The organism is Curtobacterium sp. UNCCL20 (assembly GCF_900101675.1).
Lineage (GTDB): Bacteria > Actinomycetota > Actinomycetes > Actinomycetales > Microbacteriaceae > Curtobacterium.
The window spans coordinates 1847821-1930340 of record NZ_FNKG01000001.1 but is presented as its reverse complement, the minus strand read 5'-3'; the positions used below and the strand labels follow the sequence as shown (position 1 = coordinate 1930340).

74 protein-coding genes, 1 tRNA gene and 1 rRNA gene (1 of these 76 running past the window's edge) are annotated in these 82520 nt (G+C 71.9%); 23 read left to right on the top strand and 53 right to left on the bottom strand.

Annotated elements, in window-relative coordinates; genetic code table 11:
- The 4 genes from BLT36_RS09315 to BLT36_RS09300 form a co-directional block, all read right to left on the bottom strand.
- Positions 1 to 111 (bottom strand): 16S ribosomal RNA (locus tag BLT36_RS09315); the annotation flags it as partial.
- Positions 112 to 817: 706 nt separating this feature from the next.
- Positions 818 to 2050 carry a dual-specificity RNA methyltransferase RlmN gene (gene rlmN / locus BLT36_RS09310; RefSeq protein ID WP_092094155.1) on the bottom strand — a complete coding sequence of 411 codons (1233 nt, stop codon included), beginning with the start codon at positions 2048 to 2050 and terminating at the stop codon, positions 818 to 820.
- Between the two features lie 53 nt (positions 2051 to 2103).
- Positions 2104 to 3087: a C40 family peptidase gene (locus tag BLT36_RS09305; protein WP_092094153.1), complete on the bottom strand. Its 984-nt coding sequence runs from the start codon at positions 3085 to 3087 to the stop codon at positions 2104 to 2106.
- 224 nt (positions 3088 to 3311) lie between these two features.
- The gene (locus tag BLT36_RS09300) at positions 3312 to 4046 is read right to left on the bottom strand and encodes a pyridoxamine 5'-phosphate oxidase family protein (protein WP_092094151.1); all 735 of its coding nucleotides are present in this window, start codon (positions 4044 to 4046) and stop codon (positions 3312 to 3314) included.
- Between the two features lie 22 nt (positions 4047 to 4068).
- Between BLT36_RS09300 and BLT36_RS09295 the strand changes: the two genes are divergently transcribed.
- Positions 4069 to 5616, top strand: a complete 1548-nt coding sequence (locus BLT36_RS09295) for a MocR-like pyridoxine biosynthesis transcription factor PdxR (RefSeq protein ID WP_139166418.1) — start codon at positions 4069 to 4071, stop codon at positions 5614 to 5616.
- Here the strand turns inward: BLT36_RS09295 and BLT36_RS09290 are convergent.
- From BLT36_RS09290 to BLT36_RS18725, 3 genes are all read right to left on the bottom strand, one after another.
- Positions 5609 to 6484, bottom strand: coding sequence for an alpha/beta fold hydrolase (locus tag BLT36_RS09290; protein WP_092094147.1), 876 nt, complete (start codon positions 6482 to 6484; stop codon positions 5609 to 5611). The two genes, BLT36_RS09295 and BLT36_RS09290, sit on opposite strands and share 8 nt — an antisense overlap.
- Before the next feature lie 82 nt (positions 6485 to 6566).
- The gene (locus tag BLT36_RS09285) at positions 6567 to 7619 is read right to left on the bottom strand and encodes a helix-turn-helix domain-containing protein (RefSeq protein ID WP_092094145.1); all 1053 of its coding nucleotides are present in this window, start codon (positions 7617 to 7619) and stop codon (positions 6567 to 6569) included.
- Positions 7616 to 7780: a hypothetical protein gene (locus BLT36_RS18725; RefSeq protein ID WP_175529555.1), complete on the bottom strand. Its 165-nt coding sequence runs from the start codon at positions 7778 to 7780 to the stop codon at positions 7616 to 7618. The genes BLT36_RS09285 and BLT36_RS18725 overlap by 4 nt, the downstream gene beginning before the upstream one ends.
- A gap of 231 nt (positions 7781 to 8011) precedes the next feature.
- Here BLT36_RS18725 and BLT36_RS09280 point away from each other — a divergent pair, with 231 nt between their 5' ends.
- Both BLT36_RS09280 and BLT36_RS09275 read left to right on the top strand, forming a co-directional pair.
- Positions 8012 to 8362 (top strand): GntR family transcriptional regulator, encoded by a 351-nt coding sequence (locus BLT36_RS09280; RefSeq protein WP_092094143.1) that lies wholly within the window; start codon positions 8012 to 8014, stop codon positions 8360 to 8362.
- Positions 8359 to 9309 carry a DUF1648 domain-containing protein gene (locus BLT36_RS09275; RefSeq protein WP_092094142.1) on the top strand — a complete coding sequence of 317 codons (951 nt, stop codon included), beginning with the start codon at positions 8359 to 8361 and terminating at the stop codon, positions 9307 to 9309. The genes BLT36_RS09280 and BLT36_RS09275 overlap by 4 nt, the downstream gene beginning before the upstream one ends.
- Before the next feature lie 56 nt (positions 9310 to 9365).
- On the opposite strand, the gene BLT36_RS09270 is transcribed toward BLT36_RS09275, so the two are convergent.
- On the bottom strand, positions 9366 to 10187 hold the full coding sequence (locus BLT36_RS09270; protein WP_092094140.1) for an SDR family NAD(P)-dependent oxidoreductase: 822 nt from the start codon (positions 10185 to 10187) through the stop codon (positions 9366 to 9368).
- Between the two features lie 81 nt (positions 10188 to 10268).
- Between BLT36_RS09270 and BLT36_RS09265 the strand changes: the two genes are divergently transcribed.
- Positions 10269 to 11861 carry a D-apionate lactonase family protein gene (locus tag BLT36_RS09265; protein ID WP_092094139.1) on the top strand — a complete coding sequence of 531 codons (1593 nt, stop codon included), beginning with the start codon at positions 10269 to 10271 and terminating at the stop codon, positions 11859 to 11861.
- A 72-nt stretch (positions 11862 to 11933) separates the two neighbouring features.
- Here BLT36_RS09265 and BLT36_RS09260 read toward each other — a convergent pair whose 3' ends face one another.
- Genes BLT36_RS09260 through BLT36_RS09235 form a run of 6 tightly spaced genes read right to left on the bottom strand, consistent with a single transcriptional unit; the run spans position 11934 to position 18136 of the window.
- Positions 11934 to 12851: a phosphogluconate dehydrogenase C-terminal domain-containing protein gene (locus BLT36_RS09260; protein WP_092094137.1), complete on the bottom strand. Its 918-nt coding sequence runs from the start codon at positions 12849 to 12851 to the stop codon at positions 11934 to 11936.
- Positions 12848 to 13693: a sugar phosphate isomerase/epimerase family protein gene (locus BLT36_RS09255; protein ID WP_092094136.1), complete on the bottom strand. Its 846-nt coding sequence runs from the start codon at positions 13691 to 13693 to the stop codon at positions 12848 to 12850. Before BLT36_RS09255 ends, BLT36_RS09260 begins: the two co-directional genes overlap by 4 nt.
- Complete coding sequence (locus BLT36_RS09250) at positions 13690 to 14496, bottom strand: triose-phosphate isomerase family protein (RefSeq protein WP_092094134.1); 807 nt, start codon at positions 14494 to 14496, stop codon at positions 13690 to 13692. Before BLT36_RS09250 ends, BLT36_RS09255 begins: the two co-directional genes overlap by 4 nt.
- The gene (locus BLT36_RS09245; RefSeq protein WP_092094132.1) at positions 14496 to 14981 is read right to left on the bottom strand and encodes a ribose-5-phosphate isomerase; all 486 of its coding nucleotides are present in this window, start codon (positions 14979 to 14981) and stop codon (positions 14496 to 14498) included. The genes BLT36_RS09250 and BLT36_RS09245 overlap by 1 nt, the downstream gene beginning before the upstream one ends.
- 24 nt (positions 14982 to 15005) lie before the next feature.
- A complete protein-coding gene (locus BLT36_RS09240; RefSeq protein WP_092094130.1) occupies positions 15006 to 16730 on the bottom strand; it encodes a dihydroxyacetone kinase family protein in 1725 nt (574 codons plus the stop codon).
- Positions 16727 to 18136, bottom strand: a complete 1410-nt coding sequence (locus BLT36_RS09235) for an MFS transporter (RefSeq protein ID WP_092094129.1) — start codon at positions 18134 to 18136, stop codon at positions 16727 to 16729. The genes BLT36_RS09240 and BLT36_RS09235 overlap by 4 nt, the downstream gene beginning before the upstream one ends.
- A gap of 239 nt (positions 18137 to 18375) precedes the next feature.
- Between BLT36_RS09235 and BLT36_RS09230 the strand changes: the two genes are divergently transcribed.
- The gene (locus tag BLT36_RS09230) at positions 18376 to 19140 is read left to right on the top strand and encodes a FadR/GntR family transcriptional regulator (protein WP_092094127.1); all 765 of its coding nucleotides are present in this window, start codon (positions 18376 to 18378) and stop codon (positions 19138 to 19140) included.
- Positions 19141 to 19239: 99 nt separating this feature from the next.
- On the opposite strand, the gene BLT36_RS09225 is transcribed toward BLT36_RS09230, so the two are convergent.
- Positions 19240 to 23175: an SGNH hydrolase domain-containing protein gene (locus BLT36_RS09225; RefSeq protein WP_092094126.1), complete on the bottom strand. Its 3936-nt coding sequence runs from the start codon at positions 23173 to 23175 to the stop codon at positions 19240 to 19242.
- Positions 23176 to 23514: 339 nt separating this feature from the next.
- On the opposite strand from BLT36_RS09225, the gene BLT36_RS09220 reads away from it, so the two are divergent.
- Entirely contained in the window at positions 23515 to 24159 is a 645-nt protein-coding gene (locus tag BLT36_RS09220) for a class I SAM-dependent methyltransferase (protein WP_092094556.1), read from the top strand.
- Positions 24160 to 24202: 43 nt separating this feature from the next.
- Here BLT36_RS09220 and BLT36_RS09215 read toward each other — a convergent pair whose 3' ends face one another.
- From BLT36_RS09215 to BLT36_RS09200, 4 genes are all read right to left on the bottom strand, one after another.
- A complete protein-coding gene (locus tag BLT36_RS09215; protein ID WP_254787469.1) occupies positions 24203 to 25105 on the bottom strand; it encodes a sugar phosphate isomerase/epimerase family protein in 903 nt (300 codons plus the stop codon).
- Entirely contained in the window at positions 25102 to 26379 is a 1278-nt protein-coding gene (locus tag BLT36_RS09210; protein ID WP_092094124.1) for a DUF993 family protein, read from the bottom strand. The genes BLT36_RS09215 and BLT36_RS09210 overlap by 4 nt, the downstream gene beginning before the upstream one ends.
- On the bottom strand, positions 26376 to 27623 hold the full coding sequence (locus BLT36_RS09205) for a Gfo/Idh/MocA family protein (RefSeq protein ID WP_092094552.1): 1248 nt from the start codon (positions 27621 to 27623) through the stop codon (positions 26376 to 26378). Before BLT36_RS09205 ends, BLT36_RS09210 begins: the two co-directional genes overlap by 4 nt.
- Before the next feature lie 329 nt (positions 27624 to 27952).
- Positions 27953 to 28993: a LacI family DNA-binding transcriptional regulator gene (locus BLT36_RS09200; RefSeq protein WP_092094123.1), complete on the bottom strand. Its 1041-nt coding sequence runs from the start codon at positions 28991 to 28993 to the stop codon at positions 27953 to 27955.
- Between the two features lie 265 nt (positions 28994 to 29258).
- Here BLT36_RS09200 and BLT36_RS09195 point away from each other — a divergent pair, with 265 nt between their 5' ends.
- The 6 genes from BLT36_RS09195 (at position 29259) to BLT36_RS09170 (ending at position 37015) form a co-directional block, all read left to right on the top strand.
- On the top strand, positions 29259 to 30539 hold the full coding sequence (locus BLT36_RS09195) for an extracellular solute-binding protein (protein WP_092094550.1): 1281 nt from the start codon (positions 29259 to 29261) through the stop codon (positions 30537 to 30539).
- 168 nt (positions 30540 to 30707) lie between these two features.
- Entirely contained in the window at positions 30708 to 31682 is a 975-nt protein-coding gene (locus BLT36_RS09190; RefSeq protein WP_217638275.1) for a carbohydrate ABC transporter permease, read from the top strand.
- Positions 31679 to 32632: a carbohydrate ABC transporter permease gene (locus BLT36_RS09185; RefSeq protein ID WP_254787468.1), complete on the top strand. Its 954-nt coding sequence runs from the start codon at positions 31679 to 31681 to the stop codon at positions 32630 to 32632. Before BLT36_RS09190 ends, BLT36_RS09185 begins: the two co-directional genes overlap by 4 nt.
- Positions 32632 to 34308 (top strand): hypothetical protein, encoded by a 1677-nt coding sequence (locus tag BLT36_RS09180; protein WP_092094121.1) that lies wholly within the window; start codon positions 32632 to 32634, stop codon positions 34306 to 34308. The genes BLT36_RS09185 and BLT36_RS09180 overlap by 1 nt, the downstream gene beginning before the upstream one ends.
- On the top strand, positions 34305 to 36185 hold the full coding sequence (locus tag BLT36_RS09175) for a DUF6807 family protein (protein WP_092094120.1): 1881 nt from the start codon (positions 34305 to 34307) through the stop codon (positions 36183 to 36185). The genes BLT36_RS09180 and BLT36_RS09175 overlap by 4 nt, the downstream gene beginning before the upstream one ends.
- 350 nt (positions 36186 to 36535) lie before the next feature.
- Positions 36536 to 37015 carry a tetratricopeptide repeat protein gene (locus BLT36_RS09170; protein ID WP_092094118.1) on the top strand — a complete coding sequence of 160 codons (480 nt, stop codon included), beginning with the start codon at positions 36536 to 36538 and terminating at the stop codon, positions 37013 to 37015.
- Here BLT36_RS09170 and BLT36_RS18720 read toward each other — a convergent pair.
- From BLT36_RS18720 to BLT36_RS09155, 3 genes are all read right to left on the bottom strand, one after another.
- Positions 37002 to 38414, bottom strand: a complete 1413-nt coding sequence (locus tag BLT36_RS18720) for a protein kinase domain-containing protein (RefSeq protein WP_175529554.1) — start codon at positions 38412 to 38414, stop codon at positions 37002 to 37004. The genes BLT36_RS09170 and BLT36_RS18720 overlap by 14 nt on opposite strands.
- 290 nt (positions 38415 to 38704) lie before the next feature.
- On the bottom strand, positions 38705 to 40102 hold the full coding sequence (locus tag BLT36_RS09160; RefSeq protein WP_092094117.1) for a pyridoxal phosphate-dependent decarboxylase family protein: 1398 nt from the start codon (positions 40100 to 40102) through the stop codon (positions 38705 to 38707).
- Between the two features lie 36 nt (positions 40103 to 40138).
- Positions 40139 to 41335 (bottom strand): ScyD/ScyE family protein, encoded by a 1197-nt coding sequence (locus BLT36_RS09155; protein ID WP_139166417.1) that lies wholly within the window; start codon positions 41333 to 41335, stop codon positions 40139 to 40141.
- A 311-nt stretch (positions 41336 to 41646) separates the two neighbouring features.
- Here BLT36_RS09155 and BLT36_RS09150 point away from each other — a divergent pair, with 311 nt between their 5' ends.
- Positions 41647 to 42246, top strand: a complete 600-nt coding sequence (locus BLT36_RS09150; protein WP_092094113.1) for a dihydrofolate reductase family protein — start codon at positions 41647 to 41649, stop codon at positions 42244 to 42246.
- A gap of 71 nt (positions 42247 to 42317) precedes the next feature.
- On the opposite strand, the gene BLT36_RS09145 is transcribed toward BLT36_RS09150, so the two are convergent.
- Positions 42318 to 43172, bottom strand: a complete 855-nt coding sequence (locus tag BLT36_RS09145) for an ABC transporter permease (protein WP_092094111.1) — start codon at positions 43170 to 43172, stop codon at positions 42318 to 42320.
- A complete protein-coding gene (locus tag BLT36_RS09140) occupies positions 43169 to 44101 on the bottom strand; it encodes an ABC transporter ATP-binding protein (protein ID WP_092094110.1) in 933 nt (310 codons plus the stop codon). The genes BLT36_RS09145 and BLT36_RS09140 overlap by 4 nt, the downstream gene beginning before the upstream one ends.
- Before the next feature lie 112 nt (positions 44102 to 44213).
- On the opposite strand from BLT36_RS09140, the gene BLT36_RS09135 reads away from it, so the two are divergent.
- Entirely contained in the window at positions 44214 to 44819 is a 606-nt protein-coding gene (locus BLT36_RS09135; protein ID WP_254787467.1) for a putative immunity protein, read from the top strand.
- Entirely contained in the window at positions 44816 to 45226 is a 411-nt protein-coding gene (gene arr / locus BLT36_RS09130; RefSeq protein ID WP_092094108.1) for an NAD(+)--rifampin ADP-ribosyltransferase, read from the top strand. The genes BLT36_RS09135 and arr overlap by 4 nt, the downstream gene beginning before the upstream one ends.
- 6 nt (positions 45227 to 45232) lie before the next feature.
- Here arr and BLT36_RS09125 read toward each other — a convergent pair whose 3' ends face one another.
- The 3 genes from BLT36_RS09125 to BLT36_RS09115 all read right to left on the bottom strand — a co-directional run bounded on the left by BLT36_RS09125 (position 45233) and on the right by BLT36_RS09115 (position 47743).
- On the bottom strand, positions 45233 to 45997 hold the full coding sequence (locus tag BLT36_RS09125; RefSeq protein WP_092094107.1) for a glycoside hydrolase family 16 protein: 765 nt from the start codon (positions 45995 to 45997) through the stop codon (positions 45233 to 45235).
- A gap of 410 nt (positions 45998 to 46407) precedes the next feature.
- A complete protein-coding gene (locus BLT36_RS09120; RefSeq protein WP_092094544.1) occupies positions 46408 to 46617 on the bottom strand; it encodes a cold-shock protein in 210 nt (69 codons plus the stop codon).
- A gap of 16 nt (positions 46618 to 46633) precedes the next feature.
- The gene (locus BLT36_RS09115) at positions 46634 to 47743 is read right to left on the bottom strand and encodes a fatty acid desaturase family protein (protein ID WP_092094105.1); all 1110 of its coding nucleotides are present in this window, start codon (positions 47741 to 47743) and stop codon (positions 46634 to 46636) included.
- Between the two features lie 347 nt (positions 47744 to 48090).
- On the opposite strand from BLT36_RS09115, the gene BLT36_RS18715 reads away from it, so the two are divergent.
- From BLT36_RS18715 to BLT36_RS09105, 3 genes are all read left to right on the top strand, one after another.
- The gene (locus BLT36_RS18715; protein WP_175529553.1) at positions 48091 to 48261 is read left to right on the top strand and encodes a hypothetical protein; all 171 of its coding nucleotides are present in this window, start codon (positions 48091 to 48093) and stop codon (positions 48259 to 48261) included.
- 468 nt (positions 48262 to 48729) lie between these two features.
- A complete protein-coding gene (locus tag BLT36_RS18375) occupies positions 48730 to 48921 on the top strand; it encodes a hypothetical protein (protein WP_139166416.1) in 192 nt (63 codons plus the stop codon).
- Positions 48922 to 49088: 167 nt separating this feature from the next.
- The gene (locus BLT36_RS09105; RefSeq protein ID WP_139166415.1) at positions 49089 to 50237 is read left to right on the top strand and encodes a hypothetical protein; all 1149 of its coding nucleotides are present in this window, start codon (positions 49089 to 49091) and stop codon (positions 50235 to 50237) included.
- A gap of 98 nt (positions 50238 to 50335) precedes the next feature.
- Here the strand turns inward: BLT36_RS09105 and BLT36_RS09100 are convergent, their stop codons facing one another.
- The 4 genes from BLT36_RS09100 to BLT36_RS09085 all read right to left on the bottom strand — a co-directional run bounded on the left by BLT36_RS09100 (position 50336) and on the right by BLT36_RS09085 (position 52849).
- The gene (locus BLT36_RS09100; protein WP_092094100.1) at positions 50336 to 50719 is read right to left on the bottom strand and encodes a hypothetical protein; all 384 of its coding nucleotides are present in this window, start codon (positions 50717 to 50719) and stop codon (positions 50336 to 50338) included.
- 488 nt (positions 50720 to 51207) lie between these two features.
- Positions 51208 to 51281 (bottom strand) — tRNA-Pro (locus BLT36_RS09095).
- Positions 51282 to 51443: 162 nt separating this feature from the next.
- A complete protein-coding gene (locus BLT36_RS09090; protein WP_139166414.1) occupies positions 51444 to 52028 on the bottom strand; it encodes a DUF2238 domain-containing protein in 585 nt (194 codons plus the stop codon).
- Positions 52025 to 52849 carry an endonuclease/exonuclease/phosphatase family protein gene (locus tag BLT36_RS09085; RefSeq protein ID WP_092094097.1) on the bottom strand — a complete coding sequence of 275 codons (825 nt, stop codon included), beginning with the start codon at positions 52847 to 52849 and terminating at the stop codon, positions 52025 to 52027. The genes BLT36_RS09090 and BLT36_RS09085 overlap by 4 nt, the downstream gene beginning before the upstream one ends.
- A 70-nt stretch (positions 52850 to 52919) precedes the next feature.
- Between BLT36_RS09085 and BLT36_RS09080 the strand changes: the two genes are divergently transcribed.
- The 3 genes from BLT36_RS09080 (at position 52920) to BLT36_RS09065 (ending at position 57255) form a co-directional block, all read left to right on the top strand.
- A complete protein-coding gene (locus BLT36_RS09080; RefSeq protein ID WP_092094095.1) occupies positions 52920 to 54392 on the top strand; it encodes a hypothetical protein in 1473 nt (490 codons plus the stop codon).
- An 84-nt stretch (positions 54393 to 54476) separates the two neighbouring features.
- Complete coding sequence (locus tag BLT36_RS09075) at positions 54477 to 56606, top strand: RecQ family ATP-dependent DNA helicase (protein ID WP_217638274.1); 2130 nt, start codon at positions 54477 to 54479, stop codon at positions 56604 to 56606.
- 274 nt (positions 56607 to 56880) lie between these two features.
- Complete coding sequence (locus tag BLT36_RS09065; protein ID WP_175529552.1) at positions 56881 to 57255, top strand: hypothetical protein; 375 nt, start codon at positions 56881 to 56883, stop codon at positions 57253 to 57255.
- Positions 57256 to 57847: 592 nt separating this feature from the next.
- Here the strand turns inward: BLT36_RS09065 and BLT36_RS18370 are convergent.
- From BLT36_RS18370 to BLT36_RS09035, 7 genes are all read right to left on the bottom strand, one after another.
- On the bottom strand, positions 57848 to 58276 hold the full coding sequence (locus BLT36_RS18370; RefSeq protein ID WP_139166413.1) for a hypothetical protein: 429 nt from the start codon (positions 58274 to 58276) through the stop codon (positions 57848 to 57850).
- A gap of 91 nt (positions 58277 to 58367) precedes the next feature.
- Complete coding sequence (locus tag BLT36_RS09060) at positions 58368 to 58856, bottom strand: hypothetical protein (protein WP_092094091.1); 489 nt, start codon at positions 58854 to 58856, stop codon at positions 58368 to 58370.
- The gene (locus tag BLT36_RS09055; RefSeq protein WP_139166412.1) at positions 58853 to 60376 is read right to left on the bottom strand and encodes a hypothetical protein; all 1524 of its coding nucleotides are present in this window, start codon (positions 60374 to 60376) and stop codon (positions 58853 to 58855) included. Before BLT36_RS09055 ends, BLT36_RS09060 begins: the two co-directional genes overlap by 4 nt.
- 236 nt (positions 60377 to 60612) lie before the next feature.
- Positions 60613 to 60900, bottom strand: coding sequence for a hypothetical protein (locus BLT36_RS09050; protein ID WP_092094088.1), 288 nt, complete (start codon positions 60898 to 60900; stop codon positions 60613 to 60615).
- Between the two features lie 75 nt (positions 60901 to 60975).
- Positions 60976 to 61272: a WXG100 family type VII secretion target gene (locus BLT36_RS09045; protein ID WP_092094086.1), complete on the bottom strand. Its 297-nt coding sequence runs from the start codon at positions 61270 to 61272 to the stop codon at positions 60976 to 60978.
- Positions 61273 to 61375: 103 nt separating this feature from the next.
- Complete coding sequence (locus BLT36_RS09040) at positions 61376 to 65842, bottom strand: FtsK/SpoIIIE domain-containing protein (RefSeq protein WP_139166411.1); 4467 nt, start codon at positions 65840 to 65842, stop codon at positions 61376 to 61378.
- 102 nt (positions 65843 to 65944) lie between these two features.
- Positions 65945 to 66817 carry an oxidoreductase gene (locus BLT36_RS09035; RefSeq protein ID WP_092094083.1) on the bottom strand — a complete coding sequence of 291 codons (873 nt, stop codon included), beginning with the start codon at positions 66815 to 66817 and terminating at the stop codon, positions 65945 to 65947.
- Positions 66818 to 66928: 111 nt separating this feature from the next.
- Here BLT36_RS09035 and BLT36_RS09030 point away from each other — a divergent pair, with 111 nt between their 5' ends.
- Positions 66929 to 67846: a helix-turn-helix domain-containing protein gene (locus tag BLT36_RS09030; RefSeq protein ID WP_092094082.1), complete on the top strand. Its 918-nt coding sequence runs from the start codon at positions 66929 to 66931 to the stop codon at positions 67844 to 67846.
- A gap of 145 nt (positions 67847 to 67991) precedes the next feature.
- On the opposite strand, the gene BLT36_RS09025 is transcribed toward BLT36_RS09030, so the two are convergent.
- The 15 genes from BLT36_RS09025 to BLT36_RS08955 form a co-directional block, all read right to left on the bottom strand.
- On the bottom strand, positions 67992 to 68513 hold the full coding sequence (locus BLT36_RS09025; RefSeq protein ID WP_092094080.1) for a hypothetical protein: 522 nt from the start codon (positions 68511 to 68513) through the stop codon (positions 67992 to 67994).
- A 186-nt stretch (positions 68514 to 68699) separates the two neighbouring features.
- Positions 68700 to 69338, bottom strand: a complete 639-nt coding sequence (locus tag BLT36_RS09020; RefSeq protein ID WP_092094079.1) for a hypothetical protein — start codon at positions 69336 to 69338, stop codon at positions 68700 to 68702.
- A gap of 20 nt (positions 69339 to 69358) precedes the next feature.
- Positions 69359 to 70879, bottom strand: coding sequence for a ribosome biogenesis GTPase Der (der, locus tag BLT36_RS09015; protein ID WP_092094077.1), 1521 nt, complete (start codon positions 70877 to 70879; stop codon positions 69359 to 69361).
- Positions 70880 to 70956: 77 nt separating this feature from the next.
- A complete protein-coding gene (gene cmk, locus BLT36_RS09010; protein ID WP_092094540.1) occupies positions 70957 to 71652 on the bottom strand; it encodes a (d)CMP kinase in 696 nt (231 codons plus the stop codon).
- Between the two features lie 185 nt (positions 71653 to 71837).
- Positions 71838 to 72962, bottom strand: coding sequence for a prephenate dehydrogenase (locus tag BLT36_RS09005; protein WP_254787465.1), 1125 nt, complete (start codon positions 72960 to 72962; stop codon positions 71838 to 71840).
- Positions 72963 to 72981: 19 nt separating this feature from the next.
- On the bottom strand, positions 72982 to 73737 hold the full coding sequence (locus BLT36_RS19000) for a pseudouridine synthase (RefSeq protein ID WP_254787526.1): 756 nt from the start codon (positions 73735 to 73737) through the stop codon (positions 72982 to 72984).
- A 1198-nt stretch (positions 73738 to 74935) separates the two neighbouring features.
- Positions 74936 to 75685 (bottom strand): SMC-Scp complex subunit ScpB, encoded by a 750-nt coding sequence (gene scpB / locus BLT36_RS08995; protein ID WP_092094074.1) that lies wholly within the window; start codon positions 75683 to 75685, stop codon positions 74936 to 74938.
- Entirely contained in the window at positions 75675 to 76535 is an 861-nt protein-coding gene (locus BLT36_RS08990; RefSeq protein WP_092094073.1) for a segregation and condensation protein A, read from the bottom strand. The genes scpB and BLT36_RS08990 overlap by 11 nt, the downstream gene beginning before the upstream one ends.
- Positions 76519 to 77397, bottom strand: coding sequence for a ParA family protein (locus BLT36_RS08985; RefSeq protein WP_092094071.1), 879 nt, complete (start codon positions 77395 to 77397; stop codon positions 76519 to 76521). The genes BLT36_RS08990 and BLT36_RS08985 overlap by 17 nt, the downstream gene beginning before the upstream one ends.
- Positions 77398 to 77536: 139 nt before the next feature.
- A complete protein-coding gene (locus BLT36_RS08980) occupies positions 77537 to 78400 on the bottom strand; it encodes an SseB family protein (RefSeq protein ID WP_092094069.1) in 864 nt (287 codons plus the stop codon).
- Positions 78401 to 78404: 4 nt separating this feature from the next.
- The gene (gene priA / locus BLT36_RS08975; protein ID WP_092094068.1) at positions 78405 to 79151 is read right to left on the bottom strand and encodes a bifunctional 1-(5-phosphoribosyl)-5-((5-phosphoribosylamino)methylideneamino)imidazole-4-carboxamide isomerase/phosphoribosylanthranilate isomerase PriA; all 747 of its coding nucleotides are present in this window, start codon (positions 79149 to 79151) and stop codon (positions 78405 to 78407) included.
- 97 nt (positions 79152 to 79248) lie between these two features.
- Complete coding sequence (gene hisH, locus BLT36_RS08970) at positions 79249 to 79887, bottom strand: imidazole glycerol phosphate synthase subunit HisH (RefSeq protein ID WP_092094066.1); 639 nt, start codon at positions 79885 to 79887, stop codon at positions 79249 to 79251.
- Positions 79884 to 80486, bottom strand: coding sequence for an imidazoleglycerol-phosphate dehydratase HisB (gene hisB / locus BLT36_RS08965; RefSeq protein WP_092094065.1), 603 nt, complete (start codon positions 80484 to 80486; stop codon positions 79884 to 79886). Before hisB ends, hisH begins: the two co-directional genes overlap by 4 nt.
- Entirely contained in the window at positions 80483 to 81607 is a 1125-nt protein-coding gene (locus BLT36_RS08960; protein ID WP_092094063.1) for a histidinol-phosphate transaminase, read from the bottom strand. Before BLT36_RS08960 ends, hisB begins: the two co-directional genes overlap by 4 nt.
- 160 nt (positions 81608 to 81767) lie before the next feature.
- A complete protein-coding gene (locus BLT36_RS08955; protein ID WP_092094061.1) occupies positions 81768 to 82136 on the bottom strand; it encodes a LysM peptidoglycan-binding domain-containing protein in 369 nt (122 codons plus the stop codon).
- A gap of 235 nt (positions 82137 to 82371) precedes the next feature.
- On the opposite strand from BLT36_RS08955, the gene lexA reads away from it, so the two are divergent.
- A protein-coding gene (lexA, locus tag BLT36_RS08950; protein WP_092094060.1) for a transcriptional repressor LexA crosses the window boundary here: on the top strand, positions 82372 to 82520 show its 5' end (the start). 496 nt of this gene lie beyond the right edge of the window; 149 of the gene's 645 nt are visible here — the first part of the coding sequence; the start codon lies at positions 82372 to 82374; its stop codon lies beyond the right edge, outside the window.

The following is an 82520-nucleotide window of genomic DNA, read 5'->3' as shown; positions in this document are numbered from 1 at the left end:
CTCACCCGTTCGCCACTAATCCACCCAGCAAGCTGGGCATCATCGTTCGACTTGCATGTGTTAAGCACGCCGCCAGCGTTCGTCCTGAGCCAGGATCAAACTCTCCGTAAAAAAATACAGACCCAACACCCGAAGGCATCAGACCGAGTTGATTCTGACTGTTGACTGTCAACTGACAATCTTCAATCCAAAAGGAATTGCATCATGACCCAGCCGGAAAAACCGACCAGGCACGAGGTCAATCAATAAATTGGCATTGACAATGTGCACGCTGTTGAGTTCTCAAGGACCAGACGCACTCCCCGCTCCACCCCATGAAGGAGCTTCGCCAGAGAGGCTTTGGTTTTCGTTGCCCGGGGAAGAACCGTGGCGGACAAGATCTCCGAGTCTGTGACCCGGTGACCGTCTCGGCCGTTCCGTTCTCCGCCTCAGCGGCAACGAGTGATTACTTTACGCAGAGGTGAACGGGAGCACCAACCCGCCCCACATCCCGGGCGTGTCGGGTCCGCCGATCACCGGAACTGCGGGGATCCGGGGGCTCGCACGGTGCGAGCTTGCCGGCTGGTGCGAGGTCGTCGGCGTGGTGCGGCGCCACAGACCCGCACCGTGCTCGCAACCTCGCACCACGGCGCGGCGGCAGGTGCGGCGGCGGCGGGTGCGTCGGGCGGCGGGCAGCGGGCGGCGGCAGCGGGCAGCGGGCGCAGGCAACGGCGCCGCGCGCACCAGCGCGACCCCGGGAACGACGGAAGGCACGGTGCGGGGTCGCACCGTGCCTCCAGGCTGGGTCGTCGGACCGACGGACCGGACCCGGTCTCGTCTACTCGGCCGCGGCCAACTGCCCGCACGCCCCGTCGATCTCCTTGCCGCGGGTGTCGCGGAGGGTCGTCGGGATGCCCGCGGCGTTGAGCCGGCGGACGAACTCGTCCTGCACGTGCACCTCGGAGGAGGTCCACACGGATCCGGGCGTCGGGTTGAGCGGGATCGGGTTCACGTGCACCCACCCCTTGCCGCGCTTGTTGAGCTTCTCGGCGAGCAGGTCCGCTCGCCACGCGTGGTCGTTCATGTCCTTGATGAGCGCGTACTCGATCGAGACACGGCGACCCGTCTTGACGAAGTAGTTGTGGGCGGCGTCGATCGCCTCGTCCGCCTTCCACTTCGAGTTCACCGGGATGAGCTCGTCGCGGAGCTCGTCGTCCGGGGCGTGCAGGGACAGCGCGAAGGTGACCGGGATGTCCTCGTCGGCGAGCTTGTTGATCGCGGGGACCAGCCCCACCGTCGAGATGGTGATCCCGCGGGCGCTCATGCCGAGGCCGTCCGGCTGCGGAGCGACCATGATCCGCACGGCGTCCATCACGCGCTTGTAGTTCGCCAGGGGCTCCCCCATGCCCATGAACACGATGTTCGTCACGCGCTCGGCGTCGACACGGTCCTGCCCACCCTTGCGCGGGTCGCCCCCGAGCTCACCGGCGGCGATCGCGGCGTTGGCCCGGACGATCTGCTCGATGATCTCGGCGGTGGACATGTTCCGGGTCAGTCCGGCCTGCCCGGTGGCGCAGAAGGGGCAGTTCATGCCGCATCCCGCCTGGGACGAGACGCAGAGCGTGATGCGTCCGGGGTACCGCATGAGGACCGACTCGACCAGGGCGCCGTCGTGCAGCTTCCAGAGGAACTTGATCGTGTCGCCCTTGTCCGTCGCGAGACGCCGGGTCTCGGTGAGGAGCGGCGGCAGCATGCCGGCGACGAGCTCGTCGCGCTGGGCGGCGGGCAGGTCGGTCATCTGCGCCGGGTCGGACGTGTAGTGCGTGAAGTAGTGCGTCGAGAGCTGCTTGGCGCGGAAGCCCGGGAGGCCGAGCTCCTTGACCTTGGCGACGCGTTCCTCGACCGTCATGTCGGCGAGGTGCACGGGCGGCTTGCCGCGCTTCGGGGAGGCGAACTGCAGGAGCGGGCGGCCGGCGGTGTCGGTGGCCTGGGTCCAGCCCTCGGTGCGCGGGCGCACCTGCGGACGAGCAGAACGCTGCTCTTCGAAGGGGGTGCGGGTCTCGGAGGCCATCACTCCAGTTTACGGGAGGACTGGCCGGGGTGCGATCCCACCGCCGACGGCGGTCAGCTGCCGGCGGGCAGCAGGCGCGCGAAGTGGTGTGCGGCCGAGTACATCGGCACGATGTCGACGGGGTCTCCCGGGTGCGGGGCCTGCAGCACGAGGCCGTCGCCGAGGAAGATGCCGACGTGGTCCTCGTTGTCGTACACGACGAGGTCCCCGGCCTTCGCCTCGGACTCCGGGATCGTGGTGGCCGCGGCGTCCTGCGTCGGGACGTAGTGCACCAGCGGGATGCCCACGGCCGCGTACGCCACCATCGTCAGGCCGGAGCAGTCGATGCCCTGGTGGCTCGCTCCGCCTTCGACGTACGGGTCGCCCATGTACTGCAGCGCCGTCGACACGATCGTCGCCCGGTCGCCGCCGGCGGACAGCACCTTCGAGATGGCGTCCTCCGCCTGCTGGGTGCTCACGCCGAACTTCGTCACGATCGTCGGGTAGGACACGATCGTCGTGGTGGTGGTCATGCCGTCGGTCTGGACGACGGGGACCTGGACGTCCCGGGCGACCGTGTACTGCTGCGACGGCAGCGAGGTGGTCGTGCCGTGGTGCGCCTCGGTGGACGGGGTGGCCGCGTTCGCGGGGAGCGCGAGCGTCAGGCTCGAGGTCACGGCGAGGGCCGGCGCGAGGAGGATCGCCGCGCGCTTCGCGTTGGCGGCCCGGCGGACGTGCTTCGGGTCGACGGCGCGCTCGGCACGGAGGACGGCGGAGCGGCTGAGGACGACGGCACCGGCCACGGCGGTCGAGGCGACCGGGCGGGGCTGGGCGAGCGAGACGGTGCGGGCCGGCTTCGTGTGCTCGACGAAGGTGGAGCGGGCGACGGCGGGGCCGAACGCGGAACGACGGCCCCGGGGACGACGGAGCTCGGCAGCGGCGGGAGCCGACGGAGCAGCAGCGGCCGGAGCAGCAGCGGCGGGTGCCACGGGAGCAGTGGATGCGGCTGCGCGCTCGACGACGGCGTCGGGTGCTGCGGGGAGTGCGTGGCGTCCCATGGTTCCTTCCGGGTCGGATCGAGCCGGCCCGAGCGGGTGATCAGGCGACTCGGGAAGATAACGTATTGGTCACGAACCTGTGTTGCCCTGGACGGCATCGGCGCGTTCCTGCGGTTCGTCACAGGATGGGCGGTTCCTCGCAGCCCGCTCAGAACCACGACCGAGCGCCCCGAGAACCGCCCGGGACGCCCCGAGAACCGCGCGGGACGCCCTGGAGCCGACCGTCAGAGGGCCGGCTTCCGCATGACGGCGGCGATCCGCGCCTCCCGGCCGGCCGCCAGCTCGTCGAGACGGGCCGCCAGCGCACGCACCGACCCGTCGACCGGCGCGTCCCCCGAGATGTCCCCCGCGATCGGGTCGCCCGCGCGCACCGCGAGCGGGACGACGCCGGCCCAGACACCGTGGTCCTCGCCGTCGTCGACCGCCTCGCCGACGCCTGCGGCGCGGATCTTCACGCTGGCGCGGTCGAGCGGGAGCTGCAGGACCTGCGTGGCGCGGACCTCCTTCGGGGTCATCTCCCGCACCTCGTCGCGGCGGCCCGGCATGAGGTGGTCGGCGACCTGCCAGAGCGCTTCGGCGCGGAGCGGCTCGGGGACGACGGTCGCGTTCCCGACGACCATCGCGCTCCGGTAGTTCGCGGAGCTGTCGAAGGTCGACCGCGCGAAGACGAGGCCGTCGACGTGCGTCACCGTGGCCGAGACCGGGACCCCCTCGGCGCCGGCGTCGAGGAACAGCCCGCCGCCGGTCGAGCCGTGCAGGAGCAGGACCGGACCGTCGCCGAGGTCCCCCAGCCCGCAGAGGAACGGCAGGACGATCGGGTGGCCGCCACGCACGAAGCCGACGTGCGCGACGACCGCCTCGGTGAGGATCGCGTGCAGGTCGGCCGGGTCGTGGGACTGCCGGTCGCGCAGGCGGCGGACGGTGAGCGAGGGGTCGGACTGGAGGCTCGTGGTGCGCATGCGGGCAACGCTAGGGTCAGAAGTGGTCCGGTTCATGGACCAGATCGGTGGTGGTCCGGTGGACCAGTCGGGGAAGACGGCGGGCGTCGTCGCGCGGGTGCGCGCGATGGTGCAGGACGGGACGCTGACGGCCGGCGATGCACTCCCGTCGACGCGGGCGCTGGCGGCCGAACTCGGGGTCGCGCGGGGCACGGTGGTCGCGGCGTACGAGCAGTTGGACGGCGAGGGCTGGATCCGGACGCGGCAGGGTGCGGCGGCGCGGGTGGCGGCGGGCGTCGCGCCGGGTGTCGCGGTGGGTGTCACCGCGGGTGTCGCGGTGGGTGTCACCGCGGGTGTCGCGGTGGCCCCGGCGCGGGTCACGCCGCGCCGGTCGCGCGAGAGTGCCACCGCGGTCGGCCGCGCGGCGAGCACCACGGAGCCGGTCGACGCAGTGCCCGCGCCGTCCGCTCCCGCCGTGCTCGACTGCCGGCCGGGCATCCCCGCGGTGACGGCGATCGCGACGCGGGACTGGCGCGCCGCCTGGCGTGCGGCGGCCGACGCTCCGCTCCGGAACACACTGTCGGACCCGCTCGGGCTGCCCGGCCTCCGGGCGCAGGTCGCCGCGCAGCTCGGCCTGAGCCGGGGCTTCGCGCCCGCGGTCGGCCGGGTGGTGGTGGCCGGCGGGACGTCGGAGGCGCTGTCGCTCGTGGCCGAGGCGCTCCGGGTCCGCCTCGGTCGCGCACCGCGGATCGCCGTCGAGGACCCCGGCTACCGTTCCGGCCGTCGGGCGATGACGAGCGCGGGAGCCGAGCTCGTCGGGGTCCGGGTGGACGACGACGGCCTCGACGTCGACGCCCTCGCGGTCCTCACCGCCACCGAGCCGGTCGACGCGGTGGTGGTCACCCCGACGCACCAGTACCCACTCGGCTCGGTGATGCCGGTCGGCCGTCGGCACGCACTGCTCGCCTGGGCCGCCCGCACCGGGACGACGGTGGTGGAGGACGACTACGACTCGGAGTTCCGGCACCGCGGCTCCCCCGTCCCCGCACTGGCCGCGCTCGACACCGTGGGCACCGTGCTGCACGTCGGCGGGTTCTCGAAGACGCTCGACCCGCGGCTCCGGTGCGCCTACCTCGTCCTGCCGACCGGTGGGCGACTCGGGGAAGCGGTCGTCGCCGCCCGGACCGCGCGCGGCCCGGTGGTCGCCGAACCCGTCCAGGTCGCGCTCGCGCACCTGCTGCGGACGGGCGCGCTCCGCCGCCACCTCGGCCGGGTCCGGCGGGACTACACGCACCGGCGTGAGCAGATCGCGGCGCGGATCGACGGTGTCCGGGGCCTGGAGGCGCGTGCACTGAACGGTGGACTGCACGCGGTGGTCACGTGGTCGGGTCCCGCGACCGCACGCGCGGTGGTGGCCCGGATGGCCGCGGCCGGGGTCCTCGTGAGCGCGCTCGACGAGTACGAGGTCGATCCGGGCAGTGCCCCGGCGGGCGTGGTGCTCGGCTACGGTGCGCTGACGTCACCACAGCTCGACCGGGCGCTCGATGTGCTGCTCGCCGCGGTCCCGGACGGCGGCGCCTCCGTCAGCTGAGGCGGAGGTGCGCGCGGACCCGCTCCTGCACGGCCTCGGCGTCGCGGTGGGCCCAGAGCGCGAAGTGCGTGCCACCCGGCAGGGTGAGGAGTTCGGCGTCGGGGACCTCGGCAGCAGCACGGGCGCTGTGCGACGGTTCGACGTCGGTGTCCGCATCGCCGTGCACGAGCAGCGTCGGGGTGCGGATCCCCGACAGACCGAGGTCGTCGACGGCGCCGAGGTTCCGGACGTCGTTGTCCCAGCCCGGCCGGTGCCGTCCGGACGTGTTGCCGGTCGTGGCGAGGTCGAGCACGAAGGTCCGGCGGACCGGGTCGGCGAGGACGCCCCGCACGTGCTCGCGGAGCGCCCGCCCCCGGAGGGAACTCACCCCGGCCTCGGCGACGCTGATGACCGCGCCCGGGGCGATCCGGGCGGCGGCACGGGCGAGTGCCGCTCCGACGGCGGTGTGCGTGATGACCAACTCGAGCGGCGCCACGTGTGGCGGCGCCCACCGGCCGGAGAGTCCGGCGGCGACGACGAGCGAACGCACGCGGTGCGGGTGCCGGACGGCGAACCGGTAGGCGGCCGGACCGCCCCCGGACCAGGCGAGGACGGCGACGCGCTCGATGCCGAGGCGGTCCAGCAGGGCCGCGTACCGGTCCGCTTCGTCGTCGAGCGAGGCGTGCTGCCGGTCGAGCCGGGTCCCGAGGTAGCCGGGGCGCGAGAGGGTGACCACCCGGAAGGAGTCCGAGGGCAGGAACCGGGCCATGATCCCGGCCCCGTCGATGCCGCCCGGGGTGCCGTGCAGGACGAGCACCGGTGCACCGTCGCCGCGGACGGCGACCTCGGTCCCGGCCGCGACGTCGGCTGGACACGTCTCGGACTGCATCACCCAACGGTATCCGCGCGACCACGGGACGGACTGGGCGAACGGGGCGGAACCGCCCCGCGCCTCCAGGCCCGCCTGATGGTCAGTTCAGGACCGTCGCCTCCCGTCCGCTGCGGTCCGAACGGCCGCCGACGGCGATCAACCGGCGTCGGCTCCGCAGGGTGTCGCCGGGGTACTCGCCGTAGGTGGCGTAGTACGCCCCGGAGAACCGGCCCATGTGCCGGAAGCCGCACGCGTGCGCAACAGCTGCGACGGACGTCTCGCGGGCGTCGGCGAGCTGGAGCCCGAGCCGCGCCTTCTCGAGCCGGAGGTCGCGGAGGAACGCCGTCGGCGTGCTGCCCTCGTGTCGTTGGAAGGACTCCTGCAGGGTCCGGACGCTCACGCCCGCCGCGGCCGCGATGTCCGTCGCGGCGAGAGGCCCTGCGAAGTGCGCGTACATGAACTCCTTCGCCCGGTCGACGGTGCCGGCCGGCCCGCTGTGGGCGACCGTCTCGTCCACCATCCGGAAGGCGTCGATCGTCGCCTCGGCGAGCCGGAGGTCGAGCGCGGCGCGGTCCCCGTCGACCACGGAGGGGTCGAGCATGGTGGGGGCGACCTCGCGGAGGACCGACAGCAGCGGTGCCAGCCGATCCGGCCCGACCGTGACCCGGAACGCGAGCGGGGTCGGCGGCAGGTCGGTGCCCACCACGGCGACGGCCTCGAGGAAGTCGGCGTCGAAGTGGACGAGGTGCTGGGTCCCCGGCGGAGCCGAGGCGTGGAAGGGCCGGCCGGCCGGGTACATCACCGGGACGCCCGGACGGAGCGTGACCGCGTCCTCCCGGTCGTCGTCGATGACGATGCCACCCTCGACCGACCAGGCCAGGACGTACTGACGGTCCGGCGCCAGGACGCCCCGACGATGCGCGGACACCGACGAGGTGCGGAGGCTCACGCGGCCGTCGCCGGTGGCCCGGTAGCGGAAGCCGAACGGGGTCGTGCTCGGCGCGAACGCCATGTCGCGGCCGTCGTACACCTCGCGGTAGAACTCGAGCGCCTCGGCCGGGTCACTCCCGCTCCGGACGATCTCACCGACGTGCGTCCGGTGGACCTCGGGTTCCGGCGGCCACGCGGTCGCGGCACGCACCGGGGGGTTCACGCGGTGCCCCGTCCACGACCGTTCCGGATGCGGACGAGGTCACCGAGCGAGGGTTCGGACTGTTCGGGCAGTGGCCAACCGCGGCGAGTGGCCTTGCGCAGGTGGCGGTACGTGAGGACCCGGACGGGTTCCACGTCGTCGTTGGACACGTACTTGGTCATCTCTCGTGCTCCCTGATCACGTCGTCCCGCCGCGGAGCCCCCGCTCCTTCCCCCCACAGGACGATCCGCGTGTCGACGGGACGGAAAACGAACCGTTGCCCCGGAAGGTACGCGGGCGACCGCGCCGCCGCGTGCACGGGGCACCCAGCCCGCGCGCTCTGGACTGATCGACAGCGCATCCGTCACAAAGTAGCCTGGTTTTCGACTGTATTGTTCGCGTACAATGCGAACATGTTGATCACCGTCGACCCGGCTGCGAAGGCATCGCTCGCCGAGCAGGTCGCCACGCAGGTCCGGCACGCGATCGCCCGGGGCGAGCTCCGGGCCGGCGAGCGCCTGCCGTCCGCGCGGGACCTCGCGGCCTCGATCGACGTCAACATGCACACGGTGCTCCGCGCCTACGCCGAGCTGCAGGACGACGGCCTCATCGAGCTGCGGCGGGGCCGCGGCGCGACGGTGATCCGCTCCGGCAACGCCTCGTTCGACCGCCTGCGGGCGCTCGTGACGGAGCTCCGCGACCAGGCGGAGACCCTCGGGGTCCCGCTCGACGACCTGTACGCGATGATCAAGGGGGCACGATGACGACACGATCGATGACGACCGGAGCACGGGCGGCGGTGGTCACACCGGGGATCGCGGTGGTGGTGGCCCTGGCGGTCGCGGGGATCACGCTCGGTCCCGGGCTGCCCGGCCGGGTCGCGACGCACTTCGGGGCGGACGGCACCGCCGACGGGTGGGGATCGCCCTGGCCGTTCTTCTGGATCACGGCCGCCCTCGCACTCGCGGCCGCCGTCCTCGCCGTGACCGCGCTCCGCTACCGCGACCGCCGGACGGCCGCGGTGCTCCTGCTGGTCGCGAACCTGCTCGCCGCCGTCCTCACCGTCGCGTGGATCGCGGTCGCGGTGGTGAACCAGTCGGATCGTCCGGCGTTCAGCTGGTGGTGGGCGGTGCTCATCACGCTCGTCGGCATCGCAGTGGCGGCTCCGCCGACGATCGCCCTGGTCCGCGCCGCGCCTCCAGTGGCGGCGCGGGACGTGGAGCCGCTGGTCGTGGCGCCCGAGGGTCGAGTGGCCTGGCGTGCGAGCGTCGGCAGCCGCTGGCTGGCCGTCGTCGGCGTCGTCGCACTGCTCGTCGGGGTCGTGGCGACGTGGGCCACCGCGGTCGCGGACGCCGGGACGGCCGTCGTGACCGGGGTGCTGCTGCTCGTCGCCGGGCTCGCGGTGCTGGCGCTCGCCCGGGTCGAGGTCACCGTCGACCGCCGCGGACTCCGACTCACCTCCACGTGGACGCGGATCCCGATCATGCGGGTGCCGCTCGACCGGATCGAGTCGTGCGGGTACGAGGACGTCTCGCCCGGACAGTGGGGCGGCTGGGGGTACCGGATCTCCGGGCGCGGGATCGCGTACGTGGCGCGGTCCGGCCCGGGGCTCGTCGCGCGGCTGCGCGGTGGCGGCGCGCGGATGGTGACCGTCGCGGACGCCGAGCGCGGGGCGGCGGCGCTCGGGGCGCTGCTGGCGGCCGCGCGCTGACGGACGGCGCGCCTGCAACGTGTGGCGTGCCGGCGTGCCGGCGTGCGGCTGCGCGGCTACAGGCTCGTCATGCCGCCGTCGACGCGGAACACCGCACCCGTGGCGTACGCCGACTCCTCGCTCGCCAGGTAGACCATGATCCCGGTGACGTCGTCCGGGGTACCGGGCCGGCCGAGGGGTGTTCGGGAGACGATCGACGCCCGCGCCGAGGGGTCGCCGGAGATCGCCGACACCAGCGACGTCTCGGTGTAGCCCGGCACGACTGTGTTCACCCGGATGCCGTCGCGGGCGTAGGCCATGGCCGTCGCCCGGACGAGCGCGTGGATGCCGCCCTTCGTCGACGAGTACGCGGCGAAGTCGGCTCCCTCGCCGTTGAGGCCCGTCGGCGACCCGGTCGCGATGATCGACCCACCACCGTTCGCGAGCATCGCCCGGACGGCGTGCTTCACGGTCAGGAAGGTCCCGGTGAGGTTGACCGCGACCGTGCGGTTCCACGTCTCGAGGGACACGTCGGCGACCTTCGCGTCGTGGCCGAACAGCTGGACGCCGGCGTTCGCGACGACGACGTCGGGGCTGGCTCCCCGGGCGGCGAGGGCGGCGTACCCGGACGCGACGCTGTCCTCGTCGGCGATGTCCATCGTGAGCGGGACGGCACAGTCGTCACCGGCGTCCAGAGCCGGGACCGTTGCCGTGGCGGCCCCTGCCCCCGACGCCGCCGCCGCCGCTGCCGCTGCCGCTGCTGCCGCTGCCGCCTCCGCGTCGCGGTCGGCGTAGACCACGCGCGCGCCCTCGGCGACGAACCGGTCGGCGATCGCCCGGCCGATCCCCGATCCGGCACCGGTCACCAGGGCGGTCCGGCCGGTCAGTCGTGCGGTCATGAGGGTGCTCCCGTCGTCGGAGCATCGGCGCTCCGAGATCCATCATTGCGCAACCGGTTGACCGACTGGTAGCAAGAGTCCGTGACCGACGACGAGGTGTGGGACCGAGCGGCCGACGACGAGCAGGTCGTGGAGGCCGGTCCGTGGCGCCTGGTCCTCCGCGGTGCCGAACTCGCCGACATCAGCCACCGCGGGGTCACCGTGCTCCGGGCGATCCGGTTCGTCACCCGCGACCACGACTGGCGCACCGCCGACGACACCGTCCTGCGGCGAACGGTGGAGCTCCCGGACGATGGATCGACCGCCCACGTCCGCATCGCGGCCTCGAGCGCGTACGACGGCGAACCGGTCCTGGAGTACACGCTCGACGTCACGCTCGGCGGCGGCATCGTGCTCGTCGACGCGGTCGGCACCACCACGCGGGCCTTCCGGCGCAACCGCATCGGGCTCGTCGTCCTGCACCCGCCGACCCTGGCCGGGCGAGCGATCACGGTCCGGCACGCTTTCAGCGCACCGACCGACCAGGTCCTCCCGACGTGGATCGCACCGCACCAGCCCGCCACCGACGTGGTCGGCTACGCCTGGACGGTCGACGGCATCGACGCAGATGTGACGCTCGGAGGCGACGGCTTCGAGATGGAGGACCAGCGGAACTGGACCGACGCCTCGTTCAAGACGTACTCGACGCCGCTGTCCGAGCCCTTCCCCGTCGCGCTCGAGGCGGGTACCCGGATCCACCAGAGCGTCGCGCTCGACTGCGGTCCGGCAGGTGCGTTCCCACTGCCGGGAGGCGCGCCCTCCCCCGCCCCGGCCCTCGCGTTGCTGGACGGGCCGGCACCGACGTCCGTGGTCACCGCGCCGCCGACCCTCCAGCTCCTCGCCGGGTCGGCACCGACCGCGCTGCGGCCCGACGACGGCGCGCTCCTGCCCGGTGTCCCGATCCTGGTCGAGCCCGACCTCCGCGACCCGGACGTCGCCGCCGTCCTCGCTTCGGCTCGCCGGGACGCCCGCGGTGCGCCGCTCGACGTCCGGTTCGTCACCGACGACCCGGCGCTGCTGCGCGCCGCGATCGACGACCTGCTCCTGACCGGGCCCGTCACACGGGTCGGCGCGTTCGACCCGTCGTCGCACGTCACCACGCCCGCCCTGCAACGGGCGCTGGTCGCGGCGGCGTCCACCGGTCCGCTCCACGTCGTCGCCGGGACCCGTGCCCACTTCACCGAGCTGAACCGCTCGATCGACCTGTTCCGCGGCTGGGACGGCGCGCTCGCGTTCAGCGTGACGCCGCAGATGCACGATCGCAGCCGCGCCCAGGTGACCGAGTCGCTGCGGATGCAGCGCTGGGTGGTGATGAGTGCCTCCAGGCTGGCCGCCGGCAGGCCGCTCCACGTCGGACCGGTGACGCTCCGACCACGGTTCAACGCCGTGGCGACGGCACCCCGTCGTGCCGTGACCGACGCGACCGCGATGGACGGGTACGGGCCGCACCGGGTGCCGGACGCGACGGACCCAGGGCAGCACACCGAGGCCGCCGGCCGATGGTTCGCCTCGTCCGTCGACGCCCTGACCGTGCCCGGAGTGGCGTCGATCACGCTCGCCGAGGCGTGGGGGCCACGCGGCGTCGTGGTGAGCGACGGGACCCGCTCCCCCGCGGCTGCGGTGTTCCTCCGCTGACCAGCGCCGGGCACGGGGAACGCCCCGCCGGAAGGGGGTCGGCGGGGCGTTCCGGTCTGCGGTGGTCCGGGATCAGCGCTTGACGGCGTCGATCTTCAGCATCTTGGCGATCACGGAGTCGAGCTCGCTGTCGTCGAAGACCTGCTTCCAGTCCTCCTTGATGAGCTTCTCGCGGCCGTAGCCCATCGCGATGTGGCACGCGTCCGAGAACGGGTTCGAGCCGCGCAGGCCGTTCGTCAGCGCGATCCAGGTGTGGCCGTAGAGCATCGCGCGGGCGGCCTCGCGGGGCACACCGACGCCGGTGACCGTCTCCTCGAGGGCGTCGTTGAGGAAGTCGCCGATCATGCAGGCGATCGTCTCGACGAGGGTCGGCTCGAGCACGGCGAGCTGCTTCACCGTGACCCAGTGCACCTGGATGACCGGGGCGTACATGGTCGTGATGACGGCCTCGGCGATCGCCTTGGCGGCGTCGCCCTCGTCACCGAGCGACTCGGAGGCGTCGAAGGCCGCGATGACCTCCTGCGGCGCAGCGATGCCACCGAAGGTGTCGTCCCACTCCTCCTTGGTGGTGCGCTCGAGGAACACCGACGGGTGGCACGGGTGCGCCACGGCGTAGTGGATGTCCTCGCGCTTGGCGAGGAGGCCCGCGTAGGCGGCGGCCGGGTCGAGCGTCAGGATGCTGGCGCCCGACTTCATGACGGGGACGAGCTGCTCCGAGATGCTGCCGAGCAGGACGTCCGGCACGGCGAGGATGACCACGTCGGCGACTTTGGCCGCCTCGACGCTGTCGGTGAGCGACCGGCCGAGGGCCTGGATGCGCTCCTGGCCGGCGGGCGACGCCTCGCTGTAGAGGGTCGTGTACTCGCTCTTCGCGAAGTTGTTCGAGACACGGGTGCCCATCTTGCCGCCGGCACCGATCACGGCGACGGTGACGTCCGCGGTGCCGGAACCGGCAGCGACGGTGTGGGTGGTGATGGCGGTGTCGGTCATGATTCCTTGCTCCTGATGTACTCGATGGTGTGTTCGGTCCACGCCGCCTCGATGCGGGTGGTGGTCTGTGCCGGGGTCTCGCCCGGCAGTGGTTCGGCCCCGGCGTGCTCGTCCTGCCAGGGCAGCCAGAACTCGATGACGCGGTTGATCCCGTGCTCGTCCGGCTCGATGGCGGCGCGGACGGCGTCGTGGTCGAGCAAGCCGGTGCCGGTCGGGACGCCGGTGTACTGGAAGCCGACCCAGCCCGGTGAGCGGGTGAAGGCGGAGTCCTTGACGTGCCAGTTGACGACGTGCGGGGCGGTCATCGCCACGACGTCGGTCGGGTGTTCGAGCCGGGCGACGGTGTTCGCCGGGTCGAGGCAGATCCCGAGGTGGTCGGATCCGATCGCCTGGACGACCGCCACGAGGTCGGCGGTGGCGACGACCTCGTACGTCTCCAGCGCGAGGGTCACGCCCGCGCGCTCGTAGGCGGGCAGCGCCTGGCGCAGGCGTCGTTCGGTCTCGGCCGCGTCGGGCTGGTCGTCGCCGCTCGTCCACATGCTGCGCAGGAGCGTGGCGCCGAGCTGCTCGGCGACGTGCAGGTACCGGGCGAGGTGCTCGGGGCGGGTGCCCCGGGTGCCGACCTCGAGGGTGAGCCCGAGGTCCGCGGCGAGCCCACGGATCGCGGCGAGGCGTTCGTCGCTCGCGGTGTCCAGCGGCAGGTGGTCGCAGATCTGGAAGAGGTCGACGCCGTCGTGGGACGCCGCGTCGCGGAGCGCGTCGCCGAGGGACATCGGCGACGGCACCCGGTCGGACATCCGCCAGAAGTAGGCGTACGTGGAGAGGCCGAGCAGGGAGGTCATGCCGGTGCTCCGTCCTGCGTCGCGGCCAGCGCCTCGGCTTCGTCGAGGATCGTGCGGATCGCGTCGGGGTCGTGGGCGAACCGGCCGAGGAACAGGCCCCCGATGCGGCCCTGACCACGCGTGAGCAGGCCCGGTCCCGCGCTGCCGCCGTAGATCACGGTGCTGCCCGCGAGCTCCGGCCGGGACGCCAGGTGCGCCGCGATACCGGCGAGCACGTCGACGATGTGGTCGTCGGGCGCCGGCTGCGGCGCGCCGATGGCCCAGACCGGCTCGTACGCCACGATGACGGGACCGGCCAGTCCGTCGGCGACGGCCGTCGCGGTGAACCGGTCGAGCTGCGCGGTCACGTCGGCGACCGCGGTCTGACTGGAGGCCCGGGTCGCCTCCCCGACGCAGAGCAGCGGCCGCAGGTGGTTGCGGAACGCGGCGTGCACCTTCCCCGCGATCTCGTCGTCGGTCTCGTGGAACAGGGACCGCCGTTCGGCGTGGCCGATCTCGACGAGGTCGACCCCGATCTCACGGAGCTCACGCCCGGAGACCTCCCCGGTGAACGCGCCCTCGTCCGCCCACGCCAGGTCCTGCGCACCGAGGAGCACCGAGGTGCTCTCGAGCAGGGCGTGCACCGGGACGAGCGCCGGGAAGGTCGGGATGACGAACAGCTCCACCGCGCCGGACTGCACCGCCGGGTGGGTCCGCGCGATGTCGGCCACGGCGCGCGTCCACTCGAGCGTCCGGGCGTGCCCGAAGTACATCTTGAGCGACACCCCGATCGTCAGTGGGGTGGCCGCCGTGGTCGCGGGCATCAGGCGTCGGTCCCGACCGGAGCCGACCCGTCGTAGGCGCAGATCGCGTTGACCTTCTCGGCGCTGGCGCTCGTCGGGTCGAACGTGTAGCCGAGCCACTCCTTCGCCATCCGGCGGGCCACCTCGACGCCGACGACGCGCTGGCCCATGCAGAGGACCTGGGCGTCGTTCGAGAGGATCGAGCGCTCGACGGAGAACGAGTCGTGTGCGGTGACGGCCCGGATGCCCGGGACCTTGTTCGCCGCGATCGCGACACCGAGGCCGGTGCCGCAGATCAGGATCGCCCGGTCCGCCTCGCCGTTCGCGACCAGGCGTGCGGCGTCGACGGCGACGTGCGGGTAGGCCGTGTGCCCGTCGGCGTCCACGCCCACGTCCACGACGGAGACCACGCGGGGGTCCTTCGCCAGGTCGGCCTTGATGACCTCCTTGTAGTCGAAGCCGGCGTCGTCCGAACCGACGACGATGCGGAACTGCTGCTCACTCATGCGGGTGTGCCTTTCGTGTGGGGGTCAGGCGGGGACGGCGATCGTCGCCAGGACGGCGTCGGTGATGAGCGCGAACGAGACCGCGCCGGCGTCCGGGGTGCCGACCGCGTCCTCGCCGTGGGTGCGGGCGCGGCCCATCCGCGGCAGCAGGTCGGCGGTGGCGTCGGCCGCGGTCTGGGCGGCGGCCGAAGCGACGGACCAGGCGGCCACCAGGTCGTCGCCGGCCGCGATGCGGGCGGTGAGGACCTCGTCGAAGGGGACGAGCGCGTCCACCATCGTCTTGTCGCCCGGGACGGCGCCGAACGCGAGGACGGCGTCGGTGGCGGCGTGCACCGCGCTCTGGACGGTCGCCGTCGTCGGACGCGACTCGTTCCCGACAACGCGACCCAGTGCCTCCAGGGCGGCACCCCAGATCGCACCGGACGTGCCACCGGCCCGGTCGGACCAGGCGTCTCCGGCGACGGCGAGGACGCTGCCCGCACCGGCGCCGCGTGCTGCGGCATCCTGCGCGGCGGCGTCGGCGGCGGTGGAGCCGCGCTGCATGCCGATGCCGTGGTCGCCGTCGCCCGCGACGGCGTCGATCCGGCCGAGCTCGTCGGCGTGGGCGTCGATGGTGCGGCGGATCGCCGAGACGGCGTCGGCGACGATCCGGGCCGACACCTGGGACTCGGCGGTGCCCGGCGTCACCGGGACGACGGCGCCGGCGGCCAGCTCCTCGTCGGAGACGCGCTGCTGCGGGACCGCGCCGCCCTTGCGGAACGCGGGGGTGTCGGCGGGCGCTGCCCAGAGCTGCTCGAGTTCGTCGTCGAGCCAGAACAGGGTCAACGAGACTCCGGCCATGTCGAAGCTCGTGACCAGTTCGCCGACCTCGGGCTCCACGACCACGATGCCCACCTCGGTCAGCTTCCGCTGCACGGCGCCGAAGACGACGAAGAGCTCCTCGTACTTCACCGAGCCGAGGCCGTTGAGGATCGGGACGACGCGCTGGCCGGCGGGCGCAGCCACGCGCTCCGGCAGCTCCCCGAGGAGCTTGTCGACCAACAGGTCGGCGAGGCCGTCGGCGGTGGGGACGTCGGCCTCGGCGATCCCGCGCTCACCGTGGATGCCCATCCCGATGGCCATCCGGCCCTCGGGGACGGTGAAGAGCGGTTCGTCCGCGCCGGGCAGGGAGCAGCCCGAGAACGCGACGCCGAAGCTGCGGGTGCGGGCGTTGGCGCGCTCGGCGACCGCCGTGACCGTGTCGAGGTCGTCCCCGCGTTCGGCGGCGGCACCGGCGACCTTGAAGACGCAGAGGTCCCCGGCGATGCCGCGGCGCTTGTACGCCTCGTCGGCGGGCGCGGACGCGACGTCGTCGGTCACGCGGACCGTGCGGACGTCGATGCCCTGTGCCTCGAGCGCCCGGGCGGCCGCGTCGAAGTTCAGGACGTCGCCGGCGTAGTTGCCGTAGGAGAGGAGGACGCCGCCACCGTGCTCGGCGGCCTTCGCGACCGCGGTCACCTGCTGCGCGGACGGGCTGGCGAACAGGTTCCCCATCGCGGCACCGGCGGCGAGGCCGTGCCCGACGAGGCCACCGAACGCCGGGTAGTGGCCGGAGCCCCCGCCGACGACCAGGGCGACCGTGCCGTCCGGGCTCGTGGTGGCGCGGGCGACGCCGCCGTGGACCTTCCGGACCCACGCCCGGTTCGCCGCGACGAACCCGTCGACCATCTCGTCCGCGAAGTCCGCGGGGTCGTTGAACAGGCGGGTCATGCTCCGGCCTCCTTGGCGACCGCGGTCTCGGTCGCTGCGACGCTGGGCGCGGCTGCGGTGCCGGCTGCGGCTGCGTCGTTCCGCTTCGTGTTCCGGCCGAGCACGAACATCAGGACGCTCGAGAGCACCATGAAGAACCCGACGATGAACATCGGCACCTGGTACCCACCGGTCCACTCGCTGACCGCACCCGTGATGTACGGGGCCGCGAAGCCGCCGAGGTTGCCGATCGTGTTGATGAGGGCCACGCCCGCGGCCGCTGCGGCACCGGTGAGGAACTGCGTCGGGACCGTCCAGAAGTTCGGCAGCGCGGCGAAGATCGAGCAGGCGGTGATCGCGATGACGGCGACGGTGGCGGCCGGGCTGTTCATGAAGAGCGCCACCGGGATGCTGAGGCCACCGACGAGCGCCGGGACCGCGATGTGCCACACCCGGACCCCGCGACGGAAGGCGTCACGCGACCAGAAGTAGAGGACGACCGCGGCGGGCACGTACGGGATCGCCGTGATGAGGCCCTTCTGGAACAGGTCGAACGTGGTGCCGAACTGCTCCTGGAAGCCGTCGATGATCGTCGGCAGGAAGAAGCTCAGCGCGTAGAGGCCGTAGATGAACCCGAAGTAGACGGCGGCGAGCATCCACACGCGGCCGGAGCCGAACGCGGCACGGAGTCCGCCCTTCGCGTGGCCGTCGCCGGTCTTGGCGGTGTTCTCCTTCGCGAGCGCGGTCTCGAGCCACACCTTCTCGTCCTCGTCGAGCCACTTCGCCTGGGACGGCTTGTCGCGCAGGACGAAGAGGCAGAGGATGCCGACGATGATCGCCGGGATCGAGACGCACAGGAACATGAAGCGCCAGCCGGCCAGTCCCCCGAGCAGGCCCTCGTGCGTCATCAGCCAGCCGGCGAGCGGCGAACCGATCACGCTGGTGAGCGGCTGCGCCAGGTAGAACAGCGCGAGCATCTTGCCGCGGTGGCGTGCGGGGACCCAGGTGGACAGGAAGAGGATCGCGCCCGGGAAGAAGCCGGCCTCGGCGACACCGAGCAGGAAGCGCAGGCCGACGAGCTGCGGGTAGTTCTGCACCCACGTGAAGAGCAGGGACACGAGGCCCCAGGTGATCATGATGCGGGCGAGCCAGACGCGGGCGCCGAACTTGTGGAGCGCCAGGTTCGACGGCACCTCGAGCACGAGGTAGCCGATGAAGAACACCCCGGACGCGAACCCGAACTGGGCGGCGGTCAGACCGAGGTCCGCCTCCATGCCGTTCGGGGCCGCGAAGGAGATCGCGGTGCGGTCGAGGAAGTTGATGAAGAACATCAGTGCGACGAACGGCACGATGCGGATCGCGATCTTGCGGATGGCCGTCTTCTCGACGACCGAGGTGGGGATGCCTCGCGTGGCGGGGATGTCCACGATGACTCCTGCTCGGTGGGGGTGGTTCGGCTCCTCGCCCGGCTGCTGCGCCCGGCACGGAGTGGACGCCTCGGTGCGTCGGGAACGAGTCTGCGACGATCGAGCCAACTTGTCAACCGGTTGACCATTCGGCGCGGGAGACACGAGGCGCATCCTGTGCTCGAGTTGCGTCCGCGCGGTGATCCCAGCGTCCAGCCGCCCTCCCCGTGAACCGGTTGACCGACCGGTACGCTCACTGCATGCCCGCGTTCAGTGAGAACGACCCCCTCAACATCCGGCTCGAACTGGAGTCCGTCCCGGCCGGGTCCCCCGCGTCCGAGGTCGCCCGACAGCTCGTGTCCCTGCTGACCGCCGGCGACCTGGCCCCCGGTTCGCGGCTGCCGGCGGAGCGCGTGCTCGCCGAACGGCTCGGTGTCGGACGGTCGGCGGTGCGCGAGGCCCTGGCCGCGCTCGAGATCCTCGGCATCGTGCAGGTCCGCCCCGGCTCGGGCACGTACCTGCGCGGCGGGACGTCCGAGCTGCTGCCGACGACGCTCTCGTGGGGGCTCATGCTCGCGTCGAACCGGACCCGCGAACTGCTCGAGATCCGGTCGTCGCTCGAGCGGACCGCCGCGATCCTCGCCGCCCAGCGTGCGACGCCGGCGCAGCTCGAGGAGCTCCAGACCTACATCGACCGCCAGCAGACGGCGCTCGACGACCCGGACGCGTTCATCGACGCCGACGTGCGGTTCCACGTGCTGCTCGCCCGGGCCGCGGGGAACGACGTCCTCGCCGATCTGCTGCAGAGCCTCCGCTCGATGCTCAGCGTGTGGGTCGGCCGCCGGGTGCGGACCCGCCAGGCGACCGAGGCGGCGTACGACGAGCACCGCGCGATCCTCGAGGCGCTCCGGGCCGGTGACGTCCTCGCCGTGCAGCGTGCGATGGACGAGCACATGGCCACGGCGAGCGCCCGCATCGAGAACGCCGAGCCGGTCCCCGACGACGAGGCCGCCGCCCGCGCGTAGCCGTCGCGGCTGGCCGAGACTCGGGCTGAGCGACAGTTCTCGCGCGCTGGAGCCCGAGGAGTGTCGCTGAGGCCGAGACTCGGGCCAGCCGCGGGCCGCCTACGACGAGCGGAGCAACGGCGCCACGAGCGGCTCGAGCCACCGGCTGTACGCCGTCGACATGTGCGTCTGGTCGCGGTACACCAGCTTGTCCTGCACCACCACCGGGCACCCGTCGTCGGTGCAGAACCAGTCGCGCGGCTCCACGGTCGACACGCCCGCGGCCCGCACGGTGTCTGCGACGTCCTGGTGCCGACCGGAGACCGCGTAGGCGTGCTGCTCGGCCTGGTTGCACTCCTCCACGGTGTCGAGGTGCTCGGCGACGCAGGACACCGCGTCACCCTCGGGCACCGGGGTGTCGAGCATGTACACGGTCTTCAGCCCCGCGGCCTGCATCGTCGCCGCGGTCTCGGCGGTGCCGTCCGCCCACGTGGTGTTCGACACCTGCTTGCCGGGCACGTTGTCCGACTGCGCCATCACGACGAGGTCCGGGTCGAGCGCCTGGATCCGCTGCATCGAGGCGTCCCGCCACTCGGGGCACTCCGTGTAGGTGCGCTTCAGCGAGGAGTTGAACAGCTCGACCTGCTGGGCGACCGGGCACGCGGCCTTCGTCCAGGCGACGACCTTCCAGCCTTCGGACTTGCCGGCCGCGTCGAACGCGGGCAGCCACTGCTGGGCGTGCGAGTCACCCCAGAGCACCACGGTCCGGGCTCCGTCGGGGTCGCCGTAGACGCAGGCCTTCTGCTGGATCTGCAGGTAGCCGGCGTGGCAGCCGTTGTCGGTCGAGTCGGGCTGGTCGTCGGCGGCGTCGGTGAGGCTCGGCGTGAGGTTCGCCGGGACGTCCCGTTCGGCGAGGGCGGACTGGATCGTCGTCTGGATCTCCTTCGTGTTGCCCTGGTCGAGCGACGCGGCCTGCACGGTGCCGCCGCTCCCGACGAGTGCGGGCACCGAGAACACGACCACCACCGCGGTCGCCGTGGTCACCGCTGCGGCGGCCGCTCCGACCGCGGCCCAGCGGATGCGCTTCCACCGCGCCCGGGCCGAGGGCGACTCGATCAGGTGGTACGTGATCGTGGCGACCCAGAGCGCGACCGCCATCACCTCGAGCTTCTCGAGCCAGCCGAGGTCGCGGTTCACCATCACCGGAACGAGCACGACCATCGGCCAGTGCCACAGGTACCAGCCGTAGGACACCTTGCCGATGGCCTGGAACAGCTTCCGGCCGAGCAGCGACTCCACCGAGCCACGCCGGTACACGCCGCCGCCCGCGATCACGGCGCAGGCACCGAGCACCGGCAGCAGTGCGGCGGTGCCGGGGAACGGCGTCTCGTCGGAGTACAGGAACGCACTCGCCAGGATCGCGCCGAGGCCGAGCCAGGTCAGTCCGATCTGCAGGGCGCCCGGGATCCGGGTGACGTACCGCGCGCCGATCGCGAGGAAGGCTCCGGCAGCGAGTTCCCACGCCCGGGTCTGCATCGAGAAGTAGGCCAGGGGCGAGTCGTGGGCGGTGATCGTCACGGACGCCCACATCGACACCCCGAACACGAGCGTCACGACCGCGGCCATCGCCAGGCGGCGGTGCCGCTTCCACAGCACGATCGCCAGGGTCAGCACGAGCGGCCAGAGCAGGTAGAACTGCTCCTCGACGCCGAGCGACCAGAAGTGCTCGAGCGGCGAGGCCGGTCCGTCGGCCGCCTGGTAGTCGACGCCCTGCGCGGCGAGCCGGTAGTTCAACGAGAAGAACGTCGCGGCGACGCCGTCCCACGCCACGCTCGACGCGCGGAGGATCGAGTCGAACAGCCGGGTCGCCACCACGGTGACGGCGATCACGAGGAGCGCGGTGGGCAGCAGCCGCCGGATGCGTCCGGCGTAGAAGGCGCCGAAGTCGACGCGGCCCTTCCGCTCGACCTCGCGGAGGAGCTGCCCGGTGATGAGGAACCCGGAGATCGCGAAGAACACGTCGACCCCGACGTACCCGCCGGTGATCACCGGCGCACCGGTGTGGTAGATCACCACGAGCAGGACAGCGACCGCGCGGAGCCCCTGGATGTCCGGCCGGAACACGCGCGGACCGACCGCCTGCGGACGCTCGGCCTGCACCGGCTCCTCGACCGGGGCGGCGGTCGCCGGCAGCGCGACCGGGTCGAGCCGCTCACCGAACGCGGGCTGCTCGGGCCTGGAGGCGCGGCTCGGCTCCGGCAGGGTCCCGACGGGTGACGACGGGGTCACCGCCGGCGAGAGCGGCGGTGCCGGCAGTGCGGGATCGGCGACGTCCGCCGCTGCGATGGCGGCGAGCGCGGGGGTGGGAGCCGCACCGTGGACGGCGCCGGCCGGCCTGCGGGCGGTGAGTCGCGCCTCCCGGCGGTCTGCTCGTGCCGCCCTGCGGGCCGCACGCCTCGGCGAGGACGGGACCGACAGGAACAGCATCGGCACCTGCACGTACGCGTGGATCGCGGCGAGGACCCACATCGCCCAGAGCATGTCCAAGCCGTACCGGACCGTGGCCCAGGCGAGCCCCGACCAGGTGACGAGGAGCGACGCGGTGACCGTGATCCGCATCACCCGGGCGATCTGCGTCCCGAGCGGGGTCGTGACCTTCTTCGCGGCGCCCGTCGGCACCCACTCCTTCGTCCTCCCGGTCAACACGTGCACGATCGCGACGGCGTGCGCGAACGAGTACAGCGACTGGATGCGGAGCACGTCGATGCGCCAGCGCGACTTGTACATGATCGGGACGACGACGAGCCACATGACCATCGCGCCGAGGAGCCACACCGAGTTCTGCGGCATGATCCACTGCGGCAGACCGAACAGCATCACGAGCCCGGGCAGCGGCGACAGGAACACGTTCACCGCGGTGGACATGTAGTAGAGGAAACCCGACCAGAAGCACATCCGCTGCCGGAGCGTGATGTGCGGGTTCTCGTGGAAGGTCGTGTCCGCAAGGAGCGACATCGATCCCGTGCACCAGCGGTACTGCTGGTTGAGGAACGACGCGAGGTCGTCGGGGCACATGCCCTTCGACACCAGGATCGGCACGTACCGGACGAGGAACCCGACGCGCATCAGGTTGACGCCGGTGTGGACGTCCTCGGAGTGGCCGATCTGGGCGAAGCCGCCGGCCTGCTCGAGTGCCGCGCGGCGGTAGATCGCGCACGTGCCGACGCAGATCGCGGCGTTCGACCGGTCGCGGGCGGGCTGGATCCAGCGGTAGAACAGCTCCTGGGTGGCGCCGGCGGTGCGCTGCAGCCAGTGCATGCCCTTCCGGGCGTCGAAGAACTGCGGCGACTGCACGATGCCGAGACCCTGGTCGTCGAAGTACGGGACCAGCTCGTGCAGGTAGTCGGCGCGCGGCACGAAGTCGGCGTCGAACACCGCGATGAGGTCCCCGTCGGACCGCTCGTAGCCGTGCCGCAGGTTTCCGGCCTTCTTGAGGTGGCCGCGGTCCGGGCGGACCTCGTAGCGGTAGCCGTAGCGGCGGGCGAGCTCGGCGACCTCGGGGCGGTCCCCGTCGTCGAGGACGTACACCGTCAGCGTCGTCGGCCAGCGGAGCTTCGACACCCAGTAGTAGGTGTTCTCGAGGACCCGGATCGGCTCCCCCGCGGTCGGCAGGAAGACGTCGACGGTCGGGTAGCGGTCCGGCTGCCACTGCTGGACCCGCTCGATGTGGTCGCGCTTCCGGAAACGCTTCCGACGGGAGCTCGTCACGAGCGAGACGCACAGCGTCAGGCAGTACAGCGTCGTCGGGATGAGGAAGAGGAGCAGGCCCGGGGCCGACGTGGAGAAGCGCCAGATGCTCGAGGCGATGAGGGCGAACGCGGCGGCCTGGGCGAACAGCATCCACCGGTGCTGCGGTCCCATGTACCAGTACTTCTCGCGGTCCGTGGGCGGGGCGGGGAGGTACTGGGACTCCCCGGCGGGCGCCCGCGTGGTCGTCGTACTGTGCGTGGTCTGCGCGTCGTGGCGCGCGTCGACCACCGTGTCCGTGGACGTCATGTCGGGCCTTCCCCTGGTTCAGGCGTGACGAGATGGCGTTGCAGTGGTGCGGGTACGGTGCGGGTGCTGTGGCGCGTGTTCGCGTTGTTCGATGGTGGACGGTGCGCGGCCGTCGTGAGTGACCAGGGGGTTACCAGGACCTGGCAGTATGCCCCTCGAACGGGGGACGTGCTGCCCGTCCGGGCGCCGGTTCGGGGGTGGCATCGGCAGCGGGCTGCTGATCGTGGCTGTCCCCCTCCTGCTCACGGCGCCGCCCGTCGGTCGTCGCGGGCACCGGATTCCTTGCTGGTCCGGCAACGGACCTTGTCCGAGCGGCGCAGTGCGGAGTGGACTGTGCGGATGCAGGCTCACGACCACACCGCCTCCGGATCTCCCCACGACTGGTGGGAGGCCCGCTACGCCGAGCGCGACGGCATCTGGTCCGGACGGGTCAACGCCGTGCTGGCGTCGGTCGCCGGCGGACTGCGGCCGGGGCGTGCCCTCGACCTCGGCTGCGGTGAGGGCGGCGACGTCGTCTGGCTCGCCGAGCAGGGGTGGGAGGCGTCCGGGATCGACCTCTCCGCGACGGCGGTGGAGCGGGCGACGAGGGCCGCGCACGCCGCGGGCGTCGCCGAGCGGACCGCGTTCGTGGCGGAGGACCTCGCGACGTGGTCCCCCACGGGGTCGTTCGACCTCGTCACGGCGTCGTTCCTGCAGTCGTGGCCGGTGGCGATCCCACGGGCCGAGATCCTGCGGCGAGCGACCGGGTTCGTGGCTCCCGGCGGGCACCTGCTCGTGACGGCACACGCCGCACCGCCGCACGGGGACCTGCCGGAGGAGCTGCGGTCGTACCGGTTCCCGACGCCCGCCGAGGACCTGGACGCGATGGAGCTCGGCGACGGGTGGGAGGTCGTCGCCGCCGAGCTCCGGCCGCGGACGGCGACGACGCCCGAGGGGACGGCGCACGAGACCGTCGACAGCGTGGTGGTCGTCCGCCGTCGGTGACGCGGCGCGCGGGGTGCGATCGCCGGCCCGGGCCGGCGGGGTGTCAGGCGGGCAGGGCGACCTCGGCGGCGAAGGCGCGCACGACGCGGTCGACGACCTCGGCCGCCGGGGTGTCCCACACCGCCTGGTTGAAGATCTCGACCTCGACGTCGCCGGTGTACCCGGCCGACGCGACGGCGGCGCTTATCGGCCCGAAGTCGACATGCCCCTCCCCCGGGTACCCGCGCGACAGGAGCGGGTCGGCGGCGAGCGGTGTCACCCAGTCGCACACCTGGTACGTCGCGATGCGTCCGGCAGCCCCGGCACGAGCGATCGAGGCGCTGAGCGACGGGTCCCACCAGACGTGGAAGGTGTCCACCGCGACGCCGACCGCGGCCGCCGGGAACGGCGCCGCCAGGTCGAGGGCCTGCGCCAACGTCGACACCACCGCACGGTCCGCCGCGTACATCGGGTGCAGCGGCTCGACGGCGAGCTGGACGCCCGCGTCGAGGGCGAACGGCACGAGCTCCTCGAGGGCGCCGGCGACCAGGGACCGCGCCGCGACGAGGTCCTTCGACCCCTCGGGCAAGCCGCCGGCGACCAGGACGAGGACCGCTCGGGACCCCTCCGCCCCGGCGGCGGCGAGCACCGCGGTCTCCTCGATCGCCCGGCGGTTGTCGTCGAGGGCAGCGCGGCGGGCAGCACCCTCGGGCAGCGTGAAGAAGCCACCGCGGCAGTGCGTCGACACCCGCAGGCCGGACTCGGCGACCATCCGTGCAGCCACCTTGAGGCCCACCTCGCCGACGGGTTCCCGCCAGGTGCCGATCGCACCGACGCCAGCCTCGCGGACGGTGTCGAGTGCGTCGCGGAGCGAGGCGTACTTGATCGTCGCCTGGTTGACGGACAGCCGCGGGTGCGGGTCAGCGCGACGAGACGCGAGCGCGTCCGTCGTCACCGGGGTGCTCACGCGACCACCCCGACGACGGAGCGGTCGCCGGGGGCCGAGCCGCGCCTCCCGGCCGTCACCGGCACCCCGGCCAGCGCGAGCAGACCGTGCCAGCGCGACGCCGCGAGCGACGGGTCCTCGAGCGCACCGCAGGCGTTCGCGAGCCGGACCGTCTCGGACAGGTGCGGCAGCGAACGCCCGGCGTGCTGCCCGCCGACCATGGCGAAGGCGGGCTGGTGGCCGTTCAGCCACGCGAGGAAGGCGATGCCGGTCTTGTAGTGCCAGGTGGGGGCGCTGAAGACGTGGCGGGCGAGGGCCTCGGTCGGGCCGAGGAGCGCGCGGAAGGACGTCTCGTCGGGGAGCGCGCGGACGGCGGCGGAGGCGATCGGCGCCATCGCGGCGAACGCGCCGAGGAGGGCGTCGGAGTGCACGTGACGGCCGTCCGCCGTCGGAGCGCCCGCGATGAGGTCGACGTAGTGGAAGTCGTCGCCCGTGTACATCCGGGCGGTCTCGGGCAGCCGGGCGCGGAGTGCGGTCTCGGCATCGGCGTCGAGGAGGCTCATCTTGATGCCGGACACCTGCTCGCCGGCGTCGCGCATGATGGCGAGGACGGTGTCCGCGGCGGTGGGGGCGGGTGCGGGTGCGCCCGCGGGCGCGGGTGCGGCTGCGCCGCCGAAGTACCCGGCGAGCTCAGGGTCGAACGCCTCCCCCAGCCAGTGCAGCACGACGGGGGCGCTCGCCTGCTCGATGACGCGGGCGTACACCCGGCGGAAGACGCTCGGGGCGTCGTCGCTGCCCCGTGCGAGCCGCGCGAGGTGCCGGCTCGCCATGAGCACGACACCCGCGCCGGCGTCCTCGGCGTGGTGCAGCTGCCGGACGTAGGCGTCGACGACCTGCTGCTCGCCTGCGGGGCCGTCCGGCAGGTCGTCGGTGTTCACCCCGACGACGATGCGGCCGCCGACGGACCGAGCCTCGCGGGCGGAGCGGGTGACGAGTTCGCGGGTCGCGGCCGGGTCGAGGCCCATGTTCCGCTGCGCGGTGTCCATCGCGTCCGCGACCCCGAGTCCCCACGACCAGAGGTGGTGCCGGAACGCGAGCGTCGCGTCCCAGTCGAGGTCCGCCGGAGCACCCGGCGTATTGTCCGCCGCCGCCCGGGGCACGACGTGCGCCGCCGCGTACACGACGCGCTCGGCGAGGGGGCCGTCCGGCTTCGCCGAGTCGGCGACGGCCGGTGGGCCGAGGGGCGTGGTGCTCGTGGACCCGTCCGGCGCGAGGAGCGTCAGGACGTCGGTCACGACACGGCCCCGACGGTCTCGGAGTGCTGGGCGACCTCGGGCACGTCCGCCGGTCCGGTGCGCGGAGCGGCGGCCTGGGGGCGCGGAGCGGCGGCCTGGAGGCGCGGGTCGGCTCTGGTGGGCAGCGTCAGCTCGGGCAGGTCCACACGTCGACCCTCGGCGCTGGACCGCAGGCCGGCCTCCGCGAGGGCGACGCCGCGGGCGCCGGACAGCAGGTCGTACGGGTGCGGGCGGCCGGCGACGAGGTCGCGGAGGAAATCCTCCCACTGCGCGCGGAAGCCGTTGCCGAACTCCTCGTTGTCGGGCACCTCGAGCCACTGCCCGCGGTAGTCCCGCTCGTCCCGGAGGTCCGGGTTCCAGACCGGCTTCGGCGTGGCCGTCCGCGGTTGGATGCGGCAGCCGAACAGACCGGCGACGGCGCTGCCGTCCGTGCCGTCGACCTGGAACTCGACGAGCTCGTCGCGGTCGACCCGCACCGCCCAGCTCGAGTTGATCTGCGCCGTGACGCCGCCCGCCAGGTCGAACACTCCGTACGCGGCGTCGTCGGCGGTGGCCGGGTAGGGCACGCCCTGCTCGTCGGTGCGTTCCTCGATGTGGGTGACGGCCCGGGCGTACACGGACTCCACCCGGCCGAAGAGCTGCTCGAGCACGTAGTTCCAGTGCGGGAACATGTCGACGACGATGCCGCCGCCGTCCTGCTTGCGGTAGTTCCAGCTCGGGCGCTGGGCGCTCTGCCAGTCCCCCTCGAACACCCAGTAGCCGAATTCGCCGCGGACACTGAGGACCTTCCCGAAGAAGCCGGAGTCGACCAGACGACGGAGCTTCCGGAGGCCGGGGAGGTAGAGCTTGTCGTGGACGACGCCGTTCGGGACGCCGGCCTCCTGGGCGAGGCGGGCGAGTTCGAGCGCCTCGGCCGAGGTCTCGGCCGTCGGCTTCTCGGTGTAGACGGCCTTCCCGGCGGCGATGGCCTTCCGGAGGGCGTCGGCGCGTGCGCTCGTGACCGCGAAGTCGGCGAACACGTCCCAGCGCGGGTCGGCGAGAGCGGCGTCGAGGTCGGTCGTCCAGTGCTCGAGGCCGTGGCGTGCCGCGATCTCCTCGAGCTTCGCGGCGTTCCGGCCGACGAGGAGCGGTTCGAGCTGGACGCGACTGCCGTCCGGGAGCAGGAGCCCACCGTCGTCCCGGATCGCGAGGATCGACCGGACGAGGTGCTGCCGGTAGCCCATGCGTCCGGTGACGCCGTTCATGATGATGCCGATGGTTCGCGTGGTCAACGCGTGCTCCCTTGCTCGCTGTGGCCCGCTCTCCGATGTGCTGGAAAGCGCTTGCCGGAACCGTACACCAGGAGCCGCCCACACCGCACCCACCCCAGCCGGTCCGCCGTCGTTCGCGCGCCGCTCGGTCGGCGGCCCGCGCCGCCCGGTCGTCGCTCCCGCTCGCCCCTCGTCCGCCGAGGTCCCACGACTCGCCGCTCACGTCCGCCGAGATCGCACAAAGTGCCTCTCGACGCCGTCGGGAGTGCCACATAGTGCGATCTCGGCGCGCAGGGAGCGACTGCAGACGGCAGCGCGGGCGACTACCGGGCGGTGCTCGCGCGGAGGACGACCTCGCCGTCGACGGCACCGTCGGCCTCGACCCCGAGCGCTCGGCGGACAGCCCGGGCACCGATCTCCTCGAGGGGCAACCGCACCGTGCTGATCGCCGGCACGACGTCCGCCAGCATGCGCACGTCGTCGAACCCGGCGACCCCGACGTCGACCCCGGGGACGAGTCCGCGCTCCCGGATGGCCGCGAGGGCCCCCACGGCCATCAGGTCGGTGACCGCGAACACGCAGCGCGGCAGACTCGCGGCACCGCTGGCAGCGCGGTCGAGCAGCGTCGTCATCGCCTGGTGGCCGCCGTCCCGCGAGAACTCCGACGTGACGATGCACTCGTCCGGCACGCGCAGTCCGTGTGCGGCGAGTCCGGCGACGAACCCCTCGACCCGGGCGTGGGCGGTGACGAGGTCCGGGTCGCCGGCGAGCACGGCGAAGGAGTCGTGTCCCAGCTCGGCAAGTGCCCCGGCGAGCGCTGCGGCACCGCTGAGGTTCCGGATCACGAGCGGTTGCACGCCGGGCACCCCGGCCACAGCGCCGTCGAGGTCCGAGACGAGCGCCGAGACGCCGGCACCGGCCGCGACGAGTCTGCTCACCGAGGCTCCGAGGTCCGCGTCGTTGCCGAGCCGTCGACTCACCGCGAGGACGACGGCGCGCGGCCGGAGACCGGCGACGACGGCGAGCACCTCGGCCTCGCGTCCGGCGTCACCGCCCGTCGAGGTGATCGTGACGACGAGCCCGGCCTCGTCGGCAGCCTTGATCGCCCCCGCGGCGATGGCGGCGAAGTAGGGGTCGGCGATGTCACCGACCACGAGGGCGAGCGTGGTCGTGGTGCCCCGCGCGACGGCCTGTGCCTGCACGTTGGCGGTGTACCGGAGCTCGAGCGCGGCGGCGTGCACGCGGTCGACGGACTCCTGCCGGACCTTCCGGGCGCTGCCGTTGAGCGCCCGCGAGGCGGTCGCGAGCGACACGCCCGCCAGCGCGGCCACGTCTGCCAGGGTGACCGTGCCCCGTTCCGGCATGTCGCGCCTCCAGTCCGATCCGCGATGCGCGGTCTGTGGTGAGGATAGCGATTTCCGCGCCGCGCTGGGCGCACTCGGGCGCACGTGTGCGGCGCCCTCGGTCGCACGTGTGCCGGGTCGCGAACCGCACGTCACATTGTCGGAACATTTGCGAGGAAAGCGCTTGCCAGGATGCCCCTCGTCGTGTAGACCTTGTGTCCTCGGCCGAGACATCCCGAATGCTCACCCACGGCGCAGCCCGTGGCCCCGAACGAAAGCAGTGACGATGAAGTCATCCAAACGAGTGCTCGCACTCGCCGGCGGCCTCGCCGCCCTCGCCCTCCTCTCCGGCTGCGCTTCGGGCAGCTCGGGGGACGGCGGCAAGGTCGACAAGCTGACGTTCTGGCTGTCGACCTCCACGGCGCAGGAGAAGGGCTACCAGGACCTCGCCACCGCGTACGAGAAGAAGACCGGCGTCGCGGTGAAGATCGTGAACCTGCCCTACGACGGCCTGCAGACGAAACTGCGCGAGTCGGCCCAGGCCAACTCGCTGCCGGACGTCGTGCGTGCCGCCGGGATCGACCCGATCTGGACCGGCAAGACCGTCGACCTCTCGTCGATCGTGGACGACAAGGCCAACAAGATCGACGAGGACCTCATCGCGGCGGACGACAAGGGCAAGGTGACCTCGATCCCCTCCGACGTCACCGCAGCCGGCCTGTTCGTCAACAAGTCGCTGTTCGACAAGGCCGGCGTGAGCTACCCGACCGACCCGGCGAAGGCGTGGACCTGGGACGAGTTCCTGAAGGCCGCCGACCAGGTGAAGGCGAAGACCGGCGCGAAGTACGACCTCGTGTTCGACTCGTCGCCGTCGCGGCTCCGCGCGTACATGTTCACCAAGGGCACCGACTTCATGCAGCAGAAGAAGGACGGTTCGTTCCCGGACGACGCGAAGACCGCCGCCGCACTGCAGGACTTCGCCGACATGAACGACGACTCGATCATGCCGAAGTCGGTGTGGACCAGCGGGCAGGACCCGAACGCGCTGTTCAAGAGCGGGCAGGTCGTGGCGTACTTCTCCGGCGTGTGGCAGTCCTCCGACTTCGCGTCGAACATCACGGACTTCGACTGGGCCAGCGCCGCGACCCCGGCGGACCCGACGCACGCCACCGAGATCAACTACGGCGGCAACATCGTCGGCTTCGAGAACTCGGACACCCGCGGTGCAGCGGCGAAGAAGTTCATCGACTACATGTACGACCCGACGAACTACGCGAAGCTCGTCACGACGAACGGCTTCCTGCCCGTCGAGAGCGGCCTGACGATCGACTACCCGTTCACCTCCCAGGCGGCCAAGGACTCCTTCGCGCTGTACCAGAAGGAGATCGCAGCGGCTGACCCCATCTCGAGCTCCTACGCCAAGGAGAGCGCGAAGTGGGCAGTCGAGGGCAAGGAGCTCGGCACCGACCCGACGACGGCCGAGGTCGGCAAGCTCATCAACGGGCAGCAGTCGGCCAAGGAGACCCTGGCGACGATCACGAAGTACTACGAGGACCACGTGGGCTGACGTGGCAGCGGCGCGGCCGGGTGAGGCAGCACCCGACCGCGCCGCCCGGTCCCAGCACGGTCCGGGTCCGTCCGGCACCGCCCGGCACCGCCCGGGCCCGTCCGGGCCCGTCCGGCACCGCCCGGGCCCGTCCCCTCGACCACCGCACGACGAACGAAGAGGATCACCGTGAGCATCCCCACCGCAGCCGGCGACGTGCAGACCGCCGTGCCCACCCCGGTGCCGCCGGACCGGTCCGGCGCCCCGCGGACCACGAAGCGTCGACGCTCCGGCGTCAGCCGCCCGGTCCTCGCCCCGATCCTGTTCGTAAGCGTGAACGCCGTCCTGTTCGTGGTGTTCTTCGTCTGGCCGGCCGTCATCGGTCTCGGCTACTCGTTCACCGACTACAACGGCGTCGTCGACCCGAAGTTCATCGGGCTGGCGAACTACGCCGAACTCTTCGCGGACAGCACCTTCTACGCCGCACTCGCCCGGACGTTCCTCTACGCGATCGTCGCGGTGCCGCTCGGCTTCGTCCTGTCGTTGTCGATGGCGCTCATGCTCACGAGCCCCGCGGCGAAGGGCCGGAGCGTCGCCCGCATCGTGTTCTTCGTGCCGTGGCTGATCTCCCCCATCGTCACCGGCGTGATCTGGCGGTGGATGTTCGGCGAGAACTTCGGCCTGGCGAACTTCGTCATCGAGTCGTTCGGCGGCAAGGCGGTGCCGTGGCAGTCGAACGCCGACCTGTCGCTGCTCGTGGTCGTGTTCGCGACCGCGTGGGCGGGCGCCGCGTTCAACATGCTGCTGTTCGTCGCGGCGATCCGGAACGTGCCGCAGTCGTACTACGAGGCCGCGTCGCTCGACGGCGCCGGCACCTGGCACCAGTTCCGCTACATCACCCTGCCGAGCATCGCCCCGACCTCGTTCATCGTGATCCTGCTGTCGTCGCTCGGCGCGTTCAAGGAGTTCGCCACGATCCAGGCCCTCAACGGTGGCGGACCGGGTACCGACAACAACCTGCTCGTGCAGTACATCTACACGAACGGCTTCCAGAACGCCCACATCGGCTACGCCAGTGCGGCGTCGATGGTCCTCATGCTCATCCTCATGGCGATCGCTCTCATCCAGCTCGCCGTGAACCGTCGGACGGAGGCCCGTCGATGACCGCCACCCTGCCTGCAACCCCCGGGAACCCGGGCACCCCGGGAAGTCCCGCGGCGACGAGCGCCACACCGACCGACACCCGAGGGGGACGCGGTCGACGCACCACGCGCGGCCGGCAGACCCACCAGGGGCCGCCCCGCCCCAAGGCCATCGCGGCGACCGCCCTCCTCTGGGTCTTCATCATCGGTTTCGGCTTCCCGGTGCTCTGGTTCGTCCTCAGCGCGTTCAAGCCGGGCGGCGAACTGTTCTCCTACCCGCTGACGCTGCTGCCGAAGCAGTGGTCGGTGAGCGGCTTCGTGGAGGCCTGGTCGAGCTTCGACTTCGCCCGCTACTTCGGCAACACGATCATCGTCGCCCTCGTGACGACGGTGCTGACGGTCCTGGCGAGCGCTGCCACCGGGTACGCCCTCGCGAAGTACGACAACAAGTGGTTGAAGGTCTTCTTCGTCTGCATCCTCGCGACGACGATGCTCCCCACCGAGGTCATCCTCGCGCCGACCTTCATCGTGATCCGCGACCTCGGCATGTACGACTCCCTGGCCGGCATCATCGTGCCGTCGGTCATCACCGCGACCGGCATCTTCATGTTCCGCCAGTTCTTCATCACGGTGCCGGACGACCTGGTCGAGGCCGCCCGCATCGACGGTGCGAGCGAGTTCGGGATCTTCTGGCGCATCATGCTGCCGATCTCCCGCCCGATCATGCTGACGCTCGCGATCTTCTCGTTCCAGTGGCGGTGGAACGACTACATCTGGCCGCTGCTGGTCCTGAACGACCCGCACCAGTTCACGATCCAGATCGCGCTGCAGAGCATCGTCGGAGCGGAGAACGTCAACTGGACGGTCCTCCTCGGCGCATCGGTGATCTCGATCGTCCCGCTGCTCCTGCTGTACCTGGTCTTCCAGAAGTACGTGAACGGTGCGGACCTCAACGCGGGTCTCAAGGACTGATGGGCTTCCTCGACGCGGTCGCGCCGGCCGCCGACGCGGACGTCGCCCGCATCCGGCTCGCCGACGACGAGCCGGCGGCGCTCCAGCACCGCGAGCTGATGGCGGACGCGCTCGCGTTGGTCGGCGCGTGGGTCCGGAGCGGGCCTGGAGGCACGGATCACGACGACTCGGACCTCACGATCGCGCACGGCCGGGTCCGGCACCTCGCGGCCCGGCAGTCCCCCGGCGGCACGTTCGTCGGCGGCGACAACGTGCTCTCCCCACCGGACTCCGCCTTCACGGTGAACGACGTGTGCGACGCCCTCGAGCTGCTCGCGCCGTACCGGGCGTCCGTGGCCGCGGCGACAGCCCTGGCCGACGACCTCGACCGGATCGTCCGGCGCGCGACCCCGGCTCTGCTCACCGGTGGCGTGCACACGCCGAACCACCGGTGGGAGATCTCCGCCGCGCTGGCCCGGATCCACCGACTGCACCCGTCGCCGTCGCTCGTCGCGCGGATCGACGAGTGGCTGGCCGAGGGCCCCGACATCGATGCCGACGGCCTGTGGTCCGAGCGCAGCCCGAACTACGCCGCCGCGGTGTCGTGTCCGTCGTTCCTCGTGCTCGCGTCGGTGCTCGACCGGCCGGACCTGCTCGACCCGGTGCGTCGGTCGCTCGACGCCACCCTCGCGCTGCTGCTGCCCGATGACACCGTCGAGACCGTGCAGTCCCGCCGGCAGGACCAGTCGCAGCCGTTCGGCATCGGCCCGTTCGCGCCGTTGCTCTGGCACGTGGCGGTCCTCGACGACCGCGCGGACCTCGCCGCCGTCGCAGCCCGCGCGGCCGTCGCCGACATGTGGCAGCCGGGTGCGGTCGCCGCCCGCGCGATGACCGACCCGCTGCTCGGCCGACCGCTCCCGGTCGGTGCTCCCCTGGCCCCCGGGACGTCCCGCTTCCGCGAGGCACGGCTGGTGCACGTCCGCGAACCGGACCGGAGCGTGGTGCTCTTCGCGGGATCGGACGTGCCGACCGAGGGGCACGTGCGCTCCGGGCTCGCGAACAGCCCGACCTTCCTGCGGGTCGTGTCCGGCGGCGCCGCACTCACGGACGTGCGGTTGTCGCGCGAGTTCTTCGGGCTCGGCCCGTTCCGTCCGACGGCGATGGACGACCTCGGGGACGGGCGGTGGCGGCTCACGGAGACGGTCTCGGCCGGCTACCACCAGCCCCTCCCGCCGGCGGCGCGTCGAGCGGACGGCGCGTACGACCTCGGCGACGAGGGGCGCTTCTCCGCCGCGATGTCGTTCGGCGAGCGGACCACCGACGCGGTGACCCTCACCACGACGGTCGAGGTGTCGATCACGCCCGGCGCGGTCACGCTCGACATCGCGACCGAGGGTGCCGACGTCCCGTGGTCGCTGCAGCTGACCTTCCGAGCCGGGGGTACGTTCTCCGGTGTGCGCACCGATGCCGCGACCGGAGAACGAGTCCTCGCCGAGGGCACCGGCGTCCACCGTGCCGGAACGGACGAGCTGACCTTCGGACCCGGCAACGGGAGCGGTGTCGGCCAGCCGGCGTTCTACGCCCCCGGCCAGGACTACGCGTTCCTCGGCGGAACGGACCGACCCGACGGCGACCACGTCCACGTCACCGGGCGTGCTCCCGGACGCACGCGGGTCGTCATCGGCACCCCGCGATGACCGTTCCCGGAGTGGTGCTCGTCGGTGCCCGCGGCTACGGCCTGCACCACCGGGCGAACATCGACCGACTCGTCGCCGCCGGGTCCTGCACGCTCACCGCCGTCGTCGACCCGACGCTCGGCACCGACCTGGACGGCGGCGCGCCCGTCGCCGCCGACGTCGAGGCCGCGCGCGCCCACGGCCCGGTCGACGTCGTGGTGGTCGCCGCGCCGATCGCCGCCCACCTCCCGCTCGCGCTCGCCGCCCTCGAGGCCGGTGCGGACGTCCTCCTCGAGAAGCCCCCGGTCACCACCCGGGCGGACCTCGCCACCCTCCTCGACGCCGAGCGCCGCACCGGGCACGTCGTGCAGGTCGGCTTCCAGAGCCTCGGTTCCGACGCCCTTCCCGCACTCCGCGGTGGGTCCGTCATCGGCCGCGTCCGGTCGGCTGCCGCGGTCGGCACGTGGACCAGGAACCAGGCGTACTGGGACCGCTCCGGCTGGGCCGGCCGACGACGGGTGGACGGGGTCGACGTCCTGGACGGCGTCGTCACCAACCCGCTCGCCCACGCGGTCGCGACGGCCCTCGCGCTGGTCGGCTGCCGTCGAGCCGCCGACGTCGCCCGGGTCGAGGTCGAGCTGTACCGGGCGAACGCGATCGAGGGCGACGACACCTCGGCCGTCCGCGTCACGACGACGGCCGGTCTCGAGGCCACCGCGGCGCTCACGCTGTGTGGTCCGTCCGAGGTCCTCCCCGCGATCAGGGTCCGGGGCACGAGCGGGTCCGCCGTCCTGCACTACACGTCGGACGACCTCACGATGGACGGTGAGACCCGGCACCTCGGTCGCACCGACCTCCTCGAGGACCTGCTCGCACACCGCACCACCGGCACGGACCTCCTCGTCCCGCTCGTCTCGACCGGTGCCTTCGTCGAGGTGCTCGAAGCGGTCCGCGCCGCCGAACCCGTGCAGATCGACCACCCGTGGGTCACGTGGCAGGGTGACGGACCCGAACGGCGCCCCCTCGTCGCCGACGTCGAGGCGATCGTCGACCGCGCGGCCGAGGAGCGCGCCCTGTTCTCCGAGGTCGGAGCCCCCTGGGCACACACCACTGCGGACGAGGTGCTGCACGAGCTCGTCGTCGACGGCGTCCGCGTCGCCGAGGTCCGCGACGGTGGCGGCACAATCGCCACGTCGTCCCCGCGGCCGTACCTCCACCCGGTCCGGACGCTGGCCGGTACCACGGTCAGCGCACACCACCCGGCCGACCACGACTGGCACTGCGGCGTCGGCTTCGCGATCCCCGACGTGGACGGCGTGAACTGCTGGGGTGGCCGGACGTACGTGCACGGCGAGGGGTACGTCTGGCGTGACGACCACGGCAGCGCCTCGGTCCTCTCCGAGGAACTGCACGGTCGGACCCTCGCCCAGGAGGTCGTCTGGCGCGGCCCCGACCGTCGCGTCGTCCTGCACGAGGACCGTTCGCTCGCGTGGCGCACGGTCGACTCCGGGTGGGAGCTCACCTGGTCGTCGTCGTTCCGAGCCCCCGGTGACGCGGTCGTGCACCTGGGCGGTCCGGGCAGCAACGGGCGCGTCGGTGCCGGCTACGGCGGCTTCTTCTGGCGCTTCCCCCGGTGCAGCGACGTCCGCGTGCGAACGGCTGTGGCGGACGGCGAGGAGGCCGTGCACGGGTCGGTCGCGCCGTGGGTGGAGTGGTCTGCGGTGTTCGACGGCGAGGCGGCGACGGTCCGCCTCGAGGCGCTGGACCACCGCGACCCGTGGTTCGTCCGGGCTGCCGAGTACCCCGCGCTCGGGTCGGCGCTCGCGTGGCGCGAGCCGGCGCTCGTCCGGCCCGGCATCCCGCTGGTGCGGTCCTTCCGCGCGACCGTCTCGGACTGACCGGCCGGGGCTCTGCACGCGCCCGCCCACGGGCCTGGAGGCGCGTGGCGGCCCCGCCCCGCGCCTCCAGGCCGCCCCGCTCCCGCCGCCCACGCCCGCGCTACCGCCGCTCCGCTCCCATTTCCGCGAGCGGGCGAAATCCCGGGGTCCGCGCGTGCGCGCACCCTGGTACTTCGCCCGCTCGATGTGCAACGCGGCCGAGCCATGCCCGTGCCGGAACGTGCCACCTCCACGAGCGGGCGGAACTCCACGGTGCCCTCGTCGGTCCACCCGGGGGTTTCGCCCGCTCGCGAGAGGGCGGCGGGGAGGCATGCCGGAGCGGGCATGTCGGCGAGCGCTAGCCTGGCCGGATGAGCGAGTGGGAAGACCAGGTCGCCACGCTGTGGGCGGACGACACCATCGACGACGAGGCCCGACTCGACCGCATGCGCGCGCTGCGCACCTCTGCACCCCAACCCGCACTCGGTGCCTTCGAACTCGGCGGCGCGTTCGACTCCGCCGGGCACGAGGCCGAGGCCGACGTGCAGTACGCGGCGGCGACGGCAGCCGGCCTCGCAGACGTCGACCCCGTGCGCGCTGCGCAGCTCGTCGTGCAGCACGCCTCGACGCTCCGGAACCTCGACCGCGTCGACGAGGCGATCACGATGCTCCGCGATGCGCCCCACCACCCGGCGACCGGTGCGGCGCCGCGGGTGTTCCTCGCGCTCGCCCTGCACAGCGCGGGACGGCACGACGAGGCGCTCCGCGTCGCGATCGAGGCCGTCGAGCCGACGCTGCCCCGCTACAACCGGTCGGTCCGCGCCTACGCGGCGGCGCTCACCGACCGGTGACGGGGATGGAGTCGCTCGTTGTCCGGAGCGACTCCTGCCGGAGCTCGAGCTGCGAGACGGCGAGGGCCGCCAGGTCGTGGAGGTTCGCGAGGTCCGCCTCGGTCGTCTCCCGCGGGCGCGTGTCGAGCACCGCGAGGGTGCCGATCGCCGTGCCGTCGTGCTTCACGAGCGGCACGCTGACGTAGAACCGGAGGCCGAGCGGACCGGTGACGAGCGGGCTGTTCCGCATCTCCGGGTGCGCTGAGCCGTCCGGGATCACGACCGGGACCGGCACGGGCGCGAACCCGTTCCGGAAGCTGATGCTCCGGGCCGACTCGTCGACGCCCTCGGCGATGTACGACGAGGACCACTCGCGGTCCTCGTCGAGCACCTCGACCAGGGCGATCGGCGCGTCGAAGAGCCGCGCGGCCATCGCCGTCGTGCGTTGCAGGGCCTCTTCCGGCAGCTCGTCGAGCGTCGCCGGGCGGGCGGGCTCGACGGACGGGGCCGCCAGCGGAGCAGTGTCGACCGCGCTGTTGTCGACGTCCGGGTCGACGACGTGGTCGGCGACGGCGGTCTCCGCGATGACGGCGTCCCGCAGGAGTGTCACGAGCTCGGCCCCGACGGGGCGGTCGTGTGGGTCCTGCGCGGTCATCGCACGGAGCAAGGACTTCCAGTGCTCCGGCAGCGGCTCGGGGACGACCGGGTCGCGGGAGAGCCGGGCGACGGCGGACTCGACGAGCGAGCCGGGGAACTCGCGCCGGCGGGTGAAGCACTGCAGGAGGACCAGGCCGAGCGAGTAGACGTCGCTCGCCGGTCCGACCTCACCGCCGCGGGCCTGCTCGGGGCTGAGGTACGCGGCGGTGCCCGTCGTGACCCCGTCCGCCGTCAGCCGTTCGACCCCCGCGGCGAGCGCGATGCCGAAGTCGGTGAGTCGTGCGCGGGCACGGTCGGAGTCGTTGCCGTAGTCGACGAGCAGGATGTTCGACGGCTTGATGTCGCGGTGCACGACACCGCGGGCGTGGATGTAGTGCAGCGCCTCGGCCAGGTCGTAGCCGATCTCGGCGATGTGGCGGGAGGCGAGGGGGCCGACGGACAGGCGCTCCTCGAGGTCCTGCCCGACGACGAGCGCCATCACGATGTAGCGCTGCCGGGTGCCGTCGGCGCCGGTGACCACACCGGCGTCGAGCAGGCTGACGAGGTTGTGGTGCTCGAGGGCCGCGAGGACGCCGAGCTCGGCCTCCTGCCGGGCGATGTCGACGGTGCCCGGGTGGAACACCTTCACCGCGACCGGACGGCCGAGGGTCTCGTCGACGGCGCGGTACACGACCGACATCCCACCCTGGCCGATGGCGTGCTCCAGGCGGTACCGCCCGTCGAGGACCGGTGTCCGGCCCTCCTGTCCCTCTGTCGGACTCATGACTTCCTCGTTCTCGACCCCGGCGTGCAACGATGCATCATCGCATCCGGCAGGGGGTCGAGGCGTCCGGATCACGTTCTCCGGCTGAACGGTTGCGCGCGGCGCGCGGTCGCGCGGGCAAGCGCGAGCGCGAGCGCGCGCACCCGCGCGCCGCTCGGGCGCCGCTCGGGCGCGTGAGATCGCAGTTCGGCGGCGCTCGACCCGCGCGGACACCGCCGAAGTGCGATCTCACCAGCAAAGCCCGGCGGCGGCGCCGGCAACAACCGGCAGCGGCAACCAGCAAGCGGCGCCTACGTCGGCAGCGCCGACACCGGGCCGAGCGCCCGCCGCACCGCCTCCACCGAGAACCGGACGTCCTCGTCGTTCGTCGACCAGTTGCTCACCGAGATCCGCAGCACGTCCCGCCCGCGCCACCTCGACCCGGACATCCACACCGCCCCCTCCTCGATCAGCCGCGCCGTGACCGCACGGGTCCGCTCGTCCGAACCGAAGGTCAGCGACACCTGGGTGAAGACGACGTCGTTGAGCACCTCCACGTCGGGGAGCGATCGGAGCCCGTCGGCCAGCTCCCGTGCGTGGCGCACGAGCCGCTCGACCAGGTCGACGACGCCGGACCGTCCGAGCTGCCGGAGCGCCGCCCACACCGGCACGCCCCGAGCGCGCCGGGACATCTCCGGCACGAGGTCGAACGGTTCGGAGACGTCAGCCGGGTCGCGGATCAGGTACGCGGTCTGCGTGCCGAGCGCCGCGCGCGTGACCGACGGCCGGGCGACGAACGCGACACCGCAGTCGTACGGGACGTTCAGCGTCTTGTGTGCGTCGGTCGCCCACGAGTCCGCGGTCTCCACCCCGTCGAGCCCCGGACGGAGCACGGGGCTGGCGGCGGCCCAGAGTCCGAAGGCGCCGTCGACGTGCACCCAGGCGTCGTGCTCGTGGGCGAGGGCGATCGCGGCGCGCATCGGGTCGAAGGCCCCGGAGTGCAGGTTGCCGGCCTGCAGGCAGACGATCACCGGCCCGTCGACCCGGTCGAGGTGGGCGCGGAGGTCGCCGACGAGGGTCCGGCCCTGGTCGTCCGCGGCGACGACGGTCGGCGCGCCGAAGCCCAGGTAGCGGAGGGCGAGGTCGACGGAGGTGTGCCGTTCGGCGCCGACGAGCACGGTCACCGGGGGCGCTCCGATGAGGCCGGCGGTGTTGACGTCCCACCCGACGCGGTCGAGGACCCAGGCGCGGGCGGCGGCGAGACCGGTCCAGTTCGCCATCGTCGCCCCGGTGGTGAACCCGACGTCCGACTCGGCCGGCAGCCCGAGCACGTCGAGCAGCCAGCTGCCGGCGACCTGCTCGAGCGCGGCGGTCGCGGGCGTCGGGTAGCGCATGGCGGCGTTCTGGTCCCAGGCGCTGACGAGCCAGTCGGCGCCCATCGCCGCGGGCAGGGTGCCGCCGATCACCCAGCCGAAGAACCGGCCGGAGGGCATCGCCATCAGGCCGGGCTCGGCGACCGTGGCGAGTTCGTCGACCACCGCTGCGGGGTCGGTGCCGGCGTCGGGGAGCGGGACGTCGAGGGTGTGCAGCACACCCTCGACGTCCTGTTCGGGTCGGACGGTCCGTTCGGGCAGTCCGGTGATCCACCCGAGCGCGTGCTCCGCGGCGCGGTCGAGCGAGCGGCGGTACACGCTCGGGTCGATCTCCATGACGTCCGTCCCGTCCGGTCGGCTCAGCTCAGCGGGTCACTGCCAGCTGCGTGCGCCGTCGTCGCCCCAGCGGGCGTGGCTGTGGCGGTCGGTGACGTTCCACCGGACGACCTTGCCGATGGGCTGGGGTGCTCCCGTCTCGTCCGGCACGAACGCGTCGGTCGTGGCGTAGAGCGCACCGTTCCGGAGTTCGAGCGCTCCCGGCGAGCTGACCGCGACGGTCTGCACGGTCCGTCCGGACCACGGCGAGACGATCGAGACCTGGCCGGTGCCCGCGGCGCCGCCGAAGAGCTCGGCGACGAAGACGGTGCCGGTCCGCTGGTCGACGGCGAGGTCGGTCGCCCCGACGAACCCGGTCGCGACGCGCTGCACGGCACCGTTCCACGGGTTCACCTTGTAGACGCTGCCGCGGGCTCCGAGCGCCGCGCTCTCCGGGCCGCCCGGCAGGGTGGAGACGTACAGCCAGCCGTCGGGGCCGCGCTCGACGTCGGTCGGGACGGGCTCGAACGCGTAGCCGTAGCCGACGACGCAGGCGGGGAAACCGAACTCGGTCGCCGTGGCGGCGTCGATCCGGACCGGCGGCTGCGCCGGGAGCACCGCGACGGTCGACACGCGACCGTCGTACCCGACGCGCAGGACGTCGTTGCCGCCGGCGTCGGCGACGTACACGCCCTCGCGCTGGGCCAGCGAGGCGTACGGGTGCGAGTCGACCACCCCGCGGTAGCGCGCGGGCCCGGCCTCGCCGGCCGGGTCGACCTGCGCCGCACACGCCGACGGCAGGCCGCGGAACCCGTAGCCGTTGACACGGTCCGGGTTGACGCGTGCCTCGTACGCACCGAGGTCGGCGAGCTGTCGGGCGGCACCCCGCGGAGGCAGCACCATGAGCTTCGCGACGCCGTTCGGCTGGTCGTTCTGGGCGTAGTAGACCGAATCGCCGCGAGCCGACACGGCGCCGATCTCCTGGCCGGCGGGTGCGGTCGCGAGCGACCTCGTGACGCCCCGTGGCAGCACCCGGGTGAGTGTCCCGGTGAAGTTCTGCGTGACGTCGACCCGGCCGCTCTGGTCGATCTCGAGGCTGAGCGGCGAGACGAGGCCCGACGCGAGGGTGGTGGCGGAACCGACGTCCAGGGACGGCGACCGGTGGTCGGTTCCGTGGGCCTGGGCCGGGGCGGCGACGGCGACCGTCGCGAGGGCGATCGCGGCGAGGCCGCCGATGAACATGGTCCTGTGCATGATGCGCTCCTTGGTGGAGGATCCGGGTACGAAGACGCCGCGGACACGCGAGAAGGCGGTCGGGAGTCTGGAGGCGGCCGCGGCAGGAAGAGCGCCGGATGCCGTCGCGTCGGGCACCACGGGGAGAGCGGACACGTCGTCGTGGCCGCTCGCGGGTTCCGTGGGAGCCGGCGGGTTCAGGGCCGGCAGGGGCACCCTATGACCTTCCTGTGACGTTGTCACCCTTGGTTCCGACACCGAACGATCCTGTCGGCGCGGCGGACCCGGGCGTACCCTCGGCCGCACCGGCCCGATCGACGAAGGAGTCCGACGTGCCCGCACGGTTCGTGTACTGGATGAACGTGTCCCTCGACGGCTTCATCGAGGGGCGCCCCGGCGAGGTCGGTGAGCTCGGAGACCCCGAGTGGCTGCGCATCGACGAGCAGCTGCACCGGTTCTTCAACGAGCGTGCGCGGGCGATGACGATGGCCGTCGAGGGCCGCGTCATCCACGACATGATGGACCCGTTCTGGCCCGATGCCCGCACCGACGCGTCCCTGCCCGACTACCTCCGCGAGTACGGCGAGATCTGGACGGCGATGCCGAAGGTGCTCGTCTCGCGGTCCCGCACGGCGGCGGACCACAACACGACGATTATCAACGAGGACGCGATCGGTCGGCTCGCCGCGCTCCGTGACGAGTCTGAGGGCGACATCGGGATCGGCGGCGCCGACCTCGCCACGCAGCTGCTCGCCGCGGGCCTGCTCGACGAGCTGATGCTCTTCACGCACCCGGCCCTGCTCGGCGTCGGCCGGCCCCTCTTCGACTCCCCCGCCGACGCGATCGCGCGGCCCCTGCTGCTGGAGCTGCTGGAGCAGCGGACCTTCGACAGTGGCGTGACGTTCCGTCGGTACGAGATCGCCCGGCAGTAGACGCAGCGGCATCACGGACTGGAGGCGCGGTGCCAGCTGGCACCGCGCCTCCAGGGCCCGAGACGGTGGCGCTAGACGTCCCGGCGGCGCGCGACCGTCAGCGCGAGCGCACCGACGACGACCACCTCGGCGAGGAGGACACCGAAGCCGCCCCAACCGTTCAGGACGACGCCGGTCTGCCCCGTACCGGCTCCGGACGAGAACGTGTACAGCTGCGCTCCGGCCTGGGCCGGCAGGAACCGGGTGAGGTCCAGGATCCACTGCGCGTCGATCACCCCGGCGATCAGCGACAGGATCACCGGCAGCACCAGGAGGATGCCGAGCGTGATGGCGATCCCACCCGCGCTCGAGCGGACGAGCAGACCGATGCCGTAGGCCAGCAGGGCGAGCAGCATCACGTACACCGATGCCCCGAGGAGCGGCATGAACACCGACGGGTCGGCGAGGTCGGCGTGCAACCCCTTGCCCGACTGCAGCGCCGCCGATGCGAACACCCCGATCCAGATCGCGACGGCACTGACCACGAACGTCGTGAGCGCGAGGACCGCGGCCTTGGCGAGGACGACCCCGGTGCGTCCCGGGTCCGCGGTGAACGTCGAGCGGACCTGCCCCGTGCCGTACTCCCCCGTGATGATGAGCACACCGAGGACGGCGACCACCAGCGCCGTCAGGGAGACGCTCGCGGTGTTGATGGTGACGAGGGTCCCGTTCGCGGCGTCGGTCGTGAGCGGGCCGCCCGGTTCCAGCGCACTGCCGATGAGCACGGCCATCGCGATCGTCACGACGACGAGGATGGCGAGGCACCACACCGTCGATCGGATGCTGCGGAACTTGATCCACTCGCTCCGGACCAGTCGGGGGAAGCTCAGGCCGATCCCGTCCGGGAGGCTGCTGGTGCGGGGTGCGTTCGTGGCGGTGGCGCTCATCGGACGCCCTCCGATCGGTACTCGACGTCGTCGCGGGTGAGTGCCATGTAGGCCTCCTCGAGGCTGGCGCCCGTCGGGGTGAGCTCGTGCAGCGGGACGCCGACCTGGGCGGCGATATTCCCCACGGTCACGGCGTCCGGGCCGACGACGAGGAACGAACCGTCCTCGCGCGGGGTGATCGACGCGTTCGGGCCGATCGCCTGGAACAGCTGGTCGGGCGCGGGGGTCCGCACCACGACCCGGGAGCCGCCACCCGCACCGCCGGGTCCACCGGCACCGCCGGCGACGAACTCCGCGATGGGTGCGTCTGCGAGCACCCGGCCGCGGCCGAGGACGACCACGCGGTCCGCCGTCTGCGCCATCTCGCTCATGAGGTGGCTGGACAGGAACACGGTGCGCCCGTCCGCCGCCATCCGCCGCGCGAGCTGCCGGACCCACAGGACGCCGTCCGGGTCGAGGCCGTTCACCGGCTCGTCGAGGATGAGGGTCTTCGGGTCGCCGAGGAGCGCCGCCGCGATGCCGAGCCGCTGCCCCATGCCGAGGGAGAAGCCGCCGACGCGCTTCTTCGCGACGGAGTCGAGGCCGGTCATGTCGATGACCTCGTGGACGCGGGACTTCGGGATGCCGTGCGTCGCCGCGAGCGAGAGGAGGTGGTTGTACGCGCTCCGACCGGAGTGCACCGCCTTCGCCTCGAGCAGTGCGCCGACCTGCCGCAGCGGGTCGCGGAAGCTCTGGTACGGCTGCCCGTTCACCGTCGCCCGTCCCGCTGTGGGGCGGTCGAGCCCCATGATCATGCGCATCGTGGTGGACTTCCCGGCGCCGTTCGGGCCGAGGAAGCCGGTCACGCTGCCCGGCCGGACGACGAACGAGACGTCGTCGACGGCGGTCTTCGGACCGTACTGTTTGGTGAGGTGCTCGACTTCGATCACGGCGGCAACGCTACGGGGGCGCTCCCGCTGCCCGCGTCCGTCGCAGGGGGGAGATGCCTGCACCGCTCGGAGGACCCGGACAGACCCCGCCGCGGTGTGGGAGCGTGGCGGCATGGTCTCCGCACAGACGCTCACCGAGTCCGATCGACGCGTCGTCGCGGCGTGGGCGGCCGACTGCGCCGAGCACGTCCTGCCGTTGTTCGAGGCCGAGGCTCCCGACGACGACCGACCCCGCGACGCCGTCCGCCGTGCCCGGGCCTTCGCACGGGGCGAGCTGGACGCCGCCGGCGAGATCCGTCGGCGGTTCGTCGCCGGTCGTGCGGCGCAGGCGGTCGCCACGCCGGCCGCGGTCGCGGCGGCGCGGGCCGCCGCCCAGGCGTCGGGTGTCGCGCACATGGGGGCACACGCCCTGGGCGCAGCCGCGTACGCGGCGAAGGCGGCGGGACCGGCCGAGCCGCGCCTCCAGGCCGCCGTCGACGACGAGATCCGCTGGCAACTCGACCATGTGACGCCGCCCGTCCGGGCCGCGCTGCGGCGGCTCCCCGCGCTCGGTTCGGACCCGTCCGGCCCACTCGGTGCGGGACTGCTCGCCACCGGTGTGCTCGGGACGACGATCCGCGCGCTGCAGCGCGCGATCGGCGACGAAGACGAACACGAAGACGGCGACGGCGACGGCGACGGCGACGGCGACGGCGACGGCGCTACCCTGTCGCCGTGAGCGACGCACTCGACGACGGACCGTTCTTCCACGGCACCAAGGCAGACCTGCGGGTCGGAGACCTGCTGACCGCGGGCTTCCGCTCCAACTACCGGCCCGAGGTCGTGATGAACCACGTGTACTTCACGGCGCTTCCGGACGGGGCCGGGCTCGCCGCCGAGCTCGCGGCGGGCGACGGACTCCCCCGCGTCTACGAGGTGGAACCGACCGGTGCGTTCGAGGACGACCCCAACGTCACCGACAAGAAGTTCCCCGGGAACCCCACACGGTCGTACCGCAGCGCGGAGCCGATCCGGATCGTGGCCGAGGTCGAGGACTGGCCGCGCCTGTCGCCCGAGGCGCTGCAGGCCTGGCGGGACCGGCTCGCCGTGCTGCGCGACGACGAGCGCGGCGAGATCATCAACTGAACCGGGTCACTTCACGTAGTCGTACGTGGTGAACCAGTCGATGTAGAGGTGGCCCTTCGCACCCCAGTTCCCGACCTGGAACATGTACCGGTGCCCGGTGGTCGGCACGTCCCTCGTGATCGTCTTGATCACCTTGCCGTCGAGCAGGTACGTCACCGACTTCTTCGGGATCCATTCGATCGAGTACGTGTGCCAGGTCCGCCAGGACACCCCCGTCCAGTGCGAGGTGGCGTTGACCTCCTGGCCGGGCGTCATCGAGTGCTGGAACACCATCGGCGACTGCTCGAAGTTCGCCTCGGGGTAGTCGATCTCACCGTCCGCCCACCGGTTCGAGTTCGGCCACAGCATGAAGGCCGCACCGTTCCCGTCGCCGCCGGTCGCCCGCGCCCGCACGGTGAACTTCCCGCCGACGTGCGTCCACGCATCCTGGGCGGTGCCGAACGTGCCGGCGGCGCCCTTCTTCCCGTCGAGGAGGACGTCCATCACGCCGTCGTGCCCGCTGATCTGCGTGCCCGAGAAGTACATGCCGCCGGTCCCGTCCGGGTACGGCTGCCAGTTCTTCGCGTAGGTCTTCTGGAACTTGCCCTTCGCCGCCGCCGCCGTGGTGAAGTTCTCGATCACCCGCTGCTTGAACTTGCCGACGTTGCCGACCGGTGCGCCGGCGGCCGCTGCCTCCGCGGGCGCGGTGCCCTGGCCGAGCGGCACCGCGACGAGCGTGGCGGTGAGGAGCACGGCGACGATCGCGACGCGCGTGGATGACCGTTTCTGCATGACGTTGCCACTCCCTCAGTGACCCACGGCACCCGTCCCGAGGTGCCGGAACAGCCGGTCGTCGACTGTTCGAGGTGAACGCTAGTTGCGCCCCGGGCAGTGGTCCGTGCCGGTCCGTCCCCAGTCTGAGGGGGCCTCGGTCCCCAGTCCGAGGGTGTCCGGACCCGTCTGTCCGCGCGGGTACGTCCCGGCCCGCCGTGCTGCCGGGAGGCGCGGGGCGGGCTGGCACCGCGCCTCCAGGCCGTCGCGTGGTCACGGCGGGCCGGTGGCCGCCCCGGCACGCCGGGCCGGTGACCGCGGGATCCGAACCCCGTGACCGCGCCGCGCGCCGGCGCGCCTCCGCGCCGGAACGACGAACGCCCCGACCGGATCGGTCGGGGCGTTCGTCGTCGGTGCGTTGGCCCGGTGCGTCAGCGGATGATCGAGATGTTCCCCGCCTCGGGGCCCTTCTTGCCGGGCCCGACGTCGTACCGGACGCGGTCGTGCTCTTCGAGCGACCGGAGGCCGGTGGTGACGACGATGCTCGAGAAGTGCGCGAACAGGTCCTCGGAGCCGTCGTCGGGGGTGATGAAGCCGAAGCCCTTGTTGTGGTCGAACCACTTCACGGTGCCGGTGGGCATGACGGTCAGCACGGCGTCAGTGGATGCGCAGCTGCGCGACCATCGGGCACGCGAACGGGTCGCGGGCGGCGAGTCCGACGCGGTTGAGGTACCGGACGACGATGCCGTACGAGCGCAGCAGCGTGGTCTCGGTGTAGGGCACGTCGAGGGTGTCGCAGTGGTCCCGGACGAGCAGGCGTGCCTGCTTCAACGCCGGACGCGGCATCGACGGGAACAGGTGGTGCTCGACCTGGTAGTTCAGGCCCCCCATCAGGAACGACACCCACCAGCCGCCGCGGACGTTGCGGGAGGTGCGGACCTGGCGGGAGAAGAAGTCGACCTTCGCGTCGTGCGCGATCGTCGGCATGCCCTTGTGGTTCGGCGCGAACGAGGCGCCCATCATCACGCCGAAGACAGCCAGCTGCACCCCGAGGAACGCGCACGCCATGCCGAACGGCAGGAACCAGAACACGACCGTCAGGTAGATCGCGAACCGCGCGACGAGCAAGGCGCCCTCGATGATGCGGTGCTTGACGTCGGCCTTCGTGCCGTTGCCCGTGACGATCGACTGCACGGCGTAGCGGTGCAGGTTGATGCCCTCGAGCGTCAGCAGCGGGAAGAACAGCCACCCCTGGAAGCGCATGAACGTCGTCATGAGCGGGCCCTTGACCGCGGCGGCGTCCTCCGGCAGGAACCGGATGCCGTCCGGCGCGATGTCCGGGTCCTTGCCGACGGTGTTCGGGTTGCCGTGGTGGCGGGTGTGCTTGTTCATCCACCACGAGTAGCTGAGGCCGACGAGGAACGTGCCGATGTAGCGGCCGGCGTGGTCGTTCCAGCGCTGCGAGGCGAAGACCTGGCGGTGCGCGGCCTCGTGGGAGAGGAACGCGAACTGCGTGAAGAGCACGCCGAGCACGCCGGCGACGATGAGCTGGAACCACGAGTCACCGAGGAACGCGAAGGCGACCCAGGTGAGGGCGAGTGTGCCGGCCAGGGAGCCGAACAGTGCCCAGTAGAACCCGGTGCGACGGCGCAGCAGGCCGTTCTCCTTCACCTGCGCCAGGAGCGCGGAGTAGGTCGAGGTGCCGTTGCGGCTCCCCGTCCCGGGACGAGTGCGGGTGTAACCCGGTGCGAGCGGAGTGGTGGTCATGAGGACCGCCTTCCGGTACGGATCGGTCCTTCAACCGGTTCGAGAGAGTTCACGCGATTGCGCTTGCCGCGACCCTAAGGGCGCAACTTGCGTGTTCGCCTGACAGTCCGGATTCCGTCGGTGACCGGGTTCATCCGTTCCGGATGAGGCGGGCGCGTCGGCGTGCGCGCACCCTGACCGGAGCCGTGTCCCGCCGACCGAGGAGAGGGGACGCCCGTGGATCCAGCGACCCTCGTGCCGCCAGCGGTCGTCCCGGCGCGGCGCGCTCCGCACGGTCCGCGCAGATGGGCGACGTCGGCCTGGAGGCAAGGACCTGGCGGGCGAGGTCGGGTCCACCCGCCGGGACGGTGCAGAACCTCGCGTCCGCCTTCGCCACCGCCCTGATCGGCGTCGTCCTCGTCACGTTGCTGAGCACGGGGTCGACCAAGGCGATCTCCCGCAACGAGTTCCTGACGCCGGAGCTCCAGTCCCCGGTCGACGGCTCGGCGACGGCTCGGCCAGACCGCGAGGGCGATTGACGCTGATCGCTGATCGCGTTGCCGTGCGCGATGCCGTGCGCGATGCCGTGCGCGATGCCGCATGATCCATGTCGATCGGGACGTGACGACTCCCGCTCGTGGCGGCGGCCCCTAAGGTCAGGATCGTCGCACAGGAGCGGGCTCCCGACTCGATCCGCCGTTCGGCTTCACTGCGGCACTTCATCGCGGGCGTCTCGAGGGGGAACGGTGGGTGGACGGCACGAGCGCTCGAGCGAGGCGCCCAAGCCTCCGCATCGCGGGCGCATCGCGTCCTTGCTCCTGTCGGCGTCGATCGTCATCGTCTCGTCCGCGTTCGTGGCCACGCTGGTCCTCAGTCGGACGGGCGTCGACCCCGCTGATGCACGCGCCGTGCAAGCGCGGCACGACACGCTGGTGCTGATCGACGACGCTTCGATGCAGCTCGCACTCGCCCAGAAGTGCCCTGGGACGAGAACGAGGAGCGACATCGTGCGGCACGTACGTGAGCTCGCCCGGTTCAGTGACGGCCTCCGGGTCGACTTCGACTGGGAGACGGACTCGCGCATCGGTTTGTCGATCTCCATCCCACGGCTGAACTACGAAGCCCACGCCACTGCGACACCCTCCAGCCTCGGGACCATCCAGGTACCGCTCGACGAGTTCTGCACGGTGACGATGTGAGGCCGCGCGACCGACTTGCCTGGCTGTGCCGACCACCGGGGTCCTTCCTGCCCGTCTCGATCGCGGTCGCGGGCTCGGTCAGCGGGGTCGTCTGGTCTTCTCTGAACACCTTCGACGAGAACACCGACCTCACAGCAGTCGGTTGGGTCATCTTCGTGCTCATCCCAGTGGTCTCGTTCCTGGGTGTCGCGCACCTCTCGTCGGGCGTCTCGCGGGTCGTGAGAAGACTGCTGCGCAACGCCTTCCTCGCGCAGCTGGCGGTGTTCGCGGGACTCACCGCACTCTTCCTCGGTGGTGCGATCGCAACGGCACCGAAGCAACCAGCAGAATCCGTGCAGCCCAGCAGCGCAGGAGGTCTGACCGTGTTCGCTGACGCGCCGATCCGATCGATGAAGATGACCGTACGCAGGTCGACCGTGGGGCTCGGTTCCATCGACCGTCAGGTCCTCGTCGACCTCGACTTCCCGGTGCCGGATAACGCGAACCTCTCGATCGCGCTCGTGGGATCCGGCGCTGCAGCGTTCGATGTGGCCGGCATCGTGACAGGGGCGCAGCAACGCGGAACCAGCTCGGGCGATCTCGCCGTTCTCGATCCGGACGAACCCGTGCGGCAGGTGAACTCCCGCCGCGTCGCACCAGCGCCGAACCTCCTCCCAGCGGGTTCGTCCGGCGGTTTCGCTGTCGCACGAGGGGGCGGCCCCGCATCGACCATCGACGCACCCTGGTTCGACCGCGACTCGTCGACCGCCACCTCGATCGCCATCGCGTTCGGGGCGGGCGCCGCCGGCTCGAAGCAGGAGGTGAGCCTCACGATGGCACTCCGACTGCGTCACTCGTCGCTCGGAGCGTCCAAGGGAGGTCTCGGAGAGGTCGGGTGCGCGTCGAACCTCCGCTCGATCGCGACTGCGAGCAATGACGGACGCTTCCCCACCGACCTCGTCGCGATCCCATCCCCGATCTCGGACGGCGCAGACGCCTGGTTCGTGCCCGACACGTGCACAGCACGGGTGGTCATAGGTCAAGTGCACAGCCACCCGGTCATCCTGAACGGAGACCGCCAGGCGGGCTCCGGAACGACGCTGATCCAGTTCACCGGCACCTCGACGGAGACCGCTGCACCGATCATCGGGATTGACGACCTCACACTCCCGGCGACGGACTACTCCGTACCGGATCTCCGTTCTGCAACAGGGCACCCCCTTCTGTCCGGGATACTCGTGAGCCTCGCTGGGTCCGCGATCGGTGCTGCCGGGACCCTCGTACGTCAACGATGGCGAGCGCGCTCCGAAGCGCGACGCACCGGATCACGACGGTGACGGCCTCGGTGTGTTGAGCGGGCCATGCGGCGGCCTGGAGGCGCAGTGCCAGCCCGCCACGCGCCTCCAGGCCGCCGGTCTGACGCCGCCCGCCAGCCTCAGCCGGCGTACCGGCGCAGGGTCCCGGTGGCGCTGCCGTCGGTCCGGCTGAGCGCGATCGTGTCACCGTCCACGCGCCCCCTCGTGCTCCGGCGGAGGTCGGGGTCGGCGTCCGCGCAGAACTCGCCCGTCTGGGCCTCGGTGTACAGACGGACCTGCTCGGTGTGCGACCACCTCCAGGTGCCGGTCCGGGTGACGCAGCCGTCGAAGAGCCGGAAGGTGTCGTCCGCCCGGAGGGAGAGGTACGGGGCGTCCGAGGAGTGGTCCTGCACCCAGTACCCGATCGGCCGGTCGAGTGAGTCGACGGTGTCGTCGTCCGCCGGGTCGAGCCGCATCGTCGTCCCGCCGGCCTCGATGCGGAGCTGCGAGGTCCCCCGGGGCACGCGTGCGATCCCCCGCCGGCGACGGTGGTGACCATGTGCTCCCCGGCGCACTCCAGCGGCGCGTGCGGACCGACGACGACGCTGAGGCGATGCTGCGCCGTGATCCGCCAGGTGCCGTACACACGGTCGCACCCGTCCGATGCGATCCAGGCGCGGTCCGACCGGAACGACACGAAGGGCACCTCCGGGGTGTCCACGCCCGCGCCCTGCACCCACGTCCCCTGGACCGCCTCGCGCGCGCTGTCCACGGCAGAGGGACGGTTCAGGACGCATCCGGCGAGCGCGACGGCCACGCAGGTGACCAGCTTGGCAGTGACGATCGGACGAGTGCGCATGGGTCCTCCTCGTGAGGACTCAGGCGTACCTCGCCGGCGGCGAGGACACGTCACTCGAAGCGGGTGATCCTGTGGGGCGCTGCCAGGCGCGCGAGCCTGCCGATACACAAGAAGCCCCGGCGGAACCGTGGTTCCGCCGGGGCTCGTCGTCGGTCGGGCTGACAGGATTTGAACCTGCGACCCCTTGACCCCCAGTCAAGTGCGCTACCAAGCTGCGCCACAGCCCGCGAGCCCCGAGGGGCTCGGGGTTCCGGAGAACCCCGTCACCCGCGTCCGACCGGAGCGCGGAGCAACCCGACCAGCATAGCGGAAGCGGGACCCCTCCCGCGCCACGGCGAGTCGCAGGACCACGAGCACGAGTACGAGCGCGCGCGTGCGAACCCGCAGCGTCAGTGGTGCGCCCGCACCACCTCGCGCCGCGCCGCCAACCACGGCAGCCCGAAGCCGGCGAGCAGCCCGCCGGCCCCGTCCGCCGCCAGGTCGCCGATGGTGTCGTCGTACCCGACGGAGATCGCGGAGTCCACGAAGTTGTGGCCGAGCCACTCCCCCATCTCCCAGGCCGCCCCGACCGCGAGTCCGGCACAGAGCGCGAGGACCGCGACGACCACCCGTCGCTCGGCGTGCGGCGCCGGCACCGCCCGGACGTCGGCCCCGATCACGTACAGCACCGCCGCGAGCAGCCCGGTCAGCACGACGTGGACGAACTTGTCCCAGAGGAACACGGTCGTGTACCACTCGAGCACGCTCGACCACCCGGCGAGCAGCACGAGCACGCACACGAGGACGTCGAAGGTCGGTCGCAGCCCGAGCATCCGCGGGACGACGACGCCGAGCAGCGACAGCGCCATCACCGGGAACGCGGTCCCACCCCAGCCGACGGCCGCGACGACGAGGCTGACGAGCGTCAGGCCGCGCACGACGTCGGCGACGAGGAACCGCGGTCGCAGGAACGTCGGCCCGAGCGTCCGGATCACGAGGCCCACCGCACGACGGCGTGGACGGCGGCGTGGTCGGAGGGCCACACCCCGTCGGGTCGCCTGGTCGAGACGCCGACCCGGTCGACGGTCGCGTCCTCGGTCACGAGGACGCCGTCGATGCGCGGCCCGCCCACACGGGGCGTCTGGTAGTGCGGGTACGTCCCGACGGGGTCGCCGGTCTGCCTGGAGGCACGGCTCCAGCTGTCGACGACACCGGCGTCCGCCAGTGCTCGCCACGGTGCGGAGCCGGATGGACTGTTCCAGTCCGCCATGACGACGGCGGGCAGGCCGCGTTCCCGGACGATGCGTCCGAGGAGTTCGGCTGACCGGAGCCGTGCCCACGGCGAGGCGACGTCGAGGTGCGTCGCGATGGCGAGGAACCGGACCCTCGTCGCGCGGTCGTCCACGACGGCGCCGACGGCGTGCCGCGGGAAGGCGGTCCCCCACGACCGGGACCCGGGACGCGAGGGCGTGCGGGAGAGCGCCCAGCTCCGGCGTTGGACGACCTCGAGCCGGGAGCGGTCGAGGAACAGCCCGACCTGCTCGCCGTCCCCACGGACACCGCGTCCGACGAGCACTGGTTCGAAGCGTGACCCGAGGGCGGCGGTGAGGTCAGCGGACTGCGTGGGGAGGGCCTCCTGGACGGCGAGGACGGTGGGCGCTTCGGAGGTGACGAGCGCGACCACGGCCTCGCGCCGGCGCTCCCACGCGTCCGGGTGTCCGGACGGCCGCGGGACCCGTCGGCGGACGTTGAGCGTCATGCAGTGCACGTCGGGCGGCTGCACCGCTCCGATGAGCGGGCGGTCGTCGTCGGGCATGCATCCCTTCTACGAGACGACACCCGTCGGATTCCCAGGGAGCTCTCCGGACGGCTCGTAGGGTGGCCCGATGCGTTCCGGCCCCACCTCCCGTGTCCTCCTCGCACTCGCCGCCACCGGGCTCCTGCTCGGAGCCGCCGGGTGCACCGCGAACCCTGCGGCGGACGCGCGGCCGACGCTCGCGAAGGCCGCCGCCGACACCGTCACCGTCGCGGCGGAGTCGGATGCCGCCGAGCGGTCGATCCGGGCCAGTCGGGCGCTCTTCGCCTCGGCGCCGGGCGCCCTGGTCGCCCCGGCGGACGACCCGGCAGCCGTCCGCACCGCGGCGAGCGCCGCCGAGCGTGCGCACGTCCCGGTGCTCCTCGCGGCGAAGGGCGGCGCCGCCGTCGCCCGCGAGCTGCACCGGCTCGGAGCCGACTGGTACCAGGCCGAGGGCGACGTGACCGTCGACACCGACGTCGTGGAGCGGGACGCGCCGGACGGTGGCGACGCGCCGGAGTCGACCCGTGCCTCCAGGCCGGCGACCGTGGTCGTGGCGGACGCGAGCGCGGACGCCGCGGTCGTGGGGTCTGCGAAGGCCGCGGGTGCGCGCGTGGTGGTCATGCCGGACGGGGTGACTGACCCGGCCGCGTCGTCCGGCGTGGTGCGGGCACTGCACGAGGAGTCGGGACACCCGACGCTCCTCGCCGGGTCGGCGTTCGAGGCGCTGCCGGACCCGGAGTGGACCGTCCGGGCCGCCGAGAACGGGTGGCAGCTGCCGCACGGCGGGCAGCGACCGTTCGACGGGCACCGGTACGTCGCGCTGTACGGGGCTCCCGGTGCACCTGCGCTCGGTGTGCTCGGCGAGCAGGACCCGGCGGCGACCGTGCGGCGCGCGGAGTCCGTCGCCGCGTCGTACAAGGGTCTCGGGGACGTTCCGGTCACGCCCGCCATGGAGGTCATCGCGACCGTCGCAGCGGGCGACGCCGGGGCGGACGGGGACTACTCGACCGAGCTCGCGCCGTCGACGCTCGAGCCCTACGTCGACGCCGCCCACGACGCCGGGATGCCCGTCATCCTCGACCTGCAGCCGGGGCGTGCCGACTTCCTGTCGCAGGCGAAGCGGTACGAGTCGCTCCTGTCGAAGCCCGGGGTGTGGCTGGCACTCGACCCGGAGTGGCGGCTGGGCCACGACCAGGTGCCACTCAAGCAGATCGGGAGCGTCCGCGCCTCCGAGGTGAACGAGGTGTCGTCGTGGCTGTCGGCGCTCGTCAAGGAGAAGGGGCTGCCGCCGAAGGCCCTCGTGCTCCACCAGTTCCGCCTGTCGATGATCCAGGACCGGGCGTCGCTCGAGTCGCACCCGGAGCTCGACCTCCTCATCCACGCCGACGGGCAGGGGTCGCAGCCGGACAAGCAGGCGACGTGGAAGGCGCTGCACTCTGGAGCGCCGGCGGGCGTGCACTGGGGCTGGAAGAACTTCACCGACGAGGACACTCCGATGCTGAGCCCGGAGGAGACGATGGCGGACGTGTCGCCGACGCCGTCACTGGTCACGTACCAGTAGCGCGTTGCCTGGGCGGTCCCGCCGGTTCTCCACAGTCTGCGGGCTCGGTCGGGTTTCGTCGGTCGGTGCTGACAGCATGGGGGCATGGAAACCACCGCCCCGCCGTCTGCCGACATCGCCGCCGAGGCGCAGCAGGCGCTCGCTGCGCTCACCGGCCGCGCCGACGCGGTCTTCCACCCCGGCCAGCTCGAGGCGATCTCCGCCCTCGTCGAGCACCGGCAGCGCGCGCTCGTCGTGCAGCGCACCGGGTGGGGCAAGTCCGCGGTGTACTTCCTCGCGACCCTGCTGCTGCGCCGGCGCGGCGGTGGTCCGACCGTCCTCGTGTCACCGCTCCTCGCGCTCATGCGCGACCAGGTCGCCGCGGCCGCCCGTGCCGGCGTCCGCGCGGTGTCGATCAACTCCGCGAACGCCCACGAGTGGGGCGAGACGCAGGCCGCGCTCGCCCGCGACGAGGTCGACGTCCTGCTCGTCTCCCCCGAACGGCTGAACAACCCGAAGTTCCGCGACGAGCAGATGCCGACGCTCATCGCCCGGATGGGGATGCTCGTCGTCGACGAAGCCCACTGCATCTCCGACTGGGGCCACGACTTCCGCCCGGACTACCGGCGGCTCGCCGAACTCATCCGGTCGCTCCCCCACGGCGTTCCCGTCCTCGCCACCACGGCCACCGCGAACGAGCGCGTGGTCGAGGACGTCGCCGAACAGCTCACCGCAGGCCCCGCCGACCCGGTCTTCACCATCCGCGGGTCGCTGGCGCGTGCCTCCCTGCGCCTCGGCGTCCTGACCCTGCCGGACGCCCGGCAGCGACTCGGGTGGCTGCTCGCGCACCTCGGCGACCTGCCCGGCAGCGGCATCATCTACACGCTCACGGTCTCCGCGGCCGAGGACATCGCCCGGCTCCTGCGTGAGAACGGGTACGCCGTCCGCGCGTACACCGGTCGGACCGACACCGAGGAACGCGAACAGCTCGAACAGCAGCTGAAGGGCAACGAGCTGAAGGCCCTCGTCGCCACGAGTGCGCTCGGCATGGGGTTCGACAAGCCCGACCTCGGGTTCGTCGTCCACGTCGGCGCGCCCTCCTCCCCCGTCGCCTACTACCAGCAGATCGGCCGCGCCGGCCGAGCCACCGACAACGCCGACGTCCTCCTGCTGCCCGGGCGTGAGGACCGCGAGATCTGGCAGTACTTCGCCAGCGCCTCGATGCCGACCGAGGCACGCGCCGCCGCGGTGCTCAACGCCCTGTCCACCGACACCGCGATGTCGACCGTCGCGCTCGAGGGCCTCGTCGACATCAAGCGGTCCACGCTCGAGCTGCTCCTCAAGGTGCTCGACGTGGACGGCGCTGTGCGGCGCGTCACCGGCGGGTGGGTCGCCACCGGGCAGCCCTGGGAGTACGACGCTCCCCGCTACGAACGGGTCGCCGCAGCCCGCGCTGCCGAGGCCGCCTCGATGCTCGACTACGAGTCCACCTCGCAGTGCCGGATGCAGCTCCTCCAGCAGGACCTCGATGACCCGTCCGCCGAGCCCTGCGGCCGGTGCGACAACTGCGCCGGGGCATGGTTCCCGACTTCGGTGTCCGACTCCGACGCCTCCGGTGCCGCCGCCGCGCTCGACCAGGTCGGCGTCGAGATCGCCCCGCGTGCCCAGTGGCCCTCCGGCATGGCGGCGCTCGGCGTCCCCGTCCGCGGCAAGATCAGCCCCGACGAGCTCGTCCAGCCCGGTCGTGCCGTGGCCCGCCTGACCGACCTCGGGTGGGGCGGTCCGCTCCGCGCGCTGTTCGCCTCGGGGACACCGGACGCCCCGGTGTCCCGCGAACTCGTGGACGGGTGCGTCCGGGCGCTCAAGGACTGGCCGTGGGAGACCCGGCCGACCGGCGTCGTCGCGATGTCGTCCCGGTCGCGCCCCGAGCTCGTGGCGTCGCTGGCACAGGCGCTCTCCTCGATCGGCCGACTGCAGTTCCTCGGGACGCTCGGGCGGAACGGCGGGACGCCCCGGGGCGACGGCGCGACGAACAGTGCCTACCGACTGTCCGGGGTGTGGGACACCTTCTCCGTCGATGCCGAACTCGCCGCCGCGCTGCAGGGACACGAGGGGCCGGTGCTGCTCGTGGACGACCTGGTCGACAGCCGGTGGACGATGACCGTGGCCGGCCGTGAGCTCCGGCGTGCCGGGGCTGCCGCCGTGTTGCCGTTCGCGCTCGCCACCGTGGCCTGACGCTGACGCTGCCGCTGCGGCTGCGGCTGCGTGCCAGGATGGCTGTGCACGTGCGACGAGGGGGAACACCGTGACGGATCAGGACGCTTGGGCAGCGACACCGTCGCCGGCGCCCGCCGACCGAGCACCGTCGCCCGCGTGCCCTTCTGCGCCTGTGTTTGCGCCTGCGCCGGCCCCTGCGCATGCGCCGGCCCCTGCGCATGCGCCGGCCCCTGCGCTTGCGCTTGCGCCGGCGGCACAGCCGCAGGAGCTCCGCTCGCGGGTCCGACCTGCCGTGACGGTGGCACCGCGCCGGACCGGTGCTGCGACCGGGTCGGTGGCACTCGCGGCGGCGATCTTCGCGAACGGCGTCGGGATCCTCGCGACTGCCCTCGGCGTCTTCTGCGTCGTGTTCATCGCTGCGTTCGGCGCTCCGCTCGACGTCACCCGTCCGGCGATGGCGGGATTCGCCGTCCGGGGGTCCGCGGTCACCGTAGTGTTCCTGGCGATCGCCTTCGTCCTACTGGTCATCAACGTGGTCAGGAGTCCTCGGTCACGCTGGTGGATCGCGTGCGCGATCATCAACGGAGCGACGGTCGTCGGGCTCTTGATCGCGGCGCTGATCTGGTACCACCCGGGGCAGCACATCTCGTGGGACTTCTCGTCCTGACGGGAGCTCCGGTGGCTGAGCAGCCCGCGGCGTCGCCCGACGGCCGCCGAAGGTCTCGAACGTCGCGGACTGGCTCGCGTGCAGTCCCGTTCAGTAGTTCCCACGGGTCTGGAACCCGTCCGGAAGCGTGAAACAGTTCGAGAAAGAGTCGAGATCCATCGCTCGTCCACTGCGCGGAGACAAGTACAGGGTCTCCCCTCCTGCAGCGCTGAGCCTGAGGCGAGGATCACCTTCGGTTGACGCTTGACCTTCCACGTCATAACCGCCGTACTGAGCTCTTGGAGTGATTTCGTCGAAGGACTCACGTTGTCTGAGTCAACACCGGAGGGAGAATCGTTCCAGCCCGTAGGAACATCGTGATCGGCGCTGTGGCCGGAACCGTTCCATCGGTGGCTTCGACCACAGCATGATGAACTCAGCCGGGACAGACATCGGCTGTTCAGGAGCGCCGAGCACGGTGAAAGTTCCCCGGCAGGCAGAAACACGGGAACCGAGCTTCTCGTCGATGACGCTCTTGAGGCGGAGCAATAGCTGCTGATTGTCGATCGACGTCGTCGCGCCACATCGTGGATGTTCGGCACAGCACTCGAGTTCAGTACAGACGAGGCGGATCGTAGTCAGCAGGAACACTGAAGCACTGCGAAAAAGAATCGATGTCGAGAACCGTGCCTTCGTTCCAGACGGTCACAAGGAGCCTTGCACCTTCCTTGTTCACCAGTTCGTAACGACGCCCGCCTCGCAGCATCCTGTCTTCGCTCACCTCGAAACCCCGCTTTGCAGCAGACCTCGCCAGGCCACGCTGAGCGTCATCGCCAACAGCTCCGCTCGACAGAGTCGCGCGAATGTTACCGGACCATTGATAACCGTTCGAGCAAGACAGGAAAGAGCCTTCGTCGATCTGCTTCACGGAAGCCACATCTCCGCTCGAAAGGAGATTCACCACCTTTCGTTCCGTCGCCTGAGTGGCCTTCTTGACCGCTGCGATCCGCGCCTCCGGGTCGGCAGGGAGCCCGCTGTTCATGGCACACCCCGCCAAGAGCATCGGGAGCAGGAGCAATGCGGATACGCGCAGAAGCATTGTGGTCTCACCCGTCACCCTGTCCCGGAAATCGTCAGAGTTCGGCAGGTGGCCGATAGTCGCCTGGAAGCGCGGCGCAAGGCGACGCCGACGTGACGTTCAAGAGTGTTTCGTTTTCGTACAGCGTCACGAGGAGCTGTACACCCTTGCCGTCCACGAGTTCGAACCGCGTGGCGCCGGTCAGGACTTTGTCTTCTGTCACCGAGTAGCCTTCGTGGGCGGCCGACTCGGCGAGAGCACGCTGCGTCTCGCCTCCATCAACTCCATTCTCCAACTTCGCTCGGATGCCACCCATCCACCGGTAACCATCGCCGCACTTCAAGAACGAACCGGTCGGGAGCTGCTCGATCTCTTTCACCTCTGCTCGAGGCACCAACGCGATTGCTTTCGACTCAGCTTGTTGCGTGATTTTCTTGAGTTGGGCTACGCGCGCGTCCGGGTCTTTCGGGAGATCGCTATTCATCGCGCATCCAGCGAGCAATGTCATCACGATGATGACACCGACGACACTGATCTTCTTCATTTTCCGCTTCCATTGTAAATGTACTCCCTCATGTCGTCGAGAAGTTTCGCGTTGTGGGGATCGGCCGAAGCTGCGAGGTTGTGAGAATCAACCCCCGCGGTCGCCGGAAGGATCCAACTGACGGCGGCACTCCCGGGAAAATGGTTCCAGCTCATCGGAGCCTCGTAGTAGTCACCGTGGTCGAAACCGATGTCCCGGGGATTACGACCTCCCCAAACAGCGCCATGGTCCCCGATTCGAAGGTCCTGCGCGGTTTGCAAGATGTCGTTGTACGAGAAGTCGGCGTACGAGGTGCCGGGGTTCTTCTTCCAATCGACGGGCGCGCCTGCTCCCGACAGCGAGATGACGGTGCTCCACCGGGCACCCTCCGCCTCGGCTGAGGTGATGTTCGATGTGCCCCAGCTGTGCCCGATGCCGATCGACTGCTTCCCGGCAAGAAGGGGGTCGCGGAAGACGCCGTCTTCGAATTCCTTGAGTTGTCGACCCGTCGTCCGCCCGTACTCCTCGTCGTTGGCTTCGGTCAGCGGATTCTGCGGGTACCTTCCGTCCTTGTACACGAACGCCACGAGCCCGTCGCGATCCTGTCGCTGCAACCACTGGGCGATCTGCTGTGTGTCGCCATCGTAGAACTGCTCGATGTTCGCGAGCGTCCCGGGCGTGTAGGTGACCACCTTCTGCGTGGCGGACGACGGCGTGCCGACCATCTCGATGATCCGGTCAGCGTCCTTGTCGTACAGGTAGAGCTGCACCGTCGGTGGCTCATCGACGGCCTTGTGCAGGTAGCCGATCTCCTGCTCGAGGTCGGCGATCTCGGCGAGCCGCACGGACGACTGGCCCGGCTCTGCGGCCTGCTTCTTCCACCCGGCGAGGGTCTTCTCGAGTGCCTGGAGCCGCTTCGCGGCGTTGAGACGGTTCGCCGCGACCCGATCGAGCGCCGACACTCCGTTGAGCGAACCGATGACGCTCGGCATCCCGGCGATGAAGGCCTGCTGTTGCGCGGCTCCCATCGACTGCCACCAGGCGGCGACCTCGGCCGGGGAGGCCTCGTTCACACGGTCTGCCAGTTCGGGGTGTTCGGCCAGGACGATCGCCAGGTCCGCTTCGCTGAGGTTCTTCAGTCGATCCAGCAGCGCGCCGGGCGAACCCGCAGCGATTGCCGAGGCTGAGAATGCGGCGACGGAACCGAGGACCTCGTTGCTCTGGAGCGCCGCTGCGCACGTCGCGTCGATCCGTCGTCGATCGGAGATCAGGGTGTCCCACGCCGCGTCCACCGCTCGGATCTTCGACTGCGCGTCATCGATCTGCCCCTGCGCCGCCGCCTTCCGGCGCTCGGTGTCGGGGTCGGGCCCGGATTCCTGCCGAGAGCTCCCCGGGAAGTTCGGCACGCTCGACGGGATGAGGTCCGGGAGCGGCATCTTGGAGTGCGCGGTCGCCAGATCGCTCTCGGCGTTCGCCCGCTGCGTCTCCAGCACCACCTGCCGGTCCTTGATCTGCGACAACTGCCCCGCGTACGTCGTCAACGCCGTCGCCTGCTTCTCGAGTCCCGCCGCGACGAGCTCGATGTCGGCCGCGTGCTTCGACAGCTCCGCCGCGAACGACTGCTGACTCGATGCTTCCCATTCGACGCCGGAGTTCGAACCGGCGGTCTGGACGGCGCGCTGAGCGTCACGGATCCTGGATGCTCGCGCTGTCCGCAGCGCGGCGATGCCCTGGATGCCGGCGGGACTCCCCCGGCCCGGGTCGTCTTCGGTCCAGTTCACTGCGCCGCTGCCTTCGCCTGCGCCGCATCGGCGTCTGCGTAGGACCGCTTGACCGTCAGCGGGAACTTGCCGGCTGCCCGGATGCTGTCCGCTGCGATCTGCGATCGCTGCACCTGCTGACGCGTCGCGTCCGACAGCGCGTTCGACACGACGTCCGACCCGAGTTCGGTGTTCCCCTGACCGGCCCGGATTCGTGCGCCGATCTCGATGTCGTCCCCCGCGGACGTCACCTTCGTCGCCAGCGCTTCGAGCGCGGCGTACGAGATCTTGAGCTTCCCGCTCACACTGCACCCCCACGACGACGGTCGACCGGCGCCACACCACGGCAGCGCCGGTCCCCGCCACCATTCCTGATCGGCTCAGCGACCGAGCTTCGACGCCAGCTGCTGGTCCACGTCGCCCAGCGTCTGGGCGGTGGTGCGCAGGAACTGCGCGAGGTCGTTCAGTCCGCCGATGGTGTTCTGCGCGCCGCTGGTGAAGCGCTGGTACGCCTCGTTGTAGGCGCCTGACGAGCGGTCGGTCTGGAAGCCCGCCTGGGTCAGCGAGGCGATCTGCGCCTGCAGCTTCGAGAGCGTCGCGTTGATCTCGTCACGTCCGGCGACGAGCCGGTCCGCGTTGCTGTTGAGCTCCTGGTACGAGACGTTGATGTTGGCCACGGTTGCACCCCTTCACGGTGGTCGATGTCGCCAGCCCCTCCGGCGACTTCGCCCACCGTAGCACCACCTGATATTTCCTCGCGCACGATATGTCTACCCCCCGTCAGCGGGGTACGACAGCGTCCGCGTTGTGGGCGACCTGCACCCGGGTGATCCGTCCGGAGTCGACCATGATGCCCCGTCCGACCGGGAAGTCGGACCGGGTGACCCGCGGGAACGCGGTGCGGAACAGGGTCAGCCCGTCGGTCTCCTCGGGCTGGAGCGCGATGCCCGCCCGGGCGGTCTTCAGCTCCCCGAAGAGCTGCCAGGCGCTGGGCGCGGTGACGGTGTCCGCCTCGGCCAACACGAAGACGCCCGCTCGCCGCGCGGCCTTGATGAGCCGGGCGACCTGCCCCTCGGCAGGGAGCCCCTCGAAGTCGCCGACGTTCTCGATGACGATGACCGGCTCGGCAGCCGGCTCGATCGAGTCGGACTCGAGCATGGTCGCGAGCGAGCCGGCGAGGGTCTCGGCTGCGCTGCCGTCGGTGGAGGCGGATGCCCAGTCGGTGGCGTCTCGCAACGCGGAGCGCCTCCCGACGATCAGGTGCGCGGGTCGTTCCGGCCAGGTCTCGCGCACGGAGCGGATGAGGGTTTGCATGGTCGTCGAGCGTCCTGACCCGAACGGCCCCGTGACGACGAACAGGCCGTCGGTGGGGATCCCGATCGGTGCGAGGGTGTCGTCGGCGAGCCCGATCGTCGGACGGCCGTCGACCGCTGACGGCAGGGCTGCCCGGTCGACGACCGTGGGCAGCCGTCGGATCGGGGGTGCCGATGCGACCCCGCGCCGGCGCAGATCGACCGCGAGCTCGTCGACGGCGGCGCTCTGCACGACGAGGTCGGCGCTGCCACCGGGGACGCCGAGCTGCACCTCGTGCTCGTCGACCAGGCCGCGACCGGGGACGGCGTCCTCGAGCACGTCGACGGGGACGTCCGCGGCGGTGTACTCGAGGTCGCTGGCCAGTCGCAGCACGATCCGCTCGCCGATCGTCGCCTGCAGGTTCGACGGGAACGCCCCGATCCGGTCGGCGGCCATCACGAAGTGCACGCCGAGTGCCCGGCCGGTCGCCGCGATCGCGACGACCTGGTCGAACACCTGCTGCGACCCGGGCCGGAACTCGTACTCGTTCCGGAACGCCCCCACCCCGTCGACGAGGACCAGGATGCGCGGCTCCGCGACGCCGGTGACACTCCGGTACTCGCGCAGGTTCGCGGCGCGTGCAGCGGCGAACCGCGTCGAGCGGTCCGAGATGGTCGCTTCGAGGTCGGCCAGGAGGCGCGTGATGCGTTCGTCGTCCGGCCCGCTGATGACGGTCCCCACCGTGGGCAGGTCCTCGAGCATGCTCATCCCGCCGCCACCGAAGTCGAGGGCGGTGATCTGCACCGGGAACCGGTCGGCGACCGAGGAGGCGGCGACCGCGACGGCTCGGAGGGCTGCCGACTTGCCGCTGCCGCCGGCACCGAGGACGACGAGGTTGCCGACGACGTCGAGGTCGATGCCGAAGGCGGTCTGCTGCTGCGCCTCGGGGACGTCGACCGTGCCGATGACGAGGTTCGAGCCGTCGGAGGCCGGCAGCGCCCCGACGTCGATCGTGTCCGGGAGCTGATCGAGCCACGGCTTCCGCGGCACCGCGAGGGATCGGTCGTCCGCGGCTCGTGCGATGGTGGCCGCGAGCCGTTCGATGTCCTTCGCCCGGGTGGTGTCCCGCGGCGCACGGGTGGTGCTCGGCCAGACGCTGCCCGGCTCGAACGGGAAGTCCTGCACGTCGACGTCGGGTTCGTGGACGACGTCGTCCGACCGACCGCCGAGGTACGCCGTCTGGAAGTCGAGCACCCGACCGGGACCGATCTTCGCCGCCGCTCGGCCGGGCGTCCCCGGGTCGAAGAACGCTGCGTCGGCAACACCCAGCACGTCCTCGCTGTCGACCGGGTCGGCGACGCGGAGCGCGATGCGGAGGTTGGTGTTCGCGCGGAGGGAGTCCTTGATGACCCCGCTCGGTCGCTGGGTGGCCATCACGAGGTGCAGCCCCAGGGAGCGTCCGCGCTGGGCGACGTCGATCACGCCGTCGATGAACTCGGGGATCTCCGACGCGAGTGCCGCGAACTCGTCGATCACGATGACGAGCGAGGGCGGGGCCGCCGGGTCACCCCGCTGTTCGAGGGTCACCAGGTCCTTCGCGCCGCGTTCGCCCAGCAGGTGCTCCCGGTACCGGAGCTCGGCGCGCAACGACGTGAGCGCACGGCGGACCAGGTGCTGGTTGAGGTCGGTGACGAGGCCGACCGTGTGCGGCAGGCCGACGCACTCGGCGAAGGCCGCTCCGCCCTTGTAGTCGACGAGCAGGAACGTCACCCGGTCGGGCGAGTACTCGGTGGCCATGCCCATGATCCAGGTCTGCAGGAACTCGCTCTTGCCGGAGCCGGTGGTCCCGCCCACCAGGGCGTGCGGGCCGTGCACCCGCAGGTCGAGGGCGAGTGGCTCGCTCGGCCCCTGTCCGACGACGGCGCGGATCCCGCCGGTCTCCCGGCCACCACCCGGTTGCCACTCGGCGGTGAGGCTGTCGTTCTTCGCCCAGCGGCTCACCACGGCTGCCGCGTCGCCGGCGAGGTCGCCCTCGTACAGGTCGACGAAGGCGACGCTGTGCGGCAGGTCGGTCTCGTCGAGCACCCGGGCGCCCGTGTCCTGCACCGGCGCGATCGCCCGGGCCACGGTCGCCGCTTCGATGCTGTCCACCCGGTCGAGCTGTTCGAGGACCACGGACTGCCCCGAGCGGACGAAGCCGACGGTCGCGGTCCCGGTCGCGCGGTCGAGCGAGATGTACGTGCGGCACACGACCGGCAGGGCCGCGAGCGTCGGCGCGAGCCAGAGCACGTGGACACCGAGGTCGGGGCCCTCCTCGGCGAGCGCCACCAGTCGTGCGCGGTCGGCAGGTGCCTCGGCCGTGACCAGCACGACGATCGCCGGGACCGCCGGCAGCCGGTCGACGGACTCGCCGTGGTCCTCGTCGATCGCTCGACCCTCGTCGATGCGGGAGCGGACGTGTTCGCCGCGGCCGACGCCCGTGGCACGACGCGTCGCGACGAGTCCCTCGAGTTCGGCGAGCAGTGCCGACGCGGCGGCGAAGTCCCGGACGAGTCCGGCGCACCGGAGCGGGCTGTACGGCGAGTCGACGTGCGGCAGCCACTTCAGCCACGTCCACTGGTCGGTGGTGGTCCCGCCGGCGAACGCGGTGACGACGAGGTCGGCGGGGCTGTGCAGGCCGACGAGCTGGACCACGAGCGACCGGGCGACGTCCTCGGCGGCGAGTCCGGTGCCGGCGACACCGATCGCTCCCGCGCGTTCGAAGGTCTCGATCACCGGCACCGGGCCGACGTCGTGGTACTCGTCGGCGAGGGCCTCGGCACGGTTCCAGTCGTCGATGCTCCCGGTGTTCTTCGAGGGCATCGTCACGGTCGACCGTGACGGCAGCGTGCCGGCGCCGAACCGGACCTCGAGGAAGGTGGTGTGCTCGGGCTTCCTCGTCCAGAGGAGCGCGGACCGCGTGCGCATCGCACCCGTGACCACGTCGGGTGCGGGCGACTCGGCCGTCCGCGCCTCGATCTCGCGGTCGCGTTCCGCGGCGAGCCGCTTCCCGACCTCGTCGAGGGACTCCTCGAACCGGGCCCGCTCGTCGCGGCGTCGGCGGCGGTTCTGCACGCGCTGGTCGATCCAGGTGCCGATCATGATCACGGGCGAGAGCGCGATGAAGACGAGCGTGAACGGCTGCTTCGTCACGAGGTAGAGGACGCCACCGAGGATGATCGGCGCGATGATCGCGATCACCGGCAGCCGGGGCCGCTCGCCGGGCACCGGGATCTCGGGAAGCGTGAACTGCTTGCCCCGGTAGGCGGGGTCCACGCGCGGCGACCGTGAGAACTCGGTGTGGTCCGGACCGGCCGCTCCCGGCGCGACCGGCACGACCGGCACCGATCCGGCAGCCAGCGGCAGGATGCGGAGCGCCGTGCCACCGACCTGCACGACGGCGTCCGGCCCGACGAAGGACCGGGCGACGAGCCGGCCGTCGACGGCGACCCCGTTCGCGGAGTTCAGGTCGACCACCTCGATGGTCTCCCCCACCGAGACCGACGCGTGCCGCCGGGACACCTGGCCGTCGGCCGCGAGGTACACCTGCGCCATCGCGTCACGGCCGATCAGGTTGACGCCCTGGGACAGCAGGTACTCGTCGCCCGCCTCCGGCCCGGACAGCACCTGTGCCACCGCTGCCGGAGCGTCTTCGACGTCGTCCCCTCGGCGGCGGTCGGTGGCGGGCACGACCTCGACCCGGCACCCGGAGCGGAGCGAGGACTCGTGCACGCTCGCCGACGGGTTGAGGAGGCGCGCCTGCGTCCGGTCGGGCAACCACACTCGCAGCGTGCGCGGCACGCCCCCGGAGGGCGGCCGCCCGCCCGCGAGCCGTTCCGCCACACTGCCGATCGTCGCGGTCACGTCCGCCGTCAGCACGACGTCGCGTTCGGTCCCCGCCTCCGCGATGGTCACCTTGAGTCGCACACCCCACCCCCGTGGCGACCATCGTAGGGGGAAGCGGACGGGAGGCGCGGGGCGGGTGCACCCCGCGCCTCCAGGCCGCAGTCCCCGCTTCTACCGGGCGGTCCCGATCGCGTCCAGCTCGGCCACGGCATCTGCCGGCAACTCGTAGCCGGCCGACGCGACGTTGTCGCGGAGGTGCGCGACCGACGACGTGCCCGGGATCAGGAGCATGTTCGGCGAGCGCTGCAGCAGCCACGAGAGCGCGACCGTGAGCCGCGAGACGCCGAGGCGCGCCGCCACCGCGTCGAGTGCGCCGGACTGGATCGGCGAGAACCCGCCGAGCGGGAAGTACGGGACGTAGGCGATGCCCTGCTCGGCGGTCAGGTCCACGAGTGCGTCGTCCTCGCGCCGAGCGACGTTGTACATGTTCTGGACACAGACGACCGGGGCGATGGCCTGCGCCTCGGCGAGCTGTCCGGCGTCGACGGTGGACAGGCCGAGGTGCTTGATGAGGCCCTGCTGCTGCAGTTCGGCGAGGGCTTCGAACTGCGGCGCGATGCTGCCCGGCTCCGGAGCGTCGAAGCCGCCCATGCGGAGGTTCACCACGTCGAGCTGGTCGAGGCCGAGGTTCCGCAGGTTGTCGTGCACCTGCTCGACGAGCTCGTGCGGTTCACGGGCGTGCGGCCAGCCACCCTGCTCGTCGCGGCGCGCGCCGACCTTCGTCACGAGGTGGAGGCCGTCGTAGGGGTGGAGCGCCTCGCGGATGACCTGGTTCGTGACGTGCGGGCCGTAGAAGTCGGAGGTGTCGATGTGGGTGATGCCGAGTTCGACCACGGTGCGCAGGACGCGGATCGCCTCGTCACGGTCGGCGGGCGGGCCGAAGACACCGGTTCCGGCGAGCTGCATGGCGCCGTACCCCACGCGGGTGAGTTCGAGGTCGTCGGCGAGACGGTACGTGCCGCCGGGGAGGGTCGTGTCGTTCATGTCCACCACGATGCGCCTCGCCGGTGTGACCGGACAGATCCCCCGCGACCCTGGGACCACGGGGACCACGGGGACCAGGATCGAGCCGGAGCCGGTCCGTAGCATCGGGGTGTGAGCGAGAACGGGCTGGGCGAGTACCTGCGGGCGCGGCGTGAGCTGGTGCGGCCGGAGGACGCCGGCCTGCGCGTCACCGGAGTCCGCCGCACACCGGGCCTCCGGCGCGAGGAGGTCGCCACCCTCGCCGGGATCAGCGCCGACTACTACCTCCGCCTCGAGCAGGGTCGCGACCGGAACCCCTCGGCACAGGTGCTCGACGCCATCGCGCGGGTACTCGGCCTCGACAGCACCGCTGCCGCCTACCTGCGGTCCCTCGCCGACACCTCCGGCACCCGGCGGAGGACCGTCCCGCGGCCACGGGTCGACCGGGTCCCCTCCGGCACGCTGCAGCTGCTCGACGTCATCGGGTTGCCGGCGTTCGTCGAGAGCCGGTCGTTCGACGTCCTCGCCGCGAACACCCTGGCGACGGCACTGTCACCCGGGATCCGGGCGGGTGAGAACCGGCTGCGGACGATGTTCCTCGACGGCGCCGAGCAGGAGCGCTACCCGGACTGGCAGGACCAGATGGGCGGGATGGTCGCCGCGTTCCGGTCCTCGATCGGACCCGGTGTCGACGACCCGGCGATCACCACGCTCGTCGGGGAGCTCTCCCTCGGCAGCGAGGACTTCCGGCGGCTGTGGGCACGGCACGACGTCCGGCCGCTCGGCGGGGGCACGGTGCGGATGTGGCACCCGGAGGTCGGGGACCTCGAACTACGACGGGAGAAGCTCGGCATCGGCGGGACGGACGGGCAGCTGCTCGTGGTGCACCACGCCGAGCCCGAGTCGCCGTCGGCGCGGGCTCTGGCGCTGCTCGGGAGCCTGGCGGCGATGCCCGGGGCGGGGGCGTCGGGGTCGTGGTCGGGGGCGTCGGCGTCGGGGGCGCTCGACCGACTCGGAACGACGAATCCGACGTCGTACGACATCGACTGAGTCGCTCCCCCGCGCGTGCAACAGCCCGCGCGTGCACGGTGCGACACGACCGATGTCGTACGACACCGACGATGTCGTTCCGGGTCGGCAGCCATCACCCGCCGCCGCCCGCGCCGCCGCGCCGCCGCCCCCGCCGCCCGCCGCTCTACCGCCGCGCGGGCCTCGGGAACGTCGCCCGCATGTGGTCGGTCGTCAGCACGTCGCCGATGCCGATCATCAGCAGCGAGAACACGATCTGCTCGATCACCATCCAAAAGGGGTAGAGCCCGGGGATCGCCGCGATGACGAGCGTCACGACCGGGAAGATGCGGCTGAACAACCGCAGGCGCTGGTACGCCCAGTAGTACCCGAGCTGCGCCCGCCACGCGAAGACGTAGAGGGTCAGCGTGATGAGCAGCACGACCGTCGCCCGGAACCACACCGCCCAGGGAACCGTCTGCCCCGCGTGCGTCAACACCACGGCGACCACGATCGCGGCGAGCCCGACCACCGTCTCCGCGACGAGCAGCCACCGGATCCACCGGAAGGACCGCACCGTGTCCGGGTGCTCCAGCATGTCCTCGCGGATCACGTAGCCGCCCTGCCGGCCACCGGCCAGCCGGTCGAGCCGGAGACGGCACCACAGGCGGTCGGCGAGGGCACCGAGCCCGGCGTTCTGCTGCGTCACCCTCCCATGGTGCCGTATCCGACGCCGCCGTCGGACCGCGTGTGGTCGACGGCCTGGAGGCACGTCCCGCGTCCGCCGTGGTCGTCGCGATCTCCGGTGGCCGTCCGGTCAGGCGGCGACCGGACTGTGGCCCGTCCGGTCGGGCGGCCGCCGGACCGTGGCCCGCCGGGTCAGGCGGCCGCCGGGTCAGTCGGTCGGGATGAGGGCGGCGCCACCGAGGATCTCGCCGGAGTCGGGGTCGAGCAGCACGACGGACCGGACCTCGTCCGGCAGGCCCCTCGGCGACTCGATGTCGAAGGTGATCGTGCCGACGTCCGCCGGGACGGTGCCGAGGTCCTCGTCGTCACCCTGCTGGGTCCAGTACCCGCGGCGTACACCGGCCACCGCCCCCTCTGACAGCAGGACGCGGACCGAGGACACCTCGCTGTCGTACGACGCAACCCGCAGGTCCTCGATGGTGACGAACAGGTGTTCCCCGGTGCGGGTGATCCGGACGTGTCCAGCGGCGTACCGGTCGATCGGGATGAGGTCTCCGGCCACCGGCGGGACGCGGCGCCACCACGGGTCGATCGGCGAGCCGGCGCCGGAGCCGACGTCCAGCTCCGGGGAGGGCACGGACGCTGGTTCGGATCCGCCCAGGGTGTTCGACGGCGACACCGTCGTGCCGCCCTGCACGCCCTGTTCGGCGAGCGGAGTCGTCGACGCGACCGGCTTCGAGGCGTCGTCGCCGCGCTCCGTCTGGATCGTCGACCAGACGACGACGAGCAGGACGACGGCGAGCACGGCGACGGCGGCGTACAGCCACCGTCGCCGCGCCCCCGTCATCTCTGCTCCCCCGCTCGGCCTCAGCGCTTGCGGCGCTCGCGCACCCGCATGTTGACGTTGATCGGCGTGCCCGAGAAGCCCCAGACCTCGCGGAGACGACGGGTGATGAACCGTCGGTACTGCGGGTCGAGGAAGCCCGTCGTGAAGAGCACGAACGTCGGCGGCTGGCTCGACGCCTGCGTGCCGAACAGGATGCGGGGCTGCTTGCCACCACGCACGGGGTGCGGGTGCTCCTGCACGAGTTCGGCGATGAAGGCGTTGACCTTGCCGGTGGGGATGCGGGTGTCCCACGAATCGAGCGCGGTCTCGAGGGCCGGCACGAGCTTCTCGAGGTGACGACCGGTGCGGGCCGACATGTTCACGCGCGGGGCCCACGCCACGTGGGCGAGGTCCTGCTCGATCTCGCGCTCGAGGTAGCGACGGCGGTCGTCGTCGAGCAGGTCCCACTTGTTGTAGGCGAGGACCAGGGCACGACCGGACTCGAGCACGAGGTCGATGATGCGGAGGTCCTGCACGGAGATCGGCTCGGTGACGTCGAGGACGACGACGGCGACTTCGGCCTTCTCGAGCGCTGCCGTGGTGCGGAGCGACGCGTAGAAGTCGGCACCCTGCTGCAGGTGCACACGCTTCCGGATGCCGGCGGTGTCGACGAAGCGCCACACCTTGCCGCCGAGCTCGATCTGCTCGTCGACCGGGTCGCGGGTGGTGCCGGCGAGGTCGTTCACGACGACGCGCTCTTCGCCCGCTGCCTTGTTGAGGAGCGAGCTCTTGCCGACGTTCGGACGGCCGAGGATCGCGACACGACGAGGGCCGCCGACCTCTTGCTTGGCGACCGCCGAGGTGTCGGGGAGCGTCTTGATGATGAGGTCGAGGAGGTCCGCGACGCCGCGGCCGTGCAGCGCCGACACCGGGTGCGGTTCGCCGAGGCCGAGGTTCCACAGCTCGTACGCGTCGAGGTCGCGGCGGTCGTCGTCGGACTTGTTCGCGACGACGATGACCGGGCGGTCGGTGCCGCGGAGCATCTTCACGACGTGCTCGTCGGTGGCGGTGATGCCGACCGTGACGTCGACGACGAAGAGCACGGCGTCGGCGAGGTCGATCGCGACCTCGGCCTGCGCGGCGACGGAGGCGTTGATGCCCTGCGCGTCGGGCTCCCAGCCGCCGGTGTCGACGAGGGTGAACCGCTTGTCGTTCCACTCGGCCTTGTACGAGACGCGGTCGCGGGTGACGCCCGGGACGTCCTGCACGACGGCTTCGCGGCGGCCGAGGATGCGGTTCACGAGCGCCGACTTGCCGACGTTCGGGCGACCGACGATCGCGAGCACCGGGTACGCCGGAAGGTAGTGGATGCCGTCCTCGCCGAGCTGGCCGGCCTCGAGCAGGGCGACGTCCTCCTCGTCGAGCTCGTAGTCCTCGAGCCCGGCGCGGAGTGCGGTCGCCCGCTGCTCGGCCTCGGCCTCGTCGAGACCGGCGAGCCGCTCGCCGAGCGAGTCGTCGTACTCCGGGAAATCGTCGTGTTCTGGGTTGTCCAGCTGCGCCATTGTGGTGTCCTTGCCGGCGACCCTTCGGCCGCGTGTTGTCAGTGCGTGGCCGCGCGGGGCCGGTGGTGGTACCTGTGTCAGTGCGTGGCCGCGCGGGCCAGGTCGACGACCGCCTGCACGGTCTGGTCGAAGTCGAGGTCGGTGGAGTCGAGCGTCGTGACGCCGTCGGCGGCGTTCATGAAGTCGACGACCTTCGCGTCCGCCGCGTCGCGACGAGCGAGTGCGGCGGAGGTCTCGGCGGCGGACTGGGTCGTGACCTCGGCCGCGCGCCGGGCCATTCTAACGGACTCGTCGGCCGTCAGCAGGATCCGGACCTCGGCGTCGGGTGCGACGACCGTGGTGATGTCGCGGCCCTCGGTGATGATGCCCGGGGCGTCGGCCTTCCGCATCACCGTGCGGAAGAGCTGGACGAGGCGGTGCCGGACCTCGGGGAGCTTCGCGATGTGGGCCACGGCACCGGTCACCTCGGGGGTGCGGATGGCGTCGGTCACGTCGGTGTCGCCGACCCGGACGAAGTACCCGTCGGGGTCGGTGCCGATCGCGTAGTCGAAGGTGTCCCAGCTCGCCAGCACCGCTGCGGGGTCGTCGAGGTCGACCCGCTGCTGCAGGGCGTGCCAGGCGAGCGCACGGTAGGCGGCACCGGTGTCCTGGTAGCCGAAGCCGAGCGCCCGCGCCGCAGCCCGGGAGACGCTGGACTTGCCGCTGCCTGCGGGTCCGTCGACCGCGATCACGGTCTTGGCGACGTACGCGCCGTCGGCGAGACCGGCCGGCATCGGGTCGCGCGTGGAGCCGAGCTCACCGCCGCCCTGCCCGTCGGCCCCGCCGCCCGTCGTGCCGGCGCCGCCGATCGGGCCGCGCTGGTCGTCGGGGGTGGGCAGACCGGTGTCGGGCCCGTCCGGACCGCCGGTCACGCCGGAGTCGTCTGCCGCTGCGGTCGTGGCCGCCGTGCTGTCGTGGTTCAGGCCCATGCTGCTGCGATCCTCCATCCGCGACCCTCGAGTTCCTCGACGAGTCGCTGTTCCTGCTCGGGCACGACCGACACCTCGACGATGCCGATCTGCGCGCCCGGTGAGTGCTCGAGGCGCATGTCCTCGAGGTTGATGCCGATCTCCCCGATGAACGTGAGGAGCGCGGCGATCTGCCCGGGGGTGTCGTCCACGAGGACGACCACCTGGGCGAAACGCTTGGTGGTGCCGTGCTTGCCCGGCAGCCGTTCGACCCCGCGGTTGCCCGCGGCGATGGTCTCGGCGAGGCTGCGCGGCGACCCGGCGGCCGTCGGGTCGTCGAGCGCGGCGAGCACGCGGTCGAGGTCGTCGCGGAGATCGGCGAGCACCGGTCGGATGTGTCCCGCGTTCGCGCCGATGATCTGCACCCACAGGCCCGGGTCGCTCGCCGCGATGCGGGTGACGTCGCGGACACCGCCACCGGCGAGGCCGAGCGACCCGTCCGGGGCGTCCTGCAGCCGCGAGGCCATCAGCGTCGAGACGAGCTGCGGCGCGTGCGAGACGTACGCCACCGCCAGGTCGTGCGACTCGGGGTCCATCGGGACGACCGTGGCGCCGACGTCGAGCGCCAGGTCCTCGACCACGGCGGCGCGCTGGTACGTGATGTCGTCGTGCCCGGCGACCACCCACGGGCGCCCGACGAAGAGGTCGGCACGTGCGGCGGTCGGACCGCTGCGCTCCCGCCCGGCCATCGGGTGCGAACCGATGTACCGGGTGACGTCGGCGCCGGCGGCCCGGAGGCTCGCCAGCGGCCCGGACTTCACGCTCGCCACGTCGGTCACGACGGCGTCCGGGAAGGCGGCGAGCTCCCGCTCGACCACCGTCGCCACGACGTCCGGCGGGACCGCGACCACGACGAGCTCCGGCGCGTCGTCCGCTGCGGGACGACGACCGGCGCCGTAGTCGACGGCGAGCGCGAGGGCTGCGGGCGACACGTCGTCGAGGACGACGTCGACACCCTTCTCGCGGAGGGCCAGGCCGATCGAGGCGCCGAGGAGCCCGGCGCCGACGATGCGCACGGGTCCCCGGAGCCGCCGGTCGATGTCCGGTTCGGCGTGCAGCGGGGTGGCGTCGGTCACCCGGCAAGCCTACCGATCGTCAGTCCGAGGACTCTGCCCCGTCGTCGTCCTGTGCAGAACCCTTCGCCTCGCGCGCGATGCGGAGGATGGAGCCGAGCTCGACCGTCGAGAGCTCGCGCATCTTGCCGATCGGCAGCGATCCGAGCTGCAGCGGACCGAACGAGCGCCGGACGAGCTCGAGCACGGGGTGGTCGACCTCGTCGAGCATGCGCCGGACGATGCGGTTACGTCCCGAGTGCAGCGTGATCTCGATGAGCGACTCACCGCGCGAGGACTCGAGCAACCGCACCTTGTCCGCCGCGATCGGGCCGTCCTCGAGCTCCACGCCGTCGAGCAGCCGCTGCACCGTCGCCGGGTTCACGTTGCCGCGCACCTTCGCGATGTAGGTCTTCGTCACGCCGAACGACGGGTGCGCCAGGATGTGCGCGAGGTCGCCGTCGTTCGTCAGCACGATGAGCCCGGAGGTCTCGGTGTCGAGCCGGCCGACGTTGAACAGGCGCTCCTCGTAGCGGTCGACGAACTCGGACAGGTCGCGGCGACCGCGCTCGTCCTGCAGGCTCGACACGATGCCGGTCGGCTTGTTGAGCAGCACGTAGCGGCGGGACGTGTCGATCTGCACGGGAACGCCGTCGACGGCGATCTCGTCCGTCTCGGGGTCGACGCGTCGACCGAGTGCGTCGACGACCTCGCCGTTGACCGTCACGCGGCCCTCGACGATCAGGTTCTCCGCGACGCGGCGGGATGCCACGCCCGCAGCGGCGATCACCTTCTGCAGACGCTCGCCCTCGGCCTGGAGGCCCGGTGCGGCTCCCGCAGGAGCGCTCCCCTCCGATGCGTCCCAGTCCGGGATCAGCGGTCGCTCGGGCGTGCCCTCCAGCGGGAGGCCCTGCTCGTCGCGTGCGCCCTCGGGCTTCGGGGTGGTGCGGCGGTCGGTGCTGCGCGGGCCGGCGTTCCGCGGACGGTCGCCGTTGCGCGCCGTCGTGGTGCCGCCGACGTACCGGCTGCCGTTGTGCCAGACGGTGCTCGGTCGGCCGTCCGGGGACCGACGGTCCTCGCGGGCGGGGTCACGGCGGCGGTCGTCGTCGCGGCGCGGTGCATCACGGCGCGGTGCGTCGCGGCGGTCGTCACGGCCGCGGTACCCACCCCGGTCGTCCTCACGACGCGGTGCCTCACGGCGGTCGTCACGGCCGCGGTACCCGCCGGACGCCGGACGGTCGTCACGGCCACGGTACCCACCGGACGCCGGACGCTCGTCACGGCCGCGGTACCCACCGGACGACGGACGCTCGTCACGGCCACGGTACCCACCACGGTCGTCCTCGCGGCGGTTGAAACCGCCACGGTCGCCGCCGCGGCGGTCGTCGTCACGGCCAACGAAACGGCCGTGGTCTCCCCCGCGGTCGTCGCGACGCGGACCGGGAGCGGCACGGTCGTCGCGACCCCGGTACCCACCGGACGCCGGACGGTCGTCACGGCCCCGGTACCCACCGGACGCTGGACGCTCGTCACGGCCCCGGTAGCCACCCTGCGCCGGTCGCTCGTCACGGCCGCGGTACCCGCCACCGGACGACGGACGCTCGTCACGGCCCCGGTAGCCGCCACGGTCGTCGTCACGACGCCCGCCAGCGGCGCGATCGTCACGGCCGCGGTACCCGCCACCGGACGAGGGACGCTCGTCACGACCGCGGTACCCACCGCCGGACGCCGGACGCTCATCGCGCCCCCGGTAGCCACCGCCGGACGCCGGACGCTCATCGCGCCCCCGGTAGCCGCCGCCGGACGCCGGACGCTCGTCACGGCCCCGGTACCCACCGCGGTCGTCGCGACCCGTGTCACCGGACCGACCACTCGCACGGCCGGAGCCGGCGTCGCGGTCGCGGGACGGGCCTCCAGTGCGACCCGCGCCGCCACCGGTGCGACCCGAACCGGCGCGGCCACCCGCACCGCCCCGTGGGCCGCCTCGTCGTTCTTCCTCATACGCGGCCATCGGGGATCCCTTCGTTCTGCCCGAAGCCGTCGGCACCGTCGTCCAGGAGGGGCGAGATGAGCGGCAGCTCGTCGAGCGAGTTGATGCCGAGCTGCTGCAGCAGCAGGTCGGACGTGACGTAGTTGATGGCGCCGGTCTCGGCGTCCGTGAACGATTCCTCGATGAGTCCGCGGGCGACCAGGGTCCGGACGACCCCGTCGACGTTCACGGCGCGGATCGAGGCGATCTGCGAGCGGGTGATCGGCTGCTTGTACGCGACGACCGCGAGGGTCTCGAGTGCGGCCTGGGACAACCGGGAGGGGCGCTCGGCCTCGACGAACTGCTCGACCACGGGGTCGAGGTCCGGTCGGACGTAGAAGCGCCAGCCGCCGCCGACCTCGCGGAGTTCGAACCCGCGGCGGATCGTGCCGTCGACACCGTCGAAGTCCGCCACGAGGCGTTCGATGGCCTGGCGGACGGCGGGCACGGGGGCGCCGACCGCGGCACCGAGGGCGACGAGGGACTGCGGCTCGTCAGCGATCATCAGGATCGCCTCGAGCTGCCGGTCGATCGGGATCTCGGGGTGCGGGACGTGGTGCTGCTCGCCGTCGAGCTCGGCCGGTTGCTCGCCACCGTGTTCGGCGTGCCGCTCGGCCTCGTGCCGCTCGTGGATCTCCCGCTCGATCGCGCGGGCGTCGGACATCTCGTCGGCACCGCCGGGTTCGGCGCTGGAGACGTCGTGCGCGTCATCCGTCATAGTCGGCTCCCAGGTTGGCGAGGCTCTCGTCGGACCAGTCCTCAGCGGTCCACCGGAGCAGCAGCTCCCCCAGCGGTTCGAGCTGTTCGAACGAGATCGACGCGTTCCGGTACAGCTCCAGGATCGCCAGGAAGCGAGCCACCACGATACCCGTCTCCGAGACACCCGCGACCAGTTCGCGGAACGAGACGTCCTCGTCGGCACGTGTCCGGAGGATCGAGACGACGATCGCGGCCTGCTCGCGGATGCTCACGAGCGGTGCGTGCAGGTGATCGAGCCCGACCGTCGGGAGCTCCCGCGGCGCGAAGGCGAGGGTCGCGAGCGCGGCGAAGTCCTGCACGGACAGGGTCCACACGAGCTCGGGCGTCCGGGCACGGAACCGCTCCTCGAGCCGCACGCTCCGGACGTGCCGGCGCGACTCGTCGAGCCACCGGGACCCGAACCAGTCCGCTGCCTGCTTGAACGCGCGGTACTGCAGGAGCCGGGCGAACAGCAGGTCGCGGGCCTCGAGCAGGGCGACGTCCTCGGCGTCGACGAGTTCGCCCTGCGGCAGGAGCCCGGCGATCTTCAGGTCGAGCAGGGTCGCGGCGACCACGAGGAACTCGCTCGCCTCGTCGAGTTCGTCCTCGGACTCGGCCGCCCGCACGTACTGGATGAACTCCCCCGTCACCGCGCCGAGCGACACCTCGGTGATGTCGAGCTCGTGCTTCGTGATGAGCGAGAGGAGCAGGTCGAACGGGCCGTCGAAGTTCCGGAGGCGCACCCGGAATCCGGGCACGGTCGTGGTGCCCGCGGGCGCGGGTGCGTCGGCTGGCTGCTGGTCGACGGCGTCGTCAGGCGACGGCGCCACGCTCGACGAGCTCCCGTGCGAGCTGCCGGTAGGAGTGCGCGGCGGCGTGGTCCGGAGCGGTCTGCGTGATCGGCCGGGCCGAGACGGTCGCGTCCGGGAACTTCACCGTGCGGCCGATCACGGTGTCGAGCACGCGGTCGTCGAAGGTGTCGACGACGCGCTCCATGACCTCGCGCGAGTGCAGCGTGCGCGAGTCGTACATCGTCGCCAGGATGCCGTCGAGCTGCAGGGCCGGGTTGAGCCGGTCGCGCACCTTGTCGATCGTCTCGATGAGGAGCGCCACACCGCGGAGCGCGAAGAACTCGCACTCGAGCGGGATGAGCACGCCGTGCGCCGCGGTCAGGGCGTTGACGGTGAGCAGCCCGAGCGACGGCTGGCAGTCGACCAGGATCACGTCGTAGTCCTTGGCGACCTTGCGGAGGACGCTCGCCAGGATCTGCTCACGCGCGACCTCGTTCACGAGGTGCACCTCGGCCGCGGACAGGTCGATGTTCGCCGGGATGACGTCGAGGTACGGCGTGTTCGTCGGCTGGATGACCTGGTTCGGGTCCTTGATCGACCCCATCAGCAGGTCGTAGACGGTGGGGATGTCGTGCGTGCGGACGCCGAGCCCCGCGGACAGCGCGCCCTGCGGGTCGAAGTCGACCGCGAGGACCTTGCGCCCGTACTCCGCCAGCGCCGCGCCGAGGTTGATGGACGTCGTGGTCTTGCCGACGCCGCCCTTCTGGTTGCAGAGCGCGATGATGCGAGCGGGCCCGTGACCGTCGAGTTCCTCGGGCACCGCGAACCGCCGGACGGGCCGTCCGGTCGGACCGTAGGTGGTCTCGCCGGTTCCGGGGGTGGTCGTCGGGTTCGTGCTCACCCGGACATCGTACCGGCGACCAGGCTGCCTGCCGGGTCGCACCGCCGCGCCGCTGCGCGTCGCTCGTGATCCCGGGACCCCGCCGGCGGGGCGGGCGCGAGTCGTGCCTCCAGGCCCGTCGACCGACTGGAGGCGCGGATCACGCTGGTCGCAGCGCCACCCGCATGCTGTCCACCCGCTCCGAGATGACGGCGTCCGCCGTCCAGCGCTGCTGGAGGCGGCCCACGAGGGCCTGCACCTGCGCCTGGTCGAGCCCCGGGTGGAGCGCCAGGCCGACCGTCAGCTCGGCCCCGGCGAACCGTCCGAGCGGGTCCCCGGGCGCCAGCTCGACCCGCGCCACCGCGGATTCACCGACGACGGAGTCCGCGAATGCCTGCCCGACCTCCGGGTCCTCGAAGCACGGGGTCCAGGGCACGTCCTGTCCGAGCGCCCAGACCGCGGGGCGGCGGAGCACGAACTCGGTGGGCGACGTCGGGTCGAGGACGACGAGCTGGGTCTCCTCGCTCGCGGCTGCCATCGCGACCCGGCGCGACTCGACCGGCACCGGTCGGGCGTCGGCGTCCCAGGCGCGCATCGCCTCGACGGAGGTGAACGCGGGCATCACGCTGCGACCGTCCGGGCCGGCGACCGTGACGATCGAGAGCTCCTGGGTCTTGTCGACCAGCGAGCCGGTGTCGGTGTGTCCGACGTCACCGGCCTCGGCCACGAGCGGGATCAGGAGGCGTGCTGTGCGGAGCGCGTCCACGATCGCGCGCTGTGATCCGCCGTCCGGCAGGGCCGTGACCGCGGCGACCACGGCGGGGTCGGCGAGACCGTCGTCGTCGGCGAAGGCGGTGTCGTGGTGGTCGAACGTGCGGCCCTCCCACGCGAAGCCCGCCGAGTCGGCCGCACCGCCCGGGGTTTGTGCGTCGTCGGTGCCGGGCGCTGCACCGTGGTCGACAGCGCCGGCGCCGGCGTCCGGGGTGTCGGGTCCGGTGCCGCGGCCGTTGGAGATGCCCGCCATGCGGCTACTCCGAGGCGATGTCGAGGGCGGCCGGCAGCGTGAACGCCCCCGAGTAGAGCGCCTTGCCGATGATCGCGCCCTCCAGCCCGTGCGGCACGAGCTCGCGCAGCGCACGGAGGTCGTCGAGCGTCGAGATGCCACCGGAGGCCACGACGGGCTGGTCCGTCCGGTCGCAGACCTCGCGCAGCAGGTCCACGTTCGGGCCCTGCAGCGTGCCGTCCTTCGTGACGTCGGTCACCACGTAGCGGGCGCAGCCGGCTTCCTCGAGGCGGTCGAGCACCTCCCAGAGGTCCCCCGCGTCCTCCGTCCAGCCGCGGCTCGCGAGCGTCGTGCCGCGCACGTCGAGCCCCACCGCGATCTGCTCGCCGTACTTGCGGATCACGTTCGCGGCCCACTCGGGGTGCTCGAGGGCGGCCGTGCCGAGGTTCACCCGGGCAGCCCCGGTCGCCAGCGCGGCCTCGAGCGACGCGTCGTCGCGGATGCCGCCGGACAGTTCGACGTCGACACCCTCGACCTCGCGGATGGCGTGCGCGATCACCCGGCGGTTGTCGCCCCGGCCGAAGGCAGCGTCGAGGTCGACGAGGTGGATCCACTCCGCACCCTGGTCGCGCCAGGTGCGGGCGGCCGAAACCGGGTCGCCGTACCCCGTCTCACTGCCGGCTTCGCCCTGGGTGAGGCGCACCGCCTGGCCGTCGACGACGTCCACGGCGGGGAGCAGGACGAGGGGCGGGGTGGCGATGAGGTCGGTCATGGTCCTGTCGGTTTCGTTGCGGTGGAGGAGGGGCTGCGGACGGCCGGGAGGCCCGGTGCGCGTCCGGCACGGCCGTCGCGCCCGGTGGCGGCCGGGTTCAGAGCGAGCGGACCCAGTTGGAGAGCAGGCGGATGCCCGGTTCGCCGGACTTCTCGGGGTGGAACTGCGTGGCGGTGAGCGGCCCGTTCTCGACCGCGGCGATGAACGGCTGCCCGTGCTCGGCCCAGGTCAGACGGGGCGCGCGGAACGGCCCGTACGCCTCGAGCGGGAAGTCGGTCACGCCGTAGGAGTGCACGAAGTAGAAGCGTTCGTCGTGCAGGCCGTCGAACAGCACCGAGTCCTCGGGTGCCTGCACGGTGTTCCAGCCCATGTGCGGCAGGACCTCGGCCTGGATCTCCTGCACGGTCCCGGGCCACTGGCCGAGGCCTTCGACGTCGGCGCCCCGTTCGACCCCGCGCGAGAAGAGCACCTGCATGCCGACGCAGATGCCGAGCACCGGGCGGCCCCCGGCGAGACGACGGTCGACGATCTCGCCACCCTGCACGCTCTCGAGCTGGTCGATCACCGCGGCGAACGCGCCGACACCCGGCACGAGCAGCCCGTCTGCCTGCAGTGCCGTCTGCTTGTCCGAGCTCAGCGTGACGTCTGCACCGGCGCGCTCGAGCGCCTTGGCCGCGGAGTGCACGTTGCCCGAGCCGTAGTCGAGGACGACGACGTTCGGCTTCACGGTTGTCACAGGGCGCCCTTCGTGGAGGGGATGCCGTCGACGCGCGGGTCCAGTTCGACCGCCTTGCGCATGGCTCGCGCGAACGCCTTGAACTCGGCTTCCGCGATGTGGTGCGGGTCGCGACCCTCGAGCACGCGGACGTGGACGGTGATGCCGGCGTTGAACGTGATCGCCTCGAACACGTGGCGGACCATCGATCCGGTGAAGTGCCCACCGATGCGGTGGAACTCGAAGCCCGCCGGCTCACCGCTGTGCACCAGGAACGGCCGACCGGACACGTCGACGACGGCCTGCGCCAGTGCCTCGTCGAGGGGCACCAGGGCGTCGCCGTACCGGCCGATGCCGGACCGGTCGCCAAGGGCCTGCTTGATCGCCTGGCCGAGCACGATGCCGGTGTCCTCCACCGTGTGGTGCACGTCGATGTCGGTGTCACCCGTCGAACGCACCCGCAGGTCGATGAGCGAGTGCTTGCTGAACGCGGTCAGCATGTGGTCGAAGAACGGCACGCTCGTCGAGATCTCCGAGGTGCCGGTGCCGTCGAGGTCCAGCTCGAGTTCGACGCTCGATTCGCTCGTGCTGCGGCTGATCGAGGCGGTGCGCGCGGTCATGCCCCAACCCTAACCGGCGGCTGGTCCGCGGCGACCCGGCGCATCGCGTCGAGGAAGGCGGTCGTCTCCTCTTCCGTGCCCGCGCTCACCCGGAGGTGGTTCGGGATGCCGAGGTCACGGACGATGACGTCCTGCTCGAGGAGCGCCTCGAACGCGGCGTGCGGGTCGGCGACGCCACCGAACAGGACGAAGTTCGACCACGTCTCGTAGGTGCGGTAGCCCATCGCCTGCAGCTCGGTGACCATGCGGTCGCGCTGCTGCTTGATGTCGTCCACCATGGCGAGCATCTCGGGGGCGTGCCGGAGCGCGGCGATGGCTGCCGCCTGCGTCAGGGCGGACAGGTGGTAGGGCAGCCGGACGAGCCGGAGCGCGTCGATGACCGCGGGGTGCGCGGCCATGTAGCCGACGCGGGCGCCGGCGAACGCGAACGCCTTGCTCATGGTGCGGGACACGACGAGACGCTCGCGGCCCGGGAGCAGCGTGAGGGCGCTCGGCTTGTCCGCGGGCATGAACTCGGCGTACGCCTCGTCCACCATCACGATGCCGTCGGTCGCGTCGTAGGCGGCCTCGATCGTCTCGATGGGCAGCGGGGTGCCCGTCGGGTTGTTCGGGCCGCAGAGGAAGACGATGTCCGGTCGGTGTTCGTGGATCGCGGCAACGACGGTCTCGGGCGGGGTGCGGTACTCGTCGTCACGCTGCGCCGGGATCCAGGTGGTGCCCGTGCCCGCCGCGAGGATCGAGTGCATCGAGTAGGTGGGAGGGAACCCGAGCACAGTCCGCCCGGGACCACCGAAGGCCTGGAGGAGCTGCTGCAAGACCTCGTTCGAGCCGTTCGCCGCCCAGATCTGCTCGGGACCGAGGCGCTGCCCGTCGCGGAGATCGCGCTGCAGGTAATCGGCGAGCGACTGCCGCAGCTCGGTGAACTCGCGGTCAGGGTAGCGGTTCACGGTCGCGAGGGCCTGTCGGATCGACGCCACGATGTCCTCGGCGACGTCCTCCGGCACCGGATGCGTGTTCTCGTTGACGTTGAGCTGCACGCGGACGTGCTTCTGCGGGGCGCCGTAGGGGCTCTGCCCGCGCAGGTCGTCTCGGATCGGGAGGTCTTCGAGCGTGAATGCCACCGATCCATCGTAGGCCGCGTGACCCGCCGTTGGACCGGCCGTCCGGACGGTGCGCCCTGCGACCTGGCAGTCCCGCCCGTTCTGGTCCGCGTGCCCGTTCGGGCCCGCCTGCCCGTTCGAGTTCGCGAGCTCCTTCGGGTCCGCGAGCCCGTCCCGCGTGCTACTGCCCGTTCGTGTACTTCGTCGGGATGGCGATCTGCTCGCCGGCCTGCAGCGCGGAGCTGTTCAGCGCGTTGAGGCTGACGACGTCCTGCACGAAGTCGCGCGGGTCGGCGTTCGGCGCGGTCTCCTCTGCCAGCTGCCAGAGCGTCTCGCCCGGCTGGATGGTGACGGTGTCGAAGTGCGTGGTGCCGGAGGTGTTGCCGGCCGAGGCCTGGCCGCCGTTCAGCACCGCGAGCGCGACGACGATGAGGAGCGGGATCGCGGCGAGCGTCGTGATGACGAACCGGCCGCGGCGCGTCAGGCGCAGGCGCGTACGCACGGCGGGCGCCGAGGTCCGCTGGATGTCAGCGATGGCGATGGTGCTCATGTCGTTCTGCCTTCCCGTTCGGTCGAACCGAAGTCCTGTACCGAACATAGTTTCGAATGCGAGGTCACACAAGTCCTGTGCGGAGATTTCTGGGAGGATTTCTGCCGACACGCTCGAACAGGTGTTTGTCCGGGGTGGACCGGTCGGATACTGTTTCGATCGACTGGGACAAGTCAAACGGGGACCACCGACATTCCCGCGGCACGGTCTCAGCACCGACGAAGGGCGAGACGACGTGGTGGACGAACTGCGGGGCCAGAAGCCGCTGACGGCGAAGCAGCAGGCGATCCTCGACGCGATCCGCGCGTCGATCGCCAGCCGGGGGTACCCGCCGAGCATGCGTGAGATCGGCGACGCCGCCGGCCTCTCATCGCTCTCGAGCGT

Bases quoted from the DNA above. Each gene is read 5' to 3' on its own strand.
- BLT36_RS09135 (WP_254787467.1), top strand. From the start codon at position 44,214: ATGGTCTCCGCACAGACGCTCACCGAGTCCGATCGACGCGTCGTCGCG.
- BLT36_RS08955 (WP_092094061.1), bottom strand. From the start codon at position 82,136: ATGAGCACCATCGCCATCGCTGACATCCAGCGGACCTCGGCGCCCGCC.
- BLT36_RS18725 (WP_175529555.1), bottom strand. From the start codon at position 7,780: ATGACCAAGTACGTGTCCAACGACGACGTGGAACCCGTCCGGGTCCTC.
- BLT36_RS09160 (WP_092094117.1), bottom strand. From the start codon at position 40,102: ATGGAGATCGACCCGAGCGTGTACCGCCGCTCGCTCGACCGCGCCGCG.
- rlmN (WP_092094155.1), bottom strand. From the start codon at position 2,050: ATGGCCTCCGAGACCCGCACCCCCTTCGAAGAGCAGCGTTCTGCTCGT.
- BLT36_RS09020 (WP_092094079.1), bottom strand. From the start codon at position 69,338: ATGACGGGGGCGCGGCGACGGTGGCTGTACGCCGCCGTCGCCGTGCTC.
- BLT36_RS09035 (WP_092094083.1), bottom strand. From the start codon at position 66,817: ATGAACGACACGACCCTCCCCGGCGGCACGTACCGTCTCGCCGACGAC.
- BLT36_RS09080 (WP_092094095.1), top strand. From the start codon at position 52,920: ATGCGTTCCGGCCCCACCTCCCGTGTCCTCCTCGCACTCGCCGCCACC.
- hisB (WP_092094065.1), bottom strand. From the start codon at position 80,486: ATGACCGCGCGCACCGCCTCGATCAGCCGCAGCACGAGCGAATCGAGC.
- BLT36_RS09230 (WP_092094127.1), top strand. From the start codon at position 18,376: ATGCCCGCGTTCAGTGAGAACGACCCCCTCAACATCCGGCTCGAACTG.
- BLT36_RS09205 (WP_092094552.1), bottom strand. From the start codon at position 27,623: ATGAACGGCGTCACCGGACGCATGGGCTACCGGCAGCACCTCGTCCGG.
- BLT36_RS09155 (WP_139166417.1), bottom strand. From the start codon at position 41,335: ATGCACAGGACCATGTTCATCGGCGGCCTCGCCGCGATCGCCCTCGCG.
- BLT36_RS18370 (WP_139166413.1), bottom strand. From the start codon at position 58,276: ATGAACAGCGGGCTCCCTGCCGACCCGGAGGCGCGGATCGCAGCGGTC.
- BLT36_RS09250 (WP_092094134.1), bottom strand. From the start codon at position 14,496: ATGCCCGCGACCACGGCGGCCACCCCACTGACGATCGGGGTGTCGCTC.
- BLT36_RS09280 (WP_092094143.1), top strand. From the start codon at position 8,012: ATGTTGATCACCGTCGACCCGGCTGCGAAGGCATCGCTCGCCGAGCAG.
- BLT36_RS09300 (WP_092094151.1), bottom strand. From the start codon at position 4,046: ATGCGCACCACGAGCCTCCAGTCCGACCCCTCGCTCACCGTCCGCCGC.
- priA (WP_092094068.1), bottom strand. From the start codon at position 79,151: ATGACCGACCTCATCGCCACCCCGCCCCTCGTCCTGCTCCCCGCCGTG.
- BLT36_RS09245 (WP_092094132.1), bottom strand. From the start codon at position 14,981: ATGAGTGAGCAGCAGTTCCGCATCGTCGTCGGTTCGGACGACGCCGGC.
- BLT36_RS09220 (WP_092094556.1), top strand. From the start codon at position 23,515: ATGCAGGCTCACGACCACACCGCCTCCGGATCTCCCCACGACTGGTGG.
- BLT36_RS18720 (WP_175529554.1), bottom strand. From the start codon at position 38,414: ATGAGTCCGACAGAGGGACAGGAGGGCCGGACACCGGTCCTCGACGGG.
- BLT36_RS09240 (WP_092094130.1), bottom strand. From the start codon at position 16,730: ATGACCCGCCTGTTCAACGACCCCGCGGACTTCGCGGACGAGATGGTC.
- BLT36_RS09270 (WP_092094140.1), bottom strand. From the start codon at position 10,187: ATGACCGCACGACTGACCGGCCGGACCGCCCTGGTGACCGGTGCCGGA.
- BLT36_RS09170 (WP_092094118.1), top strand. From the start codon at position 36,536: ATGAGCGAGTGGGAAGACCAGGTCGCCACGCTGTGGGCGGACGACACC.
- BLT36_RS09075 (WP_217638274.1), top strand. From the start codon at position 54,477: ATGGAAACCACCGCCCCGCCGTCTGCCGACATCGCCGCCGAGGCGCAG.
- cmk (WP_092094540.1), bottom strand. From the start codon at position 71,652: ATGCCGGCCGGTCTCGCCGACGGCGCGTACGTCGCCAAGACCGTGATC.
- BLT36_RS09145 (WP_092094111.1), bottom strand. From the start codon at position 43,172: ATGAGCGCCACCGCCACGAACGCACCCCGCACCAGCAGCCTCCCGGAC.
- scpB (WP_092094074.1), bottom strand. From the start codon at position 75,685: ATGACGGATGACGCGCACGACGTCTCCAGCGCCGAACCCGGCGGTGCC.
- BLT36_RS08980 (WP_092094069.1), bottom strand. From the start codon at position 78,400: ATGGCGGGCATCTCCAACGGCCGCGGCACCGGACCCGACACCCCGGAC.
- BLT36_RS09060 (WP_092094091.1), bottom strand. From the start codon at position 58,856: ATGAAGAAGATCAGTGTCGTCGGTGTCATCATCGTGATGACATTGCTC.
- BLT36_RS09305 (WP_092094153.1), bottom strand. From the start codon at position 3,087: ATGGGACGCCACGCACTCCCCGCAGCACCCGACGCCGTCGTCGAGCGC.
- BLT36_RS09120 (WP_092094544.1), bottom strand. From the start codon at position 46,617: ATGCCCACCGGCACCGTGAAGTGGTTCGACCACAACAAGGGCTTCGGC.
- BLT36_RS09260 (WP_092094137.1), bottom strand. From the start codon at position 12,851: ATGACCGACACCGCCATCACCACCCACACCGTCGCTGCCGGTTCCGGC.
- BLT36_RS09185 (WP_254787468.1), top strand. From the start codon at position 31,679: ATGACCGCCACCCTGCCTGCAACCCCCGGGAACCCGGGCACCCCGGGA.
- BLT36_RS09175 (WP_092094120.1), top strand. From the start codon at position 34,305: ATGACCGTTCCCGGAGTGGTGCTCGTCGGTGCCCGCGGCTACGGCCTG.
- der (WP_092094077.1), bottom strand. From the start codon at position 70,879: ATGGCGCAGCTGGACAACCCAGAACACGACGATTTCCCGGAGTACGAC.
- BLT36_RS09115 (WP_092094105.1), bottom strand. From the start codon at position 47,743: ATGACCACCACTCCGCTCGCACCGGGTTACACCCGCACTCGTCCCGGG.
- BLT36_RS09225 (WP_092094126.1), bottom strand. From the start codon at position 23,175: ATGACGTCCACGGACACGGTGGTCGACGCGCGCCACGACGCGCAGACC.
- BLT36_RS09200 (WP_092094123.1), bottom strand. From the start codon at position 28,993: ATGCCGGAACGGGGCACGGTCACCCTGGCAGACGTGGCCGCGCTGGCG.
- BLT36_RS09290 (WP_092094147.1), bottom strand. From the start codon at position 6,484: ATGCAGTCCGAGACGTGTCCAGCCGACGTCGCGGCCGGGACCGAGGTC.
- BLT36_RS09125 (WP_092094107.1), bottom strand. From the start codon at position 45,997: ATGCAGAAACGGTCATCCACGCGCGTCGCGATCGTCGCCGTGCTCCTC.
- BLT36_RS09255 (WP_092094136.1), bottom strand. From the start codon at position 13,693: ATGACCTCCCTGCTCGGCCTCTCCACGTACGCCTACTTCTGGCGGATG.
- BLT36_RS09180 (WP_092094121.1), top strand. From the start codon at position 32,632: ATGGGCTTCCTCGACGCGGTCGCGCCGGCCGCCGACGCGGACGTCGCC.
- BLT36_RS09275 (WP_092094142.1), top strand. From the start codon at position 8,359: ATGACGACACGATCGATGACGACCGGAGCACGGGCGGCGGTGGTCACA.
- BLT36_RS09195 (WP_092094550.1), top strand. From the start codon at position 29,259: ATGAAGTCATCCAAACGAGTGCTCGCACTCGCCGGCGGCCTCGCCGCC.
- BLT36_RS09085 (WP_092094097.1), bottom strand. From the start codon at position 52,849: ATGCCCGACGACGACCGCCCGCTCATCGGAGCGGTGCAGCCGCCCGAC.